Below are 110,293 nucleotides of genomic sequence, written 5' to 3' on the forward strand. Positions count from 1 at the left end.
CTCGCGGTCCGGCGCCTGAAGCCTGCCCTCATGGGCGGCGGAGACGTGAAGCTCGCATTCGGCCTAGGCGCACCGCTCGGACTGCCATTGCTCCTACCTGCGGCGATGCTGTCCAGCGCGGTCACCCTCGCGCTCGCGGGCATCAGGCGCAGCAGGAGAGTGCCGCACGGGCCGGGCTTGCTGGCCGCCACCTGGGCGTTGACGACGCTGTGAAAGGATTGTGAACGTGCTGCGCTGGATCACCGCTGGAGAATCACACGGCCCCGCTCTCGTCGCCGTCCTCGAGGGCATGCCCGCCGGTGTCGAGGTGACCACCGAGGACCTCGTCACCCAGCTGGGGCGTCGCAGGCTCGGTTTCGGTCGCTCGCCCCGGATGGGCTTCGAGCAGGACGAGGTCGAGATCCTCGGCGGCGTGCGTCACGGCAAGACCCAGGGCGGCCCGATCGCGGTCACCATCGGCAACTCCGAGTGGCCGAAGTGGCAGACCGTGATGTCCGCGGATCCCGTCGACCCGAGCCTGCTCAAGCCGACCGGCCGCAACGAGGCCCTCACGCGGCCCCGGCCCGGTCACGCCGACCTGCCGGGCATGCAGAAGTTCGGCTTCGACGAGGCGCGACCCGTGCTCGAACGCGCCAGCGCCCGGGAGACCGCGGCTCGCACGGCGCTGGGCACGGTGGCGCGGCAGTTCCTGCAGCAGCTGCTGGGCGTGCAGATCCTGAGCCACGTGGTGTCCATCGGCAAGGCGCAGACGCCGGAGGACAGCGCTCTGCCCACGCCGGACGACCTGCCCGCCATCGACGAGTCGCCGGTGCGCTGCTTCGACGCGCGCGGCACCGAGGCCATGGTCGCCGAGGTCGAGGCCGTGAAGGAGGCCGGTGACACCGTCGGCGGCGTGATCGAGGTGCTCGCGTACGGGCTGCCGCCGGGCCTCGGCTCGCACGTGCACTGGGACCGCCGCCTCGACGCGCGCCTGGCCGCCGCCCTGATGGGCGTGCAGGCGATGAAGGGCGTGGAGATCGGCGACGGGTTCACCTCCGCCCAGCGCTGGGGTTCGCAGGCGCACGACGAGATCGACCGCGGCAGCGGCCCGGTCGGCGTCACGCGCCGCTCGAACCGCGCGGGTGGCCTCGAAGGCGGCATCACCAACGGCGAGATCCTCCGTGCGCGCGTTGCGATGAAGCCCATCTCGACCGTCCCACGTGCACTGTCCACTGTGGATGTCCGCACCGGTGAGCCCGCCGTCGCCATCCACCAGCGTTCGGACGTCTGCGCCGTGCCGCGTGCCGGTGTCGTGCTGGAGTCCGTCGTGGCGCTGGTGCTCGCCGAGGCCGCGCTGGAGAAGTTCGGCGGCGACTCGCTGGGCGAGACGCGCCGCAACGCCCACGCGTACCTGAAGGCGCTGGAAGCCCGCTGGGAGGGCCTGTGAGCCCGAAGTTCGTCGTGGTCGGGCCTCCGGGGGCCGGCAAGACGACGGTCAGCGAGCTGCTGGCCAAGCAGCTGAACCTCGCCTTCCGCGACGTCGACGCGGACATCGTCGAGACCGCGGGCAAGCCGATCGCGGACATCTTCACCGGCGACGGTGAGCCCGTTTTCCGTGCCATGGAAGAAGAAGCGGTCGCCAAGGCGCTCGAGGAACACGACGGCGTGCTCGCGCTCGGCGGGGGAGCCGTGCTGTCCGCGGTGACCCGCGAGCGGCTGAAGAAGCACACGGTCGTGTTCCTCAACGTCGGCATGGCCGAGGGCGTGCGCCGCACCGGGTTGTCGTCCGCGCGCCCGCTGCTGTCCGGGGTGAACCCGCGCGCCACGTTCAAGGCGCTGCTCGACGCACGCCTGCCGCTGTACCGCGAGGTCGCGACGATCGAGGTGCTGACAGACGCCCTCGACCCGGAGCAGGTGGCCGAAGCGGTGATCAAGGGAGCCAGCGAATGACCGAGCCCGTCCGCATCCGGGTCGCCGCGGAGAAGCCCTACGACGTCGTGATCGGCCGAGGCCTGCTCGGCGACATCGTGGACTTCCTGAAGGGCACCGCCAAGATCGCGATCGTCCACCAGCCGACCCTCGCCGCCACGGCCGAGGTGCTGGTCGACGAGCTCAAGGCCGCGGGCGCCGACGCGCACCGCGTCGAGATCCCCGACGCCGAGGACGGCAAGGACCTCGCCGTCGCCGGCTTCTGCTGGGACGTGCTGGGCAAGATCGGCCTGTCCCGCACCGACGTCGTCGTCGGCCTCGGCGGCGGCGCGGTGACCGACCTCGCGGGCTTCGTCGCCTCCACGTGGATGCGCGGCGTGCGCCTGGTGAACATCCCGACCACGCTGCTCGGCATGGTCGACGCGGCGGTCGGCGGCAAGACCGGCATCAACACCGACGCGGGCAAGAACCTCGTCGGCACGTTCTACGAGCCGGACGCCATCTTCGTCGACCTGGCGACCCTGGAAACCCTGCCGCGCAACGAGCTCGTCGCCGGCATGGCCGAGATCGTGAAGGGCGGCTTCATCGCAGACCCGGTGATCCTCGACCTGATCGAGGCGGATCCTCAGGCAGCCCTGGACCCCACGGGTGAGGTGCTGGCCGAACTGGTCCGCCGCAAGATCCAGATCAAGGCCGACGTCGTCACCAGCGACCTCCGCGAGTCGTCGTTGCGCGAGATCCTCAACTACGGCCACACCCTCGGCCACGCCATCGAACGCCGCGAGCGCTACCGCTGGCGCCACGGCGCCGCCATCAGCGTGGGCCTGGTCTTCGCCGCCGAACTGGCCCGCCTCGCCGGCCGCCTGGACGACGAGACCGCCGACCGCCACAAGTCCGTTCTGCAGCTCCTGGGCCTGCCGACGTCCTACGACCCGGACGCCCTCCCGCAGCTGATGGAGGGCATGAAGGTCGACAAGAAGAACAAGGCGGGCGTGCTCCGCTTCGTCGTCCTCGACGGTCTCGCCAAGCCCGGCCGCCTGGAGGGCCCGGACCCGGCCCTGATCGCCGCCGCCTACTCGGCCGTCGCCGCCGAGCCGACGTCCGGTTCCGGAAAGGTGCTGCTGTGAAGGTCCTCGTCCTCAACGGCCCGAACCTGAACCGCCTCGGCACCCGCGAGCCGCTCATCTACGGCAGCACCACCCACGCCGACCTCGTCGAGATGTGCGTGGCGGAGGGCAAGGAGCTCGGCTTCGACGTCGAGGTCCGTCAGACCGCCCACGAGGGCGAGATGGTCGCGTGGCTGCACGAGGCCGCCGACGCCTCGATCCCGGTCGTGCTGAACGGCGCCGCGTGGACGCACTACTCGATCGCCCTGCGCGACGCGTGCTCGCAGCTCACCGCGCCGCTGGTCGAGGTGCACATCTCGAACATCCACCAGCGCGAGGAGTTCCGGCACCACAGCGTCATCTCGGCGGTTGCGAACGGTGTGATCGTGGGGCTGGGCGTGGAGGGCTACCTGCTCGCGCTGCGCTGGCTGTCGCTCAAGCACCAGCCGTAACCCGTTCGTACAGGAGTCCGCCGAGCGCAAGGACCGCGGCGAACGCCGTCAGCCCGAACACGGCCTTCCTCACCTTGGTGGCGTTCGGTCTGAACATCGCCGGGGGTCGACAGCGCCGCACCGGTCAGCAACAGGACGTCGCCGCTGACGTTGTGCACCTGCACGACTGCGGCGTTGTCGCAGACCTCGCCCGTGACGGAGTTGTGCGGGTGGTGCTCGTCGGGCGTGGTCGTCCTTTGCCGCGTGTGCGGTGGGGATGTTCACGACGCTGGCGCCGGGGCCCACCCAGATCGCGGCCGGTTGATCGTCGATCTCCGGCCAGATCATGGACATTCTCCAGGTCAGCGTTTGAACCCGGCACACCTTTTCGCGGAGCCGGCAGGCGCGCCGCCTGTCCATCAATTGACCATCGGCTCGGTCATTGCCGCAGGAAGGAGTGACGGTGCTCCACCACGTCGAGCTGTGGGTTCCGGACCTGGCCCGCGCCGAGGCCACCTTCGGGTGGTTGTTCACCGCGCTCGGCTGGACCGAGCACCAGCGCTGGAACGCGGGCGTCAGCTGGAAGCTCAACGAGACCTACGTCGTGGTCGAGCAGTCCCCGGCCCTGACAGGTCCACACGATCGAATGAAAGCGGGCCTCAACCACCTCGCCCTGCACGCGGGCACCCGCGCCGACGTCGACCGGCTCACCGCGCACGCCCAGCGCAACGGCTGGCAGCTGATGTTCGCCGACAAGCACCCGCACGCCGGCGGCGAGGACCACTACGCCGCCTTCCTGGAGAACGAGGACGGCTTCGAGGTGGAGCTAGTGGCGGGCTGAGTCCTTCTGCGCGAGGAACCCGCCCAGCAGCATCCCGAGCCCGGCCGGTGCCAGCACGAGCAACGCCGTGAACGCCGCCCCGCCCGTCAGCGCCACCCACAGCGCCTCCTGGCCGGTCTGGTCGACCAGCAGTGCCGACCCGATCACCCCCAGCGCACCGGCGAACGGCCCGGCGATCAGCGCGGCGATGAACCACTGCATGCCCGCCGAGGGCAGCTCGCGGAGCCGGTCGACCGCGCCCCAGATGACGGCGGCGGCGACCAGCAACCCGATCGCGATGGGGCGGACCGACGTGGCCTCCGGGCTGCGCACGCCCACGGCCGCCACGCCGGTCTGCACGGCCCCGTGCAGGAGCCCCATCCACAACGCACGGACGAACCAAGGACGCATGCGGACAGCTTAGGACTGGTCGTACGCTGCGAGACATGTCGTCCTACGCCGCTCGCCGCATCGCACTGCGCCAGGAGCTCCAGGCCGCGAGCCTGGACGGGCTGCTCGTCACGAACCTGCTGAACGTCCGTTATCTCACGGGGTTCACCGGATCGAACGCGGCTGTCCTGATCGACGCCGGCGGTGACGACAAGTCGGTGTTCTGCACCGACGGCAGGTATCTCACGCAGTCGGCGAGGCAGGTTCCGGACCTGGAGCGGCTGATCGACCGGCCGTGCGACATCGCGCTGGCGCGCCGGGCCAAGGGCAGGCTCGGGTTCGAGAGCCACCACGTCACGGTCGACGGCCTCGAAGCGCTCACGGGCGCGGCGGAGAAGGCGGAGCTGACCAGGGCAGGCGGCCTGGTCGAGAAGCTGCGGCTGGTCAAGGACGAGGTCGAGATCGAGGCGCTGCGCATGGCGTGCGCGGCGGCGGACCGGGCGCTGGCGGCGTTGATCGGGCACGGCGGGCTGCGCGCGGGCTGCACGGAACGCGAGATCGCGCGCGAGCTGGAGAGCCGCATGCTCGACCACGGCGCGGAAGGACCGTCGTTCTCCTCGATCGTGGCGTTCGGGGCGAACTCCGCGGTGCCGCACCACTCGCCGACGGACGCGGTGCTGCACCAGGGCGACTTCATCAAGCTCGACTTCGGCGCGCTCGTGGACGGCTACCACTCCGACATGACCCGCACGCTCGTGCTCGGCAAGCCCGCCGACTGGCAGCGCGACCTGTACGACCTGGTCGCACGGTCCCAGGCGGCCGGGCGCAACGCCCTCAAGCCCGGGGTGAAGGTGAGTGAGGTCGACCACGCGTCGCGCGAGGTGATCGAGAAGGGCGGGCACGGCGAGGGGTTCCTGCACGGCCTGGGGCACGGGGTCGGGCTGGAGATCCACGAGGCACCGGCGTTGTCGAAGGCGGGTGACGGTACACTTTCGGCCGGTATGGCGGTCACCGTCGAGCCCGGCGTGTACTTGTCGGGGCGGGGCGGAGTCCGCATCGAGGACACCCTCGTGGTGCGCGAAAGCGGGCCGGAGCTCCTCACCCTGACCACGAAGGAACTCGTGGTCGTCTGACACCCCGTCCAATCACAGGAGAAATTCCCCCGTGGCCACCACGAACGACCTGAAGAACGGCCTGGTGCTGAACCTCGACGGCCAGCTCTGGACCGTCACCGCGTTCCAGCACGTCAAGCCCGGCAAGGGTGGCGCCTTCGTGCGCACGACCCTCAAGCACGTGCTGACCGGGAAGGTCGTCGACAAGACCTTCAACGCGGGCACCAAGGTCGACACCGCCACCGTGGACAAGCGCGGCATGACGTTCCTCTACAAGGACGGCGCCGACTTCATCTTCATGGACGGCGACACCTACGACCAGATCCCGGTTCCCGCCGAGACCGTTGGCGACGCCGCCAACTACATGCTGGAGAACCAGGAGGCCGTGGTGGCCGTCCACGAGGGCGTGCCGCTGTTCATCGAGCTCCCGACCTCGGTCGAGCTCGTCATCGAACACACCGACCCCGGCCTGCAGGGCGACCGCTCCACCGGTGGCACCAAGCCCGCCCGCCTCGAGACCGGCGCCGAGATCCAGGTCCCGCTGTTCGTCACGACCGGCGAGAAGATCAAGGTCGACACCCGCGACGGCCGTTACCTCGGCCGCGTCAGCGACAAGTAATGGGCGCTCGCAGCAAGGCCCGCAAGCGCGCGGTCGACTTCCTCTACGAAGCCGACCTGCTCGGCAGCGACCCCGTGACGCTGCTGGCCTCGCGGGTCGGGTCCCCGGACGTGCCGCCGGTGAACGACTACACGGTGACCCTCGTCGAAGGCGTCGCCGCTCACCGCGCGCGCATCGACGACCTCATCTCCGAACACGCCGAGGGCTGGACCCTGCAGCGCATGCCGGCGGTCGACCGCGCGATCCTGCGCCTGGGCCTGTACGAGCTGCTGTGGGCGGCCGACGTGCCGGACGCGGTCGCGATCGACGAGGCCGTGGAGCTCGCCAAGGGCCTGTCCACGGACGACTCGCCGCGCTTCGTGAACGGCGTGCTCGGCCGGATCGCGGTGATCGCGGACCAGCTGCGCGCTGTTCTGTAGTTCTGGACTGCGCAACGGCCGCTCGCTCCCGACCGGGGCGGGCGGCCGTTGCCGTGTTCAGCTTCCGAGCACCAGTGCGGCGAACGACAGTCCGCTCACGGCGTCGGGATCTGTCTCGCCGGAGACCAGCAGCTGCCCGGCCAGTGTCGTGAACAGCCACGCGCGATAGGCGGTCACGCTCCACCGCGCGTCCTCCACCAGCCCGTGGTAGACGTCGTGGCCGACCAGCACGACGACCAGATCGGTCGCGCGGTCGACGCCGAGGCCGGGACGGAGCTCGCCGAGTTCGGCGATCCTGGCCACCATCGCGCGCTGTCCGCTGCGGCGGTCGGTGGTGACGCCGCGCCAGTAGTCGTTCACGGCGGGGTCGGCGGCCGCCGCGGCGCCGACGGCGGGCCACAGCGCGGCCACCCGCTCGTAGATCGCCGTGCCGTGCTCCACGCCGAGAGCGAGTACGCGCTGACCCGAGGTGGCCGACAGCATCTCCCGCACCCAGGCCCAGGCCGGCACGGGCACCGGATGGTCCTCGCCGGCCGCCGTGACCTCGACGACCTCGGCGAGCAGCTGCCCCTTCGTGCGGAACGTGTAGTAGACGGTCTGCACGGCGACACCCGCCTCCGCCGCGATCTGGTCCATCGTCGTCGCGGCGTACCCCTGCCCGACGAACAGCCCTCGTGCCGCGTCGATCATGCGGCGGCGCGTCTGCCTCGCTCGTTCGGCTCTCGTGGGCTTGACCGGTGCCATGGCCGCGATGATACTGAAGCCGTCACTAGTGGAGCCTCTAGTACTGCGAGAACGAGGAGGCCGCCGTGGTCGTCCTGCGCAACTCCGTGCTGATCGGCTGCACACCGGAAGAGGCGTTCGACCACCTCTCCGACCTCCGCGCGGAACTCGAGTGGAACCCCAAGTGCCAGGTGATGGAGAAGATCACCGAGGGCCGCCGGTGTTCGGAGCCGGACGCACGATCGCCGTCCTGCTGGCCCTGAGGTCACGCCGCTAGCGCGCGGCGGACCTCGGCGGCGATCACGGGCAGGTCCAGCGGCCCGGTCGTGTCGATCTCCACGAGCGGGCCGACGGCCAACGGGCGCACCGGTTCTCCCCACAGCTCGGCCTCGGCGCGCTCCAGATCCAGATGGCCCGCGTGGCGACCGGCGGCCCTGGCGTAGTAGCGCTCCCTGGCCACTTCCACCGGTACGACGCACCGCAGCTCGACCACCGGACCCGGCAACGCCGTCACCAGGGGCCGGGTGTAGTCGAACCAGGTGCTGTCCACCACCGCGCCCGGACAGCGACGCGCGATCCGCAGCACCGCGAGAACCGCCGCCCGCCCCAGCCGCCGCGACTCGCTCACCGTGCCCGGCCGCCCGAGGTCGTCGGCCAGGGCCTCCTTGACCTCGTCCTTGGCCAGCACGGGCAATCCCAGCCACGGACCGAGCGCGGTCGCCAGCGTGGTCTTGCCCGACCCGGGCCACCCTCCCACCAATACGAACACCCTGTTGGTTACCCCGTCAGCTGCGCGCCCAGCCTCGCCGCTCACCCTCGTCGATCAGGTGCATGGCCGCCTCGAAGAGCGTTGTCGAGCCCTCGCCGATGACCGCTTTGCGACCGCGTACGTCGTCCGCGGTGACGCCGGGCGTGCGCCAGGTCCCGCCTTTGGCCATCCAGTTGAGCAACAACGGCTGGAGCCGGTCCATGGCTTTCGCGAACCGCGCTTCCGGCGTCGCGCGCGCCTCGAACTCGTCCCACAGCTCCCGCAACTGCCGGCCGGTGTCGCCGGGCAGGATGCCGAACAACCGGTCCGCCGCGGCCTCCTCGCGTTCCTGCTGGCTCTCGCCCATCGCGGTGTCGTAGATCGGGGTGTCGCCCGCGTAGATCTCGACCAGGTCGTGGACGACCACGAGTTTCATCGTGTGGCCGACGTCGATCGGCTCGTCGGCGTACTCGGCGAGAACCATGACCATCAGCGCGAGGTGCCAGGAGTGCTCCGCGTCGTTCTCGCGCCGGTCGGCCGCGGCGAGCGGGGACTGCCGCAGCACCGTTTTCAGCTGGTCGACCTCGATCAGGAACGTGAGGTGGTCGTGCAGCCGGGAGTCCAAACCGGACGGCAGCGGATTGCTGTCTGTGAGGATGGCTTCAGCCTTTCTTTTTCACCCGAACGAGCCAGTATCGTGGACCGGGAACAAGTCCTGGCGTCGGCCGCATGGCCCACAGCACTCCGTCCACCGCATACAGCCGGGACCTCGGCGACGAACTACGGCGTTTGCGCGAGACCCACACGAACCTCAACGGTAATGCCCTGGCTGTCCGGCTCGGCTGGGACCCGAGCAAGGTCTCCAACATCGAGCACGGCAAGGCGCGGCCGAGCGAGATCGACCTCGTCCAGTACCTCACGATGTGCGGCAAGGACATCGACTTCTTCGAGAACTTCAAACGCCGCTACCGCAACGCTTTCGACGAGTACATCGTCCAGGTGCCAGGCAACCTGCGGACGGTGGCGATGGCCGAGTCCACGGCGACGAAGATCTTCAGCTACAACACCCTGACCTTGCCGGCGCTCGTACAGACGGCCGGGTATGCCGACAGCCTGTACCGCCTGGTCGGGTCCGTCACGGAAGAGCGGATCCCCGAGCTGGTGCAGATCCGGATCGACCGTCAGGCGGTCCTTCGGAAACACGATCGGCCGGATTGCTTGTTCTACGTCCATGAGCTAGCGCTGCAGCAGCGAGTCGGCGACGACCGTGTCATGGAGGACCAGTACCTGAAGCTGTTGTTCAACGCCCACCTCATCAGGCTGGTACCCGCGGAAGTTCCTGCGGTTTCTGCGGGTGTGGTGCTTTGGGAGTTCGACAAAGCGATGCCCGTGGCCTACAGCGACACCGATCTCGTGAGGGTGTTCGTGCAGGATCTCGGCGCCATTGCCCGGACTCGCCTGCTGTTCAACCAGCTGGAGGGCGTCGCCTTGGATGCGGAACAATCGCGGAGCAGGCTGGCGGAGTACGCCGGTCGACCGCGAGAGGAACTCGATGATTCAGGACCGCAGTTGGCGTAAAAGCAGCTACAGCGGAGGTTCGGAGGACAGCGAGTGCATCGAAGTCTCGCTCGCCCACGACGCACTCGTCCGCGACTCGAAGAACGTGGCCGGTGAGGTGCTGGCGTTCAGCACCTCGGCCTGGCGCGCGTTCGTGGCAGACCAGTTGCGTTAGGAGTCGAGCACCGAGGCGATCGCTTCGATCTCCACGAGCTGGTCGGGGTACCCCAGCACCGTGAAGCCCAGCAGAGTGCTCGAAACGTCGTGATCGCCGAAGGCCTCCCGGACCACCTCCCACGCGGTCACCAGGTCCTCCCCGCGTGCCGACGCGACGAGCCCCCTCGTGCTGATCGCGTCGTGCAGCGACGCACCCGCGTCGGAGAGGGCGATCCGCATGTTGTCGACGGCTTCGCCGCCTGCCCCGCGTAGTCCCCGACCGCTGCCGTGGACCCGTCCTCGTTCAACGGGCACGCCCCGGCGAGGAAGATCAGCCGTGCGTGGCCGGCGCCGTCGCCGTGTAGGCGTAGCCGGCCCTGTCGGACAGCGACGACGAGCGGATCAACGTGATGGCCACCGTGAGGACGTTACCGGGCGGCGCCGGCGACGAACTCCTCCCACGTGCGGGTGCCGTGGTCGCCGTCCAGCGTCAGGTTCTGCCCGCCCCGGTACGCCTTCCCGGCCTTGCCCGGCAACCGCACCGGCACCGTCAGCCGCCGCTTGCCCGCGGTGTCCAGGTAGTCCCGCACCAGTTGCCGCAGCTCGAAAACGGCGGGTCCGGCCAGGTCCGGCACGTGTCCTGCAGGCGAACCCAGCGCCAGCTCCACGATCCGCCCGGCCACGTCGCGCACGTCGACCGGCTGCAGCCGAAGCCCCGGCACCGGCACGATCGGCAGCTTCGCGAGGCCGCGGACCATGGTCAAGGTCAGGTCGTGGAACTGGGCGGCGCGCAGGATCGTGAACGGGATGCCCGACAACGCGATGGCCTTCTCGCAGGCGAGCTTGGTGCGCAGCCAGGCCAGCGGCACGGTGTCCGCGCCGATCACCGAGATGTAGACGAGGTGGCGGACCCCGGCGCACGCGGCGAGCAGGTTGCGGGTCGCGAGGTCGTCGCCCTTCTGCCCGCCCGCCAGGTGCACGACGACGTCGGCCTCGATGGGCGGGACGTCCCCGGCGAGCAGGTCGCAGGCGATGTCGCCGTGCCTGCTCAGGGTCGTGACCTGAGCACCGGCCGAGCGCAGCGACGGAACGACGTGCTTGCCGAGGGTGCCGGTGCCGCCGGTGACGAGGATCTTCATGATTACCCTCCCGAGTGAGCTGTTGCCCGGTTGACCCGGCGGCGCTCGGGAACGTGACACGGTGTGTGCCAGGCCACAGGGGGAGTTTTGATCGCGCAGTTCGAGCAGGAGCGCACGCGGTTGCGCGCCGTCGCCCACCGGATGCTCGGGTCGTTCGCCGAGGCCGACGACGCGCTGCAGGAGGCGTGGATCAGGGTCCAGAAGGCCGACACCAGCGACGTCGAGAACCCCCAGGGCTGGCTCACGACCGTTGTCGCGCGGGTCTGCCTGAACATGTTGCGGGATCGCAAGGACCACGCGTTCGAGATGCCGGACCCGGTGATCGACGTCCACGAGGAGCCCGAGCACCAGGCCGTCGCCAAGGACGAGGTCGGGCTCGCGATGCTCATCGTGCTCGACACGCTCAAGCCCGACGAGCGGCTGGCGTTCGTGCTGCACGACATGTTCGCGGTGCCGTTCGACGACATCGCGCCGTTGATCGACAAGACGCCTGCCGCGGCCAGGCAGCTCGCGAGCCGGGCGCGCAAGCGCGTGCAGGACCGGCCCGCGCCGAACGTCGACCTGCCGAAGCAGCGTGAGGTGGTGAACGCGTTCCTCAAGGCGTCGCGCGAGGGCGACCTGGAGGGCCTCGTGTCGGTGCTGCACCCCGACGTCGTGCTGCGCGCGGGAGACCTCGAGGTCATCGGCGGCCGGACGGTGGCCGGGCGCGCCGGCACGTTCCGCAAGTACGCCTCGATGGCGGAGGTCCAGTTCGCGCTCATCGGCGGCGAGTTCGGCTTCGTCACGCGGGTCGACGGCGTGCTGTTCTCGGCGATGGCGTTCACGGTCCGCGACGACAAGATCGTCGCGATCCACGTCATTCAGGACAAGGAGCAGCTCGCGGCGCTGGTGAGCCACAGTGGGTGAGGTCGTGCTGATGTCGGACGCGCGGATCGCGGCGATTCCCGTCCGGGACTGCGGAGAACCCCTCCGCGACGTCCGGCGGGGCGGGGTGATCGCCGTCGACGAGCGCAAGAGCGATGACGAGGGCGCGTTCGCACATCTGAGGGAAGGTCTGCTGAACCGGCTGATGGACGCCCAGGACCTGCTTCCGCGCGGTGTCCGGCTCCTGTTCGTCGAGGGCTACCGGCCGCCCTCACTGCAGCGCTTCTACTTCGAGCGCTACGCCGACGAGCTGAGGGCCGGTCATCCGGAGTGGTCCGCGGAGCAGGTCCGGGCGGCCGCGAGCAGGTACGTGTCGCCGCCCGAGATCGCCCCGCACAGCGCGGGCTCCGCCGTCGACCTCACGCTCGTCTCCGACGACGGACGGGAGCTCGACCTGGGGACTCGGGTGAACGCCAGTCCCGAGGAGAGTGACGGGGCCTGTTACACGGAGGCGGAGAACATCGGCCAGGAGGCTCGGGCCAACCGGCGGCTGCTCGCCGGCGTGCTGAGCGGCGCGGGTCTCGTCAACTACCCCACCGAGTGGTGGCACTGGTCCTACGGCGACCGGTACTGGGCGTTCGTCACCGGTGCCGGTCACGCGGTCTACGGACCGGTGGACCTCGATCGAGGCCCAGTTGCAGCAGTGGCTCCCTCGCCGTCCCAGGGCGACTAACGGGACGTCGAAGGAGCCACTGCTCCGAACGTGTGATGCTCAGTCTTCCTTGGCGGGACGGGCCTCGGGAGGCAGCACGCCCCAGTCGATGAGCTGCTCGGTGAGCTCACCCGGCGTCATGTCGTAGATGATCGCGAGAGAGCGCAGGTCCTCGGTGCGGATGGAGAGGACCTTGCCGTTGTAGTCACCGCGCTGCGACTGGATCGTCGCGGCGTAGCGGGCCAGCGGGCCGACCTTCTCGACCGGCAGCTGCTGGAGCCGTTCGAGGTTGATCACGATCTTGGTGGCCGGCTCGGCACCCGACGGCACGCGGCCCTCGGGCAGGAGCTCGGCGACGGGAACCCCGTAGAAGTCGGCCAGCTCGGCCAGCTTCTGCACGGTCACCGCGCGGTCGCCGCGCTCGTAGGATCCGACGACCACGGCCTTCCAGCGACCGCCGGACTTCTGCTCGACGCCGTGCAGGGACAGACCCTGCTGCTGGCGGATAGCGCGGAGCTTGGCCCCCAGCGCCTTGGCGTAGTCGCCCATGTGGCGGTTCTCCGTTCATTCGCCCCGTCAGCAGTACGGCGGTGCTGCGGGGAGGCTTAGATCAATACGCAGAGTAATGATTACTCGCCGTGGTCGACAGGTCAAGCTGATCTCAGGACGAGACGCGCCTCACGCGTGCGACACCACTCGGATGGTTGACCGTCCGTAGGTGATACGGTGCAGGTCAGCCCGGCTATAACCGGGTGTCCGACGTCCTTTAAGGACCCGTCCAGTGAGGCGGGGAAGGAGGTCCAGCCGTGGCGTCACGTCAACGTGGCGCGACGGATCCGGCCGGGGATCGCGAGATCCTGTCGGCTGGTGATGTCGCGCGCACTGTCGCCCGAATGGCCCATCAGATCATCGAGAAGACCGCTCTCGATGCACCGAGCGCACCCGACGTCGTCTTGATGGGTATTCCCAGCCGGGGAGCCCCCCTCGCACGCCGTCTGGCCGCTAAGATCGCCGAATTTTCCGGCAGGCAGGTGCTCGAAGGCACTCTGGACATCACGCTCTACCGCGACGACCTGCGCAGAGGCCCGACCAGGCCGCTGGAGACGACGAAGCTGCCCGAGGGTGGCATCGACGACAAGCTCGTCGTGCTCGTGGACGACGTCCTGTTCTCCGGCCGCACCATCCGCGCCGCGCTCGACGCGCTGCGGGACCACGGTCGTCCCCGCGCGGTGCAGCTCGCCGTGCTGGTCGACCGCGGGCACCGCGAACTGCCGATCCGCGCGGACTACGTCGGCAAGAACCTGCCCACGTCGAAGACCGAGGACGTCGTCGTCATGCTGGACGAGTTCGACGGCCGCGACGGAGTGGTGCTGAAGTGAAGCACCTGCTCTCCACCGACGGTCTCGACCGCGACCAGGCCATCGCGATCCTCGACACCGCCGACCGTCTCAAGCAGGCGCTGCTCGGCCGCGAGGTCCGCAAGCTGCCGACGCTGCGCGGCCGCACGGTGATCACGATGTTCTACGAGAACAGCACGCGCACCCGCGTGAGCTTCGAGATCGCCGGCAAGTGGATGTCCGCGGACGTGATCAACGTCAGCAGCTCCGGGTCCAGCGTCAGCAAGGGCGAGTCGCTCAGGGACACCGCGCTGACCCTGCAGGCCGCCGGCGCGGACTGCGTGATCGTGCGGCACCCGGCGTCCGGCGCCGCCCACCGGCTCGCGGGCTGGCTCAAGCACACCAGCACGTCCGTGGTGAACGCGGGCGACGGCATGCACGAGCACCCCACGCAGGCGCTGCTCGACGCCGCCACGTTGCGCGACCGGCTGGGCAGCCTCGACGGCCGCCGCGTCGCGATCGTCGGCGACGTCCTGCACAGCCGGGTCGCGCGGTCGAACGTGCACCTGCTCACCACGCTCGGTGCCGAGGTCACGCTCGTCGCGCCGCCCACGCTCCTGCCGACCGGCGTGGAGAAGTGGCCGGTCACGGTCTCGCACGAGATCGACGCCGAGCTCGCGTCGCAGGACGCCGTGATGATGCTCAGGGTCCAGGCCGAGCGGATGCACGGCGGGTTCTTCCCGAGCTCGCGCGAGTACTCGATCGCCTACGGCCTCAACGAGCGCCGCCTGAAGCTGCTGCCAGAGCACGCCGTCGTGCTGCACCCCGGCCCGATGCTGCGCGGCATGGAGATCGCCTCTGTCGTCGCCGACAGCCCGCAGGCCGCCATCACCGAGCAGGTCCGCAACGGTGTCCACGTGCGCATGGCCGTGCTGTACCACCTGCTTGCCCACGAGGAGGAAAACGCGTGAAGCCCTTGCTGATCAAGGGAGTTAGGCCCTATGGCGAGGGGGAACCGCAAGACATCTTGATCCGTGACGGCGTGATCGCCGAGGGCACGGACGAGAACGCGGAGGTCATCGAAGGCAACGGAGCGGTCCTGCTGCCCGGATTCGTCGACCTGCACACCCATCTGCGCGAGCCCGGACGCGAGGACACCGAGACCATCGAGACGGGCTCCAAAGCGGCCGCTCTCGGTGGCTACACGGCGGTTTTCGCGATGGCCAACACCGACCCGGTCGCCGACAACGCGGTGATCGTCGAGCACGTCGCCCGCCGCGGCAAGGAGGTCGGCCTCGTCGACGTCCACCCGGTCGGCGCCGTCACCGTCGGCCTCAAGGGCGAGAAGCTCGCCGAGCTCGGCACGATGGCGAACTCTAAGGCCAACGTGAAGGTCTTCTCCGACGACGGCCTCTGCGTGCACGACCCGTTGATCATGCGCCGCGCTCTCGAGTACTCGAAGGCCCTGGGCGCCGTCATCGCCCAGCACGCCGAGGAGCCGCGCCTCACCATCGGCGCCCAGGCGCACGAGGGCGAGAACGCGTCCCGCCTCGGCCTGCAGGGCTGGCCCGCGGCCGCCGAGGAGTCCATCGTCGCCCGCGACTGCATCCTCGCGAAGCAGGTCGACGCGAAGCTGCACGTCTGCCACGTCAGCACCACCGGCACGGCCGACGTCCTCAGGTGGGCCAAGGCGCGCGGTACCAAGGTCTCCGCCGAGGTCACCCCGCACCACCTGATCCTGACCGACGACCGGCTGAGCACCTACGACCCGGTCAACAAGGTCAACCCGCCGCTGCGCACGCAGGCCGACGTCGACGCGCTGCGGCAGGCACTGGCCGACGGCACCATCGACTGCGTCGCCACGGACCACGCCCCGCACGCGATCCAGGACAAGGACTGCGAGTGGTCGGCGGCCAGGCCGGGCATGCTCGGACTGCAGACCGCGCTCGGCATCGTCGTCGAGACGATGGTGAAGACCGGACTGCTGGACTGGCGCGGCGTCGCACGGGTCATGAGCGAGAGGCCCGCCGAGATCGCCGGTCTCACCGACCAGGGCCGCCCGATCGCGGCCGGTGAGCCCGCGAACCTCGTACTGGTCGACCCGGACGCGACGTGGACCGTGAACGGCGCGGAGCTCGCGAGCGTCGCGGGCAACACCCCGTTCGAGGGCATGGAACTGCCCGGCGCGGTGACGGCGACCATCTTGCGTGGCCGGGTCACCGCTCTGGCGGGAAGGATTGCGGAATGACCCGCGTACTGCTCTCGCTGGCGGTTCTCCTGTTCTTCGCGCTGTGCGTGTACGGCATGTGGCACGGCTGGAAGCGGCGCCAGGCGAAGCAGGCCGGCCTGCCCGCGTTCCCGGCGCGACCGGAGACCCTGGGCGCGCCGAGGCTCTCGACCACGGGCGTCTACATCGGAACGACGAACGCGGGCAACTGGCAGGACCGCATCCAGGTCGGCGACATCGGCCACCGCGCGGAGGCCACGCTGAGCCTGGTGCCGGAAGGCATCGCGATCGACCGGACCGGCGCGTCGCCGATCTTCATCCCCGCAGAGGCCGTCCGGGACGCCCGCACCGACCGCGGGCTCGCCGGGAAGGTCATGTTCAGCGAAGAGGGACTGCTGGTGGTCCAGTGGGAGAACCAGGGCCACCTCTTCGACACCGGTTTCCGCGGTGACGACAAGGACGTTTACGAGGAATGGGTAGCAGCTCTAGTGGGAGGCAAGGCGTGACGAACGCGGCATTGGTGCTGGAAGACGGACGTGTCTTCCGCGGTGAGGCGTACGGAGCGACAGGCGTCTCGCTCGGCGAGGTCGTGTTCTCCACGGCCATGACCGGCTACCAGGAGACCCTGACCGACCCGTCCTACCACCGCCAGATCGTGGTGCAGACCGCGCCGCAGATCGGCAACACCGGCTGGAACGACGAGGACGACGAGTCGTCGAGGATCTGGGTCGCGGGCTACGTCGTCCGCGACCCCGCGCGAACCCCGTCGAACTGGCGGTCCAAGCGCGGCCTGGACGAGGAGCTCGCGAAGCAGGGCGTCGTCGGCATCGCGGGCATCGACACCCGCACGCTGACCCGCCACATCCGCGAGCAGGGTGCCATGCGGGCCGGTGTCTTCTCCGGCGGCGACCTCACCGACGACGCGTCGATGGTCGAGCAGGTCAAGACCAGCGCGCAGATGCTGGGCGCGAACCTCGCCGTCGACGTCACCACGGACAAGCCGTACGTGGTGGAGGCCATCGGCGAGAAGAAGTTCACCGTCGCGGCGCTCGACCTGGGCATCAAGTCGAACACCCCGCGGATGATGGCGGCGCGCGGCATCGAGGTGCACGTGCTGCCGCTGACGAGCACCTTCGAGGACATCCTCGCGGTCAGCCCGGACGGCCTGTTCCTGAGCAACGGTCCCGGTGACCCGGCCACCCAGGACCACGCGATCGCGCTCACCAAGGAGGCGCTGGGCCGCAAGCTGCCGTTGTTCGGCATCTGCTTCGGCAACCAGATCCTCGGCCGCGCGCTCGGCCGCGGGACGTACAAGATGCGCTACGGCCACCGCGGCATCAACATCCCGGTGATCGACGTGGCCACCGGAAAGGTCGCCATCACCTCGCAGAACCACGGGTTCGCGCTGGAGGGCACGCCGGGCGAGGAGTTCTCCTCCGAGTTCGGCCGCGCCGTGCTGTCCCACTACTGCCCCAACGACGGCACCGTCGAGGGCGTCCGGTTGCTCGACGCGCCGGCGTTCTCCGTGCAGTACCACCCCGAGGCCGCGGCAGGTCCCCACGACGCCGCGCCCCTGTTCGACGAGTTCGTGACGCTGATGAATGAGGCCCGCTGATGCCGAAGAGGACCGATCTCAAGCACATTCTCGTCATCGGCTCCGGCCCGATCGTCATCGGTCAGGCGTGCGAGTTCGACTACTCCGGCACCCAGGCGTGCCGGGTGCTGCGGGAGGAGGGCATCAGGGTCAGCCTGGTGAACTCCAACCCGGCGACGATCATGACCGACCCCGAGTTCGCCGACGCCACCTACATCGAGCCGATCACGGCCGAGTTCGTGGAGAAGGTCATCGCGCAGGAACGCCCGGACGCCGTCCTCGCGACCCTGGGTGGCCAGACCGCGCTGAACACCGCCATCGCGCTGCACGAGCGCGGTGTGCTGGAGAAGTACGACGTCGAGCTGATCGGTGCCGACATCGACGCGATCCAGCGCGGTGAGGACCGGCAGATGTTCAAGGACATCGTGCGCAAGATCGGCGCCGACGTCCCGCGTTCGGCCGTCTGCAAGTCGATGGACGAGGTCCGCGCGACGGTCGCCGAGCTTGGCCTGCCGGTCGTCATCCGCCCCTCGTTCACCATGGGCGGCCTGGGTTCGGGCATGGCGCACACTCCCGACGAGCTGGAGCGTCTGGCGTCGATCGGTCTCGAGGAATCTCCGGTCACCGAGGTGCTCATCGAGGAGAGCGTGCTCGGGTGGAAGGAGTACGAGCTCGAGCTCATGCGCGACCGCAACGACAACGTGGTCGTCATCTGCTCGATCGAGAACATCGACCCGATGGGCGTGCACACCGGTGACTCGGTGACGGTCGCGCCCGCGATGACGCTGACCGACCGCGAGTACCAGCACATGCGCGACGTCGGCATCAAGGTCATCCGCGAGGTCGGCGTCGACACCGGTGGCTGCAACATCCAGTTCGCGATCCACCCGCAGAACGGCCGCATGGTCGTCATCGAGATGAACCCGCGGGTGTCGCGCTCTTCGGCGCTGGCGTCCAAGGCAACCGGTTTCCCGATCGCCAAGATCGCCGCGAAGCTCGCCATCGGCTACACGCTCGACGAGATCACCAACGACATCACGGGGGAGACCCCGGCGTCGTTCGAGCCGACGCTCGACTACGTCGTGGTGAAGGCGCCGCGGTTCGCGTTCGAGAAGTTCCCCGGCGCGGATCCCACGCTGACGACCACGATGAAGTCGGTCGGCGAGGCCATGTCGATCGGCCGGAACTTCGTTGAGGCGCTGGGTAAGGCGCTGCGTTCGCTGGAAACGAAATCGGTCGGTTTCTGGACTCGGCCGGACCCGGAGGGCGTTACGCTCGAATCGGTCCTGGCACAGTTGGAACGCGGTCACGATGGCCGCCTGTACACGGTCGAGCGTGCTCTCCGCCTCGGTGCGTCCATCGAGGACGTCCACCGCGCGTCGGGGATCGACCCGTGGTTCATCGAGCAGATCGCCTGGCTCGGCACGTTGCGCACGGAGCTGCTGGACGCTCCCGTGCTGGACGAGCCGTTGCTGCGCAAGGCGAAGCGAGCTGGTCTGTCCGACCGGCAGATCTCCGTGCTGCGGCCGGAGCTCGCCGGTGAGGACGGCGTGCGCACGCTGCGGCACCGTCTGGGCGTGCGGCCGGTCTACAAGACGGTCGACACGTGCGCGGCGGAGTTCAAGTCCGAGACGCCGTACCACTACTCCGCGTACGAGCTGGACCCGAACGCCGAGTCCGAGGTGGCCGAGCAGCGGGAGAAGCCGAAGGTGCTGATCCTGGGCTCCGGGCCGAACCGCATCGGGCAGGGCATCGAGTTCGACTACTCGTGCGTGCACGCGGCGATGGCGTTGCGGGAGGCCGGGTACGAGACCGTCATGGTCAACTGCAACCCGGAGACCGTGTCGACGGACTACGACACCTCCGACCGCCTGTACTTCGAGCCGCTGACGTTCGAGGACGTGCTGGAGGTCGTGCACTCGGAGCAGGCCTCCGGTGAGGTCGTGGGCGTGATCGTGCAGCTCGGCGGCCAGACGCCGCTGGGTCTGGCGCAGCGCCTGGCCGACGCCGGCGTGCCCGTCGTCGGCACGACGCCCGAGGCGATCCACCTCGCCGAGGACCGCGGCCAGTTCGGCAAGGTGCTGACCGAGGCCGGTCTGCCCGCGCCGAAGTTCGGCACGGCCACGTCGTTCGACGAGGCGAAGGAGATCGCGGACGAGATCGGCTACCCGGTCCTCGTGCGGCCCTCCTACGTGCTCGGCGGCCGCGGCATGGAGATCGTGTACGACGAGGAGTCGCTGTCGGGCTACATCGCCCGCGCGACCGAGGTGACGCCCGAGCACCCGGTGCTGGTCGACCGGTTCCTCGACGACGCCATCGAGATCGACGTCGACGCGCTGTGCGACGGCGACGAGGTGTTCATCGGCGGCGTGATGGAGCACATCGAAGAAGCCGGTGTGCACTCCGGCGACTCGTCGTGCGCGCTGCCGCCGATCACGCTCGGCGCGTCGGACATCGAGAACGTCCGCCGCTCGACCGAGGCCATCGCCCGCGGCATCGGCGTGAAGGGCCTGCTGAACGTCCAGTACGCGCTCAAGGACGACGTGCTGTACGTCCTGGAGGCAAACCCGCGTGCGTCGCGCACGGTGCCGTTCGTGTCCAAGGCGACGGCTGTCTCGATGGCCAAGGCCGCCTCTCGGGTCATGCTCGGCGCCACGATCGCGGAGCTGCGCGAGGAGGGCCTGCTGCCGGCCACTGGTGACGGTGCCCGGCTGCCGGAGCACGCGCCGGTCGCGGTCAAGGAGGCGGTCATGCAGTTCCACCGCTTCCGCACGCCGGAAGGCCACGGCGTCGACTCGCTGCTGGGGCCGGAGATGAAGTCCACCGGCGAGGTCATGGGCATCGACTCGTCGTTCGGCAAGGCGTTCGCGAAGTCGCAGACGGCCTCCTACGGCTCGCTGCCGACCTCGGGCAAGGTGTTCGTGTCGTTCGCGAACCGCGACAAGCGCGCGATGATCTTCCCGGTGAAGCGCCTGGCGGACCTGGGCTTCCAGATCCTCGCCACGTCCGGCACCGCGGAGGTGCTCAAGCGCAACGGGATCGCGTGCACCGAGGTGCGCAAGCACTTCGAGGGCGAGGGCAACGTCGTCGACATGATCCTGGCCGGCGAGATCGACATGATCTTCAACACGCCGTACGGCAACAGCGGCCCGCGCGTGGACGGCTACGAGATCCGCACCGCCGCCGTGGCGAAGGACATCCCGTGCGTCACCACCATCCAGGGCGCTGCCGCGGCCGTGCACGGCATCGAGGCGCTCATCCGCGGTGACATCGGGGTGCAGCCGCTGCAGGCGCTCCAGGCGGCGCTGAGGGAGGGCGTGTGACCTTCGGCGAAAAACTGGCGAAAGCCGTTGCGGCGCACGGACCCCTGTGCGTCGGCATCGACCCGCACCCGAGCCTGCTGGACGCCTGGGGCCTCTCGCGCACCGCGGAGGGCCTCGAACGGTTCGCTCTGACGGCCGTGGAGGCGTTCGGCGGCAAGGTGGCGATGGTGAAGCCCCAGGCGGCGTTCTTCGAGGCCTACGGGTCACGTGGCGTCGCCGTGCTCGAACGGGTGATCTCGGAGCTGCGCGACACGGGCACGCTGGTGCTCGTGGACGCCAAGCGCGGCGACATCGGCTCGACCATGGCCGCCTACGCCGAGGCGTACCTGGGCGACGGATCGCCGCTGGCAGGAGACGCGGTGACGCTGTCTCCGTTCCTCGGCTTCGGGTCGCTGCAGCCAGCACTGGACACGGCGCGGGCGACCGGCCGCGGGGTCTTCGTGCTCGCGCTGACGTCGAACCCGGAGGGTGCCGAGGTCCAGCGCGCGGTTGCTCCGGACGGGCGAACGGTGGCGCAGACGATCATCGATTTCGCCGCGGCTCGGAATTCCGGCATTTCCCCGTGCGGCGATGTTGGTCTCGTCGTGGGTGCCACGATCGGGGAAACGGATGTGGACCTCGCGGGGTTCAACGGACCGATCCTGGCCCCCGGTTTCGGTGCTCAGGGCGGCTCGGTGGCCGATCTAAAACGGCTCTTCGGCCCCGACATGCGCAACGTTTTGCCGACTTCTTCACGAGATGTTCTCAGGCATGGGCCGGACGTATCGTCGCTGGTCAGCGCCGTGCAGAGGGTTCAAGAGGGCCTCTGACGGGCGGGCGCGCCACAACTTTTGGGGTGTGGCGCGCTCACCTGGGGAAACATGTGTTGGTAGGGTCCAGCCCACCGGCTGCCCCGCTGGTCACCGGCTTCATAGCACACCTCTGGTGTGCGAAGAGTCGCCGGTGGCGGTGATCAGGCCGCTGGAGGGTGTTGGTACTACTACCACCCGCCGCTTCACTCATGGCCGCTGAAGATTTACCTGACTGGGTCACGTTGTCCCCAGGCAATTGCGGTCGGTACGGTCGCGGCACCGATCCGAAAAGAATCCACACCACGGAGGAAATCGTGGCTCTTCCCCAGCTTACCGAGGAGCAGCGAGCCGCAGCGCTGGAGAAGGCTGCTGCCGCTCGTCGCGCTCGGGCTGAGCTCAAGGAGCGCCTCAAGCGCGGCGGCACGACCCTGACGGACGTGCTCAAGGCCGCCGAGAGCGACGAGGTCCTGGGCAAGATGAAGGTGTCCGCGCTGCTCGAGGCCCTGCCGGGCGTCGGCAAGGTGCGCGCGCAGCAGATCATGGAGCGCCTCGAGATCGCTCCGAGCCGCCGCCTGCGCGGTCTGGGTGACCGCCAGCGCAAGGCCCTGCTCTCCGAGTTCAGCGGAGAGTGAGTGACACCGGGACGGGAGCGGGCTCTGCCCGCTCCCGTCTCACCGTCCTGTCCGGGCCGTCAGGCGTAGGCAAGTCGAGCGTCCTGGCGGAGCTGCGCAAGCAGCAACCCGATGTGTACTTCTCCGTCTCGGCGACCACCAGGAAGCCGAGGCCGGGCGAGGTCGACGGGGTGCACTACCACTTCGTCGACCGCGAGAAGTTCCAGCAGATGATCGACGCCGGCGAGTTCCTCGAACACGCCGAGTTCGCCGGCAACTGCTACGGAACTCCCCGAAAACCGGTCGAGGAAGCACTGGCCGCGGGCAAGCCCGCTCTGCTGGAGATCGAACTGCAGGGAGCGCGGCAGGTCCGGGAGGCCATGCCGGACGCCCAGCTGGTGATGCTGATGCCCCCGTCCTGGGAGCATCTGGTCGTCAGGCTGACCGGACGCGGCACCGAGGACCCGGCGATCGTCGAGCGCAGGCTCGCCATCGCGCGTGAGGAACTCGCGGCCGAAAAAGAGTTCGACGAGGTCGTCGTGAACGCCGACGTGAAGTCGGCGGCCGCCGACTTGCTATCCTTGATGGTCGGACCACGAATCTCAGGAGTTTGAGAGTGATCACCCACACCGAGCTCGGTCATCTGACCGGTTCTCCGGAGGGCATCACCAACCCGCCGATCGACGACCTGCTTGAGCAGGTGAGCTCGAAGTACGCGTTGGTGATCTACGCCGCGAAGCGTGCCCGCCAGATCAACGACTATTACGCGCAGCTCGGCGAGGGCCTGCTCGAGTACGTCGGCCCGCTCGTCGAGCCGGGCCCGCGTGAGAAGCCCCTCTCCATCGCTCTCCGGGAGATTCACGCTGGTCTCCTCGAGCACACCGAGGGCGAGTAAGCGTCTCGGGGAGAGGTCTGTCAGCAGAAGGCGCAGACCGAGCTCGACGCTTGGCGTCTTGTGGGGGCCGAGCCCCCACACCCCCAGCCGGGGGCTCCGCCCCCGGACCCCGTCCGGGCGCGCGTCTGGACTACCTGCTGGGGCAGTGCACCGGCAACCTGCGGGGGTCCTCCTCGTGGGGGCGTGGCCCTCATCGGTCGTTCCTCACAGGAGAACTGTTGACTTCCGCTTCGCATGACGTCGTTGATGCCCCCGTCAAACCCCGGATCGTTCTCGGGGTGGGCGGGGGCATCGCCGCGTACAAGGCCTGTGAGGTGCTGCGGCGGCTGACCGAGTCCGGTCACTCGGTGCGGGTCGTCCCCACCGAGGGGGCGCTGAAGTTCGTGGGAGCCGCCACGTTCGAGGCGCTGTCCGGCCAGGTCGTGACCGCTGACCCGTTCGACGACGTGCACGAGGTGCCGCACGTCAAGCTCGGGCAGAACGCCGACCTCGTGGTGGTCGCCCCCGCGACCGCGAACATCATCGCGAAGGCCGCGCACGGCCTTGCGGACGACCTGCTGACGAACACCCTGCTGACCGCGCGCTGCCCGGTCCTGCTGATCCCGGCGATGCACACCGAGATGTGGGAGCACCCGGCCACCCAGCACAACGTGGCGCTGCTGCGCAGCCGCGGTGTCGTCGTCGCCGAACCGGCGAGCGGCCGTCTCACCGGCAAGGACACCGGCAAGGGCCGCCTGCCGGACCCCGCCGAGATCGTCGAGCTGGCCCGGTTGCTGCTGGTGCGTCGTGACGCTCTGCAGCGGACACTGGAGGGCGTGCACGTCGCGATTTCGGCCGGCGGTACGCGCGAACCCCTCGACCCGGTGCGTTTCCTCGGCAACCGCTCGTCCGGCAAGCAGGGCTACGCGCTGGCGCGGGTCGCGGCTCAGCGCGGCGCCAGGGTGACGCTGGTCGCGGGCAACACCGCAGATCTCCCGACGCCCGCCGGGGTCGACCTGGTGCGGGTCGGCTCGGCGCTCGAGCTGCGCGACGCCATGCACAAGGTCGCGGCGGACGCGGACGTGGTCGTGATGGCCGCCGCGGTGGCCGACTTCCGGCCCGTCGCACTCGCCGGGCACAAGATCAAGAAGACGTCCGCCGACCCGGACCCGATCACGCTGACGAAGAACCCCGACATCCTCGCGGAGCTCGTTTCCGCACGTCGGGAGGGTCAGGTGATCGTCGGGTTCGCCGCGGAGACGGGTGACGAGACGACCTCGGTGCTCGACTACGGCCGGGCGAAGCTGCGCCGCAAGGGCTGCGACCTCCTGGTCGTCAACGCAGTCGGTGACGGCAAGGCCTTCGAGCAGGAGGACAACGCCGGCTGGCTGTTGTCCGCCGAGGGCGCCGAAATCCCTATACCACACGGTTCGAAAGTGCAACTGGCGTCCGTGGTGTGGGACGCAGTTACCGCCCGTTCCGCTGAACCTCAGTAAGCTTTTTACGACGTCACGACTGCGAACAAGGAGTGTCCGTGAGCCAGCACAGCAGCAGGCTGTTCACCAGTGAGTCGGTGACCGAGGGACACCCCGACAAGATCTGCGACGCGATCAGCGACTCGATCCTCGACGCGCTGCTGGCGAAGGACCCGCGCTCGCGTGTCGCGGTGGAGACGCTGGTCACCACGGGGCAGGTCCACGTCGCGGGTGAGGTCACCACGGAGGCCTACGCCGACATCCCCACGATCGTGCGCGAGAAGATCCTGGAGATCGGCTACGACTCGTCCGCGAAGGGCTTCGACGGTCACTCGTGCGGCGTGAACGTCGCCATCGGCGCACAGTCCCCGGACATCGCGCAGGGTGTCGATGTCGCGTTCGAGAACCGGGTCGAGGGCGCGGCGGACGAGATCGACAAGCAGGGTGCGGGCGACCAGGGCCTGATGTTCGGCTACGCGTGCACCGACACGCCCGAGCTCATGCCGTTGCCGATCGCGCTGGCTCACCGGCTCTCGCGCCGGCTGACCGCGGTCCGCAAGGACGGCACCGTTCCGTACCTGCGCCCGGACGGCAAGACCCAGGTCACCATCGAATACGCGGGCGACCAGCCGGTCCGCCTCGACACGGTGGTGATCTCCACCCAGCACGCCGACGGCATCGACCTGGAGAAGCTGCTCGGTGTCGACCTGCGCACGCACGTGGTCCAGCCGGAGATCGAGGAGCTGGGTCTGGACACGTCCGGTGTGCGGTTGCTGACCAACCCGACCGGCCGGTTCGTCATCGGTGGCCCGATGGGTGACGCGGGCCTGACCGGCCGCAAGATCATCGTCGACACCTACGGCGGCATGGCCCGCCACGGTGGCGGTGCGTTCTCCGGCAAGGACCCGTCGAAGGTCGACCGCTCCGCCGCCTACGCGATGCGCTGGGTCGCGAAGAACACCGTCGCGGCCGGCCTGGCCACCCGCGTCGAGGTGCAGGTCGCGTACGCGATCGGCAAGGCGGCGCCGGTGGGTCTGTTCGTCGAGACCTTCGGCACCGAGACGGTCGACCCGCAGAAGATCCAGCAGGCCATCACCGAGGTGTTCGACCTCCGTCCGGCCGCGATCATCCGCGACCTCGACCTGCTGCGCCCGATCTACGCCCCGACCGCCGCGTACGGCCACTTCGGCCGCACCGACGTCGACCTGCCCTGGGAGTCGACGGACCGTGCCGACGCCCTGCGCGCCGCCGCCGGCGCCTGATCGTCGTCAGCGAACGGCCCGCTTCCCTCGGGAGGCGGGCCGTTCCGCGTATTTCCGGCCCGGCGGTCTCCGCGGTGAGTGGGGGAGGACCACCTGCGCGGGGTGCCGCGGCCGTTGGACGTCGAGGTGCCGCGCCTGCGGCTCGTCGACCGGTTGCGGCAACGCTGGCGCCGCCCGGTCACGCTGGTCGTCGCCGGTGCCGGCTTCGGCAAGACCACGGCGCTGGCCCAGGCGGTCCGGGCGAACCTCCTAGATCCGCGCGGCGTCGACGTGTGGGTGACCTGCGGCCCCGGCCACGAGGACGCGAGCACGCTGGCCGCCGCGATCCTGGACGCCCTCGCCACCGCTCACGGTCCTGAGCCGGGCACGCGAGAGGTCATCGCGGCACTGCGTCAGCGAGGCCCGCTCGACGTGTGCCTGCTGCTCGACGACGTCCACGAGATCCCCGGCGGTTCACCGGGAGCCGAGCTCCTCGGTGCCGTCGCACGTGCGTTGCCTGACACCGCGCACCTGGTGCTGTCCGGCCGGTGCGTGAGCCTCCCGCTGGCCCGCAGGGAGGCGGCGGGCGAGGTGGCCACGATCGGGACGGACGACCTGGCCTTCACCGGCGCCGAGACGGCCGCGCTGGCCCGCCGGTTCGGCCGCGAGCTCACCGAGGACCTGCACGGCTGGCCCGCCCTCATCAGGCTGTCGCTCAGCGCCGGGCCCGCCGCGTTGTGGCGCTACGCCGCGGAAGAGGTGCTCAGCCGCGTGTCCGGCGAGGTGCGGACGGCGTTGACGGCGCTGGTCGCCCTCGGGTGCGCGACGGCGGACGAGGTCGTTCCAGGATCTCAGCGACACCGACCAGCTGGACCAGGCGGTCGCGCTGTGGCGCGGCGAGCCGCTGCCGGACCTGGCGGACGTGTGCGAGGCCGAGATCACCGAGGTGCGGGCCCGGTACGTGCACAACCTGCTGGCACTGGGCGAGCTCCGGCTCGTCACCGCGGATCCGGTGCAGGCGTGGCGGCTGGCCGACCGCGCGCTGAGGCTGGAACCGTTCGAGCCGCGCGGCCACCGGCTGGCGCTGGCCGCAGCGCTGCGCGCACGGAATCCACAAAGGACTGCGGAGACCCGTGCGCGCGTGCTGGACTCGTTGCGGCAGCTCGGGGTGCGCCCCGATCCCGCCACGGAGATCCTGCTGAGGCAGTCGGTCAGCAGCTGACCTGGACCTCCGTGGACGGCGTGCAGAAGTCGAAGCCGGCCTCACCGTCGCCGGCGTCGGCGTTCAGGTCGCCGGACAGCAGGTCCATCCCGTCGCCGCCACGCAGCCGGTCGTCGCCCGGTTCGCCGTGGGCGGTGTCGTCGTCGGGGCCGCCCTGAACCTTGTCGTCGCCCCAGCCGGCGCAGATCAGGTCGTTGCCGCTGCCGCCGTGGATGACGTCGTCGGCGCCGAGACCGAGGATGATGTCGTTGCCGTCCAGGCCCCAGATGTCGTCGGGCAGGGGGCTGCCCTGGATCACGTCCGGCAGCGGGGTGCCCTGGATGAAGCCGGAGCCGGTGATCGTGGGCACGGCGTTGTAGCAGGCCGCGACGCCCGGTCTGTTCTGGAACTCCGGCGGGACCTCGTCCGCTGTGGCGACACCCGCGGTGCACAGGCCGATGGCGAGTGTCGCGGCGGCGATTCGCAGTCTCATGGTTGTTTCCCCTCGTCCGTGTTTTGCCTACGGACAGAAGCGTCACAACCGGGCGTTGCCCGAACGCTAACCGGACCGTCGTGGGGCTCGGTGCCCCGCAACGCGTCGATCAGGTGCGTTGCGGGGAGCACCGAGTGTGCGCGCAACGCCGGCAGCGCCAGGAGGGAGCGCTGGCGCGTACCGGCGAGGCGCAGCACGCCGCCTGGCCCGGTGACTTCGAGGGGTCCGAGCAGGCGGACGTCGAGTGGGTCCACGCATCCCAGCGGAGTCCTCGGCACGGACCCTGATACATCGCGCGGACCATGTCAGTTCATACGTGGGTTGGTTCCGCGTCACCATTTGAGACTAGAAACTCGTTCCATGTCGCTTTCTCGTCGTGGGTTCATGGCCGCCGTCGCTGCTGCTGCGTCTGGCACGTTGCTGCCGCCGTCGGTGTACGCCGCATTGGCCCGTGAGCCTCGTGCGGGAGGGTTGCGCGCGATCAAGCACGTCGTGCTGTTGATGCAGGAGAACAGATCGTTCGACCACTACTACGGCACACTTCGTGGCGTGCGCGGGTTCTCGGACCGGAACGCGTTGCGCGGGGTGTTCGACCAGTCGGGCGTGCTGCCGTTCCCGGTGCGCGAGTCGGCCTCCGGGCGGGACATCCACTACATCGGCGACCTGGACCACAGCTGGAACGGCGGGCACTCGGCGTTGCGCGGCGGGTGGAACGACAACTGGGTGCCGGCGAAGACCGCGGCGACGATGGCGTTCTACACGCGGCAGGACATCCCGTTCCACTACGAGCTGGCCGACACCTTCACGTTGTGCGACGCCTACCACTGCTCGGTGCCTTCTTCCACGTCGCCGAACCGGAACTACTGGGTGTCCGGGTACACCGGTTTCGAGCCTTCCGGTGCTCGGGCGACCGGGAACGCGGCCTACAACGAGGACAAGCACACCGGCTACACGTGGAAGACCTACCCGGAACGTCTTGAGGCGGCGGGGAAGTCGTGGCGGGTGTACCAGGAGTGGGACAACTTCCAGGACAACAACCTGGAGTTCTTCGTGCGGTTCAAGGAGATCGCGCGCAAGGTGCTGCCGGCCGGGTTCAAGTCGCTGGACAAGCTCTACGGGACCGGGGACCCGGCGCTGATCGGCGCGATCGACCTGTCGCGGCTCACCGCCGCGGAGAGGTCCTTGTACGACAGGGGACTGCACCGCGTTCGTCCCGGCGGGCTGGGGGAGGCGTTCCGGGCCGATGTCGAGTCCGGCCGGCTGCCCGCTGTCTCCTACCTCGTCCCGTCCTCTGTGGACTCGGAACACCCCGGCGCGTCGTCGCCCGCCGCGTCCGCCTCGATCACCTATCAGGTGTTGGACGCGTTGGCTTCCAACCAGGACGTGTGGGAGTCCACCGTCCTGTTCATCACCTACGACGAGAACGACGGCTTCTACGACCACGTGCCACCGCCGCGTCCGCCGCTGTCCGTCGCCGATGAGTACGTGGGTGACAAGCCGTTGGGGTTGGGTGCGCGCGTGCCGATGACCGTCGTCTCGCCGTGGTCCGTTGGCGGATACGTGTGTTCGCAGGTGTTCGACCACACGTCGATGACGCAGTTCCTGGAGCGGTGGACCGGCGTGCGCTCCGAGGAGATCTCCGCGTGGCGCCGCACCGTGTCGGGCGACCTGACCTCGGCGTTCGACTTCGACCGGCGCCGCACGTGGCCCGAGGTCGGCGAGCCCGCGCCGGTGCCTCCCGCGACGCCGCGCTGGCGTCCCGCGCCGCCGTCGTCGCAGAAGATGCCGGAGCAGGAGCCCGGACGGCGACGTGCGCGCGCTCTGCCGTATCAGCCTGACGCGTCGTTGCGCGGGGAGTTGCTGGAGATGACGAACTCCGGCTCGGCTTCCGTGCACTTCGCGCTGTACCCGTACTCCGGCCAGTTCGCCTTGCCGCAGCACTTCGACGTCGCGTCGTCGGCCTCCGTCGAGGTCGCGGGTGATCACGACCTGGTATTGCTGGGCCCCAACGGCTTCCGCCGTGAGTTCGCCGGGTCTGCCACGGACCGTGCGCGGGTGTCGTCGTCGGTGCGCGGATACAGCCGCGTGCTGACGCTGACGTTCGAGAACAGCGGCCCGTCACGACTGACGTTCGTGCTGGGCCGGCGGAAGTACGTGGTGCGCCCCGGCCATCGGCACGTGATCCCTTGGCTGACCGTGATGAACTCCGGCTGGTACGACCTGACCGTGACGGTGGAGGAGGAGCCGCGGTTCCGCCGTCGTTTGTGTGGTCACATTGAGAACGGCCAGGAGTCGATCTCCGGTTAACGTGGCCCCGTGGAGATCACGGGGGACGAGATCCGGCGGTTGCTGACGGAGGCCGACGACCTGGATCCCAGCGGGCTGCGCGTGGTCGGCGCGCACATCGAGGGCCAGCTCGACCTGCGGGACCTGGTGGTCAAGCGGCCGCTGGTGCTGCGCGACTGCACGACCGAGCAGCCGGTGCTGCTCAGCCGGGCGCACTTCTCCCAGCTGGACCTGGAGGGCCTGGTCGCGCCGTCGATCCGGGCCCGCGGCCTGACGGTGGACCACGACCTGCACCTGAGCTCGGCCCGGCTGAGCGGCGACGAGTCGATCTACGCGCTGCACATGCGCATCGGCGGTAGCGTCTACCTCGACGACGGGTTCCAGGCCGCGGGTTCGGTGGTGCTGAGCGGCTCACGAGTCGCGGGCGTGATCTCCTGCCGCGGCGCGCGGTTCGACTCGACCCTGCACCTGGTGGACGTCCAGGTCGGCGACGCGATCTTCTTGTCCCACGGCTGCCGGGCCTCGAGCGACGGCACCCACGCCGCGGTCCGGATGCGCGGCGCCCGTGTCGACGGCCAGATCGTCCTGCGCGACGGCCGCTTCACCTCGCCGGCGGTCGCGGTCGACCTGCGGCACGTCAAGGTCGGCAAGGACCTGCTCATGCCGTTCGAGGGGATCGAGGGTTCCGTTCAGCTGGAAGGCCTGGTCTACGAGGGCCTGCCCCGTGACGCCACAGTGGACGAATGGCTGTCGCTGCTGGCCACGCGCACGCCCTACTACTCGACCCAGCCGTGGGTGCAACTCGCCGCCGCCCACCAGGCGGCCGGGCACGAACGCGACGTCCGGCGAATTCGCGTTGCCGCCCAACGTGATCTGCGCCGCCGCGGCCAGCTGTCGCGGTGGGGCCGGATCTGGCACCTCATCCGCGGCTTGACCATCGGGCACGGCTACCGGCCGGCTCTCGCGTTGTTGTGGCTGGCCGGCGTGCTCGCGGTGTCGGTGGCCGTTGTGCTGGCGTCGGGCGCCGTGCGGTGCTCCGTGGTGGAACAGGTCGGCTACGCGCTGAACGTGGCGACACCCCTGGTCAAGGTCGACGCGGCTCGCTGCACGGTGGACACCGCGTCGGGCGCAGGCCAGTTCGTGCTGGCCTCGACGTGGCTGCTGCAGATCCTGGCCTGGGCGTTCGCCACCCTGTTCGTGGCGGGCTTCACCGGTTTGGTGAGGCGCAACGCGTGACTGTCGGGGGTGTCTGATACACCAAGAGGCATGAGCGCGAAGACCGGAGCAAGGCGAGGGGAACGAGTCCCCGCGGCCGTGCTGCCGGTCGCCCGCATAGTCGTGGACGTGCCGCTGGCCCACCTCGACCGCCCCTTCGACTACGCGGTTCCGTCCGAACTGGACGAGGCGGCCGTACCGGGCTGCCGCGTCCGCGTCCGTTTCGCGGGCCAGCTCGTCGACGGCTACCTCCTCGAACGAGCCGAGACCTCCGACTACGAGAAGAAGCTCGCCTTCATCGAAAAGGTGGTCTCACCCGAGCCGGTGCTGACGCCGGAAATCGCCGCCCTGGCCCGCGCCATCGCCGACAGGTACGCGGGCGGCATGATCGACGTGCTCAGGCTCGCGATCCCACCCCGTCACGCCCGAGCGGAAGCCGCCGCGCCCAGCGCCCCGGCACCGCTGCCCCAGGTCCCGGCTTGGGTGTCGCAGCAGCAGGTGGGCGCCTCGTCCGACGCGGCCGCCGACTCCGCGCCCGCCACCGCTGCGGCCGTCGGCTCCGACTCCGCTGCACCGGCTGCGGAGCTCGAGCCGGCCACGCCGTCCGTCGAGCTCGAGTCGTCCGCACCGTCGGCCGAGTCCGCGTCGTCCGCACCGTCTGCCAACTCCGGGTCCGCCGCACCGGCTGCGGAGCCCGCGTCGGCCACGCCGTCCGTCGACCTCGCGTCGGCCGTGCGGTCCGCGTCGGTCGCACCATCCGCCGAGTCCGCGTCGACCGCGCCGTCCGCCCACTCCACGTCGGCCGCTGCACCTGCCGGGGATTCCGTCACCTTCGCCGAGCCCTCGTCGGCTGCCGCGCTTGCCGGGGACGCCGTGACCTCCGCCAAGCCGATCGCACCCGCCGCAGGACCGACCGTGTCCACCGCGGCCCTGAGCGCACCGGTCACCGAACCCGTCGCTCCTGCCACAGCGCCTGCCGCCCCTTCAGTCGAGCGCACCGCTCGTGCCGCCGAGTCCGCTGCTCCCACTGCCGAATCTGCCGCTCCCACCGCCGGGCCTGTTTCTCCCACCGCAGGGGCCATCGCTTCTGGTGTCGAGCCCGTTCCTGCTGGCGCCGAGCCCACGGCTCCCACCGCCGGACCCGTTTCTCCCACCGCCGGGTCCGCCGCTCCTGGTGCCGAGTCCGTCCCTGCTGGTGCCGAGTCCGTCCCTGCTGGCGCCGAGCCCGCCTCTGCTGGCGGCGTGGCACCGCCCGCGCGTTCGCAGCTGCCGCCCGTCCCCGCCGACGCCTGGTCCCGCTACCCCCGCGGTCCCAAGTACCTCGAAGCACTCCGCTCCGGCCTGCCCGCTCACGCCGTCTGGCAGGCCCTGCCCTCAGAGGACTGGCCTGCGCGCCTGGCCGAGGCGGCTGCCGCGGTCGCTTCCACCGGCCGGGGTGTCGTCATCGTCGTTCCGGACCACCGCGATCTGGCGCGTGTTTCCGAGGCGTGCGACAGGCTGATCGAGGGCGTGGTGACCCTGTCCGCCGACCTGGGGCCGTCGGAGCGCTACAAGCGCTGGCTGGCCGTGCGGCGGGGGATCGCCAGGGTTGTCGTGGGCACCCGTGCCACCGCGTTCGCCCCGGTCAGGGATCCCGGTCTGCTGGTCGTGTGGGACGACGGCGACGACCTGCACGTTGAGCCGCGTTCGCCGTATCCGAACGTGCGTGACGTGCTGGTTCAGCGCGCGCACATGTCCGGGGCGGCGCTGCTGATCGGTGGCTTCGCTCGTACGGCCGAGGCGCAGCTCCTGGTCGAGACGGGCTGGGCCCACGAGATCGTGGCCTCCCGGGAGACCCTGCGGGCCGTGGCGCCGCGTGTCGTGTCGGTGGGCGACAACGAGTGGCAGGAGGTTAAGGACCCGGCCGCACGTACGGCGCGTCTGCCGTCCATCGCGTTCGACGCGGCTCGTTTCGCTCTGACCGACTCGCCGGTTCTCATTCAGGTGCCGCGTCGCGGGTATGTGCCCGCGCTCGCCTGCGGGCAGTGCCGGGGGCCCGCGCGTTGCCGGCGGTGTGCGGGGCCGCTGGCGTTGCCCGGCGGCACCGAGGACGGGATGCCGAAGCCCGCGTACTGCCGGTGGTGTGCGGCCACGGAGGCAGGGTTCCGGTGTCCTACGTGTGGATCTCGTCGGTTGCGTGGTCAGGTCATCGGTGCCCGGCGCACGGCGGAGGAGCTGGGGCGGGCGTTTCCCGGGTATCCGGTGCGCACCAGCGGCGCCGACGAGGTGCTCACCAAGGTGCCGGGCAGGCCCTCCCTGGTCGTGGCCACGCCGGGCGCCGAACCCGTGGCCGAGGGTGGTTACGGTGCTGTGCTGTTGCTCGACGGCTGGGCGTTGCTCGGGCGCGCCGACCTGAGGGCGTCCGAGGAGGCGCTGCGCCGCTGGATGACGGCTGCCGGCCTGGTGCGCCCCGGCAACGGACGCGTGGTCGTCATCGCGGACTCGGGCCTGACGCCGGTGCAGGCGCTGGTGCGCTGGGACCCGGTGTGGCACGCGGCCACCGAGCTCGCCGCGCGGACGGAGCTCGGGTTCCCCCCGGCGGTGCGGATGGCGACCATCGACGGCACTCCGGACGCGGTGAACGCGCTGCTCGACGAGCTGCGGTTGCCGCCCACCGGCGAGATCCTCGGGCCCGTGCCGCTGGGCGACGACGAGACCAAGGAGAGGGCGCTGGTCCGGGTCGCCCGCAGCGAGGGCCGTCAGCTGGCCGCCGTCCTGGCCGAGGCGCAGGCCGTGCGGACCGCGCGGAAGGAACAGGAGCTGGTGCGCATCAAGCTTGATCCGCTGGAGGTCCTCTGACCGGCTGCCGCTTGGTCAGCCCTCGTGGTACGAGCGCAGGTTCGCGATGTGGTCGCGGATGTCGTCGTCGGTGAGCTTCTCGTACTCGAGGTACTCGCTCATGTACGTCATCAGGTCGACGCGCTCCGGGTGGTCCTCGCTCGCGATGACGTGCGCCGTCGTGCCCGCGATGCCCGCCGGGAACAGCAGGAAGCCGTCGAGGCCCGCCATGGTGTCGAAGGAGGCGTTCTTGGCCTCCCACAGCGTCCAGACGTCCTCCTCACGGCCGCACTCGGCGAGGAGCAGCGCGGCGAGGAGCATCGCCTCGCTCACGCCCCAGCCCTCTCGGTGGGCAGCCGTCTCCTCTGCCAGGAGGTGGCGCAGGAGGTCCGCGTCGTCGTCGCGGCGCTGGCTCAGCAGCAGCCGCAGGACGTCCTCGCGGTCGGCCTCGTCGAGCGTGGTGTTCGCGAAATCCGTTCGCAACCGGTCAAGATCGATCACCTCCGCACCTTAGGCCTTCCTCAAGGACAGTGTTGCCATCCGGTCGTAACGGAGTAGAAGAGTGCGCATGTTGCGAACGGTTGCCGCACTGACGCTGTCCGTCGTACTGGTCGCTCCTGCGCACGCAGGTGCGGCGGAACCACCGCCTCGCGTGCCGGAGCAGGTCGGCTGGGGCGGTGCCGTCTCCAGCGTCGACCCCGACGCGTCCCAGATCGGTATCGACGTGCTTCGCCGCGGTGGCAACGCCGTCGACGCCGCCGTCGCGACCGCCGCCGCGCTCGGCGTGACCGACCCGTTCAGCGCGGGCATCGGTGGCGGCGGGTTCTTCGTCCACTACGACGCGCGCACCAAACGCGTCTCCACTCTGGACGGACGTGAGACCGCACCGCGCGCCGCGACCGAGCAGCTCTTCGTGGAGAACGGCAAGCCGCTCCCGTTCGCCGAGGCGATGACCAGCGGCCTGTCCGTCGGTGTCCCCGGCACGCCGAAGACGTGGCAGCAGGCCCTGCGCAAGTGGGGCACGCTGAACCTGCGCGAGGCCATGGCGCCCGCCGAAGCGCTGGCACGGCGCGGTTTCGTCGTCGACCAGACGTTCAACTCGCAGATCGCGAACAACGCCGCCCGCTTCGCCGACTTCACCTCGACCCGTGATCTCTACCTGCCGGGCGGCCAGCCGCCTGCCGTCGGGAGCACGTTCCGCAACCCGCAGCTGGCCGACACCTACCGCGAACTGGCCCGCACCGAGCTCGCCTCCCTCTACGGCGGCGCGGTGGGCCGCGACCTGGTGAAGACGGTCCAGCAGCCCCCGGTCGTGCCCGGCTCGACCCGCAACGTCCGCCCCGGCGCCATGGAGATCTCCGATCTGGCCCGCTACCAGGTGGAACGCCGCGACCCCACGCACTCGCGCTACCGCGGCCTGGACGTCTACGGCATGGCGGCCCCGTCGTCCGGCGGCACCACCGTCGGCGAGGCGCTCAACATCCTGGAGTCGACCGACCTCTCCAAGGCGTCCGACGTCGAGTACCTGCACCGCTTCATCGAGTCGACCAAGCTCGCCTTCGCCGACCGCCTGCGCTGGGTGGGCGACCCGGCCTTCTCCCGCGTCCCGACCGAGGGCCTGCTCTCGCAGAAGTTCGCCGACTCCCGCGCGTGCCTGATCAAGTCCGACGCCGTGCTGCCCGCCCCGCAACCGGCAGCCGATCCGTACAACCCGAAGGCGTGCGAGGCGACCGCCGGCCTCTCGGCACCGCGTGAGGACGCCGAACGCACCACCCACCTCACCACGGCCGACCGCTGGGGCAACGTCGTCGCCTACACCCTCACGATCGAGGCGGAGGGCGGCAGCGGCATCGTCGTCCCCGGCCGGGGCTTCCTGCTCAACAACGAGCTCACCGACTTCGAGTTCGTCGCCCCGACCGCCGGCGTCCCGCACCCGAACCTCCCCGGCCCCGGCAAGCGCCCGCGCTCGTCCATGTCCCCGACCATCGTCCTGGACCACGGCAAGGTCGTCCTCGCGGTCGGCTCCCCAGGCGGCTCCACCATCATCACCACGGTCACCCAGATCCTGACCGCCCGCCTGGACCGCAAGATGTCCCTGCGTGACGCCGTGGCCGCCCCGCGCGCCTCCCAGCGCAACGCGGCAACGACCCCGGCAGAGGCGGCGTTCATCGCGGCCGCCACGACCCCGGGCCTGCAGGCCATCGGCCACAAGTTCAGCCAGAACGCCGAGATCGGCGCCGCCACCGCCGTCGAACGGGCCTCGGACGGCCGCTGGCGCGCGGTGGCCGAACCGACGCGGCGCGGGGGAGGAGCGGCCCGCGTGGTGAAGGTGGGCTGAGCGCGACCTCGGTCACCTCTGCTCGAACCCCGGCTGGAGTGCGGAAGCCCGCACTCCAGCCGGTCGCATGACAAGTCCCGTGTGGACGATGCGTTACCCGGCGACCACGGTCTCGCCCCAGGTCAGGTCCTGGTCGGGAGCCGCGGTGCAGTGGACGCTCATCTGCGTCTGCACACCGCTGAACTTGTGGAAGCTGAGCCGGATGTCACCGCTGCTCGCGAACCGCCACTGGCCGGGCAGGGCATCACCCGGATACAGCTGCCGGTCGGAGACCGGACCGGTGACGCCGGCGGCGAACCGGTCGACGGCAATGCCGCGGCCGATGTCGCCGCCGAGGTTCTGCGGCCAGTCCTCAACACCGTCGTGGTGCACCGACAGGTGTGCGGCAGTTACGGAGACCTGGTCGAACAAGGTCACTCCGCGCGCGGCGAGCTCAGGGCCCAGTACGTCGAGGTCGAGCCGCACCGACACGCCCCAGCCGCTTGCGGTCAGCGGAGCGGTCGACGGTGATGTGGCCGGCACGGTGCCGAGGAGCCGATATCCGCCGCGCACGGTGAGCGTGGCCTCCGGCTTTCCGGCGGTGCGCAGCCGAGCCTCGCACGAAGCGGACAGCTCCCCCGTGGACGCCCCGGCCGGTGCGCCGGCCGCGAACACGACCGACACGACTGCCGCGAGCACGGCGGCGAACCGGACAGTGGTTCTTCGCATTGCGGTGATTCCTCCCCCTGCCTGACTTCCAGGCCCCACCGCCATGCTGGCACGCGGCACCGACAGTCCTGGATGCGCTTGCACAGCACGGAAAACGCGCAAGAACTGTCAGACCTCCCGACTAGTCTTGAAATTGGGGGAACCCGGCCGAAGCCGTGTGTGTGGTGCGTGCGCTACTGGTTGGTGTGTCCGTCGATGCGTTCGCGGATGAGGTCGGCGTGGCCGTTGTGCTGTGCGTACTCCTCGATCATGTGGATGTAGAGCCAGCGCACCGAAATCTCGCCCACCCGTTCGTGCAGGAAGGTGTCGTCGAGGTCGCGCGTGGCGGCCGCCGTGCGGGCTTCGGCCATTTCGGCGACGAGATCTGCGTACTCGGCCTCGGCGCGGGCCGGGTCCAGGTCCTCGAAGGCGCCGTCCCACTTGCCAGGCTCGCTGTAGCGGGCCTTGACGTCGTGGCCCGCCAGGCGGACGCGGAACCAGACGCGCTCGACGTCGGTCAGGTGGCGGATCAGGCCCAGCAGGCTGAGGTTCGACGGCGGTGCGGAGGCCGTGGCGAGCTGCTCGCCGGTCAGGCCCGCGCAGTTGCGCAGGAAGGTGGCTCGATGGCGGTCGAGCCACGCTTCCAGCATCGGGCGTTCGGCGCCGACGAGCGGTTCGTCGGCCGGTTCTGCTTCGGGTGCCGTCCAGGTCATCCGCTCATGATCAACCCATCGGGCCCTCGTAGACGACCGCGTTCTTCGCGTCGCGGACCGTGACCTGGATGGCTCTGGGGTCGGTCAGGCCGGTCACCTGGGGGAGTGCGGCGACGAAGAAGCCCTCGGTGACGTTCACCGTCTGAGCGGGCGTGGAAGCGCCGCGCAGTTCGACGGTTTTCGCGTCGCGGCTGGTGCGCCCGACCATGAGGAAGCCGGCGTCGCCGATGGCTCCGCTGACGATGGCCGGCTTGTTCTCCCCCGCGGGGAGGCCGGGGCGGGGCTGCAGGGTCTCAGGGCCAGTGGTGAACGTGCAGGTGGCCCATTCCCGGTGGTCGCGGTGCGCCACCAGGATGCCCTGGGCCGAGATCAGGGGCTCCCAGCCGCGCAGGTCCTCGGCGCGCGTGCCGTTCGCGTAGGCGTTGTCCGCGCACCTGGCCACGATGTTCGCCGGGGTCCACGGGTCGGCGTTGCCGCTCTCGAAGCTGTCGAAGGTCGCGGCGGCCGGCAGGACGGCGCCGGACGGGAGCGGCACGGTGCGGTTGTCGAAGACCAGCTCGGTCACGGTGAGCGGGACCGGCGTGTGGATGACGAAGAAGTCCGGTGTCACGACGGCGGCGCTGGACGCCCGGCTGTGGGACGTCGAGACCTCGCGGGCGCGGGCCGTCAGCGCGCCGAGCGGGGGGACGCCCGCGATGATCTGACCGGACCGGTAGGTGATCGAGCCCGCTTCCAGCTGGACGGGCCGCGCGTCCGGCGCGGCGACGCCGGCGGTGGAAGCGGCCAGTTCGCAGAAGCGGCCGTTCTCGCCGACGAGGACCTTCTGCAGGCCGAAGACCACCATTTCGGTGGAGGACCAGTTCGGGTCGTTCAGCGCGGCGCGGCAGCGGGAGAGGTCCTGGCTCGACGGGGTGTGGACGTCGCCTCGGCCGGGATCGGGAGTTCTGTCGACGACCGACTGCGTGATGGCGATGCCGCTCGCGATCAGGAGCGCCACACCGGCGGCCACGGCGAGCGGGGTGTGGTCGCGCCGGCTCCGGACCTCGGTGAAGTCGGGGCGCATGCGTTCCCTGACGTCCGCCGGGAGCCGGCGGCGGGGTGGCAGGTCGATGGTCATCACTCCACCTCCAGGGTGTCGTCGAGGAGTTCCTTGCGCAGGCGGGACCGGGCACGGGAGATGCGCGAGCGCACGCTCACCTCGGCCACGCCCAGGGCCTCCGCGGCTTCCGCGGCGGACAGCTCGCCGAGGAGGACGAGCTGCACCGCCTCGCGTTCGGCGCGGGGGAGGCGTTCGACGGCCAGCAGCACCCGGCTCAGCCGCGCCTCGTGGTCGAGGGCCGACGCGACCTCGTCCGCGTGGTCGCGCTGCACGTCGTTGCGGGGCACGCGCAGCAGGAGACGGGTGAACCTGGCTTTGCGGCGGAACTCGGACCTCGCCAGGTTGCCCGCGACGGTGAACAGCCACGGCAGCGCGCTGTCCCGCACCAGGGTCATCTCGGCCCGGCGGCGCCAGGCCGTCAAGAAGGTCGCCGAGGTCAGATCCTCCGCCGTCGACCACGACGCGGTCAGCCGGTAGGCGTGGTTCCACACCGCCTCGGCGTAGCGGTCGTACAGCAAGCCGAACGCCTGCTCGTCGCCTCGTGCCCACAGTTCGGCGTCCGGCGGGGCGTCGTCGGGCACTGCGGCCGCCCCCTCCCAGCTCGGTCGCATCAGCCTCATGACCTGGAGGTGTCCACCTTCCGGCCGAGTGTTGCACCTGATCTTCCTACCTCGGGCTGACCGAAGCTCGATACTGCGAGCCGATGTGGGCTGACCTGCGCGAACGGCACAGTGTGTGGCATGACGACGACGACTTTCACCGGCACTGCGGCGGCCCACTTCAACTTCCACGCGTTGTTCCGCCCGGTGCTCGCGGCGCTGCGTTTCACCGGTCATTTCGTCGTGGCGCTGGTAGGCGTGATCTTCCTCGGCAGCGCGTCCGAGCACTGACCGCGCTCCTCGTAGACTGGCCTCCAGTCCACCACGAGGAGCATTGCGTGACCGTCCAACCCATCCGCCTGTTCGGCGACCCGGTGCTGCGCACCCCCGCCGTCGAGGTCACCGACTTCGACAAGGAGCTGCGCACCCTGGTCAAGGACCTGTGGGACTCGATGCAGAACGCGGGCGGAGCGGGACTCGCCGCGCCTCAGCTCGGCGTTGGACTGCGGGTGTTCACCTACCACTGCGACGGCTTCGCGGGACACCTCGTCAACCCGACGTGGGACGTGGTCGGCGAGGACATGCAGGACGGCCCCGAGGGCTGCCTGTCCATCCCCGGCCTGTCGTGGGACTGCAAGCGCCATCTGCACGTCGTGGCCAAGGGCTGGAACATGCACGGTGAGCCGGTCGAGGTCGAGGGCACCGAGACTCTGGCCCGCTGCATCCAGCACGAGACGGACCACCTCGACGGCGTGCTGTTCCTCGACCGCCTCGACGCCGAGACCCGCAAGCAGGCCATGCGGGAAATCCGGCAGTCCGAGTGGTTCGACGGTACGGTCCCCACCTTGAAGCAGAGCCCGCACCCACTCTTCGGCAGGTCCAGCTGACCATGCGACTCGTGTTCGCCGGTACGCCCGAGGTCGCACTTCCCTCGCTGCGCGCCTTCATCGACTCTCCCCGCCACGACGTCGTTGCCGTGGTCACCCGTCCCGACGCCCCCTCCGGCCGCGGCCGCAAGCTGGAGCGCTCGCCCGTCGCCGCGCTCGCCGACGAGCACGGCATCGAGGTGCTGACGCCCGCCAAGGCCGGCGACCCGGACTTCCTGGACCGCCTGCGTGCGCTCGAGCCCGACCTCTGCCCGGTCGTCGCCTACGGCAACCTGCTGCCGCAGCGGACGCTCGACATCCCGCGGTTCGGCTGGATCAACCTCCACTTCTCCGTGCTGCCCGCGTGGCGCGGTGCCGCGCCGGTGCAGGCCGCCGTGCGCAACGGCGACGACATCACGGGCGCCTCGACCTTCCGGATCGTGCGCGAGCTCGACGCCGGCCCGGTGTTCGGCGTGGTCACCGAGAAGGTGCGCGAGCGCGACACCTCCGGCGACCTGCTGGCCCGGCTGTCCGAGTCGGGCGCCCAGCTCCTGCTGTCCACTGTGGACGGCATCGAGGACGGCACCCTGCGCGCCGTCGAGCAGCCGGCCGACGGCGTCACGTACGCCGCCAAGATCACCGTCGAGGACGCACGCCTCGACTTCACCGCGCCCGCCGTGGCCGTCGACCGCCTGGCGCGCGCCGTGACGCCGGAGCCCGGCGCGTGGGCCGAGTTCCGGGGCGAGCGGCTGAAGCTCGGCCCGGTGACACCCGTGGACGACGTGACGCTGCCCGCGGGCGAGGTGCTCGTCGAACGCAAGCGCGTGCTCGTCGGCACGGCGACCACCGCCGTGGCCCTCGGTGAGGTCCAGGCGCAGGGAAAGAAGCGCATGGCCGCCACCGACTGGGCCCGCGGCGTGCGCATCGAGGCAGGGGAGCACATCGCATGACCGGCTACTCGCGAGGAGCTTCCAAGCCTTCCCGCCCGCGCAGGCCACACCCGCCGCGCCGGCGCACCGGACCCTCCCGGCCGCCCGTGGAGGACCCGGCACGCCTCGCCGCGCTGGAGACGTTGCGGGCCGTGCGGCAGCGCGACGCGTACGCGAACCTCGTGCTGCCGCAGCTGTTGCGCGAGCGCCGCATCACCGGCCGTGATGCCGCGCTGGCCACCGAGCTCACCTACGGCGCGGCGCGAGCCCAGGGCCTGCTCGACGCCGTCATCGAGGCGTGCTCCGACCGCCCGCTGTCCGAAGTGGACGGCTCGGCGCTCGACGCGTTGCGGCTCGGTGCGTATCAGCTGCTACGCACCCGCATTCCGGCACACGCGGCGGTCGCATCGACCGTCGACCTCGTGCGGGCCGAGCTCGGCTCCGGGATCGCGGGCTTCGTCAACGCCGTCCTGCGCAGGATCGCCGAGCAGGACGAGGCCGCGTGGGTCGACGAGCTGGCGCCCGACCCGGACACAGATCCGATCGGCAACCTCGCCTTCACCCACGCCCACCCGCGCTGGATCGCGCAGGCGTTCGCGGAGGCCCTCGGCAGCCGGGACGAGCCGCTGAAGCGCGCCCTGGAGGCCGACGACGCCCGACCGGCCGTGCACCTGGTCGCACGTCCCGGCGAGGTGAGCGCCGACGAGCTCGCCGCGATCGTCGGCGGCGACGTGGCGCCCTACTCGCCCTACGGCGTGCACCTGGAGGCCGGGGCGGGCGACCCGGGCGATCTCGAGCCCGTCCGGGAACGCCTCGCCAACGTGCAGGACGAGGGCAGCCAGCTGTGCGCCCTGGCCCTCACCCGCGCGCCTCTGGAAGGCGGCGAGGGTGATGCCGGTGGGGGTACGGACGACCGCTGGCTGGACCTCTGCGCGGGCCCCGGCGGCAAGGCCGCGCTGCTCGCCGCCCTGGTCGGCCTCGAAGGCGGCGAGCTGATCGCCGTGGAGAAGGCACCCCATCGCGCCGAGCTCGTGCGCAAGATCACCTCAGGCCTGCCGGTGACCGTGCACGTGGCCGACGGCCGCGAGACCGACTTCGTCGAAGGGGCGTTCGACCGCGTACTGGTCGACGCGCCCTGCACCGGTCTCGGTGCACTGCGCAGGCGCCCGGAGGCGCGGTGGAGGCGCCAGCCCACTGACGTCGGCACGCTCACGAAGCTGCAGCACGAACTGCTCACCGAGGCGTTGCGACTGGTGCGTCCTGGCGGCGTGGTCGGCTATGTCGTGTGCTCACCTCATCTCTCGGAGACCGTCGGGGTGGTGACGGACGTCGCGCGGCGGACGGGGGCCGAAGTGCTGGACGCGCGGGAGTTCTTCCCGGGAGTTCCGGACCTCGGGGAAGGGCCGCACGTTCAGCTCTGGCCTCATCTGCACGGCACCGACGCGATGTTCTGCGCGGTGCTTCGACGCCCTGTTCGAGCGCTCGTGAACGACGGTAGTGACGGGGTCTGACAGTTCCGGGCGGTTGATGGGCGCGGGGGATCCGGGCGGCAACACGGTCGGTGACGTGCACGGTGGCATCACCCAGATCGGTGACGTCCACGGTGACGTGCACATCGCCCGCTCTCCGGCTCGGCGGTGGCGGAGGGTGGCCGGGGGAGCTGTCGGTGCCCTGGTCGTGGTGGTAGCGGCCACGATCGTGTGGCGACTCGTGGCTCAGAACGCCAGCACGCGGAAGTCGCGGTCGTCGGGATCCGGGTGGAGCTGAAAGAGACGTCCACGCCCGGAGCGCGCGCGGATCGGGTCCCGGGCGCACCGTGCGCACCCGGTGAGGTGCCGGTGCGGGAGTTCACGATCGACTTCGACACCGCGGCTCACGCCGCGGCCGAAACCGGTGAGACCAGGGGAGGACGCGGCCACGTCGACGTTCCCGCACCGCGTGAGCCGCGGTGATCCCGAGGTGTTCGAGATCGGGTTGGTCACCGAGGGTTGCGACTGCCGCTCCGCTCTCGTCGTGGACCGGGTGGCGAACGGCGAGGAGAAGTCGACCACGGCAGGCGATTTCCGCGTCGTTCCCGGATGATCGTCCACCCCGGACGATCCGCCTAACATCGGCGCAATGACACGTGGACTGCTCGGACTCGTCGCAAGCGGCTGCGGCGGCGTCGAAACCTGGTTCAGGAAGGACCTCGCCGAACCCGCGGCACAGCGGGGCTGGCGGCTCGCCATCACGCTGACCCCGACCGTGGTCCCGTGGTTCGAGGAAGCGGGCGAGCTGGACAAGCTCCAGGCCCTCACCGACCTCGACATCCGCTGGACCCCGCGCCTGCCGAGCCAGCCCAAGCCCTACCCGACGCCGGACGCGTTCATCTTCGCCCCCGCCAGCGCGAACTCTGTGGCCAAGCTGGCCCTGGGCATCGGCGACAACCAGGCGCTGACCGCGTTGAACGAGGCCATCGGCGTCGAGGGCTGCAAGGTCGTCGTCATGCCCCAGGCCAACGCGGACAAGCGCCGGCACCCGATGTGGGAGACGCACGTCGCGACGCTCACCGGAGCGGGTGTCGTGGTGGTCACTGACGAGGCTCCCGGCAGGCTGCTCGACCTGCTGGACACCTAGACTTCACCCTTGTGGTCCACACGCCGATGATCGCCCCCAGCATCCTGTCCGCCGACTTCGCGCGGCTCGCCGACGAGCTCGCCGCGGTGCCCACGTCGGACTGGATCCACGTCGACGTCATGGACAACCACTTCGTGCCGAACCTGACGCTCGGCCTGCCCGTGGTGAAGTCGCTGCTCAAGGTGACCGACATCCCGATCGACTGCCACCTGATGATCGACGACCCGGACCGCTGGGCCATCGGGTACGCAGAGGCGGGCGCGTACAACGTGACTGTGCACGTCGAGGCGGCCGACGATCCCGTCGCGCTGGCCAAGAACCTCAGGGCGGCGGGCGCGAAGGCCGGGCTCAGCATCAAGCCGGGCACGCCGCTGGAGCCGTACGTCGACGTGCTCAAGCACTACGACACGCTGCTCGTCATGTCGGTCGAGCCCGGCTTCGGCGGGCAGAAGTTCATGGCCGACGTGCTCGAGAAGGTGAGGACGGCCCGTCGTCTCGTCGACACCGGGCACCTCAAGCTGATCGTGGAGATCGACGGCGGCATCAACGCCGACACGATCGAACAGGCCGCGCAGGCCGGAGTGGACTGCTTCGTCGCCGGGTCCGCCGTCTACGACGCCGCCGATCCCGGCAAGGCCGTCGAGGCCCTGCGCGCCCAGGCAGCCGGGGCGAGGTGACGCCCGAGGACGCGATGGCGCTCGCCATCGCGGAGAGCGAGCGGGTGCGGGGCACCACCAGCCCCAACCCGCCGGTCGGCTGCGTCGTCCTGGACGAACACGGCAGACCGGTCGGTTTCGGTGGCACACAGCCACCCGGTGGCCCGCACGCCGAGGTCATGGCGCTCAAGGAAGCCGGCACGAGGGCCCGCGGCGGCACGGCGGTGGTCACCCTCGAGCCGTGCTCCCACTTCGGCCGCACGCCGCCGTGCACCGAGGCGCTCATCGAAGCCGGCGTCAAGCATGTCATCCACGCCGTCAGCGACCCGAACCCGGACGCCGGGGGCGGCGCGGCCCAGCTGGAACGGGCCGGCATCACGGTGACGAGCGGCCTGCTCGCGGACCAGGTCGGCAACGGCCCGCTCCGGGCGTGGCTGCACTTCGCCAGGACGGGACGCCCGCACGTCACGTGGAAGTACGCCGCGTCGCTCGACGGCCGGATCGCGGCGCAGGACGGCACCAGCCAGTGGATCAGCTCGGAAACCTCCCGCAAGGAGGTCCACGCCATGCGCGCGAAGCTGGACGCCATCATCGTCGGCACGAACACGGTCAAGAAGGACGATCCCGCGCTGACGGCCAGGGACGACGACGGAATGCCGTTGCCCCGCCAGCCGTTGCCCGTGGTGATGGGCATGAGCGACCTGCCGGACGGGGCCAGGCTCCGGCACACCGCGCTGCACCTGCGCACGCACGACCCGGACGAGGTGCTGAGCGCGCTCGCCGCTCGAGGTGTGGTGGACGTCCTGCTCGAAGGCGGGTCAACTGTGGCCGGCGCGTTCCTGCGCGCTGGGAGAATCGACCGCGTGCTCGCCTACATCGCGCCGGCGATCCTCGGGGACGGGCCCGCGGCGATCCTCGGCGCGGGCGTGTCAACCATCACGGACGCTGTCCGGTTGACCGTGCAAGACGTCACCATGAGCGGACCGGACTTGCGGATCAGCGCGGTTCCGCAAACTTAGGAGGAGCGGTGTTCACCGGGATCGTCGAGGAACTCGGCCACGTGGTCGCGACGGAGGATCTGCCCGACGCGGCACGGATCCGCATCGCGGGACCGATCGTGACCAGCGACGCCAAGCACGGCGACTCCATCGCGGTGAACGGCGTCTGCCTCACCGTCGTGGAGGTCGAGAACGACACCTTCACCGCCGACGTGATGCGCGAGACGCTCGTGCGCAGCAGCCTCGCGAAGGTCGCCCAGGGCGACCGGGTCAACCTGGAGCGCGCGGCCGCGGTCGGCCAGCGCCTCGGCGGCCACATCGTGCAGGGTCACGTCGACGGCACGGGCACGATTCTCGCGCGGGAGAAGGCGGAGCACTGGGAGATCGTCCACATCGGACTGCCGCCCCAGCTCGCCCGCTACGTCGTGGAGAAGGGCTCCATCACCGTCGACGGCGTCTCGCTGACGGTCGTGACCGTCTCCGAGGACCAGTTCACCGTGAGCCTCATCCCCACGACGCTCGAACTCACCACGCTCGGGCACCGCCTGCCCGGCGACCTGGTGAACCTGGAGGTCGACGTGCTCGCGAAGTACGTTGAACGACTGGCCATCCCGCACCTGCGGGCCATTGCGGGCGAGGAGGCCCAGTGAGCACGGAGTTCGCGGAAATCGAGCGGGCGATCAAGGACATCGCCGCCGGTCGTCCCGTGGTCGTCGTCGACGACGAGGACCGCGAGAACGAGGGCGACCTGATCTTCGCCGCCGAGAAGGCGACGCCGGAGCTGCTCGCGTTCATGGTGCGCTACACGTCCGGTTACATCTGCGTGCCGCTCACCGAGGCCGACTGCGACCGCCTCGACCTGCCGCCGATGTTCCACACCAACCAGGACGTGCGGGGCACCGCCTACACCGTCACCGTCGACGCGCGAGAGGGCGTCAGCACCGGCATCTCGGCCGCGGACCGCGCCCGCACGATCCGGCTGCTCGCCGACCCGACCTCGAAGGCCAGCGACTTCAACCGTCCCGGTCACGTCGTGCCGTTGCGCGCCAAGGCCGGCGGCGTGCTGCGCCGTCCCGGTCACACCGAGGCCGCCGTCGACCTGTCGCGGCTGGCCGGGTTGTCACCCGCGGGTGTGCTCTGCGAGATCGTGTCGCAGAAGGACGAGGGCGACATGGCCCGCCGCGACGAGCTGGAAGTGTTCGCCGCGGACCACGACCTCGCGCTGATCACGATCGCCGACCTGATCGCGTACCGCCGCCGGGTCGAGACCCAGGTCGAACGGGTCGCGGAGGCGCGGATCCCGACGGCGCACGGCGTGTTCACCGCCGTCGGCTACGACAGCCTGCTCGACGGCATCGAGCACGTCGCGCTGGTGTACGGCGAGATCGGCGACGGCGAGGACGTGCTGGTGCGCGTGCACTCCGAGTGCCTCACCGGTGACGTCTTCGGCTCACTGCGCTGCGACTGCGGCCCGCAGCTCGACGCGGCACTGGAAGCCGTTGCAGCACAAGGACGTGGCGTCGTGCTGTACATGCGCGGGCACGAGGGCCGCGGCATCGGGCTGATGCACAAGCTGCAGGCCTACCAGCTGCAGGACCAGGGCGCGGACACCGTGGACGCGAACCTCGCGCTGGGCGTTCCCGCCGACGCCCGCGACTATGGCACGGGCGCGCAGATCCTCGTGGACCTCGGTATCAAGTCCATGCGGCTGCTCACGAACAACCCGGCCAAGCGCGTCGGTCTGGAGGCCGGATACGGTCTGCGTGTGCTCGACCGGGTGCCGCTGCCGATCTCCCCGAACCCGGAGAACCTGCGGTACCTGCGCACCAAGCGCGACCGGATGGGTCACGAGCTGCACCAGCTGGAGCAGTACGAGGCCGTTGTTTCCGCTACGGAGGACCAGGAATGAGTGGCGAGGGCCGTCCTGAGCAGACACAGCTCGACGGCAAGGGCCTGAGCGTCGCGATCGCGGCGACGCGCTGGCACACCAAGATCACCGACCAGCTCGTCGAACGCGCGCTGGAGGCGGCGAAGGACGCGGGCTGTGCGGACACGACCGTCGTGCGCGTCGCGGGCGCGATCGAGCTTCCCGTTGTGGTGCAGGAGCTCGCGCGCCACCACGACGCCGTCGTCGCGCTGGGCGTCGTGATCCGCGGTGGCACCCCGCACTTCGAGTACGTGTGCGACTCGGTGACCGACGGCCTCACGCGGGTCGCGCTGGACGAGTCGACGCCGGTCGGCAACGGCGTGCTGACGTGCGACACCGAGGAGCAGGCACTGGCCCGTGCCGGCCTGCCGGAGTCGGTGGAGGACAAGGGGTACGAGGCGACCGTGGCCGCGATCGACACCGCGCTGGTGCTGCGCGGCCTGCGTCAGCCGTGGACCGAGCGGGGGTTCGAATGACCACCCTCGTCTTCCGCCCCAAGAAGATCCGCCGCGTCGCGTGGGCATGCGCGATCGGCCTCGTTGCCGTGTTCACCGTGGTCGGGCTGCTGCTGGGCAACACCCCGACCGGCGTGATCTTCCGGACCTCCGACCAGGTCGCCATGATCATCCTGGGCTTCCTGCTGGCGGGCGGCGTGCTGCTGCTGACCCGCCCCCGCGTCACCGCCGACGCCTCGGGTGTCGACGTGCGCAACGTCGTGACGTCCCACCACTTCGACTGGAAGGACGTGCTCTCGGTGAGCTTCCCGGACGGTGCCGCGTGGGCCCGCCTGGAGCTGCCGGAGGACGAGTACATCTCGGTGATGGCCGTGCAGGCCGTGGACCGCGAGTACGCCGTGTCGTCCGTGCGGGCGCTGCGTGAGTTGCACAAGGCGGCGCAGAACCAGCGATGAGTTCCGCCGGCTGAGGGAGTCTGCACGGACATGACTCAACTGCTGCGAGTGCAGAACTTCATGGTCTCGAGCGACGGGATCGCTGCCGGCGAGGACCAGAGCCTCGAGAACCCGTTCGGCCTCGACGTCGCGCCCGAGCGGCTGTTCGCCTGGGCCGGTGCCACCGCGAGCTGGCCCAACCGCACCGATCCCGGTGGCAGCCGGGGCCTCGACGACTACTTCACCCGGGACTTCACGCACAACATCGGCGCCGAGATCATGGGCCGCAACAAGTTCGGGCCCCAGCGCGGACCGTGGACCGACCACGAGTGGCAGGGCTGGTGGGGCGACGAGCCGCCGTTCCACACGCCGGTGTTCGTGCTGACCCACCACCCGCGGCCGTCCTTCACGCTGGGCGACACCACGTTCCACTTCGTCGACGGCGATCCGGCCGCGGTGCTCGAGCAGGCTCGGGAGGCCGCGCAGGGCAAGGACGTGCGGCTCGGCGGCGGGGTCACGACGATCCGGGAGTTCCTCGACGCCGACCTCGTCGACACGCTGCACGTGGCGGTCTCGCCGCTGAAGCTCGGGTCGGGACTGCGGCTCTGGGAGTCGCCGGACGAGCTGCTCGACCGGTTCCACCTGGACGTGGTGCCCAGCCCGAGCGGCGTGACGCACCACTTGTTCTGGCGCAGGTAGCTCAGGGGTGCCCGGCCCGGTAGAACATCTCGAACTGGATGCCGTCCGGGTCCTTGAACGTCAGCACCGACCCGTACTCGCGGTGCACCACCGGTGTGAACGTGACGCCGTGCTCCTCGAAGTGCCGCTGCCACCCGTCGAGCTCGGCCGGGTCGTCGACCTTGAACCCCAGGTGGTCGAAGCCGGTGCGCGCCGGGTCGAACCGCTCGCCCCGATTCGCGTCGTGCTGCTGGAACTCGATGATCGTCGCGGTCGGCGGGTGGATGAGCAGGATCGCCCGCCACCCGTCGCCCTGCGCCCGGTCGAGGTCCTTCATGTCGAAGACGTCGCGCCACCACGCGGCGCTGCGTTCCGCGTCGCGGGCGGAGAACGAGATGTGGGAGACCTTCGAGAACGTCGGCATGGCGGTGCCCTTCACTCGGCCCCTATACTCCGGCCTGGAGCATTATTTACTCCTGTCAGGAGGATGATGTCAAGGGAGCTCACCACCACCTCGTACGCCGTTCTGGGCTTGCTCGCAATCAAGCCGTGGACCACGTACGAGCTGGCAAAACAGATGGACCGCAGCCTCAAGCACTACTGGCCGCGCGCCGCGAGCCGGATCTACGAGGAGCCGAAACGGCTCGTCGCGCTGGGTCTGGCGGAGGCAACGGCCGGCAGCGTCGGCAAGCGCCCGCGCACGACCTACTCGATCACCGCGCAGGGCCGCGAGATCCTGGCGCGCTGGCTGGCCGAGCCGGGTGCGGGACCGGTGGTGGAGTTCGAGGCGATGCTCAAGGTCTTCTTCGCCGAGCACGCCACCACGGACGACGTCATGGCCAACATCGACGCGATCCGGTCGTGGGCGGCGCGCCAGAACGCCGAGAACGTCGCGTTCGCCCGCCTCTACACCGAGCAGGGCGGCCCGTTTCCCGAGCGCCTCGCCGCCATCACGCTCACCGGCAGGTTCATGACCGACCTCGCGGACATGCTGGAACGGTGGGCGCAGTGGGCGGGCGGGGTCGTCGGCGCCTGGCCGGACGACCCCGCCACGGCCCAACCGGACTGGGAGACGCTGCGGGCCATCGCGGGCCGCCGCGTCACGCCGGCCGAGCTGCCCGGCGAGTGAGCAGTGCCCGCGCGACGACCTTCGGGTTGAGCAGCACCGACGGCGCCTCGGCCCGCATCCCGAACGCGGCCAGCCTGCGGGCGATCCACGGGTCGCTGACCGCGGCGGCGCGGATGGCGCGCTGAAGCGCGTTCGGCGGGGTGGCGAGCGCGTCCTGGCGTCCGATGTCGTCGTACTTGTCGATGAACTGGTGCGCACGGCGGTAGCGGCGCAACGCACGACCGAGGTCACCGCCGTCGCGCAGCGGTCCGGCGGTGGCGTCCGTGAGCCACTCCGCGCTGCGGAACGCCCACCCGCACCCCACGGCCGGCACGGGGTCCGATGCCGTGGCCGCGTCACCGATCAGGGCAAGCCACGGCCGTGGCACGGGATCGCGCCGGACGCACGGGTAGTCGGTGGTGCCGACCAGGTTCGACACCCTGCGGGCGCCGGAGAGGGACGGGCCGCCGGGCAGGCGTGCGACGAACCTGTCGAACGCCGCGAGCCGGTCGTCGGCGAACTCGGCCAGCCGCTCCTTCGCCGGGAAGACGCCCACGAGCGTGAGCCCGTCGTCCACCTGCACGCACACGGCGATGTCGGGATCCAGCTGCCACACCTGGCCGTCACCGGGGCCGGTCATCTCCGCGCCCTCGTAGTAGGCCCAGAACAGGAAGCGCTCGTTCGGCGCGACGTCCTCGGGCACACCGGCGAGGCGCGCGACAGCCGAGTGGTGGCCGTCCGCACCGACGACGAGACGGGCCCGCAACGTCCTTCCTGCGTCCGTGACGACGCCGGACTCGACGAGCCCGGTGACCCGATGTCCCATCAGCAGGTCCACGCCCGGCGTGCCGGCCGCGATCTCCCGCAGCAACGGGTCGAGCTTGCTGCGGCGCAGGCTGATCGCGGGCGGTACACCGTGGCCGGGCGCCGGCACGATCCACCCGGCGTCCGTCCACACGCCGAGCCCGGTGGTGACGGCCGCGCCGCGGTCGAGCATGGGCTGCCAGAACCCGAGTCTCCGCAGCACCTCGTGCGTGCCGCCGAGGATGAAGTGCCCGCACAGCGTCTTGTGCGCCTGCGGGCTGCGATGCCGTTCCAGCAACGCCACCCGAAGACCCGCGCGCCCGTACTCGGTTGCCGCGGTACAGCCGGCGATGCTCGCTCCCACGATGATCACGTCGTAGTCCATGCTCAGGAGGGTGCGGCCGAGCGCATGCCGCTGACATCCGTGGTGAGTACCCATTCCCTCCGCCGACTACCTACCATCAGCGCGTGGGCACAACCGCGCTGGTGGAGCGTGACCGCGAGAGTGCCGCGCTGGCCTCGTGGTGGGACGAGGCCGCCGCCGGACACGGCCGACTCGTGCTCGTGGGCGGTGACGCGGGAGCGGGCAAGACGGCGTTGGTCGCCGCGTTCGCGAGCCACATCACCGGACGTCTGCTGCACGGCACCTGCGAGCCGCTCACGACTCCGGTACCGCTGGGTCCGCTGCGAGACATGGGACTCAGCGGCGACCCGGTCGAGATCAGGCAGCTGTTGCTCGACGAGCTGCGCGACACTCCCACCCTGGTCGTGCTGGACGACGCGCAGTGGGCCGACGAGGGCACGCTCGACCTGCTGCGGTTCCTGGGGCGGCGCATCGAGCGGTGCCCGGCGATGGTCGTCGTGGCCTACCGGGACGACGAGGTCGGCGTCCGCCATCCGTTGCGCGTGCTGGCCGGTGATCTGTCAACCGTGCCCGTGGTGCGCAGACTGACCGTGCCGCCGCTCTCGCTCGCCGCGGTCACCGCACTGGCGGAAGGGTCTGGAGTCGATCCCGCCGAACTGCACGACCGCACGGGCGGCAACGCGTTCTTCGTGACCGAGGTGCTGTGCGACGGCGCCGGTGCCGTTCCCGCCACGGTTCGGGACGCGGTGCTGGCCAGGGCCGCCCGGCTGACCCCCGGTGCGCGCGAGGTGCTCGACGCTCTGGCCTGTCTCGGATCCCGGGCCGCGCCGTGGGTGGTGGAGGCGGTGTCGGGCCGTCCGCCTGCCGACCTCGACGAGTGCGCCGATCGAGGCCTGGTGGTCGCCGACCGCGGGCTGGTGTCGTTCCGGCACGAGCTCGCCCGCGTGGCGGTCGAGGAGGCGATCGCACCGGGACGCGCGGCACGGCTGCACCGGCAGGCGCTGACCGTGCTGGCAGGCCGTCCGCCGGGAGAGGTGGAGCCCGCCCGGCTGGCAGGCCACGCTTTGCTGGCCCAGGACTGGACCGCGTTGCTCACCCACGCCCGTGCGGCCGCCGAGCAGGCATCGACGCTGGGCGCGCACAAAGAAGCGGCCGCTCAACTGCGGCGTGCGTTGGACGTGTGCGGAGACAGCGCGCTACGAGCGGAGTTGCTGGAAGGGCTCGGCCGGCAATGTCATCTGGCCGACGACCTGGATGGCGCGCTGCGCTGGTGGCGGGAGGCCGTCGCGGCACGGACGGCGATCGGTGACCGGCGCGGGCAGGGCGCGGCGCTGGTGGGTCTCGCGATCACCGCCCTGCACCTCGCGAGGGAGATCCCGCTCGGCGAACGGTCGAGCGATCAGGCCATCCAGGTGCTCAGCGGCCTGCCACCCGGACCCGACTTCGCTCTCGCCTGTGCCGTGCGCGGGAAGTTCGCGGCAATGGGGTTCCGCAACGACGAGGCCATCGCGTGGGGAGAGCGTGCGGCCATCGGTGAGAGTCCGCTCGTGTGCGCGTTGGCCGCCCTGTCGATCGGCATCGGCCGTGCGCAGAACGGGGATCAGCGAGGCCTCGACCTCATCGCGGAGACCGTTCGGCTGGCCTGCGCTGCCGGTGCGTACGACGAGGCCGGGCTCGCCTACTTCTGGGCGCAGCTGATCTGCGTGACGCGTCGCTGGTACGGGCAGGCCGACCGCTGGTACACGGAGGCGATCGCGTTCACCGAAGACCGCGGCCAGGAGATCTGGCGCCAGTGGCTGCGCGCGTTCCGGGCACGGGCGCTGCTCGACCAGGGCCGCTGGGACGAGGCCGAGGCGCTCGCCTCCGAGGTGCTGCGGTCGGCTGCCGTGGACGACGGCCGCACGATGATCAGCATGGTGGTGCTGTGCACCCTGCGGGCCCGCCGCGGCGACCCGGACTCGCACGAGCTGCTCACGCGCGTGCAACCGGCCATGGTCGACGCCGAACCCGTGGTCGGGTGGCTGGTCGGTGCGACGCGTGCACTGGCGGAAACCGCTTGGTACGCAGGCGATCTCGCTCAACTGCGCACCATCGTCACCACTGCTCTGCCTGCGGCACAGGAGCAGGGGGAGCCGTGGCACCTGGGCGCGCTCGCCCACCTGCTGGCGCAGACCGGCGCCGGATCGGCGGTGCCGGCCGGAGTGGCTGAGCCGTATCGGTTGCAGCTCAACGGTTTGCCCGAGGAGGCGGCGCTGAGGTGGCGGGAGGTCGGCTGCCCGTACGAGGCGGCGCTCGCCCTGATCGACAGCGGCGACGAAAGGCTCCTGCGCGATGCTCTCGCCGAGTTCGACCGGCTCGGAGCCCTGCCGATGCGCGACGCCACCGCCAGCCGCCTGCGCCGGCGCGGAGTTCGCGACATCCCGCGGCGGCCGGGCACCACCGGCGCGGACGGCCTCAGCGCGCGGGAACGCGAGGTGCTGACCCTGCTCGCCGACGGGCGGCGCAACACCGAGATCGCCGAGGAGCTGTTCCTGTCCCGCCGGACCGTCGAGCACCACGTCGCCGCCGTGCTGCGCAAACTGCGTGTCCCGGACCGGGCGGAAGCGGCCAGGTACGCCCGGCGCAACGGGGTCTAGCTCCAGAGACCCAGGATCGCGCCCACGAGCGCGAGCCCGACGATGTGATAGCCCGCGCTGATGGCCGCGAAGGTCTTCGGTGCGGGCTTCGTCATGTCGAAGGTGCCGGTCACGAAGATCACCGGAAGCGCGACGCCGATGCCCACGACCAGCCCGAGCAGGACGCCTTTCATGACGTTGCCGGTGCCGGACGCGGCAGCGATCATCGCCGTCGCGAGCGTGGCGGCGAAACAGGTGGCCAGCGGCACGGCGCAGATGCCCACGCCCGCGTTCTCCGGTGGGTTGAGGTCCCAGCCGGCGGACCGCTGCCAGGCCCTGCCGAAGGCGAACTCCGCGTACCACAAGGCACCCAGCGCGAAGTACGCGATCGTGGCCACGATGACGGCTAACCAGTTCAGGTCGCCGAGCACGCTCAAGGTCATGAGGGGTCTCCCGCGATGTCAGGGTGACTTGGCATCGCGGGGTGAACGCGCGCCGTTACTGCCAGAGCGCGAGGATGACGGAGGCCAGCAGCAAGCCGGTGAAGTGGTAGCCGGCGCTGATCGCGACGGTGGTCATCGCGGCCGGTTTGGTCGAGTCGAACATCCCGGTGACCGCAAGGACCGCGGCGGACAGGCCGATGCCGACGACGATCGCGAGCACGATGCCCTCGCCGACGGTGTCCGTGCCGGTGGCCGCGGCGATCATCGCCGTCGCGAGGGTGGCGACGAAGCAGGTGGCGAGCGGGACGACGTAGATGCCGGCACCCGCGCCCTCGGGGGCGTTGCCGTCCCAGCCCATGGCTCTCTGCCAGGCCTTGCCGAAGAGGAACTCGGCGTACCAGAGGCCGCCCAGTCCGAAGTAGACGATGGTGGCGACGATGACGGCGAACCAGTTGAGGTCGCCGAGAACGCTGAAGCTCATGATTCCTCCAGCCCGATGAGGTGCGGGGAATCGTAGATCCAATGGTGAGGGGCCGCTCATCGTGATCCGGTGAGCGGCCCCGCCTGTCAGCTCACGGCCTTGAGGGCGTCGATCTCACCCGCGCCGTAGAAGCTGTTGTGCGCCGTTCCGCCCTGGCACGTCTGCGGTTCCCCGCTGTTCTGCGGGAAAGCCGCGTAGATCGACGTGTCCGGGCACGGGAGCGGGTTGGTCGCCTGCTGGAGCTTGGCGGCGGCACCCGCGCTGCCCCGCTGGCTCAGCAGCAGTGCGGCGACACCGGCCACGTGCGGCGCCGCCATCGAGGTGCCCTGCAGGTAGCAGTACTTCGCGCCGTTCTCGATCACCTGCCGCGTGCACGGCCGGTAGCTCGGGTAGGTCGACAGCACACGGCCGTTGGGGGCGGCCGGCGTCAGCTGCAGGATCGCGTCACCGCCGGGCGCGGCGACGTCGGCGGTCGAGATGCCGTAGCTGGAGTAGTACGACTTGAACCGCTTGTTGCCCGTCGCCGTCACGCCGACGACACCGGGAACCTCGACCGGGACGACCGAGCACGCGTTGGTGATCTCCCGCTCCTGCTCGTTGCCGGGCGGGTAGTCGGGGCTGATCACGTCGACGCGCGGGTGCGACAGGTCCGTGCTGTCGTTGCCCTGGGAGGCCACCACCAGCACGCCCTGGGACTGTGCGTACCGGATGGCCCTGCGCTCGGCCTTCCAGATGGCGCGCTGCTCGGCGTCGTTGCGGCAGTTGAACAGCCACGGGTCGGCGAAGTAGCTGTTGTTGGTGACGTTGATGCCCTTCGTGGCGGACCACATGTAGGCGCAGACGACCATCTCCGGGAAGAAGTAGCCGTCGTCGTTGCTCGTCTTCACGCCCGCGAGACGCACGTTCGGCGCGACACCGACGATGCCGGTGCCGTTGGCGGCAGCGGCGATGGTGCCCGCGGTGTGGGTGCCGTGGCCGTTCTGGTCGTTGCCGGGCAGCAGCGGTGCCGGCGCGCCGCTCGAGCAGTCGGCGCTGCGGGCCGCGTCGTAGTTCGGTGCGAGGTCCGGGTGGGTGAAGTCGAGGCCGGTGTCCAGCGTGGCGACGACGACCTGCTTGCTGCCGGGCGTCACCTGGTGCGCCTGCGGCACGTTGATCTGCTGCATGTCCCACTGCAGACCCGACAGCGAGTCGCCCCACGTGGCGGCGGCTGCCACGTCCTCGGCGGCACTGTCCTGCTCCGGTGCGACCCGGACGCCGAGCCCCGTCGTCGCGGCGACGCCCTCGACGTTGCCGTTCTGCTTCAACGCGGAGGCGAAACCACTGTTCGACGACCGGGCGATCACGACGCCGATCTGGCTGTAGTTCGCGACGACGGTGCCGCCGGCGCTCGCGATGGTGTTCGCGGCGTTCGACGACGATGCGCCCTCGTGGTAGAGGACGACGTAGGTGGACTCCGTCGCGGCACCGGCCTGGATCGCCGGGGCGACACACAGAGCCGCCCCGAGACCGGCGGCGGCCAGCAGTGCTCGTGGACGATTCAACAAATGTCTCACCGCTTCCCGTAGTAAGGGTGTTCCTCGGGAAATCGAGCGGATCGGAAATTTGTTACATCACATGCAACGCGCATTCACGAGATTACTGTGGGAATAATTCTGTGAACGTGAAAAGGGCCGTCCACCTGCGGTGAGCGGCCCTTTCTCAATTCAGCTGACTAGCTGCGGACCATCTTGCGCAGCACGTACTGCATGATGCCGCCGTTGCGGTAGTAGTCGGCCTCACCGGGCGTATCGATGCGGACGACCGCGTCGAACTCGACCTTCGAGCCGTCGGCCTTCGTCGCGGTCACGTGCACCGTCGACGGCGTGGTGCCGTTGTTCAGCTCCGTGATGCCGGCGAAGTCGAACGTCTCGGTGCCGTCCAGGCCCAGCGACGCGGCGTTGTCGCCCGCCGGGAACTGCAGCGGCAGGACGCCCATGCCGATGAGGTTCGAGCGGTGGATGCGCTCGTAGGACTCGGCGATGACGGCGCGGACGCCGAGCAGCGAGGTGCCCTTGGCTGCCCAGTCGCGCGACGAGCCGGAGCCGTACTCCTTGCCCGCCAGGACGACCAGCGGGACGCCGGCCTCCGCGTAGGCCACCGACGCGTCGTAGATCGTCGTCTGCGGGGCGTCGGCCTCCAGGAAGTTGCGGGTGAAGCCGCCCTGGACGTCGTCGAGCAGGAGGTTGCGCAGGCGGATGTTCGCGAACGTGCCGCGGATCATCACCTCGTGGTTGCCGCGGCGGGAGCCGTAGGAGTTGAAGTCCTTGCGCTCCACACCGTGCTCGGTCAGGTACTTGCCCGCGGGCGAGTCGGCCTTGATCGAACCGGCGGGGGAGATGTGGTCCGTGGTGACCGAGTCACCCAGCAGCGCGAGGACGCGGGCACCCGAGATGTCGGTGACCGGCTTCGGCTCCATCTCCATGCCCTCGAAGTACGGGGGCTTGCGCACGTAGGTGGACTGGGGGTCCCACTCGAACGTGTTGCCGGTCGGCGTGGGCAGCGACTGCCAGCGCTCGTCGCCGGAGAACACGTTGGTGTAGCCCTTGGTGAAGCCCTCCGCGGAGATCGAGGTCGAGATGACCTCGGCGATCTCGGCGGGCGACGGCCAGATCTCCGACAGGTAGACCGGCTTGCCCTCGGGGTCGGTGCCGAGCGGCTCGGTGGTGATGTCCTTGTCCATCGAACCGGCCAGCGCGTACGCCACGACGAGCGGCGGCGACGCGAGGTAGTTCATCTTGATGTCCGGGTTGATCCGGCCCTCGAAGTTGCGGTTGCCGGACAGCACCGAGACGACCGCGAGGTCGCCTTCCTGCACGCCTGCCGAGATCTCCTCCTGCAGCGGGCCCGAGTTGCCGATGCAGGTGGTGCAGCCGTAGCCGACCAGGTGGAAGCCGAGCTTCTCCAGGTACGGCATGAGGCCCGCGCGCTCGTAGTAGTCCATGACGACCTTCGAGCCCGGCGCCAGAGTCGTCTTGACCCACGGCTTGCGCTCGAGGCCGCGCTCGACGGCCTTCTTCGCGAGCAGGGCGGCGCCCAGCATCACGGACGGGTTCGAGGTGTTGGTGCACGACGTGATCGCGGCGATCGCGACGGCGCCGTGGTCCAGCTCGAACTCGTTGCCGTCGACGGTGACCTTGACCGGGTTGGACACGCGGCCGGTGGCGCCCTCCGCGGCGGACTGGAACACCTTCGGCGCGCCCGAGCCGTTGTCGCCCTCGTGGATGGCGACCGGGTCGCTGGCCGGGAACGTCTCGTCGACCGCCTCGTCCACACCGGACAGCGCCGGGGACTCGGTGTGCGCGACGTAGGCGCCCAGGGCCTGGCGGAACGCCTCCTTGGCGTTGGTCAGCTCGATGCGGTCCTGCGGGCGCTTCGGGCCGGCGATGGACGGGACGACCGTCGCCAGGTCCAGCTCCAGCGTCTCGGAGAACACCGGCTCGCGGGACGGGTCGTGCCAGAGGCCCTGCTCCTTGGCGTAGGCCTCGACGAGCGCGATCTGCTCCTCGGAACGGCCGGTCAGGCGCAGGTAGTCGATGGTCTCGCCGTCGATCGGGAAGATGCCGACCGTGGAGCCGAACTCCGGCGACATGTTGCCGATCGTGGCGCGGTTCGCCAGCGGCACGGCGCTGACGCCCTCGCCGTAGAACTCGACGAACTTGCCGACGACACCCTGCTTGCGCAGCATCTCGGTGATCGTGAGCACGAGGTCGGTCGCGGTGGCGCCGGGAGGCAGCTCACCGGAGAGCTTGAAGCCCACGACGCGCGGGATCAGCATGGAGACCGGCTGGCCGAGCATCGCGGCCTCGGCCTCGATGCCACCGACGCCCCAGCCCAGCACGCCGATGCCGTTGACCATCGTGGTGTGCGAGTCGGTGCCCACCAGGGTGTCCGGGTACGCCTGGCCGTTGCGGACCATGACGACGCGAGCGAGGTGCTCGATGTTGACCTGGTGCACGATGCCGGTGCCGGGCGGGACGACCTTGAACTCGTCGAACGCCGTCTGGCCCCAGCGCAGGAACTGGTAGCGCTCCCTGTTGCGCTCGTACTCCAGGTCGACGTTCAGCTCGAACGCGTCCGGGCGGCCGAAGATGTCGGCGATGACCGAGTGGTCGATCACGAGCTCGGCGGGCGCGAGCGGGTTCACCTTCTCGGCGTCGCCGCCGAGCTGGGTCACGGCCTCGCGCATGGTGGCGAGGTCGACGACGCACGGCACACCGGTGAAGTCCTGCATGACGACACGGGCGGGCGTGAACTGGATCTCGGTGTTCGGCTCGGCGGCCGGGTCCCAGTTGGCGAGCGCGCGCACGTGGTCGGCGGTGATGTTCGCGCCGTCCTCGGTCCGCAGCAGGTTCTCCAGCAGGATCTTCAGGCTGAACGGAAGACGCTCCGCGCCCTCCACGGCGCTCAGCCGGAACACCTCGTACGAGGCGTCACCGACGTTGAGCGTTCCGCGGGCGCCGAAGCTGTCCTTGCTCGCTGGTGCAGTCACGTGCAACTCCATCTGGACAGCGCTGGTCAGTTCTTGGGGAACAGGACGAGTCTTCTACACGCTTGGTGCTCGTGCAGAACCGCCCTCGCGGGGTAAACAGTACGCGCGTCCTGTATTCGACTTCAAGGAAGGCTGACCTAAGTCACTGGGCCTCTCCCCGGTCACGGCCGCGCGGCCGGCGCTGTCACCTCACCTGCTGGGCGCGGTTCCCGGTGGTGTTGTGGTGGCGATCCTCATCGCACCCAGCTGTTCGGCGGTGAGTTGGCGAGTGCGCCCGCGGTGGACCGGCTGGTGCGCGGCTGGACACCGGGAACGGCGTTGTGGGTGCGGCCGATCTTCTCGACGCGCAGGCCGCTCAGCAGGGCGTCGATGGTGGCGTCGCTCTGCTTCTCCACTCGGAGCGCGGCCTGTTTCGCCTCGCCGGCGTCGCGGCCGAGACCTCGCGTCGAGTCGGACGCCTCGACACCGGGGATTCCGTCCACCTCCACAAACACGGTGACATCCTCACGGGGCTGCGCGTGTGCGGGGCTCAGTCCGCCGCACACGCGCATGATCTGTCCTAATCGGACTACCGGAGGCCTGGTGGTGCCGCAAACCCAACGCACTTTCGGGTGCGGACGGTGAGGTCTCACCCGGCCAACATGAGCACGATTCCGAACGTGACCAGCATCAGGACCTTCGCGCCTTCGAGCGCGATGTAGGCGAGGTGCGCGCGGGACTTCGGAGGCGTCACTCCGTCGATGATCAGCGCGGCCCTGGCCTCGGTTGCCGCGAGCGGACGCGGGGCGAGCGCGAACGTGGTGGCGGTGGCGGTCGCGAGCACGATCTCGGACGCGTTGAGGGCGCGGAACACGAGCCGGCCGATGCCGAGGCCGAGCGGCAGCGTGATGCCGGGGGCGCGGAACTTCAGCGGCGCCTCGACGGCGATCGCGACGACCATGCCGAGCCAGACGCACGCCAAAGCGAGCGGAAGAGGTGTCATGGATGGTTATCTTGACGGGGTGCTCCTCGATCAGGTCTCCAAGCGGTACGGGCGTGGGCCCTGGGTGCTGCGCGACCTCACTTTGGAAGTCTCCGGCCTGGTGGTGCTGACCGGCGCGAACGGCACCGGCAAGTCGACGCTGCTCAAGATCGCCGCCGGGGTGCTGAGGCCGACTTCGGGGCGGGTGGTCCGGCCTGCCTCCGTCGGCTACGTGCCGGAGCGGTTTCCATCGGACGTGAAGATGTCTGCTTCGTCCTACTTGGCGCACATGGGGCGGATCCGGTGTGCGGCGGCCGGCGACGTGTTGGAACGACTGGGGTTCGTGGGGTCGCTGACGGCGCCGATGGCCGAGCTGTCGAAGGGGAACGCGCAGAAGGTCGCGCTGGCGCAGGCGTTTCTGGCTGCCGACCTCCTGGTGCTCGACGAGCCGTGGACCGGGCTCGATCCCGCGGCGTCGGCGGAGCTGGTGTCGTTGCTGGAGGGACGGACGGCGTTGGTGTCCGACCACGAAGGGCACCTCGCGTCGGCCACGCGGGTGGACCTCGCCGGTGGGCACGTGACGATCGAGCTCAGCCGGGTGGTCGGGCTGGAGGCCTTGGAGGCGTTGGAAGGCGTGTGGTCGGTGTTGTCGCGGGGGTCGTCGGCGCGGGTGGTGGTGGCGCCGGACCGGAGCGACCACGTGCTGGCCGAGGCGTTGCGGCTCGGGTGTTCGGTGCGGAGCGTGCGGTGATCTCCCTGGTGCGGTACCTCGCGGCCGACGTCTTCCGCGGGCAGCGTTTCCTGGCGCCGCTGCTGGTGTTCCTCGGCGTGATGGGGATGTTGTTCTCCAGCGACGCCGGGCAGCCGCTGGAGGCCTACGCGGGTTCGTCCGCGTTGCTGTACCCGGTCGCGGCGTGGATGGCCGTGGTCGTGGCGACCTCCGAGGACGTGGTGCGGCGCGGGATCACCGTGGTGTCCGCCGGCGGGTGGTCCCGGGTGCTGACCGCCGCGGCGTTGGTCGCGGTGGCGATCGCGCTGGCGATGGCGTTGCTGGCGGCGGTGTGGCCGGTGGTGACGAACCCGCACCCGTACACGTTCGGCGAGTTCCTGATCGGGCTGGCCGCGCACACGGCCTGTGCGTTGCTCGGCGTCGGGGTGGGGCTGATGTTCGCGCGGCCGGTGTTCGACGCGATCGGACGAACGGTGCTGGCGGTGTTCGCCGTGGTGGTGCTGACGTATCCGCTGGGGCGGGTGACTCCGCTCGGGTGGGTGCTGGACGCGTTGGGGCACAACAGTTTCTCGCTCTCGGTGCTGTGGGCCGCCGTCGTCGGGGCCGCGTTGGTGTCCGGTGCTGTCGTCGTGGGAGTGCGGCGGGCTTGACGCGGGTCAACGTTCTCGGGCCGCTGCAGGTCCTCGTCGACGGCGTTCCGGTGGAGGTGCGCGGGAAGCGGCTGCGGTGGTTGCTGCTGCGGCTCGCGATGGAGCCCGGCCGGATCGTGGCCGCCGAGCGGCTGATCGCGGACCTGTGGGCGGACGAGGCGCCTGCCGACGGTCCGGCGGCGTTGCAGTCGTTGGTGTCGCGGTTGCGGCGGACCGTCGGCGCTTCGGTGGTGTCTTCGCACGCGCTCGGGTACCGGCTGGAGGCGTCGACCGACGTCGAGGAGTTCGCGCGGACCCGGTCCGCGGCGTTGTGGCGCGGGGCGGCGTTCGAGGGAGCGCCGTTCGCGGTGGACGAGGGCGTGCGGCTGGCGTTGTTGCGGAACGACCTGGCCGGGCTGGAGGCGCTGGCCGCCGCGCATCCTTTGCGGGAGGACGTGCAGGCGCGGCTGATGCTGGCCTTGCACGCGGCCGGACGAAGGTCGGACGCGCTGGAGGTTTTCGCGCGGGTCCGTGCATCGCTGGCCGACGAGCTCGGGGTGGATCCCGGGGAGGCGCTGGCAGCCGCTCATCTGACCGTGTTGCGGGAGCGGTCGGGGCGGGGGAACCTGCCTGCTGCCGTCGGGTCGTTCTTCGGGCGGGACGAGGACGTGGCGCGGTTGTCGTCGTTGTTGCGGGACAACCGGTTGGTGACCCTGACCGGGTTCGGCGGGGTGGGAAAGACCCGGCTGGCGCTGACCTGCGCGGCTTCGGTTCCCGAGGCGTGGTTCGTCGAGCTGGACTCCGCGGCTGAGCCGTTGGCGGCTCTGGACGCGGCGTTGGGACCGAACCCGTTGGCGACGCCGGTGTTCTCGCGGCTCGGATCGTCGTTGGTGGTGCTGGACAACTGCGAGCACGTGGTCTCGTCGGCGGCCGCGCTCTGTGTCGAGCTGCTGGCCTCGGCGCCGGAGGTCCGGGTGCTGGCCACCTCGCGGGAGCCGTTGGGGATTCCCGGGGAGGTCGTGCATCCGGTCTCGCCGTTGGACCTGGACCACGCGGTGCGGTTGTTCACGGCGCGGGTCGGCGTTGCGCTCGATCTTGACGTGCGGCGGGTCTGTGCCGCGCTGGACGGGATTCCGCTGGCTCTGGAGCTGGCCGCGGCTCGGGCCCGGTCGTTGTCGGCCGCGCAGCTCGAGGCTCGGGTGGACAGCCGGTTGCGGTTGCTGGACCGGGGTTCGCGGACGGGTCCCGCCCGGCATCGGACGCTGCGTGCGGTGATCGACTGGAGCTGGGAGCTGCTCGACTCCGCTGAACGGTTGTTGCTGGCGCGGCTGGGTGTTTTCGTCGGCGGGGCCACGGCCGCGGCGGTGCACGCGGTGTGCGGGGCAGGCTTGCGCAGGGGTACCCCCGGGCTGGGAACCCCTGCATCTCAACGTACTCAGGAGCCCCGACAAGATCAGGATCTCTGGGACACCGAGGACCTGCTGGCCGCGTTGGTCGAGAAGTCGCTGGTCGTCAGGTCGGGCGAGCGCTACCGGCTGCTGGAGACCGTGCGCGAGTACGCGTTGGAGCAGGGCCAGGCCGATCCCGCCAAGCACGCTGAGTACTACGTGGCGCTGGCCGAGCAGCACGAGCCGTTGCTGCGAGGGCCTCGCCAGCTCGAAGCGCTCAAGGTCTTCGACGCCGAACGCGCCAACCTCGACGCCGCCCAGTCGTGGGCCGTCCAGCACGACGCGGAGATCGCCCGCCGGATGATGGCCGCGCGGACCTGGCACCTGCTGGTGATGACCAAGCGGTTCGAGGAGATCCGCCGCTGGGCGCCGCTCACGCCGGACGATCCGCTGTCGGAGGTGCTGACGTCACTGGGCACGCCCGAGGCTCTCGCGGCGGCCGAGCGGCTGTGGCAGGCGGACGTGCCCACCGCCCTGTGCGCGCTGATGCTCACCAGCGGCCAGGTGTGGGGTGAGGCCGAGCTCGGGAACAGGCTCGCCGCGCTGGCCGACCGGCTGGAGGGCTCGCGGGACGAGTGGATGCGGGCGTTCTCGGCGCTGATCCGGGGCGTCGTGGCGGGCGAGTTCAGCGACGGTTCAGCGCCGCGGGCCGAGGCCGCGTACCGCGAGGCGCTCGACGGGTTCCGGCGGGTGGGCGACCGGTGGGCCATCGTGTTCGGGCTGTCGTGCCTGGTCATGGTGCTGGTCAACCGCGGCGCGTTCGCCGAGGGCTTCGAGGCCGTGTCCGAGGCGCGCAAGGTCGCCGAGGAGCTGGGCGAGCCGGACTCCGTGCTGGTGCCGATGTCGGTGCTGGTGCAGACGGCGCGCTTGAAGATCCGGATCGGTGACCTGCAAGGGGCTCGCGAGGATCTCGGCCTGGTGCGGGCGCCGGAGCTGGGCCTCGACCGGGGGCGTGTGCTGCAGGTCAACGGCGAGATGGCGTACTGGAACGGTGACTTCGCCGAAGCCGTCAGGCTCTACCAGCAGGCGCTCGACGCCACGGAGGACTCGCAGGCGACCCAGTTCCGCGCGACCGTCCACGCCGGACTCGGGCTGGCGCTGACCCGCCTCGGCCGGCTCGGCGCGGCGGGAGAGCACCACGCGGCGGCGCTCGACACCGTCAGCAAGAGCGCGGACGGACCGGCCCGCGCGATGGTGCTGGAGTGGTACGCGGACTGGCTGGTCGCCCAGGGCGACCCCCGTGGCGCGGGGGAGGCCCTGGACGAGGCGGAACGGCTACGCGGCGGTCCGAGCAGCGACCCGGCGGTGGTGCAGTTGCGTGACCGGGTTCGCGCCGAAGTAGGCGTCGATCGCTGACCTGCCGATCGCCGCGACGTAGCCGTCCGGGCGCACCAGCACCGGGCCGTCGGGGAAGTCCAGCGTCACGAAGTCGGGGCCGCGCAACAGGTCGAAGATCCGGCCCTGCTCGGTCTTGCCGTCGGGCATGCGGTCGCCGGGCTGCAGGCCCGGGCCGTCGGAGGTCCGGTACGACAACGAGAGCTGCAGGGTCTCGTCGTCGCGCTTGGCGAACGGGTCGCCGGACGTCATGATCTTCGTCGTCAGGCCCAGCAGCCACTCGGCGACGGGCTTGCGCTCGGACTCGTAGGTGTCGAGCAGCGTTTCCATCGCGACCTTCCAGCCCAGGTTGTAGGCGTCCTGGATGCCGGTGTTCATGCCCTGCGCTCCGGCGGGGGAGTGCACGTGCGCCGCGTCGCCCGCGAGGAAGACACGGCCGGTGCGAAAGCGGTCGACCATGCGGATGTTGGTGCGGTACAACGACATCCACGTCGCGTCGTGCAGCACGACGTCGTCGAGGCCGGTGCGCTCGCGGATGATCCGCTGGTACAGCTCGAACGACGGCTCGCCGTCGCCGGCCGCCTGGAACTGGAAGAGGTCCGTGCCGGGCAACGGGCACAGGGCGAGCCACCGGCCGGGGCTGCCGCCCCAGCTGTGCCAGTGCTCGCGGTCCAGCCCGGAAACCCGGACGTCGCCCACGAGCATCCGCAGGTCTTCCCGCGTCTCGCCGACGAACTGCACGCCGAGACGCTTGCGCACGAACGACTTCCCGCCGTCGCAACCCACGAGGTACTTGGCGCGCACGGTCTCGGAGCCGATCACCGCGGTGACGCCGTCGTCGTCCTGGCTGAACGACGTCAGCGCCGTGCCGTACTCGACCGGCTGTGGCAACGCCTCCCGCAGGATCTGCTCGACGCGGAACTGCGGGATGAGCATCGTGCTCGCGTACGGGCGGTCGGTGGTGGGGTGGCGGCCCTCGTGCACATCCCACTCGCGCAACACTTCGCGACCGTTGTAGGCCCGCATCGTCATGTGGAACCGGCCGGACGCCAGAACGGGCTCGATGACGCCCAGGTCGTGGAAGACCTCCATCGACCGCGGCTGCAGGCCCTTGCCCCGTGAGCCGGCGAACGGCGCGGACGAGGCGTCGACGATGCGGAACGGGACGCCGCGGCGGGAGAGGTCGAGGGCGAGGGTGAGGCCGGTCGGCCCGGCGCCGATGATCAGAACCTGAGTGTCCATGGCGCCAACACTCGGCGCGTGAACTGCCACGGCCCTGTCACCGCGCTGTTGCGGGTGACAGGGCCGTGGTTCACCTGTGGTCCTACTTCTTGAGCAGTTCGATCAGCGCGTCGACGTCCTTGGGCTCGAAGCCGCGGAACACCGTCAGCGCCAGCTCGTAGTAGGAGCGGATCGGGCTCACGTACCACTTGCCGTCGACCTCGGTCGCGACGACGCCGACACCGGTCTTCATGACCGACGCGGCCACGCGGCCGATGACCTCGACGGCCGGGGCCGGGATCTTGCCGCGGCCCTGCTGCTGCAGGAGCTGGGTGATGTCGTCGGCGCACATCTTCTGCGAGCCCTGGCCCGGCACCTCGGCCGCGTAGCAGTCACCCTCGCGGGAGACCGTGACGGTCTCGCCCTCGACGGTCACCGACAGCTTCTTGACCGTGACCTGCTTGCCGCCGGTCACGTCCTTGACGTCGGTCTCCAGCTCGTTCAGCTTGACGCCGGTCGGGCCCATCTTGCCCGCCTGCTCCAGCAGCACCGGGCCGAGGTCCTGCAGCACACCGGCCTCGTCCGGCGGCAGCAGCGAGATGACCTGCTTCAGGTCGCCGTCCATCGCGGCGGTGACGAGCTGCTTGGCCGCCTCCTGCGCCGAACCCGCGCCCTGCGGCGCGAAGCCCTGCTGCGGCCACTTGAGCTTCTCCTCCTCGAGCCCCACGTTGGCGATCGTGTAGAAGGCGCTCGGGTACCACTCGTCGCCGACCTTGATGGTCGCGATGCCGATCGGCGTGCCACGCTTCTGGACCTCGGCGGTGATGTCCCAGGTCTTCGTCTCGGACTTGGTCAGGCTGACCTTGTCGCCGATCGCGTCCATCAGCTTGTCGGTCAGCGGGACCTTCGAGATGTCCGACGTGACCGTGATCTTGCCCTCGACCAGCTTGTTGATGGTGAGGCGGTCGTTGATCTTCTCGGCCTTGGCCTCGTCGAACTTGATGTTCTCGCTCTTGAACTCGATGCCCGACATCTTGTTCGGGTCGGCGTCGGGCTTCAGGATCTCGAGACGCTTCATCTCCTTCGTCATCGAGTCCATGTAGTCCTTCGACAGCGCGGCCTCTGCCGGCGCCAGCGACGCCATGATGCCGACGACGTCACCGCTGCCGAGCTGCTCGATGAGGTTCTTCGCCGCGACGGCCGGGGTGTCCTTGCCCGCGTTCGCCGCCGGGTCGGACTTCTTCAGCGCGAAGAACGTGACAGCGCCGCCCACGAGGAGCAGCACGGCGACGACGGCCGTGATGACCAGGCCGGTGCGCTTCTTCTTCGGCGGCTCGCCACCCGTCGGGGCGTAGCCGTACGGCTGCTGCTCGAAGCCCTGCTGCGGAAAGCCCTGCGGCCCCGTCTGCGGATAACCCTGCTGCGGGTAGCCCTGCTGCGGGAAACCCTGCGGCCCCGTCTGCGGCGGACCCTGCGGGTACCCGCCCTGCTGGGGCTGAGGTCCCGTCTGCGGGTAGCCGCCCTGCTGGGGCTGCTGCCCGTACGGGTTGTTCTGCGGCTGCCACTGGCCGCCGCCACCACCTGGGTAGCTCACGGATTTCCTCCCGGAGTTCTCACTGCGCTGCGCCTGTTGGAGGTGAGCACCGTGATCGCCCCCACGATCGTCAGTACGGCACCGGCAAGGGTGACGACCGGTCCGGCGATGCTGATTCCGACCAATGCACCCTTGCTATCCCCTTGGACCGCGGCTAGCAGGGCCACGGTTCCACCGATCGTGCCAAAGAGAAGCGCCGCGCACGCGGCAATTCGACGAAATCGGACCACGTACAGCGCCACCGCGATCATCGCGAGCGGCGTGAGACCGACCCAGACCGACGTGACGACACCGCCCGCCACCCCGTCCAACCCGGCGAGATCACGCAGCGAAAGCACCTCGTAACTGTCCCTCGTGGTCGATCCGGACTTCAGCCAGGGAAGGAAGGTTCCGGTGATGGAAGTGATCAAGCCCACTGCCGCGATCGCGGCTCCCACTGCGCTGCGCACCGGACTAGTGTGAACCGATGGTCTCGGACGCGTGCACAGCGGCACGGGCGCTGGTCGCGTCCGCGCACCGGATCACCGTGCTGACCGGCGCCGGAGTCTCCACCGATTCGGGCATCCCGGACTTCCGCAGTGCGGACGGGCTGTGGACGCGTGACGCCGACGCCGGACGGGCCGCGTCGCTCGACACCTACCTCGCCGATCCCGAGGTGCGCAGGCTCGCGTGGCGCACGCGGCTCGACAGTCCCGTGTGGACGGCGAAACCCAATCCCGCGCACAAGGCACTGGTGGAGCTGGAACGGTCCGGGCGGCTGCGCACCGTCGTCACGCAGAACATCGACGGCCTGCACCAGAAAGCCGGCTCCGATCCGCATCGCGTGCTGGAGCTGCACGGCACGTTGCACGCGACCGTGTGCCTCGCATGTGGTGCCACGGGCCCGATGCGCGACGCGTTGAAGCGCGTCGCCGACGGAGAGCCGGAGCCCGCTTGCCTGCGCTGCGGCGGAATCCTCAAGTCGGCCACGATCTCGTTCGGACAGGAGCTCGACGGCGAGGTGCTGCGCCGCGCCCGGCTCGCCGCGCTGGACTGCGACGTGCTGCTGGTCGCGGGAACGTCGCTGTCGGTGCAGCCCGCGGCGGGGCTCGTGCCGCTGGCGGCGAAGGCGGGCGCGCAGGTCATCATCTGCAACGCCGAACCGACCCCGTACGACCCGCTGGCGGCCGTTGTCCTGCACGAACCCGTCGGTGAGGTGCTGCCCGACCTCAGCTCGGTTCCTCCATCCGGGGGAGCCCGATTCTCGTCCTGGGGAGATCCGAGCACCTGGTCGTAGGGTCGGGTTCATGCGCGTACCGCTGATCACCACGGACTTCCTGGACCGGGCGTCGTTCGCGTTCGCCGCGACGACCGCGACCATCGACGAACCCGACCAGCCGGCCAAGCCGGTCGAGACGACGACGTATGCGGAGATGGCGACCCGTGTGCGGGCGTGGCAGGCCGGGCTGGACGCCCTGGGCATCGGCGAGGGCGAGCGGATCGCCGTCGTCAGCCACAACTCGGCGCGGTTGCTGGAGCTGCTGCACGCGGTGCCCGGCAGCGGGCGGATCTGCGTGCCGGTGAACTTCCGCCTGCGACCCGACGAGGTGAAGTACATCGTCGAGCACAGCGGCGCCTCGGCGTTGTTCGTCGATCCGGAGCTGTCGCTCGACGACGTGACGGCACGGCACCGGTTCACGTTCGGCGAGGAGTCGGAGTCGCTGCTCCGGTTCGATGCGGAGCCACGGCCGTGGAGCGATCCGTCGGAGGACGCGACCGCGACCATCAACTACACGTCCGGCACCACCGCGCGGCCCAAGGGCGTGCAGCTCACGCACCGCAACATCTGGCTGAACGCGGTCACGTTCGCCATGCACACCCGTGCGTGGGAGGGCGACGTGTACATGCACGTCCTGCCGATGTTCCACTGCAACGGCTGGGGCATGCCGTTCGGGCTCGCCGGCCTGGGCGTGCCGCAGGTCGTGCTGCGCAAGGTCGACGGCGCCGAGATCCTGCGCCGCGTGCGCGACCACGGCGTCACGCTGATGTGCGGTGCACCGGCCGTGTGGAACGCCGTGCTGGACGCCGCTCAGTCGTGGGACGGCGAGATCCCCGGCCGTGACACCGTGCGGATCGTGTGTGCCGGTGCGCCGCCGCCCTCGCGCACGATCCAGCGGGTGACCGAGGAGCTCGGGTGGGAGTTCCTGCAGATCTACGGCCTGACCGAGACGGCGCCGCTGCTCACGTTCAACCGGGCCCAGCCGGGACCGTCCGGCGAGGAGAAGGCGAAGAAGCAGTCGCGGGCGGGCGCCCCGGCGCTGGGCGCTCAGCTGCGGATCTCCGACACCGGTGAGGTGCTCGCGCGGTCGAACGTGGTCATGGAGGGCTACTGGGACAACCCCTCGGCGACCGCGGAGGCCATCGAGGACGGCTGGTTCCACACCGGCGACGGCGGGCACTTCGACGACGAGGGCTACCTGACGATCTCGGACCGCAAGAAGGACGTGATCATCACCGGCGGTGAGAACGTCTCGTCGATCGAGGTCGAGGACTGCCTCTTCTCGCACCCGGCCGTCGCCGAGGTCGCGGTCATCGGCGTGCCCGACGAGAAGTGGGGTGAAACGATCAAGGCGTTGGTCGTGCGCTCCGGGGAAGTCACCGAGGCCGACCTGATCAAGCACTGCAAGGAACGGCTCGCCGGGTACAAGGCGCCGACGTCGGTGGAGTTCCGCGACACGATCCCGCGCACGGCGACCGGCAAGATCCAGAAGTTCAAGCTCCGCGAACCGTACTGGGCCGGGCGCGACCGCGGCGTCAACTAGAGCCACGGCACTACTCCACTCCGGCGACACGCCGGACTCCGATCGTCCCAAAAGGACTACCACGCGTGTTCCACTGTGACACGAGTGGTTGACGGTGCGTTAGTTCCAGATGCGCCGAATGAGTCTGATTGGTCTAATGCGGTTGGAGGTGATGTCCGGTGTTGACAAGACTCTCCGCCGTGGTGGTACTGATGTCAGCCGTCCTCACGGGGACGGCCGCCGCCGTGCCGCCGCCTCCGCCGAACCCCGGTGACGCGGAGATCTCGGCGTCGCGAGCCGAAGCCGACGCGAAGGCCGCCCGCGTGGGCGAGCTGACCGGCCGGCTGACCCAGGCCGAGTCACGCCTGCAGGAGCTGATGGACGACGTCTCCTACAAGCGCGAGCTGGCCAACAAGGCCCGCGTCGACCTCGAGACAGCCATCTCGGAGGCCGAAGCCGCCCGTCGTGAGGCAACAGCCGCGCGTGTGCAGGCCGATGCCGCTTCTCGGGCCGTGGAGGAAAGTCGGCGCGCGCTGGACGAGTTCGCGGCGGCTTCCTATGCGCAGGGCAGCACCGTCGGTTCCTTCTCCGCGTACTTCGGGGCCAAGTCACCGGAGGATCTGCTGGCTCGTGCCCAGCTGCTGGAGGCGGTGTCGTCGTCCAGCCTGAACCAGCTGGAGCAGGTGACCCGCGACCAGGGCGTCGCCGCGAACCTCGACGCCGCCGCCCGTGCCGCGCTGCAGAAGTCCGAGGCGAAGCAGGCGGCCGCCGACGAGGCGAAGAAGGTCGCGGAGCAGGCGCAGCAGGTGGCGGTGGACGCGCACACGGCTCAGGCCGTCGCCACGGCGCAGCTTCAGTCCGATAAGGACGCTGTGGAACGTGAGCTCGTCGCCGCGCGCGGTGAGGTCAACAGCCTTGAGGCGCAACGCCGTCAGTACGACCAGTGGGTCGAGGCGAAGAAGCGCGAAGAAGAAGAGAACGCTCGCCGTGCCGCCGCTGCCGCAGCCGTCCAGGCCGCCGCTCAGGCTCCACGGCGTCCGGTCGCCGCTCCGGCCGCGCCGTCCGGCAGTCGCGTGCAGACGGTGATCAGCCGCGCGTTGTCGCAGCGCGGCGTCATCTACGCGTGGGGCGGTGGCAACTATTACGGCCCCACTTATGGCGTGCGCGACGGCGGCGTGGCCGACTCGTTCGGCGACTACCGCAAGATCGGCTTCGACTGCTCGGGGCTGATGATGTACGCGTTCGCCGGTGTCGGCGTGTATCTGCCGCACTACAGCGGCTATCAGTACAACTCGGGACGCAAGGTTCCGCTGTCGCAGATGGCGCCGGGAGACATGATCTTCTGGGGTCCCGGTGGTGGCACGCACGTGGCGCTGTACCTGGGCGGCGGAATGATGGTCGAAGCGCCGCATTCCGGTGCCGTGGTGCGGATTTCGCCCGTGCGGTACGGCGGGATCATGCCGTTCGTGACGCGCATGCTGTAGTGGGACCCGGTGACCCGCCGCAGGGGCGGGCCACCGGGAGACTTGCTCAGGCCGCGGCGAGCCGCAGCGGGCGGTCTTCGAGTACGCCCGCGTGAGCCGGTTGTGGAACGGGTGGATCGTCGTCACGCCGTCCGGCCTGCGCATGGTGATCTCCTCGAGGCACCAGTGCGGGCTGTCGTTGTTGGCGAAGTAGATGTCGACCGACGTGACAGTGCCGAGGTCGGACAGCGTCTTGTCGTAGACGTCCGTGCGGCCGCGCTTCCGGTCGTCGCCGGGGTTGTCGAGGAGGGTCCAGCCCGACGAGGTGGTGGTGCCGTTCAGGCGCGCCTCGACGCGGGAGTCGGTGCCCGCGTCCTCGACGTTGCAGGTCCGGACCTCGATGTGGTGGTTGCCGGCCGCGGTCTGGGTGCTGCCCATTCCCGTCGTGGCTGCGGGTGCCGCGGCCGCGACCCCGACGATGGCGCGAGCTGAGTTCCTCATGCTCTGTTCCCCTCCGTGTTGTTCGGTGTTGCGAGGGGAAAGGTGTCAGCGGTCTGTTCGACGACTATGTGGTGCTGATGAAATCCACTGGTCAGGGCTGAAGTTCCCGTTCCCAGCGCTGTCCGACGACGTCGTGACCGAAGCTGTGCTGAGGCGTCTTCTCGACCAGTTCGAACCCGTGCGCCTCATAGATCTTCCTGGCCGACGTGAGCCCGTCGACCGTCCACAAGACCATGCGCTCGTACCCGGCGTCGCGCGCGAACCTGACGCACGTGTCGACGAGCTGGTTGCCCGCGCCGAGGCCGCGTGCCTTCGGGTGCACGAGCAGCACTCGCAGCTTGGCCGTCGTGTCGTCCTCGCGCACGCAGAACACGCAGCCGACGCGTTCACCGTCGAGCTCGGCGATCCAGGCGGCCTCCCCGGCGTCGTCGTGGTCCGCCGCGTAGTCGCCGACGATCTTGGCGACCAGCGCCTCGAACGAGGTGTCCCAGTCGTGCTCGGCGGCGTAGAGCTCGCCGTGCGCCTGGACCACCCAGCCCAGGTCGCCGGGCCGGCCGAGCGGGCGGATCAGCATGACGTACCTCCACTGACACGAGTGTTTCAGTAATGCGAAGATAGCGCTCATGCCGTCCGCGCGGGAGACCGAACTGCTCGAAGCCGCCTACCGGTACGTGCTCACGCACGGGCTGGCGGACGTGTCGCTGCGGCCGCTGGCGGCGGCCATCGGGTCGAGCACACGGGTGCTGCTGTACCTGTTCGGCAGCAAGGAAGGCCTGATCAGGGCGTTGCTGGCGCGGGCGCGTGCGGATGAGCTGGCGTTGCTCGCCGACATCGGCACCGGGCCCGGGGTCGTGGCGCGGTTGTGGGAGTGGCTGTCCGCGCCGGCGCATCGGCCGTTGCTGACGTTGTGGCTGGAGGCTTACGCCCGCTCTCTCGTGGAGCCGGACGGGCCGTGGGCCGGCTTTGCGCGCGCGACCGTTGAGGACTGGCTGGAGGTGCTTTCTTCAGCGCAGCCCGAAGATGTGCGGGACACCCCTGCCGGGCTTGCTCAGCGGACGCGGGAGCTCGCGTTGCTGCGGGGCGCGCTGCTGGACCTGCTGGCGACCGGGGACGAGGAACGGGTCAGCGCGGCACTGGCGTGAAGCCGAGGGTGGCCAGGAGGCGCTCCGAGGGCGTGTTGCCGTCGGTGCAGCCGGCGAGGACAGGGGCGTCGAGGGCGCGCAGGGACGCGGCGACGACGGCGGTGCCGAGGCCGCGGCCCTTCCACTCGGGATGCGTGATGACGTAGGCGAGCCAGAAGTCGTTGCCGTTCTTGGAGATGAGCGACGCGGCCACGATCCTGTCCTCCTCCGCCACGAAGCTCGCGTGCGGCACCGCGTCGGGCCGCCAGTCCGCGATCTCGACGGCGCCGTCGCTGTTGCCGCCGAGGTGTTCGTCGATGGTGCCGGCATAGGCGCGTTCCATGAGGTCGGCCAGGGCGGCGTCGTCTTCGTCGTCGACGAGGCGGGGGTTCTGTCCGAGGACGGGCACTGGGCCCGGTGCGCGGCGGTACACGGTCCGGTTCATCTGCTCAGTGTGGCGGGCGGTGTCCACCGGTTTGCCAGGATGTGCGGCGAGGCTGGAAGCGTTGGCGCACAAAGGGCTCGTCCGTGCCCGGCTCCGTCTCCTCCGCGCGCCACGAGAAGCTCTCGGCGGTGAGGTCCGAGAAGATCCAGCGCAGCCGGACGCCGTTCTTGTCGCCTTCGAGAGCGAAGCCGTCCTCGGTCCGCCTGCCGATGAACGGGATCACCCAGCCGCGGCCGGGCCCGAGCCAGGTCGACCGGAACGCGCCGAGCTCCGGGTCGTAGAACCGCAGGCTCAGGCCCCATTCGCCGTCCGTGCCGCCGGACCGGCTCGCCCTGGCCGGGCTGATCCACACGTCGGCGAGCGCCCGCCCGTCCAGAGCCCAGCCGAAGTGCCATTCGGCGTCGGTGGTCTGGACGGTCCCGTCCTCGCCGAAGTTCTGCACGACCAGGGACCAGCTGCCGATCAACGGCTCGAACACGTTCAGGTGCCCGGCGAGTTCGGGGCGAGGCGCGGCGGCCGTGAAAACGCTCGCCAGCTGCGCGGAGACGTCCATGCCGCCAGGATGCCTCACCGCCGGGGGTGCGGGTGCCCGAACAGCTAGATTGGCGGCGTGAAGATCGTGGTGTTCGGCGCGTCCGGCATGGTGGGTCGAGGTGCGCTGCGCGAGTGCCTGCTCGACCCCGACGTCGACTCGGTGGTCACCGTGGGGCGTGCCCCGATGGACGTGACGGACGCCAGGCACCGGCACGTCGTGCACGCCGATTTCCGTGACCTGTCACCGGTTGCCGATGAACTGGCCGGCGCCAACGCGTGCTTCTACTGCATGGGCGTGACATCAGCGGGTCTGACCGAGGCCGAGTACCTGCCCGTGACGCACGACTACGCGCTTGAGGCCGCACGTGTCGTCGGTGGCACGTATGTGTACGTGTCGGGCGAGGGTGCGAACGCCGAGAGCAAGACGATGTGGGCGCGGGTGAAGGGCCGGACCGAGAACGAGCTGCTGGCGCTGGACCGGCCGGTGTTCGTCGTGCGGCCCGGATTCATCCAGCCGCGGCACGGGATCACCTCGCGCACCCGGATCTACCGCTACCTCTATTCGTGGTCGTCGTGGCTGTTCCCGTTGCTGCGGCGGGTGGCGCCCGCGTACGTCACGAGCACCGAGAACCTCGGCCGTGCCATGGTGGCGCTGGCCAAGGGTGCTCAGGCTCCGAAGTTGCTGCGCAGCGACGAGATCAACCGGCTGGCTTGAAGGCGTCCTCGGTCTTGACGACACCCGCCGCGCGGCCGGGCGCGGTGTGGTTCTCCCAGTAGAGGTTGGTGTGCGCGATGACCTTGTCCGGAGTGGGGGCGCCCCACTCGGACAGGTCCTCCGTGGTGTGCGCGTCGCTCACGAGCAGAGCGTCGTAGCCGCGGACGATCGCGCCGTGCAGGGTCGAGCGGATGCACTCGTCGGTCTGCGCGCCGGAGACCACGAGACTGCCGATTCCCTTGCCCGCCAGCACTTCCTCGAGGTCGGTGTCCTCGAAGGAGTCGGCGTACGTCTTGTGCACCACCGGTTCGCCCTCGGCGACCTCGAGCTCGGCCACGAACTGCCAGCCGTCGGAGTTCTTCGGCATGTGCTCGGCGTTGCTGTGCTGCACCCACACGACGTCGACACCGGCCGCACGGGCCTTGTCGACGAGCGTGGCGACGTTGGCCACGACCTCGTCGCGGTTGTGCGCGTGGTTCACCACGCCGTTCTGCACGTCGATCACGAGCAACGCGGTGTTGGGGCGGTTCGCCAGAGTCGTCACGCGGGTCACACTATGCCTCGGGTCTGACAATTTTCAGCGGGAACGCAGGCGGCGCAACATGCGGGCGTCCTCGAAGCCGACGTTGCGCGCGGCGGTCTCGACCGTGGCACCCTGCCCGATGAGGTGCTCGGCCCGTTCGACGCGCAACGCCTGCTGGTACCGCAACGGCGTCATGCCCGTCGCCTTGCCGAACAACCGCGTGACGGTCCGTTCGCTGCATCCGGCGACAGTGGCCAGTTCGGTGAGCGAAAGCCGGTCGGTGAGGCGTGACTCGATGACGTCCTGAATGCGGTGCACGGTTTCGTTGACGTGCGAACGGTGCCGCAGCAGCACACTGGCCTGCTGGTCGTCACCGTTCCTGCGCGCGTAGACGACCATGGTGCGTGCGATGGCGGCGGCAACCGCTGGCCCGTGCCGGGTGGCGACCAGGTTCAGCGCGAGGTCGATGCCGCTCGCGATGCCCGCCGACGTGACGATCCGATCGTCCTCCACGAACAGCACGTCCCTGACGACCCGTGCGTGCGGATAGCGCCGTTCGAGCTCGTCCTGCAGTTCGTGGTGCGTGGTGCAACGCCGGCCGTCGAGCAGACCGGCGCGGCCCAGCACATCCGCACCGGCGCACACACTCGCGACCGTGCCTCCGTCCGCGTGGTGCGCGCGCAACCACGCCAACGCCCGGCCGCTCAACGGTCCGGTCCCGGCGATCTTCGGCGAGCGCCATCCCGGCACGAACACGAGGTCGTGCACGTCGAGCGAGGGCAGCTCGGTCGCCGCGCCCAGCGGCACACCCTGATGGCTGGGCACGGACTCCGAGTCGCCCACGTACTCCAGCGCGTACCCGCCCACGAGGTCGGCCGCGCTGGAGAACACCTGCGCCGGCCCCGCGAGGTCGAGCAGGTGCACTCCCGGTACGAGCAGGAAAACGACTCTGGTCACGATCCGGTCAGCGTAGCGACATCCGAGATCCGCGCGAACCGACCGGCCAGCACGTACTCGGTCCGCTCGATGATCTCCTCGACCCCGAGCACCTTCCCGGTCCGCCAGTGCTCCATCGGCATGGTCGCGGTCGCGTCGGTCACGAACGTCATGTCGAACCCGAGGTCCGACCCCACGCGCGTGGTCGTCTCGCAGCACTGCTCGGTCCGGATGCCGCTGATCAGCAGCTCCCGCACGCCTCGCATGGTGAGCGTCTGCTGCAGGTTCGTCGTGGTGAACGCGTTGTGCGCGGTCTTGGTCAGGACCGGCTCGTCGTCCAGCGGCTTGAGCCCGTCGATGAGGCGCACGTGGCCCAGCGCGGGGTCGAACACGCCGCCGGTGCCGGGCTCGGAGTGCAACACCCACACCACCAGATCACCGGCGTCCCTGGTCATGTCGACCAGCTGGTTCACCTTGCCCACGACGTCCGGGTCGGACACCTCCGCCCAGTTGGCGCGCCGGCGGAACGACTCCTGCACGTCGATGACGATCAATGCTCGCTTCATGGCACCAAGCCTCGCCGTCGCCCGGCTGCCGAGACAGGCACGACCCGGCCGAGGAGCGGACGGATCCGGTCACCATGCGAAGATCACGACGTGGACTTACGCGCGCTGGCGGGTGATCCCGCGGACCCGGACCTGGGCGCTCAGGTGACGGTGTCGGTGGGGGAGGGCCTCTCCGGGGACGCCGTGCCGTTCGTGCGCGTCACGAAGGGCGAGGTACGCAGGATCCTCGTGGGACAGGCGCGCACGGACGGCGCCCGAATCGACGTGCTGGTCAGGGCGGCCTGGCGGGAGAACGGCGGCTGGCACCGCGAGCCGTGGCCCGGTGACGGCGTGGCCGAGCTGCTGCGGCACCCCGCCCACCTGATCCCCGACGGCGACGACAGGCCCGGCGTCATCTCGAAAGCCATCGCCGAGGGGTCGCGGAACACGGTCGCGGAGCTGCGGGGGCTGCGGTACGAGATGGAACGGCAGGTCGCCGACTTGCTGGCGCAGCGCAGGAACACCGCGCTGCGGATGGTGATGGCCCAGCTCGTCGAGCTCTCGATCGCGGTCAGCCGCGCCCGTGACCAGGCCCGTGACACGCTCCGCGAGGTCAGGAACCCCGGCGTGAGAAGGCACTGCGAGGCCATGGACGTCGAGCTCGGCGACGAGGTCACGCGGCTGCAGTCGTTGCTGAGCAGCGTGTCGACGTTCGCCGTCGCGCAGGAAGGCGAGTCGCAGCAACGGTTCAACATGCTCGCCGCCGCGGCCGCCGCCGGACTCGGTCTGCCCGCGCTGATCCTGTCGCTGTACGGCGCGGACGACTACCTGCCGTTCACGTGGGACAAGGCGTGGCGGGCGCTGGTGCCGATCGCGATCGCCCTGTCGGTCGCGGGCGGGGTCATCCTGCACCGGATGCCCGGCCGCACCACCGCCAAGCAGTACCTGGCGGCGCTGGGACTCATTTCGGGACTGATCAGCATGCTGCTGGTCGCGGGTTTCCTCGCACCGCGCTAGAGAGGGCGGCGGCCCGCGAACCCCACGTCGGCGCGGTGGTACCAGTCCAGCGTCCGGTCACCCTCCAGCCAGCACAACAGGACCGGCACGCCGTCCAGCTCGGACGGGAAGTCGACCAGCAGCGGGGCGAAGCCCTTCAGCTCGGCCCCGGTCTGCTGGACGGACTCCAGCAGCTCGTCGAGCCGTGCCTGCGCGGCCTTGAACTCCGGCAGCCCGCCCAACGACGACGAGCCGACGGCCAGTTCGGCGGCGTCGGCGCGCAAACGCACGATTTCGTCCAGCACCGGCAGCAACCGGGCGAGCTCGGCTCGGGCCTCGTCGAGGGTGAACAGTCCCACGACGTCAAGGCTGGCACAGTGGGGCGGGTGACGTGGCGACTGGGTGACCTGACCGTGAACCGGGTCGGTTTCGGCGCGATGCGCCTGCCGCAGCAGGGAGGCGCGTTCGACCCCAGCGCGAAACCCCGGGACCGGGCGCAGGCGATCGATGTGCTCCGCACGGCGGTCGAGCTGGGCGTCAACCACATCGACACGGCCGCCTACTACTTCTCCACCACGAGGTCGGCCAACGAGCTGATCAACAGCGCGTTGTCGCCGTACCCGGACGACCTGGTGATCACCACCAAGGTCGGGCCGAGCAGAACGCCGCAGGGGGAGTGGCTGCCGCTCGCCACGCCGGACCAGCTGCGCGGCCAGGTCGAGGAGAACCTGCGTCAGCTGGGCAGGGACCACCTCGACGTCGTGAACCTGCGGGTGAGCGGGCTCGACGACATCAGCCGGCACTTCGAGCGGCTCGCGGCGCTGCGCCAGGAGGGGCTGATCCGGCACCTCGGGCTGTCGAACGTCCGGCCGCACCACCTGGACCAGGCGCAGAAGATCGCGCCCGTGGTGTGCGTGCAGAACTCGTACGGGCTCGGCCACCACCCGGAACAGGACGACTTCCTGGGCGTCTGCGGGGACAGAGGTATCGCGTTCGTGCCGTTCTTCGCGCTCGCGGGCGCGAACAAGGAGGCCGGGACGTCGGCGGAGGACGACGACGTCACGGAGATCGCGCGCGCCCACGGCGTCTCGCCAGCGCAGGTCCGTCTCGCCTGGACGCTCGCGCGCGGACCGCACGTGCTCGTCATCCCCGGTACAGGCGATCCGGAGCACCTGCGGCAGAACGTCGAGGCGGGCGAACTGAGCCTGACCCCCGAGGAGCTCACCCGCCTCGACGCCCTTCACCTCAACGGGAGCTGATCCGCCGGAACAACCAGGTGGCGAACGCGAAGGCCACCACCAGCAACCCGCCCGACCACGCCAGCGCGAGCCACCCCGCGTCCGCGCGCTGGCCGGCCAGCAACGCCCGCACCGTCTCGATGATCGGGGTGATCGGCTGGTGCTCGCTGACCACCCGCAGCACCGCGGGCATGGTCGTGGTCGGCACGAACGCGCTGCTCAGGTACGGCAGGAACAGCATGAAGAAGCCGAGCACGCTCGCCGACTCCACCGACCGCGCGATGACGCCGAAGCCCGCGGCGAGCCACGACAGCGCCAGCACGTACAGCAGCAGCAAACCCATCGCGAGCACCCAGCCGAGCACGGTCGCCGTGGGCCGGAACCCCATCCCCACGGCGACCAGCACGACGATCGCCGTGGCGAGGGCGTTGCGCGCGACCGACGCCGTCACGTGGCCGGTCAGCACGGCGAAGCTGCTGATCGGCATCGAACGGAACCGGTCGACGGCGCCCTTCTTCATGTCGTCGGCCACCGACATGGCCGTGGACGTGGCGCCGTACCCGGTGCACAGCACGATGATTCCGGGCACCACGTAGTTCACATAGGACGTTCCCGTGGCGATCGCGCCGCCGAAGACGTAGACGAACAGCGCCATCATCATCACCGGGAGCAAGATCGACATGAGGAGCGTGTCGAGGTTGCGGCGGCTCAGCCGGACGCTGCGGCCGACCATCGTGAGCCTTCCGGTCATGCCGCCACCCTGGTCAGGCTGGTGAAGACGTCGTCGAGGGTCGGTCGGTGGGTGGACACGCGTTCCGTGCGCACGCCCGCGACCAGCAGGTCGTCCAGCACCCGGTGCAGGTGGGCCGCGCTGCCGTCGGACGGCACGCTGAGCCTTGACTCGGCCCGCACGCCACCGAGCAGGGCCTGCGCGCGCCCCGCGTCGAGCGCGGTGGCGAAGTCCAGGTCGAGGCGGGTGCCGCCGACCTGGTTCTTGAGCGCGTCGGCCGTGCCGTCCGCGACGACGTCGCCGCGGTGCAGCACCACGATCCGGTCCGCGAGCCGGTCTGCCTCCTCCAGGTACTGGGTCGTGAGGAAGATCGTCACGCCCTCGCGCACCAGCTCACCGATGGCGTCCCACATCGTCGTGCGGCTCATCGGGTCGAGCCCCGTCGTCGGCTCGTCCAGGAACAGCAGCCGGGGCCGGGAGACCAGGCTCATCGCGAGGTCCAGCCGCCGCCGCATGCCGCCGGAGTAGGTGCGGACCCTGCGGTCGGCGGCGCCCACCAGGTCGAACCGCTCCAGCAACTCCACCGCACGAGCACGGGCCGCCGCGCGGGAGAACCGGCGCAGCCGGGCGATCATCACCAGGTTCTCCCGGCCGGTCTGCTCGTCGTCCACGGCCGCGTACTGGCCGGTCAGGCTGATCACGCCGCGCACCTTCCCCGGCTCGCGCACCACGTCGAACCCGGCGATGCGCGCCGTGCCGCCGTCCGGCCTGGTCAGCGTGTTGAGAATCCGGATCGTGGTCGTCTTGCCCGCACCGTTCGGCCCGAGCAACGCGAGCACCGATCCCTCCGCCACCTTCAGATCCAGGCCGGTGAGCACGGTGTTCTTGCCGTAGCTCTTCCTCAGCCCCGCTGTTTCGACGATCACTCGCCACCCCCTTTATGCGTACCTCATACGCAAAACCTGAATTAGCGTATGACATACGCATCTGTTTGACTAGGGGGTATGAAGAGGGGGCGCAAGCCGACCATCGACGCCGCCGACATCACGCGGGCTGCCATCGCGATCGCGGACGCCGAGGGTCTGGCCGCCGTGTCGATGGCACGGGTCGCGCAGGAGATGGGCAACGCGACGATGGCCCTCTACCGGCACGTGAAGAACAAGGACGAACTGCTCGCGCTGATGTGGGACGCGGCGATGGAGGAACCGCCGCCGCTGCCCGACGGCGAGTGGCGCGACAAGCTCGGGTTCTGGGCGAGAGCGGTGCTCACGGCCATCCGCAGGCGCCCGTGGTTCCTGCAGATCCCGGTCAGCGGCCCGCCGTCCGGACCGAAGAACCTCGCCTGGCTGGACAGCGCGCTCACCGCCCTCGAAGGCGTGCCGCTGGAGCCGGGGGAGAAGATCGGCGTCGTGATGGGCCTGTCGACCTTCGTGCAGGGCGAGGCGCGGCTGAGCTTCACGCTGTCCCAGGGGTTCGAGGAGGACCCGGCCCAGTTCAACCACCAGTACGGGCAGAAGCTGCGCGAGGTCGTCGACCCCCGCAGAATGCCCGCGCTCGCCAAGGTCGTCGAGGCCGGCGTGTTCGACCTGGACGACGTGCTCGACGTCGAGGACCTCGGGGCGGACTTCGACTTCGGCCTGCACCTGTTCCTGGAAGGCGTCGCGGCCCACATCGACGGGAAGAGCACATGACCTACGCGGCGATCATCCTCACCGGCGGCAAGGGCGAACGGCTCGGCGGCATCGACAAGGCCGCACTGTCCTATCGGGATGCGACGCTGCTCGACCACGTGCTGTCCGTTGTGGACGATGCGAGTCAGATCATCGTGGTGGGACCGGAGAAAGACCTTCCCGGCGTCATCTGGGCGCGTGAGGACCCGCCCGGCGGTGGTCCGCTCGCCGGGCTCGCCGCGGGACTGCGTGAGGTCACCGCCGAACGGGTCGCGGTCCTCGCGGTCGACCAGCCCGGTCTCACCAGGAACACGATCGCCAGGCTGCGCGAAGCCGGCGGCAACGCTGTGCTCAAGGACGATCGCACGCAGTGGCTGATCGGCATGTGGAACACGGCCGAGCTGCGCGCAGCCCTACCTGAAGATCCACGCGATCTGCCGCTGCGCAAGACTCTGCAGCAGTTGAACCCGGTGGAGGTGTCCGCTTTGCCCGGTGAGGCGCGTGACGTCGACACACCGGCCGACCTGGACACCCTTCACAGCGGTTGAACAGGCGAAGAGCAAGACTGTTCCACTATCGGTAAAACCCTGTTCCGCATGGAGGCCCGCACGTGACCGAGCCCGCCGCCGAGGCAACGCCGAACGCATCGGCGCCCGTCACCCCGGCTCGTGACGCCCAGCTGCTCGAACGCACCGTGTTCGAGGTGAAGCGGGTCATCGTCGGCCAGGACCGGCTCGTCGAGCGGATGCTCGTGGGTCTGCTGGCCAAGGGCCATCTGCTGCTCGAAGGTGTGCCGGGCGTCGCGAAGACGCTCGCCGTCGAGACGTTCGCCCGCGTGGTCGGCGGATCGTTCTCGCGCGTGCAGTTCACGCCCGACCTGGTGCCCGCCGACATCCTCGGCACCCGCATCTACCGCCAGTCCAGCGAGGCGTTCGACGTCGAGCTCGGCCCCGTCGTCGCGAACTTCGTGCTCGCCGACGAGATCAACCGCGCGCCCGCCAAGGTGCAGTCGGCGATGCTCGAGGTGATGGCCGAGCGGCACGTGTCGATCGGTGGCCGGACGTTCCCGATGCCCAACCCGTTCCTGGTGCTGGCCACGCAGAACCCGATCGAGAACGAGGGCGTGTACCCGCTGCCGGAGGCGCAGCGCGACAGGTTCCTGTTCAAGATCCAGGTCGAGTACCCGACCGCCGAGGAAGAGCGCGAGATCGTCTACCGCATGGGCGTCGAGGCGCCCACGCCGAGCCAGGTCCTCTCGCCTGAGGAACTGGTGCGCCTGCAGGGCGTGGCGTCGCGCGTCTTCGTCCACCACGCGCTCGTCGACTACGTGGTGCGCCTCGTGATCGCGACCCGCGCGCCCGGCGAGCACGGCCTCACCGACGTCGCCGGCTGGGTCGCCTACGGTGCCTCGCCGCGTGCGTCGCTCGGCATCATCGCCGCCGCCCGCGGCCTCGCGCTGGTCCGCGGCCGCGACTACGTGCTGCCGCAGGACGTCGTGGACGTGGTGCCGGACGTGCTGCGCCACCGCCTGGTGCTCTCCTACGACGCGCTGGCCGACGGCGTGCCGATCGACCACATCATCACCCGAGTGCTGCAGATCGTGCCGTTGCCGCAGGTGTCGGCCCGTCCGCAGCAGCCGGTCGCGGCTGGTAGGCAGTGAGCCCCAAAGACGCTTCAGCGAAGGCCGAGAAGGAGCGCCCCTCGTGGGCGCCGCCCATCCTGCGCGGCGTCCGGATGGAAGCCGCCCTGCGGATGCTGGAGCTCGACGTGCGGCGCCGCCTCGACGGCCTGCTGCAGGGCAACCACCTCGGCCTCGTGCCGGGGCCCGGCACCGAACCGGGCGAGGCCAGGACCTACCAGCCGGGTGACGACGTGCGCCGGATGGACTGGGCGGTCACCGCGCGCACCACGGTGCCGCACATCCGCGAGACGGTCGCGGACCGCGAGCTGGAGACCTGGCTCGCGATCGACCTGTCGCCGTCACTCGACTTCGGCACCGCGGTCTGCGAGAAGCGCGACCTGGCCATCGCCGCGACGGCCGCGGTCGCGCACCTGACGCGCGGCGGCGGCAACCGGATCGGCGCGGCGGTCTCGACGGGCGCCGAGAGCATGCGCATCCCGGCCCGCGGTGGGCTGGCGCACGCGCGGGGCATGATCCGCAAGATCGCCGAGCTGCCGCGGGCCGAGGAGGGCACACGCGGCGACCTGGCGGCGTTGCTGGAACAGCTGCGCAGGCCACCACGGCGGCGCGGCCTGATCGTGGTCATCTCGGACTTCCTCGGTGGCATGGAGTGGCAACGTCCGCTGCGCGCGTTGTCCGCGCGGCACGACATCGTCGCCATCGAGATCGTGGACCCGCGTGACGTCGACCTGCCAGAGGTCGGCACCGTCGTGCTGTCCGACCCGGAGACGGGCCGCCAGCGCGAGGTGACGGCGTCGGCGTTGCTGCGCAAGGAGTTCAACGCGGCGGCCGCGGAACACCGCGCAGAGGTCGCCGCGGGTTTGCGCCGGGCGGGGGCCGGGCATCTGGTGCTGCGAACCGACTCGGACTGGATCGCGGACACCGTCCGCTTCGTGGTGGCGCGCAAGCGCCGCTGGTCAGGGGGTGTCGCGTGAGCTTCTCGAACTTCGTCGCCCCGTGGTGGTTCCTTCTGCTCATCGCGGTCGCACTGCTCGCCGCCGCCTACGTGGTGGTGCAGCGGATGCGGCGCAAGCGGGTGCTGCGGTTCACGAACCTGGAGCTGCTGGAGAAGGTCGCGCCCAAGCGGGAACGCTGGTCGCGGCACGTGCCGGCGGCGTTCCTGCTGGCCGCGCTGGCGTTGCTGACGGTCGCGCTGGCCGGTCCGACGTCCGAGCAGAGGGTGCCGCGCAACCGGGCGACCGTGATGATGGTCGTCGACGTGTCGCTGTCGATGAAGGCCACGGACGTGAAGCCGTCCCGGCTGGAGGCCGCGCAGGTGGCCGCCAAGTCGTTCGCCGAGGGCCTCACCCCCGGCATCAACCTGGGCCTGATCTCGTTCGCCGGCTCGGCCACCGTGCTGGTGGCGCCGACGACGGACCGCACGGCCGTCACGCAGTCGATCGACGGCCTGAAGCTCGCCCAGTCGACCGCGACCGGTGACGCGATCATGGCGGCGCTGGCGTCGATCGACTCGTTCGGCAAGGTCGTCGGCGGCGCCGAGGGTCCGCCACCCGCCCGCATCGTGCTGATGACGGACGGCAAGGAGACGGTCGGCACCCGCAAGGCCTTCGACGCGGCGGAGGACGCCAAGAAGGCCGGAGTCCCGATCTCCACGATCTCGTTCGGCACCGAGGACGGCGTGGTCGACATCGAGGGCCGCCAGCAGTCCGTGCCCGTCGACGACGACTCGATGAAGGAGATCGCGAAGCTCTCCGGTGGCGAGTTCTTCAAGGCCGCCTCCGCCGAGGAGCTGCGCCGCGTCTACGACACGCTCGGCGAGCAGATCGGCTACGAGAAGAAGCAGGCAGACGCGTCGAAGCCGTGGCTGTTGCTCGGCACGATGACGGCGATGTTCGCGGCGGCGGCAGCTTTGTTGCTCGGTCAACGCCTGCCGTAGGTCAGCAGCACGACTCCGTTGTCGAACGCCCTGGTGCCCTTGAGCGCCAGGGCGTTCGGCTTCTTGAAGAACGGGGTGCCCGCGCCGATCGCGACCGGGTTGACGTAGAGCCTGATCTCGTCGACCAGGTCGTGCTCGAAGAACGTCTCCAGCAGGTTGGGGCCGCCGACCATGCTGTCACCCGGCAGGTTCCTGATCTCGTCCGCGTCGACCTCGGTGCGGGTCTCGCTGTTCCACTCGGTGAACGTTCGCGTGCGCGAGTAGATGATCTTGCGCACGTTGCGCCAGATCGGGGCGAACTCGCGCATTTTCGGTGTGAAGTCGGGGTTGTCCTCGGCGTGCGGCCACGCCTCCAGCATCAGCTCGTGCGTGCGGCGGCCGTCGAGCAGCGCGCTCATCGTCGCCAGGTCGGCGTTGACGTAGTCGTGCATGTCCTCGCTCATGTGGTGCCAGCTGATGTCGTGGCCGGGTCCTTCGAAGAACCCGTCCAGCGAGATCGACGCCATCGTGATGATCACCCGTGCAACCTCCGGTATTCCGCCGCCGCGCCTGGATGCAGTGGCACTTTGCCCGTGTCGATGAGACTGCGCACGTCGAGGTACTGCGTGCCGAGGGCCTGGTCGGGCACGAGCTGCGCCGCCTTGGCGACCAGCAGCCGCACGACGGCGCCCGCGTACTCTGTGCTCAGGTCCGGCCGGCACACCAGCAGGTTCGGGGTGCCGATGGTGGGGATGTCGGCGTTGGAGCCGTACACGCCCATCCGCACGTCGACGCGTTCGTAGACCTTGCCGTAGTCCTGCCGGAGCCTGGGCAGGAAGCTGTCGAGCGGCAGGAGCCGGATGCCGCTGGCCTTGTTGAGCTCCGGGGTGGGCACGCCGCCGGACCACAGGAGCGCCGCGATCTCGCCGGCTTTGAGGGCGTCGATGGCGTTGCGCAACGGGTAGTGCTCTTCTTTCACGCCCAGCGCGAGCCGTTCGCCCTGCAGGGCGGCGCCGGAGCCGGCCGCGCCCAGGGACACCGGTTTGCCGATCAGGTCGGCGGCGGACCGGTACGGGGACGAGTCGAGGACCACGAGCTGCAGGTAGTTCTCGTAGACGCGGCCCACGGCGACGAGGCCGGGCTCCAGGTGGGCGCTGTCGCTCAGGGTCAGCGCGAGCTCGGCCGTGCCCTCGCGGAGGTGTTTGAGGTTGTCCGCGCTGCCGCCGGTCTGGACCGGGATGATGGTCAGCGGACTGGGGGAGAGGCGGGAGATCAGGGCGGCGAAGTCGTGGTAGAAGCCGCCTGGCTCGCCGCCGGCGATGCGGATCGTGCCGGACGGCTCGCTGGTGCCGCAGGCGGTGAGGGCAAGGGCGCCGAGGAGGAACGTTCGTCGTTTCACAGCAACGGCTCCTTCGGCAGTTCCACCGTCACGACCAGGCCACCGACGGTATCGTCGCTGCGCAGCGTCAAGGTTCCGTCGTGCGCCGTCACGATCCTCTCCGCGATGGCCAGCCCGAGTCCCGTACCGCGCTGCGAGTCGTCGCCGCGCCAGAACCGTTCGGTTGCCCGCGCGATGTCCTCTTCGGACAGTCCGTCACCGTTGTCCCTGACGATCAGCGTTGCCCGGTCGCAGATCACCGTGATCTCCGGTCCGCCGTACTTGATGGCGTTGTCCAGCAACACGTCCAGCACCTGCGCGAGGTCCGACACCGCGCACCGCACCAGTCCGGCCGCCCGGTCCTCGACGGTGATCGTCGCGCCGGCCGAGTGAGCTGCCGCGCGCCACGCGTCGACGCGGTCGTGTGCGACCACCTGCAGATCGGCCAGCTCCGGTTCCACGCCTCCCGCCGCGCGTTCGGTGGCGGTGCTCTCGGCGGAGGCCAGAGCCAGGAGGCCGTCCAGCAGCGACTCCAGGCGTTCGACCTCGGTCAGGAGTGACCCGTTGGAAGGCAGCATGTCCACGCGCAGCCGCAGGGCCGCCATCGGGTTGCGCAGCTGGTGCGAGGCGTCGGCGATCAGCCGTCGTTGCTGGTCGGCGGCCTCGGCCACGGCGTCGGACATGCGGTTGAACGACTCGGACAACGCCCGCAGCTCGGCCGGGCCGGCGGTGTCGGCGACGTGTGTACGGCGCTGGCCCTCGGCGACCGCGCGGACGCCGCGATCGAGTTCCTTCAGCGGCCGCAGCAGCCAGCGGGCGACCACCAGGGCCAGCAGGACGCACGCGCACGCCGCCAGCAACGCTCCTGCCAGCACGAACGCCCACCGGCGAGCCACGTCCAGGGCTGCGACGCTGGTCGAGGCGCGCAGCACGACGGCGCCCGCGACCTTCGTGCCGGTGCCGACCGGGCGGGCGAACAGGACGTCGCCGCCGCTCCACGGCATGACCGTCGGCACGGGTGCGGCAGGCTGGTTGCGCAGGGCGGCGTCGATCTGCGCGGACACCTCGGCGATCTTCATCCCGGCCTCGACGACGGGTTCGCCCGCCGCGTTGACGACCACGACCTCCTCGCCGTAGATCTCGTGGTACCGCAAGGCCTCGGACACCACGACGTCGGCGGGCAGGGTGGCGAAGCGGTCGAGGTCGGCGGTGCGGCTGATCACGAACTGCTGGGTGCGCTCGGAGGCGGTGCTCATCAGCAGCGGGACGGCGAACGCGGTGACGGCCGAGAGCGAGAAGAGCAGCAGCACCAACAGAAGCCGTTGCCGCATCTATTCACCGAGCCGGTAGCCGAAACCGCGGATCGTGTGCAGCAGTCCTGGCCGGTCGAGCTTGGCCCGCAACTGCGTGAGGTGGACGTCGAGCGTGCGCGACACCGCCACGAAGGCGTTGCCCCACACCTCGTCCATCAGCTGCTGACGGCTCACCGCGGTGCCCGGCCGGCGCGCGAGCACCGCCAGGACGTCGAACTCCTTGGTGGTCAACGAGATCTCGCGCCCGCCCACCTGGACCTGGCGGCTCTGCAGGTCGATCTCCACATCGGACACCCGCACGACGTCGCCCGGCTCCTGCGACCGTGCCGCACTGCGCCGCGCCACCGCGTCGATGCGCGCCAGCAGTTCCGCCAGCCGCACCGGCTTGACCAGGTAGTCGTCCGCACCCAGGCGCAGCCCGCGCACCACGGTCCGCTCGTCGCCGCGCGCGGTCAGCACGAGCACCGGCACCGGGTCGATCTTGCGGAGCTTGCGCAGCACCTCCAGGCCGTCCTGGTCGGGCAGGCCGAGGTCGAGCAGCACCACGTCCGCGTCGCGGTGGGCGATCAGCGCGTCGGCGCCTCTGCGCACGCGGGCAGGCCGGTGGCCGTTCGCCCGCAGCGCTTCCACCAGGGCGTCGGCGACACCGTCGTCGTCTTCGACCAACAGCACCCGCATGGGAGAAGTATCGCCCCAGATGGTCGTTTCCGGTGTATCTCGACGCGCCTAAGTGAATGTAAAGAAGCTTCTGCCCAGGTTGTGAGGGGTGTGGCGGCGCCGAGATCGTGTCGGCCATGACAGTCGTTCAGGAGAAACGCGCCGAACGCCGAGTGGTGGCGAACGTGCTGCGCGGATCAGTCGGGAATTTGATCGAGTGGTACGACTGGTACGCGTACACCGCGTTCAGCATCTATTTCGCGGCGGCGTTCTTCCCCAAAGGCGACCAGACCGCGCAGCTGCTCAACACCGCCGCCGTGTTCGCCGTCGGGTTCCTCATGCGACCGCTGGGCGGGTGGCTGCTCGGCCGTTACGCGGACCGCCACGGCCGCAGGGCGGCTCTGACCCTCTCGGTCACCCTGATGGCGCTCGGCTCGCTGATCATCGCGCTGACCCCGTCGTACGCCACGATCGGTGTGGCCGCGCCCGTCCTGCTGGTGCTGGCGCGGTTGCTGCAGGGTCTGTCCGTCGGTGGCGAGTACGCGACGTCGGCGACCTATCTGTCCGAAGTGGCCTCATCGCGCCGCCGCGGGTTCTACTCGAGCTTCCAGTACGTGACGCTGACGGCCGGTCAGCTGGTGGCGCTGGGCGTGCAGATCGTGCTGCAGCAGTTCCTCTCCAAGCCCGAGATGACGGAGTGGGGCTGGCGGATCGCGTTCGTCATCGGCGCGACCGGCGCGATCGTCGTGATGTGGCTGCGGCGCGGGATGGACGAGTCGGAGAACTTCGAGCGGCAGAAGGACAACCCCCAAAAGGGCACCTTCCGGGCGTTGCTCAAGCACCCCAAGGAATGCCTGCTGGTCGTCGGCCTGACGCTGGGCGGCACGGTCGCGTTCTACACCTACACGACCTACCTGCAGAAGTTCATGGTGAACACCAGCAAGATCGACGCCGCGACGGTCAGCTGGATCAACTTCGCCGCGCTGCTGGTCTTCGTGGTGCTGCAGCCGATCGCGGGTGCGCTGTCCGACCGGATCGGGCGCCGTCCGCTGCTGCTCGGGTTCGGTGTGCTCGGCACGCTGGTGACGGTGCCGCTGTTGTCCACGCTCGCGAAGACGTCCGAGGCGTTCCCGGCGTTCCTGTTGATGCTGGGCGGCCTGGTGATCGTCACCGGCTACACGTCGATCAACGCGATCGTGAAGGCCGAGCTGTTCCCGACGAACATCCGCGCGCTGGGGGTCGGTCTGCCGTACGCGCTGACGGTGGCGATCTTCGGCGGGACGGCCGAGTACGTGGCGCTGTGGTTCAAGCAGGCCGGCATGGAGTCGGTGTTCTTCTACTACGTCGCCGGGTGCGTGCTGATCTCGTTGCTGGTCTACGGGTTCATGCGCGAGACCTCGAAGGACTCGGTCCTGGACAAGGACTAGCCGCGTTCGAGCACACACCACGCGGAGGGCGGTCTTGCGGCGACCGCCCTCCGCCTCTCTCCACGAGCTCAGCACCGCTCCTCGGTGAAGGCGGCGCCTCCACCGGAGACCGAGCCGTACGCCATGGTGCAGAACCTGCAGCGTGTTCGCGCCCCGCGACCACACCTCCTGCCGGCCGCGTGCGCCGCTGTTCTCGTCGATCGCACCGTCACCCCTGGTGACGGCCACGGACGCGACGAAGTTGCGGTGGCCGGCCTTCCACGAGTCCCAGACGTAGATGTAGCCCCAGTTCTTGTTGCAGCCCTTGAACTGCTTCACGGAGGCGACGGTCTCGCCGCCGGCCTTGATGTACTTCGTGGACCCGATCTGCGTGACGCTGCCGCAGCGCGGGTTCGACTCGGCCTGCGCCGCGCCCGTGAAGGTCACGGCGATCGCCGCGGCCGCCAGGACGGCGGCACCAATCCTCTTGTGCATGCCCAAGACGGTGGACGACACCGGTTGGTCAGCGGTTAATCACACCGAGGCGGGTCGCGAGCACGGTGGCCAGGTGCAGCGGTTCGCGGCCGGTGGTGTGGCGGATCTGCGTGCGGCAGCTGAAGCCGTCCGCGATGACCACCGCGTCCTCGTCGTCCCGGAGGGCGGGCAGCAGGTCCTGCTCGGCGCACGCGATCGAGACGTCGTAGTGGCCCTGCTCGAACCCGAAGTTGCCCGCGAGGCCGCAGCAGCCCTCGACGATCCTCGGCGCGATCCCGGCCTTGGTCATCGCCTCGCGGTCCGGGTCGAAGCCCAGTTCCGCGTACTGGTGGCAGTGGGTCTGCACGACGGCCTCCCGTGCGCCTTCCAGCGCGGGCAGCTTCGGTGCGACGTGCGCCGCGAACGTCCGGGTGGCGTCGGCAAGCGCTCGCACGGCACGGTCGTCGGAGAGTTTCGGGGCCTCCGTCTTGAGGAACGCCGTGCAGCTCGGCTCCAGGCCGATCACCGGGATGCCCCGGCTCGTCCACGGCAGCAGGGCCCGCGCGGTGCGTTCGACCACGCGGCGGGCCTTGGCGAGCTGGCCGGTCGAGTGCCACGTCAGTCCACAACAGACGTTGGCGGACGGGATCTCGACGCGGTTTCCGAGGTGCGCCAGGACGTTGGCGGCGTCGATGCCGATGCCCGGCTCGAAGAAGTTCGTGAACGTGTCCGGGAACAGCAGCACCGGATCGCCCTTGCCGAGCGGGTGCAGCTGGCGGACCAGGGGAGTGGTCGGCGTGGGCAGCTCGCGTTCGGGCGTGATCCCGGCGAACCGGCCGAAGCGCGCGGTGAACCGGTTGACCAGCCCGTACTTCAGCCAGGTCGGCAGCCAGCCCATCGCATAGTGCGACCGCGGCCGCACGCGCCCCTTGTAGTGCTCGTGCAGGAACTCCGCCTTGTAGCTCGCCATGTCGACGTCGACGGGGCAGTCGCGCTTGCACCCCTTGCAGCCCAGGCAGAGATCCAGTGCCTCGGCGACCTCCGGAGACCGCCAGCCGTCCTTGATCACGTCACCCGCGAGCATCTCGAACAGCAGGTGCGCCCGGCCGCGCGTGGAGTGCTTCTCCTCTCGCGTGACCCGGTAGCTCGGGCACATCACGCCGCCCTTGGTGTTCAGGCACTTGCCGACACCGACGCACCGCCGTGTGTCGCTCGCGAATTCCGCACGTGTCGGAATCCGGGGTGGTGCAACGAGAATCCGCAGGTCCTCGTCGAGCTTTCGCGGCTGCACGATCCGGCCGGGGTTGAGCAGGTTGCCCGGATCGAACGCGTTCTTGAAGTCCTGGAACGCCCTGATCGCCTCGGGCGGGTACATGCGGCTGAGCAGTTCGGACCGCGCCTGGCCGTCGCCGTGCTCGCCGGAGAGGCTGCCGCCGTGGCTCACCACCAGGTCGGCGGCGTCCTCCAGGAACTCGCGGTAGCCGTTCGCCAGGTCGAAGTCGATGCGGACGTGCAGGCAGCCCTCGCCGTAGTGGCCGTAGGTGATGCCGCGCCGGCCGTGCTTCGCGAGCAGCTGGTCGAACTCGCGCAGGTAGGCGCCGAGACGGTCCGGCGGGACGGCCGCGTCCTCCCAGCCCGACCACGCCTCGCCGCCGTCGGGCATGCGGGTGGCGAGTCCGGCACCGTCCTCGCGGATCCGCCAGAGCGCCCGCTGGTGCGCGGGGTCGTGGATGATCATCGAGTTCCTGGTGAGCCTGGCGACGCGCTCGGGGTGGTCCTCGACCTCCACGAACAGCCAGCTGCGGCCTTCCGGCAGGTCAGGGCGCACCCGCACGTTGCGCACCAGCGCCTCGTCGATGCCTTCGACCGCCAGCGCGTCTTCGATCTGTGTGACCTGGTCGGCGGCGTCGTAGGTGTCCGCGAAGCCGAGCACGACCAGGACGCGCCGCTCGGGCCGGCGGACCAGCTTCAGCTCGGCGCCCAGCACCACGACACAGGTGCCCTCGGTGCCGACGAGCTGCTGGGTCAGCGTCGGCGCGTCCAGGGCGTACCCGCTGACCCGGCGGCTGAGCCGGGGAAACCACGCCGGGTCGAACGACGGCAGGTCGAACGCGGGTGGGCTCGTCGTGTCGAACGTGCGCCCGTCGGCGGTCAGCACGTGCAGGTTCGTGACGTTCTCGCTGGTCTTGCCCCACTTCACCGAGTGCGCGCCGCACGCGTTGTTGCCGATCATCCCGCCTATCGTGCAGCGCGAGTGCGTGGACGGATCCGGGCCGAACACGTGGTCGCCCGCCAGGGAGTTCACGCGGTCGAGCACCGCGCCGGGTTGCACGCGGGCCCTGTCGCCGTCGATGTCGATCGCGTTCAGGTACCGGCTGAAGTCGATCACCAGACCGGTGCCGCACGCGTTGCCCGCGATGGACGTCCCCGCGCCGCGGCTCGTGATCGGCACGCGGTGCTCCGCGGCCAGCCCGACGGCCGTGACCACTGCGTCGGTCGTGCGTGGACGGACGACGACACGCGGCACGTGGCGGTAGTTCGACGCGTCCGCCGAGTACAGGGCCCGGCTCGCCGGGTCGTCGAGGACGTCGCCGTCCACGTGACGGTGAAGTTGATCGAGAAACGCCCGCATCACCCGATCATGCCTGGCCGGATGTGACATGGCTTGCGCCGATACCGGCCTACCTGCCGGTAGCCGATAGCCTCACCCAGATCAACCAGCAGCGATTCTCGGGAGAGCTAGTGAGTCGGTCCGTTCTGGTCACCGGAGGCAACCGCGGCATCGGCCTCGCGATCGCGCAGGCGTTCGCGGCGCAGGGCGACAAGGTCGCGGTGACCCACCGCGGTTCCGGCGCTCCGGAAGGCCTGCTCGGCGTGAAGTGCGACGTGACGAACTCGGAGGAGATCGACGCGGCGTTCACCGAGGTCGAGGCCGCGCACGGACCGGTCGAGGTGCTGGTCTGCAACGCGGGCATCACCCAGGACACGCTGCTGCTGCGCATGAGCGAGGAGCAGTTCACCCAGGTCGTCGACGCGAACCTGACCGGCGCGTTCCGCTTCGCCCAGCGCGCCTCCCGCGGCATGCTGCGCAAGAAGTTCGGCCGCATCATCTTCATCTCGTCCGTCGTGGGTCTCACCGGCGGCGCCGGCCAGGTCAACTACGCCGCGTCCAAGGCGGGCATGGTCGGCATGGCGCGGTCGATCGCGCTGGAGCTCGGCTCGCGCAACATCACCGCGAACGTCGTCACGCCCGGCTTCATCACCACCGACATGACGGCCGAGCTGCCGGAGGCCGTCCGCGAGGCCGCGCTGAAGCAGATCCCGGCCGGTCGTTACGGTGCGGCGGACGAGATCGCGCGCGCCGTCACGTTCCTCGCGGCGAACGAGGCGGGCTACATCAACGGTGCCGTGCTGCCGGTCGACGGCGGCCTCGGCATGGGCCACTGAAGTTTCCGAGTTTTTCGTACTGCGAAAGGGTTTAGTCAAGTGACCGGACTGCTCGAAGGCAAGCGACTGCTGATCACCGGTGTGATCACCGACGCGTCGATCGCCTTCCACGTCGCACGCGTCGCCCAGGAGCAGGGCGCCGAGGTCGTGCTGACCGGGTTCGGCCGGATGAGCCTCGTGCAGCGGATCGCCCAGCGCCTGCCCAAGCCCGCACCCGTGGTCGAGCTCGACGTGCAGAACCAGGAGCACCTGGACACGCTGGCCGACCGCGTGCGTGAGCACGTCGACGGCCTCGACGGTGTCGTGCACGCCATCGGCTTCGCCCCGCAGAGCTGCCTCGGCGCGCCGTTCATGGACGCGCCGTGGGAGGACGTCTCCGTCGCGATGCACGTCTCGGCGTACTCGTACAAGGCGCTCGTGCAGGCCGTCCGCCCGTTGCTGTCGCACGGTTCCTCGGTCGTGGGCCTCGACTTCGACGCCCGTCAGGCCTGGCCCGCCTACAACTGGATGGGCGCGGCGAAGGCGGCGTTCGAGTCGATCAACCGCTACATGGCGCGCGACCTCGGTCCCGACGGCATCCGCGTGAACCTCATCTCGGCGGGCCCGGTGCGCACCATGGCCGCGAAGTCCATCCCCGGCTTCTCCGAGCTCGAGAAGATGTGGGGCGAGAAGGCTCCGCTGAGCTGGGACGTCGACGACCCCACGCCGGTCGCGAAGTCGGTCTGCGGCCTGCTGTCCGACTGGTTCCCCGCCACCACGGGTTCGATGGTCTTCGTCGACGGCGGTGTGCACTTCCTCGGTCTCTGACACCTCACCGGCTCGTCGTGTGAGCCGATCTGGCGTCTGATTGGATGGGGCGGTGAGTTTCGATGCGCTGCTCTGGTTGTCGTTCGGTGGCCCAGAGGGTCCTGAGGACGTCCGCCCCTTCCTGGAGAACGTGGTCCGCGGACGTGGCGTGCCGCCGGAGCGGCTGGACGAGGTCGAGGCCCACTACCAGCACTTCGGCGGCGTGTCGCCGATCAACCGCCTGAACCTCGACGCCATCGAGGCGGTCAAGGCCCGCGGCTTCGAGCTGCCGATCTACTTCGGCAACCGCAACTGGCACCCGATGGTCGAGGACACCGTCGCGCAGATGAAGGCCGACGGCGTCCAGCGGGCGCTGGTGTTCCCGACGAGCGCCTACGGCGGCTATTCCGCTTGCCGGCAGTACGACGAGGACATCGTGCGGGCGCTGCAGGCCGTTCCCGGCGGCCCCGAGCTGGTGAAACTGCGCCAGTTCTTCGACCACCCGCTGTTCATCGGTGCCTTCGCCGACGCCGTCCGTGCCGCCGCCTCGTCGTTGACGGGGTCGTACCGGGTGGTCTTCACCGCGCACTCGGTGCCGGTGTCCGCCGACAAGGCCGCCGGACCGCCCGCCGAGGGCGGGTACCGCTACTCGCGCCAGGTCGTCGAGGCCTCCCGCCTGGTCGCCGCCGAGCTGGGCGTCACCGAGTACGACGTGGTGTGGCAGTCGCGGTCCGGCCCGCCGCAGATCCCGTGGCTCGAACCGGACATCGTCGACCACATCGAAGCCCTGCACGCCAAGGGCGTCACCGGGGTCGTGGTGTGCCCGATCGGGTTCGTGTCCGACCACCTCGAGGTGGTGTGGGACCTCGACACCGAGGCCCGCGACCGGGCCGCCGAGCTCGGTATGGAGTTCGCCCGCGCCGCCACCCCGAACTCGGACTCGCGCTTCGCCGAGCTGGTCGTGGAGCTGGTCGCCGAGCACACGTCCGGTGTGCCCGCGCGGAAGCTCTCGGAGTTCGTCGCCGCGGGCTGCACGGTCAACGGCGAGCCGTGCGCGCCGTTGTGTTGCGAACCGGTCAAGAGGCCTGTCCGGAGCTAGTGGTGCGTTCCGGACCGTTGGCGAGGTGATTCACGCTCAGCAGGGTGCCTCGCGGCACGATGCACCCGTCTGACCGCGAATTCCCCGGCAACGTTCTGGGTCACACCACTGGACGACCGTTTTCAACGGGTGAAGAATTGGTCGATGACCAGTTCCGCGGCCGTTGAGGTCACCGGGCTCCGGGTCCGCCGGCGCAAGCGTCTGGTCCTGCGGGACGTGAGCTGCACGATCCCGCAGGGCAGTGTCACCGGGCTGCTCGGCCCCTCCGGCTGCGGCAAGACGACCCTGATGCGTTCGATCGTCGGCGTGCAGATCGTCGAGTCCGGCTCGGTGACGGTGCTCGGCTCGCCCGTCGGCAACCCCGGCCTGCGCAACAGGATCGGGTACGCGACGCAGAACCCGGCGGTCTACGCCGACCTCACCGTGGCGGAGAACCTGCGCTACTTCTGCTCGGTGCTGCGCGCTCCCCGTTCCGACGTGGCGCGTGTGATCGACGAGGTCGGGCTGGCGGCGAACGCCTCGCAGCTCGTGTCGTCGTTGTCCGGCGGCGAGTTGTCCCGGACGAGCCTCGCGGTGGCACTGCTTGGCACGCCTGAGCTGTTGGTGCTCGACGAGCCGACGGTCGGCCTCGATCCGTTGCTGCGTGACGAGCTGTGGACGTTGTTCCGCACGTTGGCCTCGCGCGGTGTCACGTTGCTGGTGTCCAGTCATGTCATGGACGAAGCCACTCGCTGCTCGCGGTTGCTGCTGATGCGCGATGGCGCCCTGCTCGCCGACGACACGCCGGGCTCGTTGCTGTCGACGACTGGCACGGACGACCTGGAGCAGGCCTTCCTCTCGCTGGTCCGGGCGAGGGAGGCGGCGTGAACACCTCGATCCTGCTCGCCACGACCGCGCGGATCCTCAACCAGTTCCGCCACGACCGCCGCACCGTCGCCCTGATGGTGCTCATGCCGTCGCTGCTGCTGGTCCTGCTGCGCTTCGTCTTCAACTCCGAGGCCGCCTTCAGCCGCGCCGCTCCCGCGTTGCTGGCCGTTTTCCCGTTCGCGATCATGTTCATCGTCACGTCGATCACCACGTTGCGGGAACGCACGACGGCGACGCTGGAACGCCTGATGACGATGCCGATCGCCAAGCTGGACCTGCTCTTCGGTTACGCGCTCGCGTTCGGCGTGGTGGCGCTGGTCCAGGTCCTCGTCGCGGTCGGGGTGTCGCTGTCCTGGCTCGGGCTGTCGATCGGCGGCTCGGTGTGGCTGCTCGTGGTCATCGCGGGGCTGGACGCGTTGCTGGGCACGGCTCTCGGCCTGTTCGCGAGCGCCTTCGCCCGCACCGAGTTCCAGGCCGTGCAGTTCATGCCGCTGTTCGTGATGCCGCAGGTGTTGTTGTGCGGGCTGTTCTCTCCGCGCGCGGAGATGACCCCGGTGCTGGAGTGGCTGTCGAACGTCATGCCGTTGTCGTACGCGGTCGACGCGCTGACCGCGGTGACGGCGTCCTCCGACATCACGGGCGAACTGGTGAAGGACCTGTCGATCGTGGCGGCGTGCGGGCTGCTCGCGCTGGTCCTCGGTGCGGTGACGTTGCGCAGGCGGACGCCGTGATCATGACGCGCCGGTCGGTTTGTGCACCAGACGGGCTCTGGCGGCCGCGCTGAGCGTCGCGACGCAGGTCGTCACCGCGGTCGAGGAAGTCACCTTCGGCCGGCAGTCCGCCTGCATGGTCGCGAAGCCGTCCTCGAGGTACATCAACTCGAGGCGGGTCTTCCTGACCAGCCGGGCCCGCTGTGCCTCGAACACGCCGAGGTAGCTCTCCTGCGCGTCGTTGTCTCCAATGGAATTGCGCGTCAGTACGAACAGGACAACGGCTGCGAGTACGAGTCCTGCCGTGATCGCCAGGTGCGTGGTGCCACGAACGCAGCCTTTCAGCGGCGGTGGCGGCCACGTGGCTGTTCGGGCGCAGATGACCCGACCGCGTGGTCATCGCCCTTGCAGGGCTCCGATGAGTGACTGCTCGGCGCCCGCCGGGAGCTCGCCGTCGTGGTCGATGGCGAACCGGACGATGGCGCGGAACTCGTCGCTGAAGCGCGAGTAGTACGGGGTGACCGGGCGTAATCGGGCGTTCTCGATGGCCCTGAGCAGCGTGCGGGCGTACGGGTGCTCGGTGGCGACGCGGCTGTCCTGGTAGACGATGCCGCGGGTGGCGGCGAGGCCGCCCCGTTCGAAGAGCAGCTGCTGGCTGCGCGGGCTCGTGAGGAACTCGATCAGCGCCTTGGCGGCGCGGGGTTTCGCGGACTTGGCGGAGATCGCCAGGTTCTGTCCACCCAGGGCGCTCGGGCCGGGCAGCGGGGCCACCTCGAAGTCGAGCCGGGGCCGGCCGGCGGACTCCTGCTGGTTGCCCTGCAGCACGCGGTGGTTGACCGGCCAGTTGCGCATGAAGACGACCTTGCCGTCGCGGAACGCCTGTGTGCTCAGCAGTTCCGTGTGCGACCGCGACTCCGGCAGCACCACGGGCTTGTCGCCCTTGAGCCCGTCGGCGAGCCAGCGCAGGGCGCGCCGCGTGCGGTCGGAGTCGATGACGACCTTGCCGGTCTCGTCGACCACCTCGCCCTTCTCCGCCCAGATCAGCTCCAGGGCGTTCACCGTCAGGCCCTCGTAGTCCGCGAACTGGCCCGCGTAGCCGGCCGCGAGCCGCGCGTCCTGTTGCGCGCGCAGGGTTTTCGTCGAAACGGTCGTGATCTCCTCCAGCTCGAGCGGCTCCTCCCGCACGAACTCCTTGCGGTAGAACAGCAAGCCCGCGTCCGTGTTGAACGGCAACGCCCACAGCACGCCCTGGTAGCGGCAGCTCTCCAGCGGCCGGCGGAGGAACCCGCTGGTGTCCACACCCTCCAGCGGTCTGAGGTGGCCGGACTGGGCGAACTCGGCCGTCCACGTCACGTCGAGGTTGAACACGTCGACGTTCGGAACCCGTTCCTCGGCCCGCGCGATCATCTCGCTGCGCTGCCCGTCCGCCTCGAGCGGCAGCTCCACGATCTCGGCCGGGTGTTCGGGGTGCTCGGCGTTCCACTGGTTGATCAGCGCCCGCCGCTGGCCGTCGTCGCTCTGGTCGCGGCCGCTGAGGACGATCAGCTTGCCCTTCTCCCACTCGGTGGACTCGCGGAACAGCGGCTGCACACCGTTGGTGAACAGGATCGTCAGCACGACCCCGACCGCCAGGCCCATCGCGAGCCACGAGCGGTTCGCCCAGACGACGCCCGGCGGGCCCAGCCTGGGGCGCGCGGCCCAGATCCGCTTCAGCCACCTCATCCGGCGCCTCCCCAGAGTTTGCGGAACAGGCCAGCCAGGTCGTCGCCCAGCGTGTCGACCGTCGAGTCGCGGCACTCGCCACCGGACGCGTCGGTGATGGTCGTCAGGGCGTGGGCCGCGCAGCTGGCGTCGCCCACCGCGATCACGAAGACGCGAACTCCCTTGCGCCGCACGGCTTCCACCACGTCCTGCCGCGTGTGGGCGCTGGTCGTGTCCTCGCCGTCGGTCAGGGCGATCACGGCGCTGATGTGGCCGGCGTCGTTCGCGCCCACCCGGTCGACGCTGTCGAGGATCGCCTGGTGCAGCGGAGTGCCGCCGCTGGGCCGGACCGCGCTGAGGGTGGCCGCGGCGGCGTCGCGGTCGCGGCGGCCCAGCGGGATCACCGGCCTGACCTCGTTGTCGCTGAAGACGGACAGGCCGTAGGTGTCGCGGGCGCCCATCTGGGTCAGGGCTTTGCGCACGCCGGCCACCGCCACGTCGAAGCGGGTGTCGCCGGTGGCCGTCTGTTCGGTCATCGAGCCGGACGCGTCGAGGGTCAGCCAGATGCGGCCGTCCCTTTTGGCCTGGTCGTACCTGCGCTGGAACTCGGGCCACGCGGACTCGGGCGGCGCGGCCTCGTCGCGGTCCAGCGCCAGGCCCGCCTGCACGCCGTGCTCCTCGCGGAACTCGGCGCCCGCGGTCTGCCGCGAGGGGCGCAGGCCGGCGGTGTTCAGCGCGGTCATGCCCTCCGCGGTGGTCAGCCAGGCCCGGAACTGTCGCGCCGGTGCGCGGGCCGCGTGGTTGGAGGTGTCCGGGGCGTCCCACTCGACGAGGTTCACCGGGTAGTCGGCGCGGTAGGTGTCGGACGGGTACAGCGCGATCAGGCAGGGCTCGGCGGGGCAGCTGGTCTTGTTGTGGCGCAGCAACACCTGCTCGGTCGTGATCTGCGCGGAGGCGGGGGAGAGCCGCGTGGCCTCGTCGACGCGGCGTTCCACGACGGCCGGCTCCAGCGTCTCGTACAGGGCGTGCGTGGCCAGCCTGGCGTCGGCCGACGTCAGCGGGTTCTGGCGGCCGATCGGGAGCCCCGTGCCGGCGACCTTGGTCAGCAGCTCGCCCCACTTCTCCGGCGTGCTGGAGACGACGTCGCGGCCCACGGCGGCGGGCACCGCGAGGACGACGGGGGAGAAGGCGACGGACTCACCCTGCTCGATCCGCACCGCGGAGCCGACGCGGCCGGTGCGGCGCACCACCTCCGCGGTCTCGGTGGTGGAGTCCGGCAGCCACACGTCCGGGTGCGGGCCGACCTCGCGCAGCGCCTGGGAGGACCACGACGAGCGCAACGCCAGCGCACCGAGGTTGCCCGGCGCGGAGTACACGTACAGACGCGCGGTGCGGCAGCCGTGGTTGCGCTCCGCCGTGTGCTGCTCGAACCGGCGCGCCACGTCCCCGATCGCGGGCAGGACGTCCGCCGACGTCAGCACCCGCACCTCGGTCGGTTGCGGGCACCCGAGCAGCAGCACCCGGCCGTACGCGATCACCGGCGGGGCGGCGAGTGCGATCACCGCGGCCGCGACGACCAGCACCGCGGTGAACACGACCCAGCGCAACCGGATGCGTTTCACCAACCGGTTCAGCTGCTCGATCGCGGAGGCCGACAGCACCAGCAGGAACGCGCCGATGCCGTAGAGCACCCAGGACTGCCATGTCGCGAGCGACCCCGTCGCCGCCTCGGACAACAGGTGCCCGGCGACGGCGGCCAGCATGACCGCGCCCGCGTAGCGCGGCGCTGTGCTCGACCGGCGCTGGTCGACGTCCTCCATCCGGCGTCCTCCCCTGAGCGCACTTTAGGAGGGGGCACCGACAGTTCTGGGGGAGTTGCGGCTTCTCGCGAGGTCAGCGGTGGAGAACCACTCGTTTGGGTCAGTGCCGCCCGGCGCCGGTGTCCGCCAGCACGCGCACGGCCTCGTCGACCGCCGCGCACCGTGCGCGTCGCACGGCCTCCGACACGGGACGCAGCGCATCGGTCCGCGCCGACATCGCCGACGCCGACATCGCGCCACCGGGCGAGTCCGACCTGGCGACGGACAGGATCGCGTCCACCTCGGCAGCCCGCTGCAGCACCCGCAGCGCGCGCGGCGGCATCGCGTCAGGCCACGGCAGCGAGGAGTGCGCGGCCGCGAGCTCGGCTATCTCGTTGCGCACGTTCGGGCGGTGCTTGGCCACGTCGAGGGACGCCAGCGCGGCCGTCGCCTCGCGCAGGGCGGCGCCCAGTCCCTGCTCGGCCTCGCCGATCGGGATGTGCTCCAGGCCGTTGGACGACGGCAGGTCGAACACCGTCCACCGCATCACCCCGTCGGCCACGATCTTCGGCACCAGGCCGACGTGCACGGACGGGATCACGAGCGCCTCACCGGAGCGCAGCGCGCACGTCGAGAGCGGGCCCTTGCCGCCCAGTCCGCGCACGTCACCCGGTACGGGCAGCACGAGCCGCGCCGAGGTCGCGCCCGCGCGCCGCAGGGACGCGAGCAGCAGGGCGGGGCCCACCGGGGCCTCGTCGGGACCGGGCAGGTCGAGCGCCGTTGCGGTGCCGTCGTCGTCGGCCACCACCTCGTGCTGCTCGGCCCACGTGTGCAGGGCGTCGAGGACGTCGTCGGAGGCGGCCAGACCGTGCAGCCATCCCGACGTCCACACGACCAGCGTGGCACTCGCACAGGACACCCGACGAGATTACGTTGCCGCGCCCCGGCTGCCCCACCCGGTGTGCCCGATCCGAGACACCTGCTTCGCGGGGCCGATGTGCTGTTCCAGCAGCGTCCGGAACGACGAGAGGTCCTCATCGGACGCGAAGGCCCGGTGCGGCACGGACAGCGACGCCGCGCCGTCGTCGAGCGTCTCCAGCACGAAACCCTGCCGCGTCTCGGTCCAGCCGGGCAGCTCCTCCCAGACGATCTCCTCGCGCACCGAGTTGCCCACGGCCATCCGGAACGAATGGTCGTCCGCGCTGCCCACCACGGTCCGGCTGATCATCTCGTCGGACGAGAAGCGCCACCACACCGCGACCGGCTCCATGAAGCCGATGACCAGCGCGCACACCAGGCCGAACAGCGCGACGGGGAACATGGCGTCGTCGAAGCCGAACAGCAGCACGAGCGAGAACCCGCCGAGCACCACCGCGAACCATGGCGCCCACTTGAACATCGGCACCATCGCACGCAGGCTGGCACGCCAGTCCGCGGGCGAGGGGGCCCACTTGAAATCGACACTGTTGCTCATCACCACGCATTCTCCTGCAGGATGCGGTCATGGGTCTGGGGGATTCAGAAAACAGGAGATTCGCGCGCAGAACCGTCCTCAAGGGGACGGCCGCGGCGCTCGCCGGACCAGGGGACAGCGCACGCGGCGGTGGACGACCCGGAACAGCGGCTGCTGCAGATGGTGCCCGGCGGCAACGGCGTGATCTGCACGCTGTACGCCGACGGCCGGTTGAAGTGGTTCAAGCACCTCGGCCGCGACACCGGCACGTACAACTGGGCGGACGGCAACGGCCGCGAGATCGGCTCAAGCTGGCAGATCCACCCCCACGGTGCTCATGTCGCAGGACGGCCAGATCTACGTGTTCGGTGGCTGGGACGGCATTTTCTACGCGGTGGACGCCCGCGGCGGCATGTACTGGTTCCGCTACTTCGCCGGTGACGGCTCCAACGGGCCGGGCGCGTGGGCGAACAACGGCGACGCGATCCACATCGGCACCGGTTTCGACCACGGCTCGTGCGTCGAGCGGTTCGCGGAGAACGGCGTCGTCTACGCGGTGTGGGTCAACAAGGACCACAACCAGCCCGACCGCGAGCTGCGCTGGTACAAGCTCAGGAACCACACCACGGTCGACCGCGACGGCGTCGTGTGGATCAACGGCAACGGCGCGCTCGTCGGCACGGCTTCACCGTGACCAGCGCTGCAACTGGCAGACGGACTTCACCGTGCCCGTGGGTTCCTGGGAGTCCGGTTTCCACGTGGTGAAGCTCGAAGGCGCGTACGGAATGCGGCAGTACATCCCGTTCGTGGTGAAGCCACAGCAGCCTCGGCACAAGGTCGCGCTGCTGCTGCCGTACCTGACGCACAACGCCTACAACCACTGGGGCGGGCACTTCCAGTACACGTGGGACGATCGCGCCACCGCATCACCACTCAGCGGCCGTTCGCCGACGCCAACATCGAGGCGCCCGGGTTCATCGACGTCCGGTTCTACGGCGACTTGCTGCTGCTGAAGTGGTTCTCCGACAACAACGTCGCCTACGACTGCTACCAGGACACGGACCTGCACAACCCGGCCTGGCTGTCGCAGTACAAGGTGCTGTTTCCCGCCACGCACCCCGAGTACTGGACGCCGCAGATGCGGGACGCCGTGGAGAACTACCTCGCGGGTGGCGGTCGCGTGATCTACACCGGTGGCAACGGCATGTACGAGCGCGTCGACCACCTCGCCCAGGCGGGACCGTACGTGCTGCACTGCAACGTGGACGGCAACCGGTGGCTTTGGCGCGATCAGGGCCGGCCGGAGTCGTTGGTGCTCGGCGTGGCGTACGACAGCTACTCCTACATGGACATGCATCCGTACGTGGTGGACGCCGAGCACCCGTTCCTGGAGGGCACCGGGCTCGCGGTCGGCGACGGGTTCGGCAGGACCGGGTACAACTTCGCGGCCAGCGGCTGGGAGGTCGGCACGCGCGCCGGTGCGGGCGCCGAGGCACCGGGCGTCGTCCAGTTCGCTCACGGCGTACAGCACCGCGGCGCCGAGATGTGCGTGCTGCCGAAGCCGAACGGCGGATGGGTGTTCAGCGCGGTTCCCTGTGTTTCAACGGCGCGCTGGCCCATGACCCGCGGATGTCGCGGATTCTCCTGAACGCGATGAACGCCGCTGTTTCGTAGACGCTGGAGTCGCTCCACGTCGACGGGTCAGGTTCGGTTGCGTAGCGTCGTCTGCGTGACCCAGAACCTGGCCCGCACGGCGGGCGAACTGCGCGCCGCCGGGCACCTGCCGCGCGGCGTCAAGACCGAGATCAGGGAGAACCTCCTCGCGGCGCTGCGCGAGGGGCGCAACCCGTGGCCCGGCATCGTCGGGTTCGAACGCACGGTGCTCCCGCAGCTGGAACGCGCGCTGCTGGCCGGCCACGACGTCGTCCTGCTCGGTGAGCGCGGTCAGGGCAAGACCCGGCTGTTGCGCACCCTGATCTCGTTGCTGGACGAGTGGACCCCCGTCATCGAGGGCTCTGAGCTGGGCGAACACCCGCTCGACCCGATCACGCCCGAGTCGCGGCGCCGTGCTGCCGAGCTGGGCGACGACCTGCCCGTGGTGTGGCGGCACCGCGACGAGCGTTATGCCGAGAAGCTCGCGACGCCGGACACGTCGGTCGGTGACCTGGTCGGCGACGTCGACCCGGTGAAGGTGGCCGAGGGCCGCTCGCTGGGCGACCCGGAGACGATCCACTACGGCCTGCTCCCGCGTGCCCACCGCGGCATCATCGCCATCAACGAGCTTCCTGACCTGGCCGAACGCATCCAGGTCGCACTGCTGAACGTGATGGAGGAGCGCGACATCCAGGTCCGCGGCTACACGCTGCGCCTGCCGCTGGACGTGCTGCTCGTCGCCACCGCGAACCCCGAGGACTACACGAACCGCGGCCGCATCATCACCCCGCTGAAGGACCGCTTCGGCGCCGAAGTGCGCACGCACTACCCGTTGGACATCGACGCCGAGGTGGACCTGGTCCGCCAGGAAGCCGATCTCGTCGCGGAGGTGGGCGACCACCTGCTGGAGATCATCGCCCGCTTCGTCCGCCACCTGCGCGAGTCGTCGTCCATCGACCAGCGCTCCGGCGTCTCCGCGCGGTTCGCCGTCGCGGCGGCGGAAACCGTTGCGGCGTCGGCACTGCGCCGTTCCGCGCTGATCGGCGAGTCCCCGGCCATCGCCCGCCCGATCGACCTGGAGTCGGTCCCGGACGTGCTGCGCGGCAAGCTGGAGTTCGAGGCGGGGGAGGAGGGCCGCGAGGACGAGGTCCTGGTCCACCTGCTGCGCCGTTCGATCGCCGACACCGCCCGAGCTCGCCTGGCGGGCCTGAACCTGCGCGCGCTGGCCGAGGTCGTCTCCGACGGCCACCCGGTGGCGACCGGCGACCGCGTGCACGCCGGCGACATCCTGGCCGCGCTGCCGGAACTGCCGATCCTGCACGAGGTGGCCGCCCGCCTGGGCGCCGGCCCGAAGGACCCGGTGGGCCGCATCGCCTCGGCCGTGGAGCTGGCCCTGGAGTCGCTGTACCTGACCCGCCATCTGGCGAAGGACACGTCCTCCGACGACGACCGAGCGGTGTACGGATGAAATACCGCTACGGACGCTGGAGCGGCGGCGCCGACCCGCTGGCGCCGCCGGTGGACCTGCGTGCGGCCGTGGACGAGCTCGGCCGCGAGATCATGGAGGGCGCCTCACCTTCCTCGGCCCTGCGCGAGCTGCTGCGGCGCGGTGTCGACGGAACACGCGGGCTGGACGACCTGACCTCGCGCCTGTGGCAGCGTCGCGCGTCGATCCAGCGCCGCCACCGGCTGGACGGCACGCTGTCCGAGGTTCGCCGGTTGCTGGACGAGGCGTTGTCGGCGGAGCGCCGCGCGTTGTTCCCGGACCCGTCCGACGACGCGCGCTTCCGCGAGGCCCAGCTCGACGCGCTGCCGCCCGGAACCGCCGCCGCCGTGCAGGAACTGTCGTCGTACGACTGGCGTTCTCCCGATGCCCGTGCCGCGTTCGAGCAGATCCGCGACCTGCTCGGCCGCGAACTGCTGGACCAGCGCTTCCAGGGCATGAAGGAGGCCCTGTCCAATGTGGACTCCGACGACGTCCGCCGCATCCAGCGCATGTTGCGCGACCTCAACTCGTTGCTGGAGGCCCACGCCGCCGGCTCCCCGGACACGCCGCGCCTGTTCGACGAGTTCATGCGCAAGCACGGCGAGTTCTTCCCGGAGAAGCCCCGCAACGTCGACGAGCTGATCGACGCCCTGGCCGCCCGTTCCGCAGCCGCGCAACGCATGATGAACTCGATGACCGATGCCCAGCGCGCCGAGCTGTCAGCGTTGTCCCAGCAGGCTTTCGGTGGTATTGGCTCCCAGCTGTCCACTCTGGACTCGCTGCTGCAACGGCTGCGTCCGGGCGAGGACTGGACCTCCTCCGCCCGCTTCCGCGGCCAGGACCCGCTGGGCCTGGGCGAAGGCGCGCAGGCGATGTCGGACCTCGCCGAGCTGGACGCGCTCGCTGAACAGCTCTCGCAGTCGTATCCGGGTGCGCGCCTGGAGGACATCGACCTGGAGGCGCTGGAACGCCAGCTGGGCGCGTCGGCCTCGGTCGATGCCCGCCGGCTGGCGGAGCTGGAGAAAGCCCTGCGGCAGCAGAACATCCTGGAGCGCGCGCCGGACGGCTCGTTGCGGCTGACGCCCAAGGCGTTGCGGCGCCTGGGCGAGACCGCTCTGCGCGGCGTGGTCGACCAGCTGCGCTCCTCGCAGGGTTCCCGCGACACGGTGTCCGCCGGTGCCGCGGGCGAGCTGATGGGTTCCACCCGTCCCTGGCAGTTCGGCGACACCGAACCCTGGGACGTGCCGCGAACCCTGCGCAACGCCGTACTGCGCTCCGGCTCGATGTCCTTGGACGTAGTAGATCTGGAGGTTTCGGAGACCGAACACCGCACGCGCGCGGCCGTCGCTCTGTGCGTGGACACCTCCTGGTCGATGGTGCAGGACGGCCGTTGGGTACCGATGAAGCGCACGGCCTTGGCGCTACATCACCTCGTGCGCACCCGTTTCCGCACCGACGCCCTTCAGCTCGTGACGTTCGGGCGCTACGCCGAGGCCGTGGACATCGGTCAGCTGACCGCCCTGGAGGGTGTGTGGGAGCAGGGCACGAACCTGCACCACGCGCTGCTGCTGGCGGGCCGCCATGTCCGCCGTCATCCCGATGCGCAGCCTGTGGTGCTGGTCGTGACCGATGGTGAGCCGACCGCGCACCTGGAGCCTGAGGGTGACGCGGAGTTCAACTATCCGCCGCTGCCTCGGACGTTGACGAAGACGCTGAACGAGGTGGACTCGCTGGCCCGGCTCGGGGCGACGATCTCGGTGTTCAAGCTGGGTGATGACCCGCGGTTGGCCGCGTTCGTCGACATCGTGGCTCGGCGGGGTGGTGGGCGTGTGGTGTCGCCGGATGAGGATGGGCTGGGTGCTGCGGTGGTCAGCGACTACTTGAGGTCTCGGCGGCGCCGCTGACGGTTCGTGCCGCCGCTGAGGCTTGCCGGAGGTGGTGGCGGTTCCACTCGGACGAGTGAAACCTGTCCGGATCCACGCCCGGCACCGTCTGTTGGATGTCACGAAATCATGGTCATCTTTCTCCCGCAGAGAGGTGGAACGCGGGGGCCGGGGAACGGATAGCGATGGTGCCGCTCCACAGGTTCGTCCTCGCCGCGGTGCTGAGCGGCGTGCCGTCGACCGTCCATGCGCTGGCGACCGGCGACGACCCGTTGCGCGCGACCAGGGCCGCCGGTTCGCTGGTGGGTGGCGGTGCCGGCGCGGGTGTGGTGGTCCATCTGGCCGTGTCGGCGTGGTGGGCGTTCGTGCTGACGCGGCTCCGGGTGCGGGGTGTGGTCGGCGGGGCGGTGGCAGGGTTGCTGATCGCGGCCCTGGATCTGGAGGTCATCGGGCGGCGCAACTCACAGATCCGTGCGCTGCCGAAGGTGCCGCAGTGGCTGGACCACGTGGCGTTCGGGGTCCTCGTGGCGGCACGCGGCCCGAGGTGACCGTTCGATCGCTCGGGCGGATGGCCGGCGAGCCTTGGCGGGCGAGTCGGCGCGGGCGGCTCAGGTGCGTGGGTCGGCCAATCTGGATGCACGGCCAGCTTGGGGTGATCGGGTTGGCGAGGATGGGTGGGGCCGGTCGGGCTGGCCGGCAGTCTGGATGTGCGGTCTGGTTGGGGTGATCGGGTCCGCTCGGGTGCGTGGGTCGGTCCGGATCGCGGGTCGGCCCAGGCGCGTGGGGCCGCTCGTGTGCGAGGGCAACTCGGCGCGGGCGGCTCAGGTGCGTGGGTCGGCTCAGGTGCGTGGGTCGGCTCAGGCGTGTGGGTCGGCTCAGGCGTGTGGGTCGGCTCAGGCGTGTGAGTCGGCTCGGGTCGGGTCGGCTTCGCGCGTGGGTCAGACGTCGTAGAGCGCGGCCAACCGCGGCAACCGGCGCCCCATCTCCGCCTCGTCGTCGAACGCGAAGTCCCAGTCCGGGTCGAGCTCCGGATAGCGGATCGTGAAGGCGTCCTCCGGCAGCTTCATGCCGGTGGCGGCGAGGTGTGCGTCCCACGCGATGGAGAGTGCTGCCTCGCACTCGAACTCCAGGCCCGACTCGGCTGCCGACACCACGGCCGGCAGGGTGGCGAGGGTGTCGGGGGATGCCACGGCTGCCGTGAAGACCTCCTCGCCCTGCAGGAGGAGCCAGCCGCGGAAGTAGTCGAAGCCGTCGTCCGAGCAGCCGCCGTTCATCAGGTAGGCGGCTGCCCACAGCGGGTTCCGGTACGAGAGCGCCAGGAGGTCCCACAGGGTTTGCTGGGTCGCGACGATCTGGGCGGGCGGCGCGCCGGCCAGCAGGCGGGTGGCGGCGGTGGCCACGGCGCAGCAGTCGGTGGGGTCGGGGACGGCGGAACGGGCGGCGGCTATCAGGGGCCAGAAGGTTTCCACGTTTCTCAGCGTGGCAGAGCGGTCTGACAATTTTGGGGACTGACGAACGACGTGGGGACGATCTAGGTTGGAAGCATGATCAGGACCTTGTGGCGTTCGCTCGAAGCCGTGCACGCGATGATCTACTTCGCTCCCGAGGCGGACAGCCGGTACGCGGCCGCGGGGCTGGATCGGGCCGGCGGGTACTTCGCTTCACGGGCGGCGGCGCTCGGGGCGGCCGGCGCCGAGGTTGTGATCTCCACGTTCTACAACTTCAACCCCGCGCTGGTCCGGGCGCGGATCCCGCAGGCGTGGGAGACGGTCACGCCCGAGCGGATGCTCGAGATGAGGCTCGAGGCCGCGGACGAGGCGCTCAAGAAGGTGCTGCCGGACGACCTCAAGGAGATCACCGAGCTCGCCAGGAAGGCCGCCGAGCGGGCCAGGGAGATGTTGCACGGGCGGACGTTGTTCGCCGCGCACGCGAGTTTGCCGTGGCCTGAGGAGACCCGTCTGCAGCTGTGGCACGCGCAGACGTTGCTGCGCGAGTTCCGCGGGGACGGGCACCTCGCGGCGTTGCTGCGGCACAACATCACCGGTATCGAGGCGCTCGTGCTGCACGCGGCCGAAGGGGAGATCCCGGCCGAGACGTTGCGGAAGACGCGCGGGTGGTCCGAGGAGCAGTGGGCGGAGACGGTCGAGGATCTGCGGAAGCGTGGCCTGGTCAACGACGAGCAGCTGCTGTCGGAGGCCGGGCGCGAGCTGCGGCAGAGCATCGAGGACGAGACCGACCGCATGAACGCGCCCGCCTACGACGTGTTGTCGGAGCAGGAGAAGCGGCGTTATGTGGAGCTGGCCGGGCCGTTGAGCAAGGCCGTCGTCGAAGCGGGGATGGTGCCTGGCCGGCGTTGAGTGAGGTCGTAGTCGGCCGGGTTGAACGAACGGATGCGGCGCATCATGCGGATGGTCGACCACGGCCACATCGTCGAGTTCCGGCCGTTGGCGTCGAGGTAGTACGAGGTGCAGCCACCGGTGTTGTAGACAGTGCGCTGCAACGCCACCTGCACCGACGAGTTGAACGCCGCCTGCACCGACGGGCGCACGTCGGCGACGGGCCAGTCGCGATCACGCAACGCGGTCAACGCCGAGGCGATGTAGCGCAGCTGGGTCTCGATGATCGTGAACGCCGACGAGTGCCCGGTGCCGAGATTGGGACCCAGCAACAGGAACAGGTTCGGGAACCCGTGCACGGACGTCCCCAGGTACGCCTGCGGGCTGCCGCGCCAGACCGAGGCCAGCGAGGCCCCGCCGGCCCGCACGCGAGACGCGATCGGCGGGTCGCTGAAGTGGAAACCCGTGCCGAAGATGATCGTGTCGACCTTGTGCTCCACACCGTCCGCGCCGATGATCCCGTCCGCGGTGAAGCCCTGAACGGCGTGCGGCACAACGGACACGTTCGGCTGCGCCAGCGCGGGGTAGTAGGTGTCCGACATCAGCAACCGCTTGCACCCCAGCACGAAGTCGGGGGTGAGCACGG

At 70.1% G+C, this 110,293-nt stretch carries 120 protein-coding genes and 2 pseudogenes (2 of these 122 only partly in view); 74 read left to right on the forward strand and 48 right to left on the reverse strand.

Translation table 11 applies throughout. The features are described 5' to 3' along the window. The 6 genes from C8D87_RS31595 to C8D87_RS31620 form a co-directional block, all read left to right on the forward strand. Positions 1–213, forward strand: the final stretch of a protein-coding gene (locus C8D87_RS31595) for a prepilin peptidase (RefSeq protein WP_112229428.1). It extends 240 nt beyond the left edge of the window; only the last 213 of its 453 coding nucleotides appear in the window; its start codon lies beyond the left edge, outside the window; its stop codon occupies positions 211–213. Positions 214–226: 13 nt separating this feature from the next. Continuing rightward, complete coding sequence (gene aroC / locus C8D87_RS31600) at positions 227–1,426, forward strand: chorismate synthase (protein WP_112229636.1); 1,200 nt, start codon at positions 227–229, stop codon at positions 1,424–1,426. Further along, positions 1,423–1,929 (forward strand): shikimate kinase, encoded by a 507-nt coding sequence (locus C8D87_RS31605; RefSeq protein WP_112229429.1) that lies wholly within the window; start codon positions 1,423–1,425, stop codon positions 1,927–1,929. The genes aroC and C8D87_RS31605 overlap by 4 nt, the downstream gene beginning before the upstream one ends. Then, positions 1,926–3,035: a 3-dehydroquinate synthase gene (aroB, locus tag C8D87_RS31610; RefSeq protein WP_109641663.1), complete on the forward strand. Its 1,110-nt coding sequence runs from the start codon at positions 1,926–1,928 to the stop codon at positions 3,033–3,035. Before C8D87_RS31605 ends, aroB begins: the two co-directional genes overlap by 4 nt. Further along, the gene (gene aroQ / locus C8D87_RS31615; protein ID WP_112229430.1) at positions 3,032–3,466 is read left to right on the forward strand and encodes a type II 3-dehydroquinate dehydratase; all 435 of its coding nucleotides are present in this window, start codon (positions 3,032–3,034) and stop codon (positions 3,464–3,466) included. Before aroB ends, aroQ begins: the two co-directional genes overlap by 4 nt. 442 nt (positions 3,467–3,908) lie before the next feature. Beyond that, positions 3,909–4,286 (forward strand): VOC family protein, encoded by a 378-nt coding sequence (locus tag C8D87_RS31620; RefSeq protein ID WP_112229637.1) that lies wholly within the window; start codon positions 3,909–3,911, stop codon positions 4,284–4,286. Here the strand turns inward: C8D87_RS31620 and C8D87_RS31625 are convergent. Next, positions 4,272–4,676: a B-4DMT family transporter gene (locus C8D87_RS31625; protein ID WP_146231871.1), complete on the reverse strand. Its 405-nt coding sequence runs from the start codon at positions 4,674–4,676 to the stop codon at positions 4,272–4,274. The two genes, C8D87_RS31620 and C8D87_RS31625, sit on opposite strands and share 15 nt — an antisense overlap. A gap of 35 nt (positions 4,677–4,711) precedes the next feature. On the opposite strand from C8D87_RS31625, the gene C8D87_RS31630 reads away from it, so the two are divergent. Genes C8D87_RS31630 through nusB form a run of 3 tightly spaced genes read left to right on the forward strand, consistent with a single transcriptional unit; the run spans position 4,712 to position 6,805 of the window. Beyond that, a complete protein-coding gene (locus C8D87_RS31630) occupies positions 4,712–5,788 on the forward strand; it encodes a M24 family metallopeptidase (protein WP_112229431.1) in 1,077 nt (358 codons plus the stop codon). 31 nt (positions 5,789–5,819) lie between these two features. Then, entirely contained in the window at positions 5,820–6,386 is a 567-nt protein-coding gene (efp, locus tag C8D87_RS31635) for an elongation factor P (RefSeq protein ID WP_109641657.1), read from the forward strand. Then, positions 6,386–6,805, forward strand: coding sequence for a transcription antitermination factor NusB (gene nusB / locus C8D87_RS31640; RefSeq protein ID WP_109641656.1), 420 nt, complete (start codon positions 6,386–6,388; stop codon positions 6,803–6,805). The genes efp and nusB overlap by 1 nt, the downstream gene beginning before the upstream one ends. 57 nt (positions 6,806–6,862) lie before the next feature. Here nusB and C8D87_RS31645 read toward each other — a convergent pair whose 3' ends face one another. Further along, a complete protein-coding gene (locus C8D87_RS31645; RefSeq protein WP_112229432.1) occupies positions 6,863–7,549 on the reverse strand; it encodes a TetR/AcrR family transcriptional regulator in 687 nt (228 codons plus the stop codon). Positions 7,550–7,614: 65 nt separating this feature from the next. Between C8D87_RS31645 and C8D87_RS46290 the strand changes: the two genes are divergently transcribed. After that, the gene (locus tag C8D87_RS46290) at positions 7,615–7,791 is read left to right on the forward strand and encodes an SRPBCC family protein (protein WP_170166653.1); all 177 of its coding nucleotides are present in this window, start codon (positions 7,615–7,617) and stop codon (positions 7,789–7,791) included. A 2-nt stretch (positions 7,792–7,793) separates the two neighbouring features. Here the strand turns inward: C8D87_RS46290 and C8D87_RS31650 are convergent, their stop codons facing one another. Together C8D87_RS31650 and C8D87_RS31655 are read right to left on the reverse strand one after the other, a co-directional pair. Further along, positions 7,794–8,285 carry an AAA family ATPase gene (locus C8D87_RS31650; protein WP_233442391.1) on the reverse strand — a complete coding sequence of 164 codons (492 nt, stop codon included), beginning with the start codon at positions 8,283–8,285 and terminating at the stop codon, positions 7,794–7,796. A 28-nt stretch (positions 8,286–8,313) separates the two neighbouring features. Beyond that, the gene (locus C8D87_RS31655) at positions 8,314–8,901 is read right to left on the reverse strand and encodes an HD domain-containing protein (RefSeq protein ID WP_233440214.1); all 588 of its coding nucleotides are present in this window, start codon (positions 8,899–8,901) and stop codon (positions 8,314–8,316) included. A 104-nt stretch (positions 8,902–9,005) separates the two neighbouring features. Here C8D87_RS31655 and C8D87_RS31660 point away from each other — a divergent pair, with 104 nt between their 5' ends. Further along, positions 9,006–9,854, forward strand: coding sequence for a helix-turn-helix domain-containing protein (locus C8D87_RS31660; protein WP_112229434.1), 849 nt, complete (start codon positions 9,006–9,008; stop codon positions 9,852–9,854). Further along, complete coding sequence (locus C8D87_RS31665; protein ID WP_112229435.1) at positions 9,829–10,008, forward strand: DUF397 domain-containing protein; 180 nt, start codon at positions 9,829–9,831, stop codon at positions 10,006–10,008. Before C8D87_RS31660 ends, C8D87_RS31665 begins: the two co-directional genes overlap by 26 nt. On the opposite strand, the gene C8D87_RS48100 is transcribed toward C8D87_RS31665, so the two are convergent. Both C8D87_RS48100 and C8D87_RS31675 read right to left on the reverse strand, forming a co-directional pair. Then, positions 10,005–10,229, reverse strand: a complete 225-nt coding sequence (locus tag C8D87_RS48100) for a RidA family protein (protein ID WP_233442392.1) — start codon at positions 10,227–10,229, stop codon at positions 10,005–10,007. The genes C8D87_RS31665 and C8D87_RS48100 overlap by 4 nt on opposite strands. 188 nt (positions 10,230–10,417) lie before the next feature. Next, positions 10,418–11,128 carry an SDR family oxidoreductase gene (locus tag C8D87_RS31675; protein ID WP_112229436.1) on the reverse strand — a complete coding sequence of 237 codons (711 nt, stop codon included), beginning with the start codon at positions 11,126–11,128 and terminating at the stop codon, positions 10,418–10,420. Positions 11,129–11,215: 87 nt separating this feature from the next. Here C8D87_RS31675 and C8D87_RS31680 point away from each other — a divergent pair, with 87 nt between their 5' ends. Then, positions 11,216–12,034 (forward strand): sigma-70 family RNA polymerase sigma factor, encoded by an 819-nt coding sequence (locus C8D87_RS31680; RefSeq protein ID WP_267899896.1) that lies wholly within the window; start codon positions 11,216–11,218, stop codon positions 12,032–12,034. Continuing rightward, a complete protein-coding gene (locus C8D87_RS31685; protein ID WP_109640353.1) occupies positions 12,027–12,725 on the forward strand; it encodes a M15 family metallopeptidase in 699 nt (232 codons plus the stop codon). The genes C8D87_RS31680 and C8D87_RS31685 overlap by 8 nt, the downstream gene beginning before the upstream one ends. 39 nt (positions 12,726–12,764) lie before the next feature. Here the strand turns inward: C8D87_RS31685 and bldD are convergent, their stop codons facing one another. Further along, on the reverse strand, positions 12,765–13,253 hold the full coding sequence (gene bldD, locus C8D87_RS31690) for a transcriptional regulator BldD (protein WP_030471611.1): 489 nt from the start codon (positions 13,251–13,253) through the stop codon (positions 12,765–12,767). Between the two features lie 257 nt (positions 13,254–13,510). Here bldD and pyrR point away from each other — a divergent pair, with 257 nt between their 5' ends. From pyrR to metK, 12 genes are all read left to right on the forward strand, one after another. After that, positions 13,511–14,083, forward strand: coding sequence for a bifunctional pyr operon transcriptional regulator/uracil phosphoribosyltransferase PyrR (gene pyrR / locus C8D87_RS31695; RefSeq protein WP_109640352.1), 573 nt, complete (start codon positions 13,511–13,513; stop codon positions 14,081–14,083). Then, positions 14,080–15,012, forward strand: a complete 933-nt coding sequence (locus C8D87_RS31700; protein WP_109640351.1) for an aspartate carbamoyltransferase catalytic subunit — start codon at positions 14,080–14,082, stop codon at positions 15,010–15,012. The genes pyrR and C8D87_RS31700 overlap by 4 nt, the downstream gene beginning before the upstream one ends. After that, entirely contained in the window at positions 15,009–16,289 is a 1,281-nt protein-coding gene (locus tag C8D87_RS31705) for a dihydroorotase (RefSeq protein WP_112229437.1), read from the forward strand. Before C8D87_RS31700 ends, C8D87_RS31705 begins: the two co-directional genes overlap by 4 nt. Further along, positions 16,286–16,774: a PH-like domain-containing protein gene (locus C8D87_RS31710; RefSeq protein ID WP_112229438.1), complete on the forward strand. Its 489-nt coding sequence runs from the start codon at positions 16,286–16,288 to the stop codon at positions 16,772–16,774. Before C8D87_RS31705 ends, C8D87_RS31710 begins: the two co-directional genes overlap by 4 nt. Further along, on the forward strand, positions 16,741–17,883 hold the full coding sequence (gene carA, locus C8D87_RS31715; RefSeq protein WP_109640348.1) for a glutamine-hydrolyzing carbamoyl-phosphate synthase small subunit: 1,143 nt from the start codon (positions 16,741–16,743) through the stop codon (positions 17,881–17,883). The genes C8D87_RS31710 and carA overlap by 34 nt, the downstream gene beginning before the upstream one ends. Next, positions 17,883–21,185 (forward strand): carbamoyl-phosphate synthase large subunit, encoded by a 3,303-nt coding sequence (gene carB, locus C8D87_RS31720; RefSeq protein WP_112229439.1) that lies wholly within the window; start codon positions 17,883–17,885, stop codon positions 21,183–21,185. The genes carA and carB overlap by 1 nt, the downstream gene beginning before the upstream one ends. After that, a complete protein-coding gene (gene pyrF / locus C8D87_RS31725) occupies positions 21,182–21,994 on the forward strand; it encodes an orotidine-5'-phosphate decarboxylase (protein WP_112229440.1) in 813 nt (270 codons plus the stop codon). The genes carB and pyrF overlap by 4 nt, the downstream gene beginning before the upstream one ends. Positions 21,995–22,290: 296 nt before the next feature. Next, entirely contained in the window at positions 22,291–22,608 is a 318-nt protein-coding gene (gene mihF / locus C8D87_RS31730) for an integration host factor, actinobacterial type (protein ID WP_030471603.1), read from the forward strand. Continuing rightward, positions 22,605–23,201: a guanylate kinase gene (gmk, locus tag C8D87_RS31735; RefSeq protein WP_109640345.1), complete on the forward strand. Its 597-nt coding sequence runs from the start codon at positions 22,605–22,607 to the stop codon at positions 23,199–23,201. The genes mihF and gmk overlap by 4 nt, the downstream gene beginning before the upstream one ends. A 2-nt stretch (positions 23,202–23,203) precedes the next feature. Then, on the forward strand, positions 23,204–23,482 hold the full coding sequence (gene rpoZ / locus C8D87_RS31740; protein WP_045313812.1) for a DNA-directed RNA polymerase subunit omega: 279 nt from the start codon (positions 23,204–23,206) through the stop codon (positions 23,480–23,482). A 266-nt stretch (positions 23,483–23,748) separates the two neighbouring features. Beyond that, on the forward strand, positions 23,749–24,957 hold the full coding sequence (gene coaBC, locus C8D87_RS31745) for a bifunctional phosphopantothenoylcysteine decarboxylase/phosphopantothenate--cysteine ligase CoaBC (protein WP_215732561.1): 1,209 nt from the start codon (positions 23,749–23,751) through the stop codon (positions 24,955–24,957). Positions 24,958–24,995: 38 nt separating this feature from the next. Continuing rightward, a complete protein-coding gene (gene metK / locus C8D87_RS31750; protein ID WP_170166654.1) occupies positions 24,996–26,198 on the forward strand; it encodes a methionine adenosyltransferase in 1,203 nt (400 codons plus the stop codon). Between the two features lie 249 nt (positions 26,199–26,447). On the opposite strand, the gene C8D87_RS31755 is transcribed toward metK, so the two are convergent. Together C8D87_RS31755 and C8D87_RS45355 are read right to left on the reverse strand one after the other, a co-directional pair. Next, positions 26,448–26,636 carry a hypothetical protein gene (locus tag C8D87_RS31755; protein WP_112229442.1) on the reverse strand — a complete coding sequence of 63 codons (189 nt, stop codon included), beginning with the start codon at positions 26,634–26,636 and terminating at the stop codon, positions 26,448–26,450. A 15-nt stretch (positions 26,637–26,651) separates the two neighbouring features. Further along, positions 26,652–27,038 carry a hypothetical protein gene (locus C8D87_RS45355; RefSeq protein ID WP_146771927.1) on the reverse strand — a complete coding sequence of 129 codons (387 nt, stop codon included), beginning with the start codon at positions 27,036–27,038 and terminating at the stop codon, positions 26,652–26,654. Between the two features lie 52 nt (positions 27,039–27,090). On the opposite strand from C8D87_RS45355, the gene C8D87_RS31765 reads away from it, so the two are divergent. Beyond that, positions 27,091–27,399: a hypothetical protein gene (locus tag C8D87_RS31765; RefSeq protein WP_233440091.1), complete on the forward strand. Its 309-nt coding sequence runs from the start codon at positions 27,091–27,093 to the stop codon at positions 27,397–27,399. Here the strand turns inward: C8D87_RS31765 and C8D87_RS31770 are convergent. Beyond that, the gene (locus C8D87_RS31770) at positions 27,389–27,871 is read right to left on the reverse strand and encodes a calcium-binding protein (RefSeq protein ID WP_112229444.1); all 483 of its coding nucleotides are present in this window, start codon (positions 27,869–27,871) and stop codon (positions 27,389–27,391) included. The genes C8D87_RS31765 and C8D87_RS31770 overlap by 11 nt on opposite strands. A gap of 360 nt (positions 27,872–28,231) precedes the next feature. Here C8D87_RS31770 and C8D87_RS31775 point away from each other — a divergent pair, with 360 nt between their 5' ends. Genes C8D87_RS31775 through C8D87_RS31785 form a run of 3 tightly spaced genes read left to right on the forward strand, consistent with a single transcriptional unit; the run spans position 28,232 to position 34,210 of the window. Next, positions 28,232–30,178 (forward strand): phosphocholine-specific phospholipase C, encoded by a 1,947-nt coding sequence (locus tag C8D87_RS31775; protein ID WP_112229445.1) that lies wholly within the window; start codon positions 28,232–28,234, stop codon positions 30,176–30,178. A gap of 9 nt (positions 30,179–30,187) precedes the next feature. Continuing rightward, a complete protein-coding gene (locus tag C8D87_RS31780; protein WP_112229446.1) occupies positions 30,188–31,393 on the forward strand; it encodes a hypothetical protein in 1,206 nt (401 codons plus the stop codon). A 30-nt stretch (positions 31,394–31,423) separates the two neighbouring features. Continuing rightward, entirely contained in the window at positions 31,424–34,210 is a 2,787-nt protein-coding gene (locus C8D87_RS31785; RefSeq protein ID WP_112229447.1) for a primosomal protein N' family DNA-binding protein, read from the forward strand. 15 nt (positions 34,211–34,225) lie between these two features. Here the strand turns inward: C8D87_RS31785 and C8D87_RS31790 are convergent, their stop codons facing one another. Beyond that, a complete protein-coding gene (locus C8D87_RS31790) occupies positions 34,226–34,690 on the reverse strand; it encodes a hypothetical protein (protein ID WP_112229448.1) in 465 nt (154 codons plus the stop codon). Between the two features lie 67 nt (positions 34,691–34,757). Here C8D87_RS31790 and ggt point away from each other — a divergent pair, with 67 nt between their 5' ends. Continuing rightward, positions 34,758–36,527: a gamma-glutamyltransferase gene (gene ggt / locus C8D87_RS31795; protein ID WP_112229640.1), complete on the forward strand. Its 1,770-nt coding sequence runs from the start codon at positions 34,758–34,760 to the stop codon at positions 36,525–36,527. Positions 36,528–36,620: 93 nt separating this feature from the next. On the opposite strand, the gene C8D87_RS31800 is transcribed toward ggt, so the two are convergent. The 4 genes from C8D87_RS31800 to C8D87_RS31815 form a co-directional block, all read right to left on the reverse strand. Further along, positions 36,621–37,235: a hypothetical protein gene (locus tag C8D87_RS31800; protein ID WP_112229449.1), complete on the reverse strand. Its 615-nt coding sequence runs from the start codon at positions 37,233–37,235 to the stop codon at positions 36,621–36,623. Between the two features lie 173 nt (positions 37,236–37,408). After that, the gene (locus tag C8D87_RS31805; RefSeq protein ID WP_112229450.1) at positions 37,409–37,927 is read right to left on the reverse strand and encodes a DinB family protein; all 519 of its coding nucleotides are present in this window, start codon (positions 37,925–37,927) and stop codon (positions 37,409–37,411) included. 10 nt (positions 37,928–37,937) lie between these two features. Next, positions 37,938–39,044: a hypothetical protein gene (locus tag C8D87_RS31810; RefSeq protein ID WP_112229451.1), complete on the reverse strand. Its 1,107-nt coding sequence runs from the start codon at positions 39,042–39,044 to the stop codon at positions 37,938–37,940. Next, positions 39,044–39,646 carry a sigma-70 family RNA polymerase sigma factor gene (locus tag C8D87_RS31815; protein ID WP_411711472.1) on the reverse strand — a complete coding sequence of 201 codons (603 nt, stop codon included), beginning with the start codon at positions 39,644–39,646 and terminating at the stop codon, positions 39,044–39,046. Before C8D87_RS31815 ends, C8D87_RS31810 begins: the two co-directional genes overlap by 1 nt. 120 nt (positions 39,647–39,766) lie before the next feature. Here C8D87_RS31815 and C8D87_RS46295 point away from each other — a divergent pair, with 120 nt between their 5' ends. The 14 genes from C8D87_RS46295 (at position 39,767) to C8D87_RS31880 (ending at position 49,205) form a co-directional block, all read left to right on the forward strand. Next, entirely contained in the window at positions 39,767–39,916 is a 150-nt protein-coding gene (locus tag C8D87_RS46295; RefSeq protein WP_170166655.1) for a hypothetical protein, read from the forward strand. Between the two features lie 47 nt (positions 39,917–39,963). After that, positions 39,964–40,512: a peptide deformylase gene (gene def, locus C8D87_RS31820; protein ID WP_112229452.1), complete on the forward strand. Its 549-nt coding sequence runs from the start codon at positions 39,964–39,966 to the stop codon at positions 40,510–40,512. A gap of 2 nt (positions 40,513–40,514) precedes the next feature. Beyond that, positions 40,515–41,441: a methionyl-tRNA formyltransferase gene (gene fmt, locus C8D87_RS31825; protein WP_112229453.1), complete on the forward strand. Its 927-nt coding sequence runs from the start codon at positions 40,515–40,517 to the stop codon at positions 41,439–41,441. Next, the gene (locus tag C8D87_RS31830; protein ID WP_112229454.1) at positions 41,438–42,931 is read left to right on the forward strand and encodes an RsmB/NOP family class I SAM-dependent RNA methyltransferase; all 1,494 of its coding nucleotides are present in this window, start codon (positions 41,438–41,440) and stop codon (positions 42,929–42,931) included. Before fmt ends, C8D87_RS31830 begins: the two co-directional genes overlap by 4 nt. Then, positions 42,918–43,187, forward strand: a complete 270-nt coding sequence (locus C8D87_RS31835; RefSeq protein WP_146771928.1) for a hypothetical protein — start codon at positions 42,918–42,920, stop codon at positions 43,185–43,187. The genes C8D87_RS31830 and C8D87_RS31835 overlap by 14 nt, the downstream gene beginning before the upstream one ends. 126 nt (positions 43,188–43,313) lie before the next feature. Further along, complete coding sequence (locus C8D87_RS45360; protein ID WP_146771929.1) at positions 43,314–43,502, forward strand: hypothetical protein; 189 nt, start codon at positions 43,314–43,316, stop codon at positions 43,500–43,502. A gap of 36 nt (positions 43,503–43,538) precedes the next feature. Beyond that, a complete protein-coding gene (locus C8D87_RS31845; protein ID WP_109640329.1) occupies positions 43,539–44,036 on the forward strand; it encodes a flavoprotein in 498 nt (165 codons plus the stop codon). A 26-nt stretch (positions 44,037–44,062) separates the two neighbouring features. Beyond that, entirely contained in the window at positions 44,063–44,713 is a 651-nt protein-coding gene (gene rpe, locus C8D87_RS31850; protein ID WP_112229642.1) for a ribulose-phosphate 3-epimerase, read from the forward strand. 14 nt (positions 44,714–44,727) lie between these two features. Continuing rightward, positions 44,728–45,711 carry a bifunctional diaminohydroxyphosphoribosylaminopyrimidine deaminase/5-amino-6-(5-phosphoribosylamino)uracil reductase RibD gene (gene ribD, locus C8D87_RS31855; RefSeq protein ID WP_112229643.1) on the forward strand — a complete coding sequence of 328 codons (984 nt, stop codon included), beginning with the start codon at positions 44,728–44,730 and terminating at the stop codon, positions 45,709–45,711. 8 nt (positions 45,712–45,719) lie between these two features. After that, a complete protein-coding gene (locus C8D87_RS31860) occupies positions 45,720–46,340 on the forward strand; it encodes a riboflavin synthase (protein WP_109640328.1) in 621 nt (206 codons plus the stop codon). Beyond that, positions 46,337–47,599, forward strand: a complete 1,263-nt coding sequence (locus C8D87_RS31865) for a bifunctional 3,4-dihydroxy-2-butanone-4-phosphate synthase/GTP cyclohydrolase II (protein WP_109640327.1) — start codon at positions 46,337–46,339, stop codon at positions 47,597–47,599. The genes C8D87_RS31860 and C8D87_RS31865 overlap by 4 nt, the downstream gene beginning before the upstream one ends. Then, a complete protein-coding gene (gene ribH, locus C8D87_RS31870; protein ID WP_112229457.1) occupies positions 47,596–48,093 on the forward strand; it encodes a 6,7-dimethyl-8-ribityllumazine synthase in 498 nt (165 codons plus the stop codon). The genes C8D87_RS31865 and ribH overlap by 4 nt, the downstream gene beginning before the upstream one ends. After that, positions 48,090–48,527 carry a PH domain-containing protein gene (locus C8D87_RS31875; protein WP_109640325.1) on the forward strand — a complete coding sequence of 146 codons (438 nt, stop codon included), beginning with the start codon at positions 48,090–48,092 and terminating at the stop codon, positions 48,525–48,527. The genes ribH and C8D87_RS31875 overlap by 4 nt, the downstream gene beginning before the upstream one ends. A 30-nt stretch (positions 48,528–48,557) precedes the next feature. Further along, entirely contained in the window at positions 48,558–49,205 is a 648-nt protein-coding gene (locus tag C8D87_RS31880; protein WP_112229458.1) for a dihydrofolate reductase family protein, read from the forward strand. Between the two features lies 1 nt (position 49,206). Here C8D87_RS31880 and C8D87_RS31885 read toward each other — a convergent pair whose 3' ends face one another. Beyond that, entirely contained in the window at positions 49,207–49,623 is a 417-nt protein-coding gene (locus C8D87_RS31885) for a VOC family protein (RefSeq protein ID WP_109640323.1), read from the reverse strand. A 48-nt stretch (positions 49,624–49,671) separates the two neighbouring features. On the opposite strand from C8D87_RS31885, the gene C8D87_RS31890 reads away from it, so the two are divergent. Then, entirely contained in the window at positions 49,672–50,313 is a 642-nt protein-coding gene (locus C8D87_RS31890) for a PadR family transcriptional regulator (RefSeq protein ID WP_112229459.1), read from the forward strand. Here C8D87_RS31890 and C8D87_RS31895 read toward each other — a convergent pair. Further along, the gene (locus tag C8D87_RS31895; RefSeq protein WP_170166656.1) at positions 50,285–51,481 is read right to left on the reverse strand and encodes an FAD-dependent oxidoreductase; all 1,197 of its coding nucleotides are present in this window, start codon (positions 51,479–51,481) and stop codon (positions 50,285–50,287) included. The genes C8D87_RS31890 and C8D87_RS31895 overlap by 29 nt on opposite strands. Positions 51,482–51,564: 83 nt before the next feature. Here C8D87_RS31895 and C8D87_RS31900 point away from each other — a divergent pair, with 83 nt between their 5' ends. Continuing rightward, positions 51,565–54,096 carry an ATP-binding protein gene (locus tag C8D87_RS31900; protein ID WP_112229461.1) on the forward strand — a complete coding sequence of 844 codons (2,532 nt, stop codon included), beginning with the start codon at positions 51,565–51,567 and terminating at the stop codon, positions 54,094–54,096. On the opposite strand, the gene C8D87_RS31905 is transcribed toward C8D87_RS31900, so the two are convergent. The 6 genes from C8D87_RS31905 to C8D87_RS31930 all read right to left on the reverse strand — a co-directional run bounded on the left by C8D87_RS31905 (position 54,093) and on the right by C8D87_RS31930 (position 60,509). Beyond that, a complete protein-coding gene (locus C8D87_RS31905; RefSeq protein WP_112229462.1) occupies positions 54,093–54,518 on the reverse strand; it encodes a DUF1761 domain-containing protein in 426 nt (141 codons plus the stop codon). The genes C8D87_RS31900 and C8D87_RS31905 overlap by 4 nt on opposite strands. Before the next feature lie 55 nt (positions 54,519–54,573). Next, the gene (locus tag C8D87_RS31910; RefSeq protein WP_170155212.1) at positions 54,574–54,999 is read right to left on the reverse strand and encodes a DUF1761 domain-containing protein; all 426 of its coding nucleotides are present in this window, start codon (positions 54,997–54,999) and stop codon (positions 54,574–54,576) included. 86 nt (positions 55,000–55,085) lie between these two features. Beyond that, on the reverse strand, positions 55,086–56,540 hold the full coding sequence (locus C8D87_RS31915; RefSeq protein ID WP_112229463.1) for a S8 family serine peptidase: 1,455 nt from the start codon (positions 56,538–56,540) through the stop codon (positions 55,086–55,088). A gap of 170 nt (positions 56,541–56,710) precedes the next feature. Next, positions 56,711–59,527 carry an aconitate hydratase gene (locus C8D87_RS31920; protein ID WP_112229644.1) on the reverse strand — a complete coding sequence of 939 codons (2,817 nt, stop codon included), beginning with the start codon at positions 59,525–59,527 and terminating at the stop codon, positions 56,711–56,713. A 233-nt stretch (positions 59,528–59,760) separates the two neighbouring features. Continuing rightward, positions 59,761–60,021: a hypothetical protein gene (locus C8D87_RS31925; RefSeq protein WP_146771930.1), complete on the reverse strand. Its 261-nt coding sequence runs from the start codon at positions 60,019–60,021 to the stop codon at positions 59,761–59,763. 134 nt (positions 60,022–60,155) lie between these two features. Continuing rightward, positions 60,156–60,509 (reverse strand): hypothetical protein, encoded by a 354-nt coding sequence (locus C8D87_RS31930; RefSeq protein WP_112229465.1) that lies wholly within the window; start codon positions 60,507–60,509, stop codon positions 60,156–60,158. Between C8D87_RS31930 and C8D87_RS31935 the strand changes: the two genes are divergently transcribed. The 3 genes from C8D87_RS31935 to C8D87_RS31945 are packed head-to-tail and all read left to right on the forward strand — an operon-like array spanning position 60,508 to position 64,651. Then, positions 60,508–61,239 carry an ATP-binding cassette domain-containing protein gene (locus tag C8D87_RS31935; RefSeq protein WP_112229466.1) on the forward strand — a complete coding sequence of 244 codons (732 nt, stop codon included), beginning with the start codon at positions 60,508–60,510 and terminating at the stop codon, positions 61,237–61,239. The genes C8D87_RS31930 and C8D87_RS31935 overlap by 2 nt on opposite strands. After that, entirely contained in the window at positions 61,236–61,868 is a 633-nt protein-coding gene (locus C8D87_RS31940) for a hypothetical protein (RefSeq protein WP_146231778.1), read from the forward strand. Before C8D87_RS31935 ends, C8D87_RS31940 begins: the two co-directional genes overlap by 4 nt. Further along, positions 61,865–64,651 carry an ATP-binding protein gene (locus tag C8D87_RS31945; protein ID WP_112229467.1) on the forward strand — a complete coding sequence of 929 codons (2,787 nt, stop codon included), beginning with the start codon at positions 61,865–61,867 and terminating at the stop codon, positions 64,649–64,651. Before C8D87_RS31940 ends, C8D87_RS31945 begins: the two co-directional genes overlap by 4 nt. On the opposite strand, the gene C8D87_RS31950 is transcribed toward C8D87_RS31945, so the two are convergent. From C8D87_RS31950 to C8D87_RS31960, 3 genes are all read right to left on the reverse strand, one after another. Then, a complete protein-coding gene (locus C8D87_RS31950) occupies positions 64,571–65,872 on the reverse strand; it encodes an FAD-dependent monooxygenase (protein WP_112229468.1) in 1,302 nt (433 codons plus the stop codon). The two genes, C8D87_RS31945 and C8D87_RS31950, sit on opposite strands and share 81 nt — an antisense overlap. A gap of 82 nt (positions 65,873–65,954) precedes the next feature. Further along, positions 65,955–67,445, reverse strand: a complete 1,491-nt coding sequence (locus C8D87_RS31955) for a flagellar basal body protein FliL (RefSeq protein WP_109640313.1) — start codon at positions 67,443–67,445, stop codon at positions 65,955–65,957. Beyond that, entirely contained in the window at positions 67,442–67,894 is a 453-nt protein-coding gene (locus C8D87_RS31960) for a hypothetical protein (RefSeq protein WP_146771931.1), read from the reverse strand. Before C8D87_RS31960 ends, C8D87_RS31955 begins: the two co-directional genes overlap by 4 nt. 17 nt (positions 67,895–67,911) lie before the next feature. Between C8D87_RS31960 and C8D87_RS31965 the strand changes: the two genes are divergently transcribed. The 3 genes from C8D87_RS31965 to C8D87_RS31975 all read left to right on the forward strand — a co-directional run bounded on the left by C8D87_RS31965 (position 67,912) and on the right by C8D87_RS31975 (position 71,709). Continuing rightward, the gene (locus tag C8D87_RS31965) at positions 67,912–68,721 is read left to right on the forward strand and encodes an SIR2 family NAD-dependent protein deacylase (RefSeq protein WP_112229470.1); all 810 of its coding nucleotides are present in this window, start codon (positions 67,912–67,914) and stop codon (positions 68,719–68,721) included. Positions 68,722–68,731: 10 nt separating this feature from the next. After that, positions 68,732–70,246, forward strand: a complete 1,515-nt coding sequence (locus C8D87_RS31970) for an AMP-binding protein (protein WP_112229471.1) — start codon at positions 68,732–68,734, stop codon at positions 70,244–70,246. A 191-nt stretch (positions 70,247–70,437) separates the two neighbouring features. Beyond that, positions 70,438–71,709 carry an NlpC/P60 family protein gene (locus tag C8D87_RS31975; protein ID WP_112229645.1) on the forward strand — a complete coding sequence of 424 codons (1,272 nt, stop codon included), beginning with the start codon at positions 70,438–70,440 and terminating at the stop codon, positions 71,707–71,709. A gap of 183 nt (positions 71,710–71,892) precedes the next feature. Here C8D87_RS31975 and C8D87_RS49275 read toward each other — a convergent pair. Together C8D87_RS49275 and C8D87_RS31985 are read right to left on the reverse strand one after the other, a co-directional pair. Continuing rightward, positions 71,893–72,189: pseudogene (locus C8D87_RS49275) on the reverse strand (hypothetical protein); the annotation flags it as partial. 91 nt (positions 72,190–72,280) lie between these two features. Then, positions 72,281–72,763, reverse strand: a complete 483-nt coding sequence (locus tag C8D87_RS31985; RefSeq protein ID WP_215732549.1) for a GNAT family N-acetyltransferase — start codon at positions 72,761–72,763, stop codon at positions 72,281–72,283. Between the two features lie 49 nt (positions 72,764–72,812). On the opposite strand from C8D87_RS31985, the gene C8D87_RS31990 reads away from it, so the two are divergent. Continuing rightward, positions 72,813–73,331, forward strand: coding sequence for a TetR/AcrR family transcriptional regulator (locus C8D87_RS31990; RefSeq protein ID WP_112229473.1), 519 nt, complete (start codon positions 72,813–72,815; stop codon positions 73,329–73,331). On the opposite strand, the gene C8D87_RS31995 is transcribed toward C8D87_RS31990, so the two are convergent. After that, positions 73,312–73,755 (reverse strand): GNAT family N-acetyltransferase, encoded by a 444-nt coding sequence (locus tag C8D87_RS31995; protein ID WP_112229474.1) that lies wholly within the window; start codon positions 73,753–73,755, stop codon positions 73,312–73,314. The two genes, C8D87_RS31990 and C8D87_RS31995, sit on opposite strands and share 20 nt — an antisense overlap. Positions 73,756–73,759: 4 nt before the next feature. Beyond that, the gene (locus C8D87_RS32000; RefSeq protein WP_215732550.1) at positions 73,760–74,308 is read right to left on the reverse strand and encodes a hypothetical protein; all 549 of its coding nucleotides are present in this window, start codon (positions 74,306–74,308) and stop codon (positions 73,760–73,762) included. A gap of 57 nt (positions 74,309–74,365) precedes the next feature. Between C8D87_RS32000 and C8D87_RS32005 the strand changes: the two genes are divergently transcribed. After that, positions 74,366–75,004 (forward strand): Rossmann-fold NAD(P)-binding domain-containing protein, encoded by a 639-nt coding sequence (locus tag C8D87_RS32005; RefSeq protein WP_112229475.1) that lies wholly within the window; start codon positions 74,366–74,368, stop codon positions 75,002–75,004. On the opposite strand, the gene C8D87_RS32010 is transcribed toward C8D87_RS32005, so the two are convergent. Genes C8D87_RS32010 through C8D87_RS32020 form a run of 3 tightly spaced genes read right to left on the reverse strand, consistent with a single transcriptional unit; the run spans position 74,988 to position 77,029 of the window. Beyond that, a complete protein-coding gene (locus tag C8D87_RS32010; protein ID WP_109640303.1) occupies positions 74,988–75,548 on the reverse strand; it encodes an isochorismatase family protein in 561 nt (186 codons plus the stop codon). The two genes, C8D87_RS32005 and C8D87_RS32010, sit on opposite strands and share 17 nt — an antisense overlap. Positions 75,549–75,581: 33 nt before the next feature. Continuing rightward, the gene (locus C8D87_RS32015; RefSeq protein WP_112229476.1) at positions 75,582–76,484 is read right to left on the reverse strand and encodes a GlxA family transcriptional regulator; all 903 of its coding nucleotides are present in this window, start codon (positions 76,482–76,484) and stop codon (positions 75,582–75,584) included. Next, entirely contained in the window at positions 76,481–77,029 is a 549-nt protein-coding gene (locus tag C8D87_RS32020) for a cysteine hydrolase family protein (RefSeq protein WP_112229477.1), read from the reverse strand. The genes C8D87_RS32015 and C8D87_RS32020 overlap by 4 nt, the downstream gene beginning before the upstream one ends. Before the next feature lie 90 nt (positions 77,030–77,119). On the opposite strand from C8D87_RS32020, the gene C8D87_RS32025 reads away from it, so the two are divergent. Next, positions 77,120–78,025 (forward strand): hypothetical protein, encoded by a 906-nt coding sequence (locus C8D87_RS32025; protein ID WP_233442395.1) that lies wholly within the window; start codon positions 77,120–77,122, stop codon positions 78,023–78,025. On the opposite strand, the gene C8D87_RS32030 is transcribed toward C8D87_RS32025, so the two are convergent. Then, positions 78,022–78,363, reverse strand: a complete 342-nt coding sequence (locus C8D87_RS32030; RefSeq protein WP_112229478.1) for a DUF2203 domain-containing protein — start codon at positions 78,361–78,363, stop codon at positions 78,022–78,024. The two genes, C8D87_RS32025 and C8D87_RS32030, sit on opposite strands and share 4 nt — an antisense overlap. A gap of 27 nt (positions 78,364–78,390) precedes the next feature. On the opposite strand from C8D87_RS32030, the gene C8D87_RS32035 reads away from it, so the two are divergent. Beyond that, complete coding sequence (locus C8D87_RS32035; protein WP_267899897.1) at positions 78,391–79,263, forward strand: oxidoreductase; 873 nt, start codon at positions 78,391–78,393, stop codon at positions 79,261–79,263. Here the strand turns inward: C8D87_RS32035 and C8D87_RS32040 are convergent. Together C8D87_RS32040 and C8D87_RS32045 are read right to left on the reverse strand one after the other, a co-directional pair. Further along, entirely contained in the window at positions 79,250–79,993 is a 744-nt protein-coding gene (locus C8D87_RS32040) for an ABC transporter permease (RefSeq protein ID WP_112229479.1), read from the reverse strand. The genes C8D87_RS32035 and C8D87_RS32040 overlap by 14 nt on opposite strands. Then, complete coding sequence (locus tag C8D87_RS32045; RefSeq protein WP_112229480.1) at positions 79,990–80,898, reverse strand: ATP-binding cassette domain-containing protein; 909 nt, start codon at positions 80,896–80,898, stop codon at positions 79,990–79,992. Before C8D87_RS32045 ends, C8D87_RS32040 begins: the two co-directional genes overlap by 4 nt. 78 nt (positions 80,899–80,976) lie before the next feature. Here C8D87_RS32045 and C8D87_RS32050 point away from each other — a divergent pair, with 78 nt between their 5' ends. The 5 genes from C8D87_RS32050 to C8D87_RS32070 all read left to right on the forward strand — a co-directional run bounded on the left by C8D87_RS32050 (position 80,977) and on the right by C8D87_RS32070 (position 85,220). After that, positions 80,977–81,663 (forward strand): TetR/AcrR family transcriptional regulator, encoded by a 687-nt coding sequence (locus C8D87_RS32050; RefSeq protein WP_112229481.1) that lies wholly within the window; start codon positions 80,977–80,979, stop codon positions 81,661–81,663. Further along, on the forward strand, positions 81,660–82,190 hold the full coding sequence (gene mobA, locus C8D87_RS32055) for a molybdenum cofactor guanylyltransferase (RefSeq protein WP_112229482.1): 531 nt from the start codon (positions 81,660–81,662) through the stop codon (positions 82,188–82,190). Before C8D87_RS32050 ends, mobA begins: the two co-directional genes overlap by 4 nt. 62 nt (positions 82,191–82,252) lie before the next feature. Next, on the forward strand, positions 82,253–83,302 hold the full coding sequence (locus C8D87_RS32060; protein WP_109640295.1) for an AAA family ATPase: 1,050 nt from the start codon (positions 82,253–82,255) through the stop codon (positions 83,300–83,302). Between the two features lie 74 nt (positions 83,303–83,376). Continuing rightward, positions 83,377–84,258, forward strand: a complete 882-nt coding sequence (locus C8D87_RS32065) for a DUF58 domain-containing protein (RefSeq protein ID WP_109640383.1) — start codon at positions 83,377–83,379, stop codon at positions 84,256–84,258. Beyond that, positions 84,255–85,220, forward strand: coding sequence for a VWA domain-containing protein (locus C8D87_RS32070; protein WP_109640294.1), 966 nt, complete (start codon positions 84,255–84,257; stop codon positions 85,218–85,220). The genes C8D87_RS32065 and C8D87_RS32070 overlap by 4 nt, the downstream gene beginning before the upstream one ends. Here C8D87_RS32070 and C8D87_RS32075 read toward each other — a convergent pair. From C8D87_RS32075 to C8D87_RS32090, 4 genes are read right to left on the reverse strand one after another with little or no spacing between them, the layout of a single operon-like run. After that, positions 85,205–85,738 carry a dihydrofolate reductase family protein gene (locus C8D87_RS32075; RefSeq protein WP_215732551.1) on the reverse strand — a complete coding sequence of 178 codons (534 nt, stop codon included), beginning with the start codon at positions 85,736–85,738 and terminating at the stop codon, positions 85,205–85,207. The two genes, C8D87_RS32070 and C8D87_RS32075, sit on opposite strands and share 16 nt — an antisense overlap. Further along, on the reverse strand, positions 85,735–86,598 hold the full coding sequence (locus C8D87_RS32080) for a TAXI family TRAP transporter solute-binding subunit (RefSeq protein WP_109640293.1): 864 nt from the start codon (positions 86,596–86,598) through the stop codon (positions 85,735–85,737). The genes C8D87_RS32075 and C8D87_RS32080 overlap by 4 nt, the downstream gene beginning before the upstream one ends. Further along, positions 86,595–87,908 carry a sensor histidine kinase gene (locus tag C8D87_RS32085; RefSeq protein ID WP_109640292.1) on the reverse strand — a complete coding sequence of 438 codons (1,314 nt, stop codon included), beginning with the start codon at positions 87,906–87,908 and terminating at the stop codon, positions 86,595–86,597. Before C8D87_RS32085 ends, C8D87_RS32080 begins: the two co-directional genes overlap by 4 nt. Then, positions 87,909–88,568 carry a response regulator transcription factor gene (locus C8D87_RS32090; RefSeq protein WP_109640291.1) on the reverse strand — a complete coding sequence of 220 codons (660 nt, stop codon included), beginning with the start codon at positions 88,566–88,568 and terminating at the stop codon, positions 87,909–87,911. 116 nt (positions 88,569–88,684) lie between these two features. On the opposite strand from C8D87_RS32090, the gene C8D87_RS32095 reads away from it, so the two are divergent. Continuing rightward, positions 88,685–89,974: an MFS transporter gene (locus C8D87_RS32095; RefSeq protein WP_112229483.1), complete on the forward strand. Its 1,290-nt coding sequence runs from the start codon at positions 88,685–88,687 to the stop codon at positions 89,972–89,974. A gap of 502 nt (positions 89,975–90,476) precedes the next feature. Here the strand turns inward: C8D87_RS32095 and C8D87_RS32100 are convergent. Further along, on the reverse strand, positions 90,477–93,059 hold the full coding sequence (locus C8D87_RS32100; RefSeq protein WP_112229484.1) for an FAD-binding and (Fe-S)-binding domain-containing protein: 2,583 nt from the start codon (positions 93,057–93,059) through the stop codon (positions 90,477–90,479). A gap of 110 nt (positions 93,060–93,169) precedes the next feature. Here C8D87_RS32100 and fabG point away from each other — a divergent pair, with 110 nt between their 5' ends. From fabG to C8D87_RS32125, 5 genes are all read left to right on the forward strand, one after another. Next, positions 93,170–93,874 (forward strand): beta-ketoacyl-ACP reductase, encoded by a 705-nt coding sequence (fabG, locus tag C8D87_RS32105; RefSeq protein ID WP_112229485.1) that lies wholly within the window; start codon positions 93,170–93,172, stop codon positions 93,872–93,874. 39 nt (positions 93,875–93,913) lie between these two features. Continuing rightward, a complete protein-coding gene (fabI, locus tag C8D87_RS32110) occupies positions 93,914–94,681 on the forward strand; it encodes an enoyl-ACP reductase FabI (RefSeq protein WP_030471460.1) in 768 nt (255 codons plus the stop codon). Positions 94,682–94,733: 52 nt separating this feature from the next. Beyond that, positions 94,734–95,759: a ferrochelatase gene (locus C8D87_RS32115; RefSeq protein ID WP_112229486.1), complete on the forward strand. Its 1,026-nt coding sequence runs from the start codon at positions 94,734–94,736 to the stop codon at positions 95,757–95,759. 144 nt (positions 95,760–95,903) lie between these two features. After that, the gene (locus C8D87_RS32120) at positions 95,904–96,626 is read left to right on the forward strand and encodes an ABC transporter ATP-binding protein (RefSeq protein WP_112229487.1); all 723 of its coding nucleotides are present in this window, start codon (positions 95,904–95,906) and stop codon (positions 96,624–96,626) included. Further along, entirely contained in the window at positions 96,623–97,357 is a 735-nt protein-coding gene (locus tag C8D87_RS32125; protein WP_112229488.1) for an ABC transporter permease, read from the forward strand. The genes C8D87_RS32120 and C8D87_RS32125 overlap by 4 nt, the downstream gene beginning before the upstream one ends. On the opposite strand, the gene C8D87_RS32130 is transcribed toward C8D87_RS32125, so the two are convergent. From C8D87_RS32130 to C8D87_RS32150, 5 genes are all read right to left on the reverse strand, one after another. Further along, positions 97,358–97,552 (reverse strand): hypothetical protein, encoded by a 195-nt coding sequence (locus C8D87_RS32130; protein WP_112229489.1) that lies wholly within the window; start codon positions 97,550–97,552, stop codon positions 97,358–97,360. It lies immediately after the preceding gene. Between the two features lie 180 nt (positions 97,553–97,732). Then, complete coding sequence (locus C8D87_RS32135) at positions 97,733–99,058, reverse strand: extracellular solute-binding protein (RefSeq protein ID WP_112229490.1); 1,326 nt, start codon at positions 99,056–99,058, stop codon at positions 97,733–97,735. Next, positions 99,055–100,857: a vWA domain-containing protein gene (locus tag C8D87_RS32140; RefSeq protein WP_112229491.1), complete on the reverse strand. Its 1,803-nt coding sequence runs from the start codon at positions 100,855–100,857 to the stop codon at positions 99,055–99,057. The genes C8D87_RS32135 and C8D87_RS32140 overlap by 4 nt, the downstream gene beginning before the upstream one ends. Before the next feature lie 100 nt (positions 100,858–100,957). Next, a complete protein-coding gene (locus tag C8D87_RS32145) occupies positions 100,958–101,755 on the reverse strand; it encodes an FHA domain-containing protein (protein WP_112229492.1) in 798 nt (265 codons plus the stop codon). 9 nt (positions 101,756–101,764) lie between these two features. Continuing rightward, a complete protein-coding gene (locus C8D87_RS32150; RefSeq protein ID WP_146771932.1) occupies positions 101,765–102,310 on the reverse strand; it encodes a YcxB family protein in 546 nt (181 codons plus the stop codon). 316 nt (positions 102,311–102,626) lie between these two features. Here C8D87_RS32150 and C8D87_RS32155 point away from each other — a divergent pair, with 316 nt between their 5' ends. The 5 genes and pseudogenes from C8D87_RS32155 (at position 102,627) to C8D87_RS32175 (ending at position 107,859) form a co-directional block, all read left to right on the forward strand. After that, positions 102,627–102,983 carry a hypothetical protein gene (locus tag C8D87_RS32155; protein ID WP_146771933.1) on the forward strand — a complete coding sequence of 119 codons (357 nt, stop codon included), beginning with the start codon at positions 102,627–102,629 and terminating at the stop codon, positions 102,981–102,983. A gap of 16 nt (positions 102,984–102,999) precedes the next feature. Next, positions 103,000–103,937: pseudogene (locus C8D87_RS32160) on the forward strand (N,N-dimethylformamidase beta subunit family domain-containing protein); the annotation flags it as partial. Between the two features lie 81 nt (positions 103,938–104,018). After that, complete coding sequence (locus tag C8D87_RS32165; protein ID WP_112229496.1) at positions 104,019–105,410, forward strand: sigma 54-interacting transcriptional regulator; 1,392 nt, start codon at positions 104,019–104,021, stop codon at positions 105,408–105,410. Further along, positions 105,407–107,332, forward strand: a complete 1,926-nt coding sequence (locus tag C8D87_RS32170) for a vWA domain-containing protein (protein WP_112229497.1) — start codon at positions 105,407–105,409, stop codon at positions 107,330–107,332. The genes C8D87_RS32165 and C8D87_RS32170 overlap by 4 nt, the downstream gene beginning before the upstream one ends. A 164-nt stretch (positions 107,333–107,496) precedes the next feature. Then, positions 107,497–107,859: a hypothetical protein gene (locus C8D87_RS32175; RefSeq protein WP_112229498.1), complete on the forward strand. Its 363-nt coding sequence runs from the start codon at positions 107,497–107,499 to the stop codon at positions 107,857–107,859. Between the two features lie 390 nt (positions 107,860–108,249). On the opposite strand, the gene C8D87_RS32180 is transcribed toward C8D87_RS32175, so the two are convergent. Continuing rightward, positions 108,250–108,780: a DUF4240 domain-containing protein gene (locus tag C8D87_RS32180; protein WP_211337619.1), complete on the reverse strand. Its 531-nt coding sequence runs from the start codon at positions 108,778–108,780 to the stop codon at positions 108,250–108,252. Between the two features lie 75 nt (positions 108,781–108,855). Here C8D87_RS32180 and C8D87_RS32185 point away from each other — a divergent pair, with 75 nt between their 5' ends. Next, positions 108,856–109,668, forward strand: coding sequence for an SCO6745 family protein (locus C8D87_RS32185; protein ID WP_112229499.1), 813 nt, complete (start codon positions 108,856–108,858; stop codon positions 109,666–109,668). On the opposite strand, the gene C8D87_RS32190 is transcribed toward C8D87_RS32185, so the two are convergent. Then, a protein-coding gene (locus C8D87_RS32190) for a flavin-containing monooxygenase (protein ID WP_233442396.1) crosses the window boundary here: on the reverse strand, positions 109,599–110,293 show its end. Its footprint extends 724 nt past the window's final position; only the last 695 of its 1,419 coding nucleotides appear in the window; the start codon falls outside the window, past its right edge; its stop codon occupies positions 109,599–109,601. The two genes, C8D87_RS32185 and C8D87_RS32190, sit on opposite strands and share 70 nt — an antisense overlap.

The sequence above is a fragment of the Lentzea atacamensis genome, from assembly GCF_003269295.1.
Classification (GTDB): domain Bacteria; phylum Actinomycetota; class Actinomycetes; order Mycobacteriales; family Pseudonocardiaceae; genus Lentzea; species Lentzea atacamensis.

Excerpts from the sequence above, each read along its gene's own strand:
- C8D87_RS31805 (WP_112229450.1), bottom strand. The coding sequence starts at position 37,927 with ATGACCTGGACGGCACCCGAAGCAGAACCGGCCGACGAACCGCTCGTC.
- C8D87_RS31910 (WP_170155212.1), bottom strand. The coding sequence starts at position 54,999 with ATGAGCTTCAGCGTTCTCGGCGACCTCAACTGGTTCGCCGTCATCGTC.
- C8D87_RS48100 (WP_233442392.1), bottom strand. The coding sequence starts at position 10,229 with ATGCGGATCGCCCTCTCCGACGCGGGTGCGTCGCTGCACGACGCGATC.
- ribH (WP_112229457.1), top strand. The coding sequence starts at position 47,596 with ATGAGTGGCGAGGGCCGTCCTGAGCAGACACAGCTCGACGGCAAGGGC.
- C8D87_RS32170 (WP_112229497.1), top strand. The coding sequence starts at position 105,407 with ATGAAATACCGCTACGGACGCTGGAGCGGCGGCGCCGACCCGCTGGCG.
- ribD (WP_112229643.1), top strand. The coding sequence starts at position 44,728 with ATGGCGCTCGCCATCGCGGAGAGCGAGCGGGTGCGGGGCACCACCAGC.
- C8D87_RS31775 (WP_112229445.1), top strand. The coding sequence starts at position 28,232 with ATGTCGCTTTCTCGTCGTGGGTTCATGGCCGCCGTCGCTGCTGCTGCG.
- C8D87_RS31665 (WP_112229435.1), top strand. The coding sequence starts at position 9,829 with ATGATTCAGGACCGCAGTTGGCGTAAAAGCAGCTACAGCGGAGGTTCG.
- C8D87_RS32065 (WP_109640383.1), top strand. The coding sequence starts at position 83,377 with ATGGAAGCCGCCCTGCGGATGCTGGAGCTCGACGTGCGGCGCCGCCTC.
- C8D87_RS31660 (WP_112229434.1), top strand. The coding sequence starts at position 9,006 with ATGGCCCACAGCACTCCGTCCACCGCATACAGCCGGGACCTCGGCGAC.
- C8D87_RS31875 (WP_109640325.1), top strand. The coding sequence starts at position 48,090 with ATGACCACCCTCGTCTTCCGCCCCAAGAAGATCCGCCGCGTCGCGTGG.
- C8D87_RS31990 (WP_112229473.1), top strand. The coding sequence starts at position 72,813 with ATGCCGTCCGCGCGGGAGACCGAACTGCTCGAAGCCGCCTACCGGTAC.
- C8D87_RS32100 (WP_112229484.1), bottom strand. The coding sequence starts at position 93,059 with ATGCGGGCGTTTCTCGATCAACTTCACCGTCACGTGGACGGCGACGTC.
- C8D87_RS32040 (WP_112229479.1), bottom strand. The coding sequence starts at position 79,993 with ATGACCGGAAGGCTCACGATGGTCGGCCGCAGCGTCCGGCTGAGCCGC.
- C8D87_RS31935 (WP_112229466.1), top strand. The coding sequence starts at position 60,508 with ATGGATGGTTATCTTGACGGGGTGCTCCTCGATCAGGTCTCCAAGCGG.
- C8D87_RS31815 (WP_411711472.1), bottom strand. The coding sequence starts at position 39,646 with ATGAGGCTGATGCGACCGAGCTGGGAGGGGGCGGCCGCAGTGCCCGAC.
- C8D87_RS31630 (WP_112229431.1), top strand. The coding sequence starts at position 4,712 with ATGTCGTCCTACGCCGCTCGCCGCATCGCACTGCGCCAGGAGCTCCAG.
- C8D87_RS31975 (WP_112229645.1), top strand. The coding sequence starts at position 70,438 with ATGTCAGCCGTCCTCACGGGGACGGCCGCCGCCGTGCCGCCGCCTCCG.
- C8D87_RS32020 (WP_112229477.1), bottom strand. The coding sequence starts at position 77,029 with ATGAAGCGAGCATTGATCGTCATCGACGTGCAGGAGTCGTTCCGCCGG.
- C8D87_RS31675 (WP_112229436.1), bottom strand. The coding sequence starts at position 11,128 with ATGAAGATCCTCGTCACCGGCGGCACCGGCACCCTCGGCAAGCACGTC.
- rpe (WP_112229642.1), top strand. The coding sequence starts at position 44,063 with ATGATCGCCCCCAGCATCCTGTCCGCCGACTTCGCGCGGCTCGCCGAC.
- C8D87_RS31985 (WP_215732549.1), bottom strand. The coding sequence starts at position 72,763 with ATGCTGATCCGCCCGCTCGGCCGGCCCGGCGACCTGGGCTGGGTGGTC.
- nusB (WP_109641656.1), top strand. The coding sequence starts at position 6,386 with ATGGGCGCTCGCAGCAAGGCCCGCAAGCGCGCGGTCGACTTCCTCTAC.
- C8D87_RS32135 (WP_112229490.1), bottom strand. The coding sequence starts at position 99,058 with ATGAGGTGGCTGAAGCGGATCTGGGCCGCGCGCCCCAGGCTGGGCCCG.
- fmt (WP_112229453.1), top strand. The coding sequence starts at position 40,515 with ATGCGACTCGTGTTCGCCGGTACGCCCGAGGTCGCACTTCCCTCGCTG.
- C8D87_RS31950 (WP_112229468.1), bottom strand. The coding sequence starts at position 65,872 with ATGGACACTCAGGTTCTGATCATCGGCGCCGGGCCGACCGGCCTCACC.
- C8D87_RS31895 (WP_170166656.1), bottom strand. The coding sequence starts at position 51,481 with ATGGACTACGACGTGATCATCGTGGGAGCGAGCATCGCCGGCTGTACC.
- C8D87_RS32120 (WP_112229487.1), top strand. The coding sequence starts at position 95,904 with ATGACCAGTTCCGCGGCCGTTGAGGTCACCGGGCTCCGGGTCCGCCGG.
- C8D87_RS31830 (WP_112229454.1), top strand. The coding sequence starts at position 41,438 with ATGACCGGCTACTCGCGAGGAGCTTCCAAGCCTTCCCGCCCGCGCAGG.
- C8D87_RS32000 (WP_215732550.1), bottom strand. The coding sequence starts at position 74,308 with ATGGACGTCTCCGCGCAGCTGGCGAGCGTTTTCACGGCCGCCGCGCCT.
- C8D87_RS31880 (WP_112229458.1), top strand. The coding sequence starts at position 48,558 with ATGACTCAACTGCTGCGAGTGCAGAACTTCATGGTCTCGAGCGACGGG.
- C8D87_RS31625 (WP_146231871.1), bottom strand. The coding sequence starts at position 4,676 with ATGCGTCCTTGGTTCGTCCGTGCGTTGTGGATGGGGCTCCTGCACGGG.
- C8D87_RS31930 (WP_112229465.1), bottom strand. The coding sequence starts at position 60,509 with ATGACACCTCTTCCGCTCGCTTTGGCGTGCGTCTGGCTCGGCATGGTC.
- bldD (WP_030471611.1), bottom strand. The coding sequence starts at position 13,253 with ATGGGCGACTACGCCAAGGCGCTGGGGGCCAAGCTCCGCGCTATCCGC.
- C8D87_RS32150 (WP_146771932.1), bottom strand. The coding sequence starts at position 102,310 with ATGAGCAACAGTGTCGATTTCAAGTGGGCCCCCTCGCCCGCGGACTGG.
- C8D87_RS31770 (WP_112229444.1), bottom strand. The coding sequence starts at position 27,871 with ATGAGACTGCGAATCGCCGCCGCGACACTCGCCATCGGCCTGTGCACC.
- C8D87_RS46295 (WP_170166655.1), top strand. The coding sequence starts at position 39,767 with ATGACGACGACGACTTTCACCGGCACTGCGGCGGCCCACTTCAACTTC.
- C8D87_RS31800 (WP_112229449.1), bottom strand. The coding sequence starts at position 37,235 with ATGCGAAGAACCACTGTCCGGTTCGCCGCCGTGCTCGCGGCAGTCGTG.
- C8D87_RS32140 (WP_112229491.1), bottom strand. The coding sequence starts at position 100,857 with ATGGAGGACGTCGACCAGCGCCGGTCGAGCACAGCGCCGCGCTACGCG.
- C8D87_RS31890 (WP_112229459.1), top strand. The coding sequence starts at position 49,672 with ATGATGTCAAGGGAGCTCACCACCACCTCGTACGCCGTTCTGGGCTTG.
- ggt (WP_112229640.1), top strand. The coding sequence starts at position 34,758 with ATGTTGCGAACGGTTGCCGCACTGACGCTGTCCGTCGTACTGGTCGCT.
- C8D87_RS32050 (WP_112229481.1), top strand. The coding sequence starts at position 80,977 with ATGAAGAGGGGGCGCAAGCCGACCATCGACGCCGCCGACATCACGCGG.
- C8D87_RS32175 (WP_112229498.1), top strand. The coding sequence starts at position 107,497 with ATGGTGCCGCTCCACAGGTTCGTCCTCGCCGCGGTGCTGAGCGGCGTG.
- C8D87_RS31995 (WP_112229474.1), bottom strand. The coding sequence starts at position 73,755 with ATGAACCGGACCGTGTACCGCCGCGCACCGGGCCCAGTGCCCGTCCTC.
- C8D87_RS32185 (WP_112229499.1), top strand. The coding sequence starts at position 108,856 with ATGATCAGGACCTTGTGGCGTTCGCTCGAAGCCGTGCACGCGATGATC.
- C8D87_RS31710 (WP_112229438.1), top strand. The coding sequence starts at position 16,286 with ATGACCCGCGTACTGCTCTCGCTGGCGGTTCTCCTGTTCTTCGCGCTG.
- carA (WP_109640348.1), top strand. The coding sequence starts at position 16,741 with ATGGGTAGCAGCTCTAGTGGGAGGCAAGGCGTGACGAACGCGGCATTG.
- C8D87_RS31965 (WP_112229470.1), top strand. The coding sequence starts at position 67,912 with ATGGTCTCGGACGCGTGCACAGCGGCACGGGCGCTGGTCGCGTCCGCG.
- C8D87_RS32155 (WP_146771933.1), top strand. The coding sequence starts at position 102,627 with ATGTCGCAGGACGGCCAGATCTACGTGTTCGGTGGCTGGGACGGCATT.
- C8D87_RS31785 (WP_112229447.1), top strand. The coding sequence starts at position 31,424 with ATGAGCGCGAAGACCGGAGCAAGGCGAGGGGAACGAGTCCCCGCGGCC.
- C8D87_RS32095 (WP_112229483.1), top strand. The coding sequence starts at position 88,685 with ATGACAGTCGTTCAGGAGAAACGCGCCGAACGCCGAGTGGTGGCGAAC.
- carB (WP_112229439.1), top strand. The coding sequence starts at position 17,883 with ATGCCGAAGAGGACCGATCTCAAGCACATTCTCGTCATCGGCTCCGGC.
- C8D87_RS31845 (WP_109640329.1), top strand. The coding sequence starts at position 43,539 with ATGACACGTGGACTGCTCGGACTCGTCGCAAGCGGCTGCGGCGGCGTC.
- C8D87_RS31905 (WP_112229462.1), bottom strand. The coding sequence starts at position 54,518 with ATGACCTTGAGCGTGCTCGGCGACCTGAACTGGTTAGCCGTCATCGTG.
- C8D87_RS31810 (WP_112229451.1), bottom strand. The coding sequence starts at position 39,044 with ATGACCATCGACCTGCCACCCCGCCGCCGGCTCCCGGCGGACGTCAGG.
- C8D87_RS31970 (WP_112229471.1), top strand. The coding sequence starts at position 68,732 with ATGCGCGTACCGCTGATCACCACGGACTTCCTGGACCGGGCGTCGTTC.
- C8D87_RS32085 (WP_109640292.1), bottom strand. The coding sequence starts at position 87,908 with ATGCGGCAACGGCTTCTGTTGGTGCTGCTGCTCTTCTCGCTCTCGGCC.
- mobA (WP_112229482.1), top strand. The coding sequence starts at position 81,660 with ATGACCTACGCGGCGATCATCCTCACCGGCGGCAAGGGCGAACGGCTC.
- C8D87_RS31645 (WP_112229432.1), bottom strand. The coding sequence starts at position 7,549 with ATGGCACCGGTCAAGCCCACGAGAGCCGAACGAGCGAGGCAGACGCGC.
- C8D87_RS32090 (WP_109640291.1), bottom strand. The coding sequence starts at position 88,568 with ATGCGGGTGCTGTTGGTCGAAGACGACGACGGTGTCGCCGACGCCCTG.
- aroB (WP_109641663.1), top strand. The coding sequence starts at position 1,926 with ATGACCGAGCCCGTCCGCATCCGGGTCGCCGCGGAGAAGCCCTACGAC.